Genomic DNA, 115,343 nt, shown 5'->3' on the forward strand with positions numbered 1-115,343 from the left:
CGCGTGTTTGTTTCCGACAAGCAAGCGGAAAGTCCAACTGTTTTGATAACGGAAGGATACGACGCTGATTATGCTGCCGACCCCGCTTACATCAACGAGTTGACAGAGATTCTGAAAGCGAACCAGATCTGCATAGAGCATCGTTACTTCGGAGAATCATACCCGGATTCGATTGTTTGGAAATACCTTACCGTTGAAAATGCCGCCAACGATGATCACCGAATTGTTGAACTATTTAAACCCTATTTTGAAGGAAAATGGTTGAACACCGGAATCAGCAAAGGCGGACAAACAGCCTTGGCGCACCGAACTTTTTTTCCCGACGATGTTTCCTTAACGGTGGCCTATGTCGCGCCCCTCAATTTTGGCGTTGAGGACGGCCGACACGAAGTCTTTCTAAAAACAGTTGGCACGCAGGCTGATCGCGATTCAATACAAAACTTCCAGCTTGAAATTTTGAAACGGCGCGAATCAATGACGGTACTCTTAAAAGAATTATGCGAACAAAAAGGTTGGGACAGTAAACTATCCTACGACCAAATGCTCGATTTTATGGTGCTCGAATACTCGTTCGCCTTTTGGCAGTGGGGTTACCACATCTCGCAAATTCCGCCTTTAAAGAGCAACGATGAGGAGCTTTTCGCCCATTTCATAAAGGTGAGCGAACCCGGTTATTTCACCATCCAGGGATCAAAAAAATACCAGTCGTTTTTTTACCAGGCTGCGCGCGAGTTGGGCTATTACGGCTACGACACTGAGCCGTTCAAAGAATACCTGTCCATTTCAACCGCCAAAGGCTATTTAAACCGCTACATGCTTCCGGTGGATCATCCGGTTGAATACCAACCTGAGACTTCACTCCAAGTTGACAAATACCTGAAAAATGATGCACGAAATGTGCTGTTGATCTACGGCGAAACCGACCCCTGGTCGGCTAGTGCTGCCAAGCTGAACAACGATCCGTCGATGATTAAAATTATCGCTCCGAGTGGTTCTCACTCAACGCGAATTAAATCGTTGAGCCCCACAACAAAGAACGACGCCATCGCGTTCATTCGTTCAGTAATATTGAAATGATTTTGCGACCATCGACAGGATTTTCGGGAATTGGCACCTTTTCTATAACATGTCGTTAAACTGAAAGATAGCCACCTGTTTCATCGGTCTTCAGAGAACTTTTTAGCAAATTTGCCAGTCTGTTAAAAGTTGTTAAATTTACGAAACCAGAAACAAAAACTAAAACTACTTCATGCCTTCAAAACGGATTGAAAGACGGAGCTTTATCAAACTGCTTGCCGCCGGAGTTGGCGCCAGCCTCATGCCAATCAGGTCGCTGGCCGATTTATCCGTAGCCTCTGAAGCTCCGGGCCCGGTCAAATTCAAACTCGGCAGATCGGAATGGATTCTCCACAACGATGGAACCTTCGATCTCATCTCCGGGGCAATTCGGCTTCGCAATTGCCGCCCGACGATTGACGGACAAAGTATTTTCGTTCAGAACACCTTCATGGGCGACTCGCCCAAAGGAAAACGGATTATTTACGAACTTGCCGGGAATAGCTTTGTCATGCTGGACCTGAAAATTTTCAACGGTTCGGTTTCAATCGGCATCGAATTGAGCAACATGTCCCGCGCACCTTTTTACCTCGCGCCGCTGGGTGAAGCCCGAGTGGAAGGTGTCGACCGTTTCTTCAAACAAGGAATTGGTCAGGGTGGACCTTCCGGAATTTATGATATTCCGACGCCAACAGCCGAAGATTGGGGGAATACGGCTGGCGAACAGGCCTGGTCGTACGACTCGTACCTCACAACCGGCTTACTTTCGCCAGAAAACGAAACACTGGCATTTGCTGCTTACGATCATTACGATTTCACGCAGAAAAGCACCATTTATAACCGTCCTCACCGGAAAGGACTTTACGACCGTTATCCGGATAAAGAAGAAATCTATTTTGAAACCGGATTCGTGATGGAGAATATTCCGTTGAAAAACGAATTCATCAAACTTCCTGATATCTATATCGTCAAGGGGAACACCCCTTTCGACACACTGCAGCATATTGCCTGGAACATTTCGGAAAATATGGTGGCCCGCAAGGACACCAAAACAAGTTATCACTGGAACTCGTGGTACGAATACCAACAACATTTTTCGTTTGACCAGTTGAAAGAAGTTCTGCAGGGATTCGACGAACTTAAACCGAAAATCCCCTTGCAAACCATCCAGATTGATGACTGCTACTGTGTTTTAGGCGACTGGCTGGAGACGAACGAACGATGGCCGAGAACCATGGAAGACGCTGCACGCGAGATCTTCCAGCGTGGCTACCGCGCCGGTATCTGGGTGGCTCCTTTCGTGGTTGATGAAAACAGCAAACTGTTTAAAAGTCACCCGAACTGGATCATCCGCGACCTCGACGGCGAACCGATTCTGCAGCACAATTTCCGGGAGAGTAATCTCTACGCACTCGACGGAAGTCACCCTGAAGTGCAAAAATACATTGCCCGGGTATTCCGCACATTCCGTAAAATGGGCTTCACCTTTTACAAAACAGCCTACCTGGAATGGGGTTTAAAAGACAGTTACAACATTCGTCGTTATGACCGCGACAAAACTTCTGTTCAGATTCTAGTTGATGTGATGAAAATCATTCGCGAAGAAATCGGGGCCGGAGCTTACTGGATGGCCAGTAACGCGCCGTTTGCACCGCTAATCGGCTTTGTCGACGGCATGCGGATCTCTGCCAACGTTGACGCCGACTGGACGCCCGGCGGAATTGGTAACATGTTCCAGGAATCGTACAATTGCCAATATTTCAACAATGTGTTCTGGCAAAACGACCCCGACACGATTTTCCTCCGCAATGTCAACAACAACATGAGTGACGCCGAAAACAGGAGCATTGCCCTTTGGGATGGAATTTTAGGCGGAACGGTGAATACATCCGACAGGTTTTCAACCCTGACCGAAGCACAACTGGATCTGTGGCGCTTTTTGCAACCCCAGGATCGTCCACAAAGTGCGTTGATTCCGCTTTGGAGTTACGATGCTGTCGGGAAAGTAGCAGTACGACGCTACAAATCGGAAAAAGCCTGGGGAATATTGATTGTTAACGACACCGATGAAGCATTCGACAAAACCTACCGTATGGAGGACTTGACCGGCGAAAGCAAATGTTGGATCTTCCGTTGGGGCCCCGAAGAAAGCATGAGCCTCGGCCAAATGAGCGACATTCAAATCAAACTGGACTCGCATGAGTCGATATTGCTTTATGCCGCAGAGAACAACGATGCACCTGCCTCTGACCTTTCAATCAGCGGCGTTAAACTTGATAAATACCTGAAGAAGCACAACATGCTGGAATAAACCAACAGACACCAGCCTCCTGCACAAGCTTTATTTAAGATTTAATGAAGCTTGGCTTGCTGTGCCCTGCTCAAAACTTTCTGATTTGAAAACTTAAGCTTATTTTAGGGCTTCAAAATAAGACACAAGCAGATGGATTTAAGCCTGTTGAACACCAACATTCCGATTGACTTACTAAACGCCTCGATGACAAACAGTTTAATCAGTAGTCTGGGGATCGTTATTGAAGCTGTGAGCGAAGGAGAAGTGATCGCGAGCATGCCGGTTTCGGAGAAAACGATGCGCCCGGGAGGTATCCTGCACGGAGGTGCAAACCTTGCGCTGGCCGAAACCATTGCCGGATTGGGAAGCATCCTGCTTGTTGACAGTAAAGAATACGATGCCCGCGGAATACAGGTAACTGCCAATCATGTAGGCGCTGCCACCGAGGGACGTGTCCGGGCGACAGCAAAAATCATTCACCAGGGAAAACAAACACACGTTTGGAATGTTGACATTACCAGAACCGACGGGAAATTAATCTCAACAGCCCGCGTGACCAATATGATAGTGAAGAAGAATGAGTAAGGGGAAATTTTACGAAGCATCTTTCGACCAACTAATAAAAAAGAACAGACCTTTTGCCGCCTGGTCAATGCCGGGAGAATCCACGCTTGAAGTACTTTTGGGCGAGCCTTCTGATATCCTGCTGTTGGAAGATTTCGACAAATTGAACGGACAGGAAGGTTTTGTCTTTGCCCCGTTTCGAATCGACGAACATTCACCACTGATTTTAATGAAACCGGGTGTTTATCTGAAAGATGAAAAAGCCTTCAAAGCATTCGATATCGAAGCACTTCCTTCGTTGGAATGCAAGGCTCCAGCTCCCCGAGATTTCTACATTATTACCGAAGAAAACTACCTGAAAGATATTACGGAAACGGTTCGCGTTATTCAAACCACCAAATTATCGAAGGTGATTGTTTCGCGCATTATTCCGGCTAAACGCGGAAGCGAATCGATTGGCGAATTGTACATGCAATTGCTCCGGCAAACACCCAATGCCTTGGTTTACCTCGTCTATCTTCCGGGCGCTGGACTTTGGATGGGTGCTACCCCTGAAGTTCTTTTGCAATCGAAAGGAAAAACGCTGGAAACCGTTTCGCTGGCCGGCACACAAACCCGACGCGACGACTCGGATTACCGATGGCATACCAAGGAAATTGAGGAACAGGCCTTTGTTTCGCGTTACATGCTCGACGTTTTTTACAAATTCAATATTCACCCTTACACCACACAAGGACCGGAAACATTGGAAAGCGGAAAGGTGGCTCACCTGAAAACCAGTTTCAATTTTTCGGCCAAAAAAGTGGAAGATAAATTGGGTGATTTTGTCGCACAACTGCATCCAACACCGGCCGTTTGCGGCTTACCCAAATCGAAAGCACAACGTTTCATTTCGACCATCGAAAAACACCAGCGCCGCTATTACACCGGCTACCTTGGTCCGTGGCGAATGAACGATTGCATCAGATTATTTGTAAATTTGCGTTGCATGGAAATTACCGCCGACAACTACATGCTGTATTCGGGAGGCGGAATTACCGCGCGCTCCGTTCCCGCCGAGGAATGGGACGAAACATTGAAAAAAGCAACAACGCTATTATCAGCCATCGAGCTTGTTCAAACTAATGATTTCAACAAAGAAACACATTCAACAGCTGGCCTCTTTACTGCTGGCCAAAGGAATTGACGATATCATCATCTCTCCCGGATCGCGCAACGGCCCGATGACACACACCTTTGCGGGATCGGGACTGTTTAATTCCCGCAACATTGTCGACGAACGCAGTGCCGCCTATTTTGCGATGGGTTTGGCGCAGGCCAAGCAAAAGCCGGTAGCGATAGTTTGCAGCTCGGGTACCGCAACGTTGAATTATGCGCCTGCTATTGCCGAAGCTTTTTACCTCAATATTCCGCTGATTGTGCTTACTGCCGACCGTCCGGATTACTGGATTGATCAGGCCGAAAGCCAATGCATCCGGCAAGAAGGAATCTACAGGAACTTTACCAAAAAGGAAATTAGCCTGCCTTTGGCCGAAAGCGAAAAGGAACTGTGGTTTGCCGCCCGCGAAATTAACGCTTGCCTCAACCTGGCCGTTTCGGGAACGCCCGCACCGGTTCATATAAATATTCCGCTGGAAGAGCCCTTGCACGATTTACTGGACACACCCCTTCCACCAGTGAAGGTGATTGAAGAGGAAGAAACCATTTCTGCGTTGAGCGCCTCCGCCATTCAGAAACTGGCTGGAAGTTTCAACCAAAGCCCAAAAGTGATGATCTTGGCAGGTCAACAAGTACCCAACCCGGGATTGGAAAACCTGCTGGCAGAGATCGTTGAAAAAACGGGAGCCGTGGTTCTGAAAGAACACCTTTCCAATCTGAATGATCCGCAGTTTTGCGGAAGCATTGATACTGTTTTAGCAGCAATGCTCGAAGATGTACCGGAACATTTTCAACCGGATTTGCTGATTTCATTCGGAGGCCAATATGTATCGAAAGCATTGAAACAGTTTCTGCGGAAGAACAAAGCGAGCCAACACTGGCATTTGAGTTTGTCGCACGAGCACTTCGACACCTACCAGTCGCTGACAAAAGTGATTGCGATGGATGCTGTGGACTTCTTCGAGGCACTTCAACCCGAATTACAAGAAAAAGACAAAGACTACCATCAACTTTGGAAGACGAAAGAAGCGAAGGTTAACCAGTTGCGTGATCAATATATTTCGGAAACGGAATGGTCGGACCTGACCGTTTTTGAACAGATTCGAAAAGCAATTCCCGAGAACTCCGTGGTTCATTTGGGAAACAGCTCCCCCGTTCGCTACGGGCTGATTTGCGAGGCTGTTCCTAACACGCAATATTTCAGCAACCGCGGAACAGCGGGCATTGACGGACCGATGTCGACTGCCGTTGGATTTGCACATGAATCGGAAAAACTGAACACGATTATTTTAGGTGATTTGTCGTTCTTCTACGACTCCAATGCTTTATGGAACAATTATGTGGGAAGTAACTTCCGCGTAATCGTCATCAATAACCGGGGCGGCAACATTTTTAGCCTGATCAAAGGGCCGGGCGAGTCACCTGCTTTCCAGGAACATTTTTTCACCGAAAATAAATTCAAAGCAGAAGGCATTGCCAAAACATTCGGACTGGATTATTTCAAAGCTGAAAACACCGACGAATTAGAAGATGCGCTGGCTGATTTCTATTCCTCAGAACAACAAGGCCCCGCTTTGCTCGAAATATTTACCGATGCGGAAGTCAATACGAAAACCTTCCGCGGATTATTCAAATTTGTCAAACAATAAACACGATACAATGAGTACTAAAAGACAATGGGAAACCATTAAAGAATACGAAGATATTTTCTTCGACTATTACGATGGGATTGGCAAAATCACCATCAACCGCGAACAGGTGCGCAACGCTTTCCGCCCAACAACGGTGAACAACATCAGCGATGCACTGCACATTTGCCGCGAGGATAACAACATCAATGTGATTGTGCTGACCGGTGCCGGCGACAAAGCATTCTGTTCGGGTGGCGACCAAAACGTGAAAGGCACGGGCGGTTACATCGACGAGAACGGTATTCCCCGTCTGAACATCCTGGAAGTGCAGAAACAAATCCGCAGCATGCCGAAACCGGTGATTGCAATGGTGAACGGCTATGCCATTGGCGGTGGACACGTGTTGCACGTGGTTTGCGATATCAGTATCGCCAGCGAGAACGCCATCTTCGGACAAACCGGACCGAAAGTAGGTAGCTTCGACGCCGGATTGGGATCATCATACCTGGCCAGCGTTGTGGGACAAAAGAAAGCCCGCGAAATCTGGTTCATGTGCCGACAATATAACGCTGCCGAAGCACTGGAAATGGGCTTGGTAAACAAAGTTGTTCCATTGGATCAGCTGGAAGACGAAGTGGTTGCCTGGGCACAAAAAATGCAGGAACACAGTCCGCTGGCTCTGCGTATGCTGAAACTCGGCATGAACGCTGACCTCGATGGTCAAATCGGAATCCAAGAGTTTGCGGGAAATGCTACCCTGCTGTACTACCTGACCGAAGAAGCACAGGAAGGAAAGCACGCATTCCTGGAAAAACGCAAACCCGACTTCAAAAAATATCCGAAGTTTCCTTAATTAGCACAACCACAGAGGACACAGAGTTCCCGGAGATTGATTTCTTGCGATGAAACTTCTCTCTGAACTTTGTGTTCTTGGCAATATCAATTCATAATCCCCGGTATTCGGCTGGTTGTAATCAGTAACAAGAAACCGGCAACCAACAACAAGTATGGCAACACCTAAAAGTTGGATCAATGCAGCACGGCTGCGCACTTTACCGCTGGCTTTGTCGGGCATTGTAATGGGCTCGGCACTGGCTGCCTTTTACGGGGCTTTCGACCTCACCGTTTTCATTTTGGCCGTAGTGACGGCAACACTGATTCAGGTTTTTTCGAACTTTGCCAACGACTACGGTGATTTTCAAAAGGGAACCGACAATCATCAACGCCTGGGACCAACGCGGACCATGCAGGGCGGAGAAATCACGCCGTCGGAAATGAAAAAGGGAATGATCGTCGTTGGCGGGCTGAGTTTCATTTTAGGTATTGCCCTGGTTTACACCGGAACCTGGACATTTTGCAAGATTGCCTTTTTCGGCTTCATCGGCTTAGGTATACTGGCACTACTGGCTGCCTACTTTTACACAGCCGGTAAAAAGTCGTACGGATACATTGGGCTGGGCGACCTGTCGGTGTTTCTGTTTTTTGGCCTGTTGCCGGTGATCGGCGTTTTCTTTTTGCACAGCAATTTCTTCGAAAATGCCATCATTCTTCCGGCCATCAGCATGGGATTTTTTAGCGCCGGTGTATTGAACCTGAATAACATGCGAGACATCCAGAACGACCAGCAGTCGGGGAAGATCACCATGGCCGTAAAGATGGGAAGCCGCAACAGCCGCATCTACCACATTGCCATCATTGCGTGGGGATGGATTGCGGCCATCGTCTTCACCCTGCACCAACAGGAATCGGCCTGGCAATGGTTGTTCCTGCTGACTTTACCGCTCTTCCTGATGGATTTGATCAAGATATACAACACCAAAGAGGATCGGTTACTCGATCCATTCCTGAAACGCCTGGCTCTGGGAACGCTGGCATTCACGCTGCTGTTCTCGCTCGGACTAATTTTATCGTTTTGATCGAAAATATATCGTCGTTTATTTTAACTTGACAGCGTAGTCTAGTTGTCTTGAATCTGAAAATCCAATAATCTTTCTAATGATTGGTTATTTCAAAAAATACGAGCTCGAATTTAAACAGCCCGCCGGTACTTCGCGCGGGGTGTTGAAGACGCGCACCGTTTGGTATTTGTACGTTGAAGAGAATGGGCGAACCGGCCTGGGCGAATGTGCCCCACTTCCCGGACTGAGCAAGGAAACACCCGAGCAAATTGACTACCTGATTGAAGATGTCTGCTCGGACCCGATGCACTTTTTCGAGAACGAGGAACTGCTGCTCGACTACCCGTCGCTGCGCTTTGCCTTAGAAACGGCTTTGCTCGACCTGCAAAACGGAGGCAAGCGCATTCTCTACCCCTCAGCATTTACGGAAGGAACAGCCGGAATTCCGATCAACGGATTGATTTGGATGGGCGAAGCGGACCAGATGCAACAACAAATTGAGGCGAAGCTGGCTGCCGGTTTTCGCTGCATCAAACTAAAGATTGGTGCCCTGGATTTTGCGAAAGAGCTGCATCTGCTAAAATCTATCAGGGAGCGCTTCAGCCCCGAAAAAATTACGCTTCGAGTTGATGCCAATGGTGGCTTTAAGGTTGATGAGGCCTGGCAAAAGCTCGAACAGCTGGCAGAACTTCAACTACACTCGATTGAGCAACCGATTATTGCCGGACGCTGGGCCGACATGGCCAAGCTGTGCGACGAAACTCCCCTGCCAATTGCGCTGGACGAAGAGCTGATTGGCCTCAACAAACGCGACGATAAAGAATTGTTGCTGGATATGGTGCGTCCGCAATACCTGATTCTGAAGCCGAGCTTGCACGGCGGACTGTCGGGTTGCGACGAGTGGATTGAGCTGGCCAACGACCGGAACATTGGTTGGTGGATTACCTCGTACCTGGAGTCGAACATTGGGCTAAACGCCATTGCACAGTGGGCTTTTACGAAAAATGTGCACATGCACCAGGGCCTCGGAACCGGGCAGCTGTTTACCAACAACATTGAGTCGCCGCTGGAAATCCGGGGCGAGCAGTTGTGGTTTGACCCCGCGAAGGGATTTGGACTGTAGCGGCCGGGAGCATGGGGTGAAGGACATGGGGATGGGACCTGAGAAATGACATCAGATAGTCGCAGTCGCAGAAAACGAACTTGAAACTCGAAACTCAAAACTCATAACTTGAAACTCTTTCCGTCACATATCACCTTAAACGGCGATTCAACAAAGGTTGAAAACCAGCTTGCCAAGCGCGAAAACACCACCGGTTGGGAACGCGACTGGCTCGACTTTCTGAGTGAGTGGTATGACGAGCGCGAGTACATTGAGGTGAACACTTCGGGCAGTACGGGCGAGCCGAAAACCATTTCGCTGAAAAAAGACTTTGTGGCGGCCAGCGCGCTGCGAACCATTCAATTTTTCAACCTAAAAGAAGGCGACCGCATTCTGCATTGCCTCCCTGCGCGCTACATTGCCGGGAAATTGATGGTGGTTCGGGCGCTGATCGGCCAACTGGATTTGCACGTGGTTGACCCGGCTACCGACTTCAGAATCCTTCAATCCGACCTTCACTTTAAATTTGCTGCGATGGTCATCAACCAGGTCTCCAAAATTTTGGAATTTGGAATTTGGAATTTGGAATTTGACCGGCGGAATCTGGACTTTCTGCTCCTTGGCGGCTCGGGCATCCCCAGGCCGCTCGAGGAAAAGCTACAGCAAATCAACACAGCCTGTTATTCCAGCTACGCCATGACGGAAACAGCCACCCACATAGCCCTCCGCCAGTTGAACGGTTCGGAAAAGGATGCTTGGTACCACTGCCTCGACGGAATCAGCATCAAGTTAAACGAGATGGGCTGTGTGCGCATTGAAATGGACGGGCTGGAAAACGGATTTTTGCAAACCAACGATCTGGGAGAGTTGAGAGATGAAAAGACTTTCCGTATTCTTGGGCGTGTTGACAACCGCATTATTTCAGGCGGATTAAAGTTTTCACCCGAAGAGCTCGAACAAAAACTTGAAAGCGCCATCGATCGACCGTTTTACATTTCCTCCAAACCCGATGAGCGCCTGGGCGCCCGGCTGGTCCTAATTGTTGAAGGAACTGAAAGCCCCGAATTGATCTCTCAATTGCTCGAAAGCTGCGCCGACCGCCTGACTCGCTATGAGCAGCCCCGTGAAATCATTTTCACTCCTACCCTTCCGCGTACCGGCAATGGCAAAATCAAAAGGCTGCCGCCGGATCAACTGTAATCATTTTATAAAAATTCGAAGCGTAGCCGCAACCATTGGGGACTGTCACCATCTACATTTTGTGACATTCAATTAAAAACGACTTAAAAGCTATGAAAAGAATTTTTGCTCAAGGATTAATCCTTGCCTTGTTTGCTGGTTTTACTGCCTGTAACGATGACGATCCGGCGCCCTACGGAGCTGGAGAACTTTACGTGATCTCCAAACTGGAACAACCAACAGTTGAAGGCGAAACACCCACTGTTGTTTATGCCTTGCACATGGAGGCCGTCGGACAAAACGAAGTGGCTACATCGGTGACAGTGACAGGCCCGGGTAGTGCGAGCTACACACTGGACAACACTTCCGGTTATTTCACCAAAAACACGGAGTACAGCAGCAGCGTGCCACTTGAAGGAACCTATACCTTTAACTACACGTTTACTTCGGGAGCGGTAGCAACCTCACAAGATGTATTGAGCGCCGAAGTGTTGGCCCCGGCAACAATCACCATGATCACCGTTTCGGACGACCAGGTTGACGTTGAATGGGAAGAAGTGGAAGGTGCCGACGCCATGGAAATTGTGTTGCGAAATTCGGAAGATGAAATGGTTTTCAGATCCACAACCGCCAGCTACGGTTATTTAAACGGTGACGAAACGGAGTACACCATCTCAACTTCAGCGGGACAATGGGGTGATGCCCCTCAGGATGGTGAAACCTACACGCTGGAGGTTCGCGGCTTATTGGGCGGAACACAAAGTTACTACCAGGCCATCTCCATTGCTTCAGAAGAAATTGTCTGGGGAGAATAAGACGAGCGACCAACTATCCCATAATCAAAAACAGCGGTATCCCGACCAGGAGGATACCGCTGTTTTTAGTTCGAAGCCGCTACTTCTTCCAGAAGAAAGCCACGGCAATTACAGCGATCAGCGCCAGCAACAGGTAGCGGTAAAACTCGGGCGTAGCCAATGGTTTGGAATTGTCGGCCTGCGTTTTCGACACCTCTTCCACCTGGTAGCCTTTCACAGTACTCTTCGGAAGGTAGCTTTGATCCGGGTTGGCTTGGTCCTGCGCCAGGTTGGCATTTTCGGGCATTTGCTGCTGCGAGAGATCAACTTTTTTGATCGTCTTCAACGCTTCCCGGTAAACCTGCAGGTCGGCTGTAGTCAGTCCGGGCACTTTTTCCAGTTCCTGACCGATGTAATCAGCCAGTTTGGGGTTGTCGCACACATTTTCGTTGCACGAAAGTCCCGCCTGTTTCACCGTCTCGTTAAAGGCTTTCAGCATCGTCTGCATCTGCTTTTCATCGGCATGCCAGTAGTCCTTCCGCGTTACCTCCATCATTTGCGAGAGCAGCACCTGGTAGGCATACACGTTCTCGGGCTGCATAAATTTGCGCTTCAAATCGAGCTGGTATTTGTCTTCCACATAGGTATCGTACACGCGGTTCCACTTGCCTTCGTCAATCGCTTCGGGCGTGGTCACCTGCCAGCCCCAGAGATTGGTCACCATCATGCGGACAAAACGCGAGCCGGCATAGCCCTCGTCCATCATGGCATTAATCCACTCGGGGTTCAGGTAGCGGGTCTGCATTTCGCGGCCAATAAACTGGTCGAGGCTTTCCTGACGCATGTTTCCCTTTTGGGTGAGGTTCGAAATCATCACATCGGGCGTTTGCCCGTCCAGAGCGCGAACAGTCAGCGCCGTTCCACCCAGGTATTGGAAGAAGTCGTCGTTGTCGAGCGCGCCGTACAAATGGGAGGTGCGGCTGTGCAACACGGCTTTCGATCCCGAGAGGTTCTGAGCCAGCAGGTCTTTCAACACCTTGTCGGTCACCTTCGGGTTGCTCACCGAACCCCAATAGTCCTCGCCATAGGGAAAATGCATGCGTTTCATGTACAGCTGTGCCACCTCGCGGTCGCTCTCCCACTGCCCCGAAGCCTCAATCATGGTATTTGTGCCCGTGCCGTAAGCGCCTTCGGGCGTGGTAAACATGCGCACCAACGCCAGTTTTTCGGCTTCGGCTTTGCCCACACCGGCCTCAACCAGCTTTTGCCGGGCGGCCTCGGTGTGCAGGCGAATGTAGTTGTCCACCTCGTTCTGCTTGGCTGCCAGCTTCACCGCTTTGTCGAGCAGCTTCATCAGCGTTGGGAAAATATCGCGGTACAGGCCCGACGGTACCATCACTACATCCACGCGGGCACGTCCCAGCACCCGGCGCGGAATGATTTCCACATCCACCACCTTGCCATAGCCGTCGTATTTGGGTCGAACTCCGAGCAGGTACATGATCTGCGCTTCCATAATTCCTTCGTTGCGGATACATTCCGTCGACCACAGGTTGAAGGTCACCTTGTCCGGAAACTGACCGTCGTGTTTCACGTTATAGTCTGAAATGAAATCTTTCGCCAGCTGCGTTCCGGCTTTATAAACTGACTCCGACGGAAGGTGCGACGGGTCGAAGGCGTAAAAGTTTTTCCCCGTTGGAAGGGCATCAGGGTTGCGGATGGGGTCGTTCCCCGATCCCGCTTCAATGTATTGGCCGTTCAGGGCAGCTATCAGGGCGTCCAACTCGGCTTTTCCGGTTGCCTGCAGTTTCTGGCGAATGTTGTTCAGCCAGTCCTCTTTGGCTTTTCCGCTCAGGTGGTCCTGTTGCGAAGCAATCGCTTTGGCCGTTTCTTCCAGGTACTTCGGAGCCGGGCTCTCGCCAAAGGAGTGCAGCCCCATCGGGCTTTCCTGCTCCAGAATTTCTTCCACGTAATGCTCCAGCAGCTGAAAATCTTTCTCTTCCTTAATTTCCGTCAAGCCCAAATCCTTCAGCACGCCCGCCGCTTTGGCTTTCTCGTTAATAGCGGCCAGCTTGGCTTGCGACAGCAGCTTACTCTTCGACTCAGCCACTTCGTACTCCGACATCAGCCGCGCAAGTTCTTTCACCTCGGGGTTAAGTTGAAGGCGGGTAAACGGCGGCGTCATGTGGGTCAGGATGATGGCGCCGCTCCGTCGTTTGGCCTGCAGCCCTTCACCCACATCATCCATAATGTAGGGGTAAATGTTGACCATGTGCCCGATCAGCGCCTCCGAAACATCCGATTCGCTCAGCCCTGTTTCCTTACCCGGCAGCCATTCCAGCGTACTGTGCGTTCCGATGTGCACCACCGCGTCTGCATGAAAGCTGTGCTGCAAATACAGGTAGAAGGCCAGGTACTGGTGGTGAGGCGGCAGCGTAATATCGTGGTGCATCACATCAATGCCCTGCGTCCACCCGCGAACAGGTTGCGGCATCAGCAACACGTTTCCGCAGGGAACAGCCGGCAGCACAAAGAAGCGTTCCTTTTTGCTGTTCTCCCAGGTCATGATCGAGGTCGTATCGGGCAAGCCCCAGTGGTGTTCCACTTCGGCAACCAGCTTGGGCGAAAGTTCACTCAGCCATTTTTTGTAGAGGCTGATGGGCACCAACACGGCTTTGCCCGATTGGGCCAGCTTGGCCGTTTCGGCAGGCGCCCAGTCGCCCACATTGCGCCCGTGTTCCATCACCTGCTTGTAAATATTGTCTTCGCGAATATCCATTCCGCCCAAATCGTAACCTTCGGTCTGCATCCGGTTCAGCATGTTGTGCAAACTTTGCGGCATCACGTTCAGGTAGCTCGCTCCCAGCGATTCCTTGCCCGGCGGGTGACTGTAGTAAATCAGCGCGACCCGTTTTTTGCTGTTGGGTTTGGTTTGAAGCAGGTGAAAGGCCTTCACCCGATCCACGAAGCGTTTCAACTGCCGTTGGGCCGGCACTTTTTCCTGTGCCCCGGTGGCCGGGTCAAAATCCTTCACCGAAGTCACGATGGGCTGAATCATCCCCGATTGCTCCGGAATGCTGAGCGCGTTCGTCCGTTTATACAGGGCGATACCGGTTTCACTGTCTTCCCAGGCTTCCAGCGTATCATTTACCTGCACCAGGTTGATGACCGGAACATTCAGCTCTTTGAATGTCTCGCGCTGCAAATCGGGGTTCACGCCCAACCACGACGACATGCCGGCAACTACTGAAAGCAATGGCTTTCCATCCTGGCGGAAAAAGTAGGTTTTCAACTCGTCCAACGGAACCTGACCGAAATACGGCAATACATTGAAACCGGCCTCTTCCAGCTTTTGAATGTGGCTGTTCACCGACTCCATCTGCTCCGACAGGATATCGCTGCGCCAGATGTTGAGCCCCACCCAGGGGTTGCCCGCTTCCTGCGTCCGGCGATGAGCCTGGTAGTCAGCAAGTGTGCTGTAAAACTGACCATCTTCCGTGTTGTATAAACCATATTCAGGAATTTGCAGCACCTGTTGCTTTGCCACCGGGTAGGCCAGGTCGGTTCGCAGCTTTTCGAGCACCATGCGCTTCAGGTTCTCCCTTCCCGACTGGCTGTAGAAATCCAGCACCTGCGCATCGTAGTTTAGCTGCACGCCCTCGGGGCTGTCGGCGAGTTTATCTGCACCGACAGCGTAGATTTTCGCACCATGCCGGCTTGCCTGTTTAAGCTCTTTCACCGCCTGGCTAACGATCTCGGCATGAAGTACGTCCGCAAAAATCAGATCACTTTCAGCAACAAACTGTTTTTCCTGCTGGTAATAACGGGAGTACGGAAACACCCGCACTTCAATCGGCTTTCCATCCTTCGTTGCAACCTTAATCGCCTCCGCAGCCCGCTCTCCAAGCTGCGTGTACGAGTCGGACAGCAGCAGCGACACCCGCAACGGCTTTGCTTCGGCCACAGTGCGACTGCTAAAAGCAAGTTGCAACAGCATAGCGAGCAGTAAAATCGTGTATTTTGTTTTATTCGTTCTCAGGCACATAAATAACCTTTCCATTTTCGAGTTGGTAAGCCGTTCCCAAGCGGAGCCCTTTTCCCTCGGCTTCCTGCGGGGTGACTTTCTCAATTTTCACATCTTTTCCTTTCTTGGTGATGATCTGCATCTCGCCATTGGCGCCTTTCTTGGTAATCGTCACTTCCGAATTTGGGTCGAACATGTCGACCATATTGAAGGCCATGAACAAAGCGAAAATGAGCGCGACGATAAAGACCACACTGGCATCGAACAGGTTGGCAACACCGCTCATTGGGTCGTCGTCCAGCCCGTCTTCCGCCCTCTGCGTTTGTCTGTTTAATATGCGCATGCTTAGTTGAATTGATTGTGTTTAACTTCCGATGATTGTTTCCCCTGAAAGTGACCATGCGCCTTCAGGTTGAGCAGCGCTTTCTCGGCAACAACCTCGCAATGCAGGCGGTCGGCGTTGTACCAGTTCTGCCGGATCATCACCAGCACATAGGCAACCAATCCGCAAGCCAGACCGATGATGGTTGTGGTGAAGGCCGTAACCATGTTCACCGACATGACCATCATATCGCCCTGCGACAGCGATGCCAATGCCGTTCCCATCGGAATCAGGGTTCCCATCAGCCCCAGCGTCGGACCGGCTTTGATGGCCAGCCGCAGTAATTTCAACGAATGATTCTGCTTCATTTCCCACAGGCGCAGGTACTGCACGACTTCAATCTCGGCCAGCTCGACGCCGGGCTTCGATGCAAAAATCAACTCCAGTTGTTGGTTGAAACTGGCACCGGCTTCGAATGTCTTCGAACGGCGTACACGATAAAGGCGCAGGCTCTGCCCCGCCTGAAAAATGAGCCACAGGCCGCAAAGCACAATGCAGATCATTACAGGCACCAACAGCAATGTGGACGCCTGGTATAAAAGAGATTCCAGAAATTTCATCTATGATTTGTTTTGAGGTGTTTTTAAATAACCAAGGAGGAAGACAAGCAGCAAAATGCCCGAAAGGATCCAACCATTCACGGTTTCGTAAGCTGTGGAGATCGGTTCCAGATCCGGTTTCTGATCGGCTCCGGCGAAAAGTTGCAGCGTTTCCGTGAATTGAAAAGCGGCCAAAATAAAAAGCAGAATGAGCGCAACCCGTAGCAATTGCAACTTCTTATTCCGAACCAGCACAAGCGCCAGCGCCGCTGTCAACACAAGCACAATTAACTGCCACATCAACGCCCGGACCTCCCGCTCCATTCCCATTTTCACCAGGTAAGTACCCAGAAAAACGGCGTAGTAAATCGTACTTCCAAGCGTCGCGTAGGCCGAAGCTCGTCCCAGTTGCCAAGCCGTCAAAATTGCCAGCACCAAAAAAGGAGCCGAAACCACAAATGCCGGAATTCCTTCTTGAAACAAGATAGTTGCACCGAGGAAAAACAAGCTCAAGAGCGTCCAGCCAAATGCGGACCAAAGTGCCGTGCCTCGTTTTATCACAAGCGTATTCAAATTGCTGCAACCAGCAACAATACCAATGACGGTTAGAGCATCGATGCCCAAATTCAAATTGTTGATCATGTCCTGTTTGTTCGTTTCAAATCACACAAACAACAATATTCCGTCTATCAGAAAGTATAAAATTGGTTTCTGTTACAGCTGCTCTAACTCCCGAAAGCGTGGAATACTGTCGTCGTTTATGGCAGGTCTTCTGGCTTGTTCCGTTCAAAAAAGCCTTCCCGTTTCATTGGAGTTGAAACAGTGGCATCTTTTTTTTGAACACAAATGGAACTTACAGCTGCGGGTACAGCTCCGGAATTCCGGGATTTTTCATCACCGGGCACCGGATTCCCTTTTCATCCGAAACTCGTGAAAGATTCGGGAACCATAACGGCACAAAAATAGAAATTCTGGATTCTAATGGAGAAACAAAATTGAATTCGTGGGAAAATTTAAGATAACCCGCCTATTTTGAAACCGAGGAACTGACGGTCATTGCAGGTGAATTTTTCAAGCTTTGCAGGACGACACAGTAGCGCTCTGTCAGCTCAACCAGCTTCGATACTTTCTCCGGATCGGCAGTTGTATCCAAGTCGAAAAACAACCGGATACCGGAAAAACCAACCGGAGCCTCTTTCGAAACACCAAGCGTTCCCCGGAAATCGAGATCGCCTTCTGCCCGCACAACCGCATCCTTCAGCTCTACACCAATGGCTGTCGCCACGGCATTCAGCGTTACTCCGGCACAGGCAGCCAAAGCCTCGAGCAACATATCGCCCGAACAAACAGCCATTCCATTCCCTCCCGTTGCCGGGTGCAATCCGGCGGTTACCAACGCTTTCCCCGTCTCCACACGGCAACTAATGCCATCGGCCAATCGAGCCTGCGCTTTCAAGGTAACCATCGCGGTATCTGGCTCTTCTTTGTATTTTGTTTTCAAAGGCGACTGCAGCCTTCTCAATTCTTCTGCATCCATAATGGTTTAGTTGTTTCAGTTTGACTAAAATGAAACCGGAACCTATAAAAGGCTCCGGCCAATCTCACTCACATCCTCATCAATACAAAACGCCTATGGTTTAATATTTTGATTCATATGAAACGTGTTGTGCGGGTCGTATTTTGCTTTAAGCTTTGCCAATCGCTCGTAGTTGACACCGTAAGCTGCTTTAATCCGGTCGTTTTCTTCTTCGGTCATAAAGTTCACGTAAGCCCCTCCCGACGCAAACGGAGCTGATGCTTTGAAGAAATTGCGGGACCAGGAGACACACTTTTCATCTTCGCTTTGGGTTTCCCACCGGCCGTGAACATTCATAACAAACTTCATGTCGCGGGCACTGTAGGCCGTGGCATCAGCAGGAACTTCGTTCATTTTACCTCCGACGACCCCGATAAAGATCTCGCAGTGCGGCGATGGTAGTTTGCCCGTGTATTCAATCATGGCATCAAACAAACCATCTTGCAGGTGTGTGAAATTATGCGACTTCCAATAGTTCCGGAAACCAGGGGTTAGCAGTGGATCAAACGCCTGCTGCCAGCCGATGTAGGGAACCATTCCCAGATGTTCACCGACCGGAGTGCCAAAATCACGGATCGGGGCAGCCAGTTTCTCTCCGTGAGCACTGTCGCCAAAATAGCAGGTCGCCATTATTACGACCTCCGTTCCATGAACCGACTCCGGCAGGAACGGCAGCGGGGGTGCTTTACGCATGACTACCCAAGTGTTAAATTCGTCGGGTGTTGACAGAATGAAATCGCGGTATTTGTGTAAAACCTGTTTTGCCTGTGCAATGGGAAATACGGTTAAACCGGCATACACTTCGGTGCCAATATAATTCAGGTTAAATTCGAACTGGGTGACAATTCCGAAGTTTCCGCCACCACCGCGAACTGCCCAAAACAGGTCTGCATTTTCATTATTACTGGCATGGAGCTTTTCACCTTCTGCTGTGACCATATCTACTGAAGCCAGACTATCGATGGTCATCCCGTATTTACGCGACAACCAGCCGAATCCGCCACCGAGTGTCAGCCCGGCAATTCCGGTTGTTGAGTTGATTCCCACAGGGAAAGCTAAGCCATAGGGTTGACAGGCCTGATCGACATCGCCCAAAGTGGCACCCGGTTCGATGTAAGCCTTCTTTTTACCGGCATCCACCCGAACATTCTTCATGGTTGAAAAATCGATAAGCAGCCCATTATCACAAAGCGAATTTCCCGCAATGTTGTGGCCAGCTCCGCGAATGGACAAATCCAAATCGTTTTCCTTCGCATAACGAAGTGCCATGACTGCATCATTAGCATCCTTGCACTGGACAATCACTGCGGGTTTCCGGTCGATCATGGCATTCCAGATCTGACGTGTTTCGTTGTATTCCCGATCCTGAGGCATGATCACTTTGCCTTTGACTTTCTTTTTTAGGGAGACAATTGATTCTGATAGTGTTTCTTTCATTTTTAAGTCGTTAAAAGGTTAATGCACATTCTTTCGGAGATCTTCACCAAACCATATTTCAGGTGTTCCGGCGACACCTGCATTTTTCATCGCATTTTTCAATTCCTCTGAACTGAAAAAATCATTAGCTTCTTCAATCGACTTAAACTCATGAGTGACGATTACCTGATCGGGCGCATTCGGGTCGCGAAAAACATGTTCGTGCCGAACGCCTTTTTCCTTAGCCATCGGCATAAACTTGTCGTAAACAGCCTTCCAACTGTCAAAGTCTTTGACCGCATGCTTAACAAAGGTTGTTATCATTAGATTTTCACTTTAGGTTGAGAACTTGGTAGAGCAGATTTATCAACACCTGGAGAAAAAACTGAAGGTGAGTTGGAGAGCGGTAAGAATAGTGGTATCCTAGGAGGGTGGAGATATGTCGCCGCTATTCTTGTTCGGCGTAGAAACAATTTAGCGAAGAACAGTTCAGCTAACATGTTCTTCTTCATGCATAATCGATCTCACTTTTTGAATTAACTCGTCGTTAATTTCCATCCCGTGAGCTTCCTTCGCATGCTTAGCTACTTGATTGAGTAATTCTTCTTCTGATTCGGAGCGACCTACAAAACTACAATCTAATCCTGCATCACTACAACGTACAACTTTCACTTTTCCCATGATGATATCCTCCAAATTTTAATTAGCTGGAGTATTCATTTAACATCTATGGTACTGGCGCGTAAGTTCTAGTTGTATCTACGCCGGATTTCAAATTAAGATACTTTTGTCTTAATTTATTTTTCGACGGAATGCGACCACATCGCTAGATCGCCCGCAGAACGTGCGACACACTAGATTTTAAAAAGCCAGAAGTGACTAATCGACCTTGTAATTGAAGAAGCTATTATCCTCGTTACCAACGAGAAGGTTGAAATAAGGATTTCCGCGGGTCATGTACCCAATGCTGAAATCGGTGTTCCCCTGCAACGGGAAGCCATTGTACAGCTTGCCATCGGAATTGACCAGATACACCCGGTTTTCGCCTTTGCACACCACCCCTACTTTTTTGTTGTTACCCGAGAAAGTGTAAATGTTCGGCCGGTTGGTAATCGGACTCGGGAATTCGCGGTCCATAATGTCTTTGCCCCTGTCGGAAAAAGCGTAAAGTTCTTTGCCGTCTGCAATGACAAAGTCCGATTGCCCGTCGTTATTCAGGTCTTCCGCCACAAAGAAGTGGTTGCTGCTAAACTTGCCCAAATCGACTGTTTTAGACTCGCCATTGAAATACTGAAGATGTACAATTCCCTTCACATCGGTTGTTGCAAGTGCAAATTGTCCGGCTTTAACCAAGTAGAGGTTGTTGCCCGAGTGTTCGAAATTATCGGTTGTTTTCACCCGAATACTCCCCTGACGGTCGAAAATATAGGTTTTATAGCGATCGGCACAAACAATGTAATCTTTGCCATCGACACGGAAATGCTGCAGCTGATCGGTGACCGTACCATCTGTTTTTTCAGGCTTCCACCCTTCAACGAGGCTTCCGTTGCGATCGTAGCCATAAATCTGCTTGTTCTCGCAGGCTACAAAATAGCGGTAATCTTTGTTGTTATCGTAGTCGCACACCGCCACGCCGTTGGTTGCCGGGGCCCGGAATGCAACCGGGAATTTACCCACGTGATTGCCGTTGCGGTCAATCAGGTATAGCTTGTCTTTTGTATTGAACAGGTACTGCAACTTCCCGTTTCGGTAAAGATCGACCTGGTAAACGTCGCCCAGGATTTTCTCAGAAAGCTTAATTTTCCACAAACGAACACCTTCTTTGTTGATCAGGTAGAGGTTGTTCTTATTATCCTGAACGATCACCTCTTTATTCATGCGATCGTTGTGATTGGTCACAATCTGCGGCTTGATCGAAACTGTCGTATCCAGCTTACTTTGCCAAACGGTTTGCGGTTCTTCTTTCATCACCGGATCGAAGCGCAAATAAAGATTGTTAAGGAACGCTCCGGAGTTGGGTGCAATTTGCCATCCCAAAGCATAAAACTTGCGGAACAACTGCTCATATTCCTTCACTGTAGCAAAGGATTCCTCGTTCATGTAAAGGGCTCCAAGGTTGAATGCTTTCGAAAAGTTGATGTAGCAATACACGCTCGAACGCGAAGCCATTTGCTGATGGAATTTCCGGAAATTAACGTCTTTCGCCAGGGTTGACGACAACACCAAATCGTGAATATAACTTTTCAAAGCCGCTTCGTTATTCGCAAAAATCAGGTAGTTGTCGTAGAAGCAGAGATAATTGCAATCCACTGCCGAGAATACTTTTCCGAAGAGCAAGCCGGCAAGCTCTTTCACCGGAAATTCATAGATCGAATAGGCCACGTCTTTTTGAAGCTGATATTTCGACTCTGTTTCGGCAAGCGTTTTCTTATTGACTTTGGCGAAATTTTCCAGGATCGGAAGAATCAACTCCTTCGCTGCCGACTGGCTTTTCACTTTCGCAATGAAGAAACGGTTTTGAGTTGGATCGTTTTGCAAAACCGGGCCAAAAGCCATGGCAAAGTCGTTATCCGATACCTCCCCGAAAAGTGCAGTCAGGCTCTTCTTACCGGTTTTTTCAAAATTAATCAACGAGGTTTCGCGGTTATAGAAATCGCTTCCCTGTTTTTTCAGGAATTCAACGTAATCTTCCTCAAAACGGGAATAGCTATCGAGGTTGAAATTGATAAACAAACTGGTATTCGACGACAGTGCCTCATCCATGTGAAAACGCTGCCCTTCCTGTTTGCGCAAAACCGAGAGAAAATTATCGTAGGTATCCGCTGTAAAACTAAATCCGTTCAACCAAAACTCATTCCCTTTGGCGGTCACATCCAATTCGTTCCAATCCGAAAAGTTGGCAAATTCACGAATGAATTTACGAAGCTCAGGCGTCACAACACGTTCCAAAAGCACCGAGATTTTCTTCTGATTGACAAACAAGTTAAAAGTTGAGCTGGAACTGACCGTGCTGTATAATTGCTTGAACTGATCCTGCGTCAACAGGTTTTCAGAGCTAATCTGCCGAATACCTTCTTCTACAAAAATGGCATTACGGCTCAACAGAAAAATTCCTTTCGACTCCGCAAAATAGCAACCTCCATTTGGGCCCTGAAAGTGATAAATCTCCTGCCCGTCGTAATCACGCTTGTTCAGTTTACCGGATCCGGCTTGTTGCCGTTGTTTAAAAAAGCTGATCATGCCCTCGCGCTCTGCCCTGTTCTTCAAACTAAAGGCAAACAGCGCTTCCACCCCGGTTTTTCCTTCCGGGTTGAAGGCAATCAAAACCGACTTGCTTTGGATGGTTTGACGAAGCGTCTCATCTTCGCTCATCAGGTTTTCAATATCGTCGATATCTTTCCAAAAGCCTTTCAGAAATTCGGCTCCGCGCAGTTCTTCTGTCATCGGGTTACCCGACTTGCACTCCCTCAAAAAAGATTTCAGTTCAGGAACCTCAACAACCAGGGGCGTACGAACCGGAATCGACTGAAATGCCGAATTCTCGGAGTAGCTGGTTGTTTCCCTGGCCATAAAGTACCAGGTTAATCCTAAAGCGACGATCAAAACAACAAGAAGAGGGAGAAGAAACTTACGCATACCACTGGCTTTTAGTCAAAAATAGAAAGTTTGGCAGGATTTATAAAATGAAACTGTCCCCTTAAACCAAGAATTACATAGAATTAAGGTGAAACATAATTTCCGAACGACATTTTTAACCGATCAACACCGAATCGCAATTTTACTTGCGATGTTTAACTTCGCTCGCCGGCACAATCTTATAAAGTTTGTCCGAACGCCGGATTTTCTCCGAAAGTTTAACCGAGAAAAGTTCGCCTTTCTTCGTTTCCTGCACCGGTTTCAAATCCACCCGGATCTCGTCAATAACAGTTTCGATGACACCTGAGCTTGGGCCGGTAACCAATATTTTGTCGCCCACTTTCAGCGAGCCTGTTTCCATTTTAAACTCGGCCACACCAATATTGGGGAAATAGTTCATGCCCTTTCCGATGTACATTTTGCGTTCGGTAGCCAGCGATCCGTAGTTTGCGCTCCACTCGCCCAAGCGTTGTCCCAGGTAGTAGCCGTCCCAAAAGCCACGATTGAAAACCGTTTGCAAACGAGTATCCCATTCCTCTATTTTTTCTTCGGTAAAGTTACCTTCAAAATAGGCGTCAACCGCTTCGCGATAGCACTGCACCACCGTTTTCACGTACTCGGGTGCCCGGGCACGTCCTTCCACCTTCAATACCGAAACACCGGCATCGAGCAGTTTATTCAGGAAATGAATGGTCTTCAAATCCTTTGGCGACATGATGTATTCGTTGTCAATCTCGAGTTCAGCGCCGGTTTCTTTGTCAGTCACCGTGTAGGCCCGGCGGCAGGTTTGCATGCAGCTTCCGCGGTTAGCCGAACTGCTCATTTCGTGCAAGCTGAGGTAACATTTGCCCGACACCGCCATGCAAAGCGCACCGTGCACAAACATCTCAATCTGGATCAGCTCGCCTTTGGGGCCGCGAATATCCTGTTCCTTGATCTTGCGGCTGATTTCAGCCACCTTCTCCATGTCCATTTCGCGCGCCAGCACCACCACATCGGCAAACTGCGCGTAAAATTTCACAGCCTCAAAGTTTGTAATGTTCACCTGTGTTGAAATGTGAACTTCAACACCAACCGAACGGGCATATAAAATGGCTGAGATATCGCTGGCAATAATAGCCGAGATCCCGGCTTCCTTGGCAGCGTTGATCACTTCGTGAAGCTTGTCCAGCTCATGATCAAAAATGATAGTATTGACCGTCAGGTAGGTCTTTACGCCGTGGCTGTGCGCCTTTTCGGCAATCGAACGCAAGTCATCCAAGGTGAAGTTATTGGATGAGCGCGAACGCATGTTCAGGCCTTCAACACCAAAATAAACAGAACCGGCACCTCCCTGAATAGCTGCAGCCAGTGACTCGTACGAGCCAACGGGCGCCATTATTTCTATATCTCGTCTTTCCATTTTTTCAACTGAATCGCCACAAAATTACATTTAATTTGACGACATGCCAAAGAAGAATTCTGCGGATGGTTTGCAAAAACAGCAAGCTGCCAGTAGATTCTCGGAGCATCGGAAGCACAAATCATCAAATTCCAACGGATCAAACACCAAATCCCAAACGGCCAATTGAATCGAATCGCTTTGGATTTTGGAATTTCGTTGTTTGGAATTTATACACCTACTACTGTGCCAAGGTGAAGCGAAAGCTCATCCCAAAGCTGGTGGTTGAGCTCGGATAAGATGACGAGGTAAAAGGATTATTGATGACTTTATCGTAGTACAGTTTCAGCTGAAACCGGTCGCTCAGTTGGTAATCTGCTGAAGTTTTCAAAGTAACTGCATTCTGCCCTGCCGACAATTGATCGTCCTCTTCGGCAATGTCCCGCAAAACGGTTTTGTTCTTTTTGAAGGACATATCAATTTTAATATTGAGGTCGTTCGAGTAGGCTTTCTGCCCGCTTTTGGATTTCAAAATCAGGTCCATTCTCGGGAAACGGTAGCCAAGCCCCACTGAAATCTCCCGACTCTGAACCTCTGTCAGCTGATCGGTTGAAAAACTCACCGTAAGGTTCCGGGTCCGGTTTATTTCAATACTCGTCGACAGGTCGTTCAGCCAGGTGACATCCAGGTTGATCAACGGATTCAATTGCTCCGTGATACTGACCGAACTGATATCGTATTGGGAGACAAAGTCGCCGGTTGAGCTGTTCATCACGTAACTCCAGCCATCGCCGAATTCGGTGTCATCGTAATCCAGGTTAGTTGAATAACTCCCGATGTTATAAGTAGAACGATAGGAATGGCTCAGGCTGATCGACTTGGCAACCCGGTTCAAGCCTTTAATTTTCGAAACCAGACCATCGTAAGTAATCCGCCAGTTTGGCCGCAGGTATTTCAACGAGGGCAAAGGGTTAAGCGAAACTTTGTCGGGCGACTGCCCGGTGTAAGCGGCAATAAAAGCAGGAATCAACACTTCCTGCGATGTTGGCCCGTAGCCCCAGGGGAACTCGGTTTCGGGGTTGTTATCCTCCGGGTTGTAGCCAGCCTCTGCATTCGCTACTCTTCGGGCAGCCAGCCGCCGGGCAATGGTCTCGCGATAATCCAGCATGTTTTGATAGGCTTCCGGTGTTTCAACACTGGCGTCACCAATTTTCTCGAAAGCTGTTCGCCAGGTGTTGATTGACATGGTGAAGTTGCCGCTCACCGTCCGGTTTGAAGGATTGAAAACATCGTTTTCCACATCGTACAAATAGTATTCACTGGAGTTCTCCGAGGCTGAGCGACTTCCGCTCAAGTTCACATTTAGATTGGGGATCGGGACCAAGCTCGCCTGAAAACTCCAGGCCTCGTTATGGCTCATGATGTAGGGTGAATTGAGTGTCGTGTCTTTCGTAATCCAACCTTTCAAGGCTGCTTTGCGGGCAAAATCTTCGTCCTGCCATCCAAACAAAAATGGCAGCCCCGGCGCGTTGGTCGATGCAATTTCACCAAACATGGAAGGATCAGGATCGTAATGCGCTGAGCCGAAAACGGAGGGCTCCGGCATGAATCCCGGTAGGACTGTCCCGTCGGAAGATGAATAAACCGCACTGAAACTCTTCAACATCATCGCCGTCCGCGCCGAATACTGAGCAGCATTGTAGAGCCAGTTGTTTTCGATTTTGCGCTTTCCGTTAATCTCAACCTGCGCCTTATCAATCGGTTTGCGACTTTGAATACTCACCTCATTTTCGTTCAGCACCTTGGTTGTCACGCGAACTTGCAACCCTTCCTCATCAAAAACCTTCACCTGAACATCTTTGGTTTTTAAGTGGTGATGAATAACCGTTTCCTGATTCGCCTCAACCGGAACTTTTTTGTCCTTGTACGAAACCTCCCGAATGCGAACATCGGGCATTTGCGTTTGGCGGCTTTCTGCTGCCTTGGCACGGGCACTCGAGCTACGGGCCGAACTTGTTCCTGTTCCAAAACGTTGGTTCACGCTTTTCAGAAACGGAACTTTATTGTACAGCGTGTTAAAGTTCAGCTGCGCATTTCCCTGCATCACCCTTGTGTTTTCAATCACGTTCCCCAACTCAACCGTTTCATCGGTCACCGAGCCGGCCGTCCAATCGTAGCCAGCCTGGTAGCGCGCAGTGGCGTTAGTCCAGTTTAAGAGGTCAATTTTATTCAACGGCAACTGGTAAGTCACATTCAGCACATGGTTGTATAAAATCGGTCGCCCCAGATTCAGCAAGTTCGACAGGATCGAGTCCTTCTTCAGCTGGTAATCGTCATCCGATTTATTGATCACCCCTTCCGGCTCGTCAATCCGGGCCGTTCCTTCCGACGAAAAACTAACGATCAGCGATTTGGTCAGATTATACCGCAAGTTGAAACTCCGCTTCCAAAGAAAATCTTTGTTCACCGTAACCGGAACCTCCACATCCGGATCAGTCACATTCCGGGTTTGTGTTTCATTGTAATATCGGTACAGGTTGTTGATGTACGAAATCTGCGTTGGCATCAACGAAAAGTTGAAATCGCGAATCAGGCGGAAAGCATTCCCCTTTAACAGGTTTACTTTTTTAAAGGGTTCGTACACTTTCGGACGATTATTATAAACGTAGCTCAAAATCAACCGATAGCTCTTCTCAATGTCGTATTCGGTGTACACATCCCGATCCAGCTGCTTGTTGTAAGAAAACGATACCGAGAAATTAGCAGGGTCAATCAGGCTAGTTTTATTATCCTTTCGAATCTTCTTATCCACTTTCACATTGTTAAAAATAATGCTGCTCGATTTGGAATAGGTTTGCATGAGGTTCTTCAGTGAGTCTTTTTCCGATTTTGAACTGGCATTCGCCAGGGTCTCCGACATGGTCACATCGGGATCGAGCGGGTTGTAATACGGGTTGCTCACACTTTTCGAAAGGTTCAGAAAAACCGGGATCTTCACCTGCGCTTTCGACGGGAAAAACTTACCCATATCAAAATTACCGGTGATATCGTAGGTGCTCACATCCTCATCCGAGCGCTCGCTGACGCTTTCGTCAATACTCCCGAAACCGGCAGAAGTATGGCTTCCGGCAAAAGTAACTGTTCCAAAGTCGGCCAGCTTAGCCGTCGTTCTCACATTTGCCGCCCAACCGCCGTTGTCCTCCAGCCCGGTTAAACGAAGCTCATCCGTCCAAACCTCAACCGATTTGTCGGTAGTTTGCAAGGTTGACGATTTATGCCGAATCCCCAGCATCATCACCTGCACATTGCCCAGGTTGGGACTACCTTTAATTTTCACCAGATTTTTGCCGTCGTTCCAATCATCGTGCGCCACTTCATACACATCGGTGAGCGATAAAGTCGAGCCACTTTCGCGCATGTCTGCATTCCGCGCCAACTTGGTGTTGGTAAACAAGGTGAACGGAATATTGATCCGGTTTTCGTCGGGCCACACAATGTAGCGGTCGGATTCGAGATTCCCGTTGTAGCTTCCGGCGGGCGTTAGTTTCAACGGAAGTTCGTACTCGTAGTAGTTGTCGTTGTAATCCGATCCGAGGCGCATGAAAAAATAGAGGTCATCGTCATCCAGATCTGATCCTTCAATTGCTTCGGCATGCACTTCCAGCTTCAACCGCTTGTAGGGTCGAAAATCCAGGTTGATATTTTTGTATGCAGCGCGCGAATCGCCTTGTTCCAAGTCCTCAACTTTCAGCAACAGCGATTGCTCATCCTCCTGCACCAGGTACGAACTACTGTAGTCGACCTCCCGTTCAATATCGGGCGGCAAAATATAGTTAACCGGTTCCTTCTGGCTGTTTTCCTCGATGTTTACAGCCGAAACTTCAAACGAGGTACTGGCTCCCAGGTTTGCGCTATTGTCTTCCAGGTTATCGCTGTATTGGCGCCATTCTGCCCTAACCAAATCCAGCGTTGCCAGGCGCAAAAAGGTTGGCTGCTCGAATCCCCGCATAAACATCCGGATAAAACGAATCGACGAAAAATCTCCAATATCACCGACAACCTCATCCGGCGAGTCAATCGGAATTTTAAACTGATACCACTTCACATCGCTCACTTGACCATTGGCCAGTTCAACGCTGGCAGTGCGAACATCGCTGATGTTATTCTGCCCAACCACCATGTCTTCTGGTCGCAGGCTAACGTGATACTGAAAGTAATTCTCCGTTTCGCTCAGCGTATTATCATCGTTAATATCCTCGCAGTTGGGCGTGGTTGATGCAGAGGTTGAATAAGACTCGGGCGAATACGAAGCCGGAACCGAGTTTCCCTCCGGCCCGTTGTATTTCTTATAGCGGTCCAGGATACTCAGCTCATTCTGGTCGTAATCGCTTCCCCTGAAATAGTGATAATCATCGGCTGACGGGTCCGTTGCAATTTCCTCATAGGCCGACTGAGACGTGATATTCTGGACGCTCTGCAAATACTGATCATGAAAAGTCATCTCATCTGCATCCGACAAGCCGTCGAAACCAACATCCTGGTTCAGGATCGTCTCGTCATCACTTACAAAAGCCGTGGTAAGTTGGTTTTGGGTTGAAACCCGCCCCCAAACAGTGGTGTCAACATCAGTAATCAATGCCGATTCCGGCAGACCATTCTCAAATGACTTGTAAGAATCTTTGAGGACGTCTTCGGAAATATCACCCAGGTTGAAATACAAATCTCCACCGGTGTCCGTTCCGTCATCGTTATTCACAAACGGGTCCATCATCCAAAAAGAGATGTATTCGATGTTGGCCGATTCGAAATCGGTCGTTGTGATTTCCCGCATAATTCCCCCCCAACGAGTCGTTGGTTCGGCCAATGTCCCGTCCGGGTTCAAACCCGATGAATAGGAAGACGAGTTTAAATCGAAGTTGTACGGCCCCCGCTCATTCGGATAAAACGCCATGTTCAATACGGAGAGTATGGAGGTTTCTCCCGCATCGAGCTCCTTGTCGGGATAAATTTCCTGCACGTATACCTCGCGCACCAGGTTGTCCGACTGTTGCTCCGTGTCCTGTTTGATATGCGAAGGTGTGAGTGTGGTGTTGCGCAAAAACAGCGGATCGATATTGTACCAGGCAAAACGGGCACGGTTATATCCGTAGGCCAAATCGTCGTAAAGGTCGCCTTCGGGAAACAGATCCGACTGCCCCTGCGGCGTACTGGCCAACACCCAAGCCTGACGGGCACTGAGATCGATATCTGTTTCCGACGCTTCAAAATCGTCAATGTAGACCGTCCCGTCAGTTGCACTGGATTCGCCGACAATCAGCTTGGCAACCTCAGCCTGCACAGCAATCGACGACTTTTCCTTGGTCTCCAGAAAAGGTAATTTGTCGACCAGGTTGGTCAGGAACTGCGACTCGGTTGTATAATTCAAATCGAGCCCCAGCATGGTGTTGGAGACCGGTTCACTGCCGTAATTCACTTTTTGCGAGATGGGAGTTTCGTTGAGATAAAGGGCTGTTGCTCCCAAATTGAAATTGTCCGAAAAAGCATAGTTCATGTGCGTCCCCAACAAGGTTTTCGTTTGCACCGAATACAAATCCTGGCTTTCCACCGAAATCTGGAGACTAGATCCGGAATCTAAATAGGTCGGGTTAATAATCTTCACCCTTCCCAACGTGTAGTCGACCGTGTAATCAACATACTCCGTCAGTGTAACCCCGCCGGAGGTGACGGTAACCGAACCTTGTGCCAGGTTGATCGTCCCCAGGGAGATCTCGGAACTGGATGATCCGGAATAGGTTCCTTTCAGCTTGTACTTGTCGTGCTCGGCATCCTGCTTGGCATAGGTTTTCGTCGTATCGTACAAACTTTGATAGCCGTACTTTTCCTTGTAAATACTACTGTTCATCTGGTTGGTCAGGTAGCTGCCGAAAGGCTCCAGACATGGAAAAATGATGCGTCCTTTCTCGGCTTGCACGGTAATACCGTCAACAAAATCGAAAGCCCCGTTACTTCCCTTATCCAGATTGGCATCCAGGTTATCCAGGTTTAAAACACTCAGCAGCGTTTTGCCCGCCAGGTTCGACGACGGCAAATAATTGACATAGCTTCCGGTAGAGTCGCTCAAAACAGTGACATTCATAACAAAGTCATCGCTGTTCAAATCGTAAGCATCCAGGCTGTAAACGTTCTTCATCATCAGGTCCCAGGTCGGCAATGTCGGCGTAAAACTCGTTCCTTTCAGCAACTTCACCACCAGCACGCCGGGCGAAGTTACTTCGGAAGCAAACTCCCCGACCTGGTAGGTCTTGCCGTTAGCGGTGTAGTTGTAAGCAACCGCCAGCACCTCATCCGAATTCAAGGCCGAATTCAGCGAGATGTAGCCCAAATTTGTGTTGATCGTGTATTCCGAAGAACTCAGTTGTCGCGCTTGTTGCACCTTCTCGTAATCTTTACCCGACTTAAATCCATAAGATGAAAAAGCCGACATCGTCTTTGTTATCGACGATACGGTTCGGATATCGGAATAGTCCTCGGTAATGGAACTGTACATTTGGTTGGCATCATTGTACGGATAAACGCTTTCCGGGTACGTGTGCCCGGCCTGCTCCTGAAAGGAAGGAACCGAATTATAAATGTTATCGTCGTGTTCGCCAAGATCCATTAAGGCCAGAATATTTCGTGCGCTGGTGTAGCTCCCCGACTTGTTCGTCACCCAAACTTCAATTTTGTTGATGGTGATCGCCGAATTGACAACCGGCATATTTTTCAGGGCATTGTCGTAGGTATCGCGGAAGTACTGCGAGAGAAAAAAGTGCTTGTTCGCATCGTAGTCCGAAGCATCAATCTCGAAAGTCGTTGTTTGCGCGCCGCCTTCAACCTGTATGGTTTTGGTTTCGCCTTTACTCTGCGACAGCACAGTCGACACACTCAGCTTCCCGAACTGCATATCGGTGCGCACACCAAACAGGTTGGTTGCTCCTTTAATCAGGCTTCCATTCAGGGGGAGCGAAACATTGCCCGCCTCTATTTTTTTGATGATTTCGTCTTCATCGCCCGAATAATCGAGCTTCATTTTGTTCTCGTAATCGAATGTCGCTTCGGTGTTGTAGTTCACCTGCATCTTCATTTTGTCGCCGATGCTACCCGTCAGGTTCATCTGAATTTTCTGGTCGAAGTCGAAGGTAGGTACCTTGCGCTGACGTTCAGAAAGCGACGGATTATCGACCGTGTTCACCTGGTAACCAAAACTGACTTCCACAAAACCCTGGGTCCGGATGTCAATGTTATTCCCGCCGAAAATCTTGTTGAATGCCTCGCCGTTCACCGTCAAACTCGGGAACAAACCTCCCTGCCCCGTCGTTTCCTGTTCTGCAGATTTGGTTCTCCAATAATTCCGAATGGAGTTCTGCATGTCGTAACGGATATATTCCTGAAGTGACAAAACTTTGGGCAAGCGATAATCGAAATCACCAACTTTTTCAGTCAAAATGTATTGCCCGGTTACCGGATCGTATTCAACTTCAGTTCTGATATTGGAAGGTTTCTTCAGGTAAATCGCCGACTGCTGGCTTGAATCGGCGTACTCAAACGCCTGCTCATCTTCGAAAGGGTAAACCAGCACACCGGTTGTGTCCAGTCCTGCCGAAACCTGGTTCACGGAATCCATAGGTGCAAATGGGAAATCCGGCTTTCCAGCCGAACGACCGGTAGCCACAAAAGTTGAAGCGATAGCCAAAACTCCGGCTAAAACCATCTTGACCGATGAAATTCGTCCAATTGTTTTCAACACCTTTCTCCTTCTGCAAAATAGTGCGCCAATCGCTGGCGAAAACCCCAACCCTGTTTTTCAGAAGGTTGTCGATCCGAGACCTATTTCGCCTTTAACTTGCTTTCTGTTTTTCCTGTAAATCGCGGGTATTACTGATGCTGAAAACGCACTTCAGAAGCTGGTATTGTATGCGAAAATCGTCGAAATCGAACACTCAAAAAGCCTATTTACAATTGAAAATCAATCAATTGATCATAACCATAGAGATCAAACAACAAAGATGTTCGCTGATCAACCTAATTCAATTTGATAGATTAAATCACCCTAAATAAAAGGCATTCAACTGTATTATAATAAAATATGATAAATCAGAGGCATTTTATTATGACAACTATTGCTGTGGAAAAATGAATAGAGGAAAAGATTTGTAGTAAATAATATCACAAGATATTAGTTTACATAACTCATCAGATAAAGAGATTGAAAAAAATTCAAAAAATTTTACTGGTGTAATTTGCCCGCATCTATTGGGCCAAAGTGAAGCGGAAGCTCATACCAAAACTGGTGGTTGCCGTTGGGAAAGCGGAGGAAGTGAAAGGCTTGTTCACAACTTTATCGTAATACAAACGCAACTGGAAACGGTCGCTCAACATGTAATCAGCCGTTGTTTTCAAGGTAACTGCATTCTGACCTGCAGTCAGCTGGTTATCGTTTTCTTCCAGCTTCCGGAGTATCGTTTTGTTTTTACGCAATGCCAGGTCGGCCCGAATATTCAGGTCGTTCGAGTAGGCTTTTTGGCTACTTTTCGATTTAATAATTAAATCCATGCGCGGGAAACGGTAGCCAAAGCCAAACGAAATCTCGTTGCTCAACACTTCGGTCAACTGGTTATTGGCAAAGTTCAGCGTCAGGTTACGGGCACGTTTAATTTCAACCCGTGTCGACATGTCGTTCAACCAGGTCACATCCACGTTAATCAGCGGGCTGAACATCTCTGAAATACTGACCGAATTGATATCGTATTTCGAAACGAAGTCGCCGTTCAACTCATTCATCTCGTAACTCCACCCGTCACCAAAAGATTGGTCGTCGTAGTTGAGATTGGTAATGTACGAACCGATGTTGTAGGACGAGCGGAACGCATGATTCAGGTTCACCGACTTAGCCACCTTATTCAATCCCTTAATTTTTGAAACGACACCGTCGTAGGTAATTCGCCAATTTGGCCGCATGTATTTCAAGGACGGGAACGGGTTCAGCGAAACTTTCTCAGGCGCCTGACCTGTGTATGCCGCGATAAAGGCCGGTATCAACACCTCCTGCGAAGTTGGTCCGTAGCCAACAGGGAATCCTGTTTCCGGGTTGTTGTCACCGGGAACGTAACCAGCCTCGGCATTCGCAACACGTCGGGCATCCAACCTCCGGGCAATGACCTCGCGATAATCCAGCATATTTTGGTAAGCTTCCGGAATCTCGACACTGGCATCGCCAACTTTCGAGAAGGCAGTACTCCAGGTATTCACCGACATGGTGAAGTTCCCCTTCAACGTGCGGTTTTGAGCGTTGAAGTCGCCGGTATTGATATCGTAGATGTAATATTCACTGGCATTTTCAGAGAACGATCTGTTGGCTTCCAGGTCGATCCGCAGGAATGGAATTGGTTCCAGGTTTGCGCGGAAAGCCCAGGTTTCATTGTGACTCATCACATAAGGTGCATTCAGGGTTGTGTCTTTGGTAATCCAGCCTTTCAGCGCAGCCTTGCGGGCAAAGTCATCATCCTGCCATCCGAACAGGAACGGGAATCCCGGAGCACTGGTCGAGGCAATCTGCCCAAACATCGCCGGATCCGGGTTATAATGTCCCGAACCGAAAATAGCCGGTTCAGGCATAAATCCGGGCAGTAAAGTACCATCCGAAGAAGAATAGGTTACATTAAAGTTTTTCACCATCATCGCGGTGCGGGCCGTGTATTGGGCAACCGTGTACATCCAGTCATTTTCAATGCGGCGCTTTCCGGTAATCTCAATGCGCCCGGCATCAATATCGGAACGGGACTGGAAGCTAACCTGGTTTTCATCGATCACTTTTACGGTGCCCCTCACCTGCTGCCCTTCCGCATTGTATACTTTCACCTGAACATCGGTGGTCTTTAACTTATGGTTGACAACCTTCGCTGCGTTGGCTTCAAACTTAATCCGATTGTCTTTGAATTCCACATCGCGGATGCGGAACTCGGCTTTGCTCTGAGCCTGAGAACTGGCCATCCGGGCACGGGAACTCGAGCTTCTGGCTGAGCGGCTACCCCCTCCGAATTTCTGGTTCACCTCTTTCAGGAAGGGAACTTTATTGTACAGGTTGATGAACGAAGCCTGACCGTTGAACTGCATCACGCGCGAGTTTTCCATCACGTTACCCAACTCAATGGTTTCATCGGTAATAGTACCGGCCGTCCAGTCGTACATCGCCTGGTAGCGTCCCGTTGCCGTCACCCAGTTTAGCAGATTGATTTTATTAATCGGCAGCTGATAAGTTGCATTCAGCACGTGATGATAAAGCACGGGGCGTCCCAAATCAAAAAGGTTTCGAAGAATCGAGTCCTTCTTCAACTGGTAGTCATCATCGTTGCGGTTGATTCGGCCCAGCGGCTCATCAATTCGTGCTGTTCCCTGCGATGAAAAATCAATTTTCAACGAACGGGTCAGGTTGTATCGTAAATCGAAATTCCGGCGCCAGATAAAGTCTTTTTCCACTGTCAATGGAATTTTCAGATCCGGGTTCGAAATATTGCGTGTTTGAACTTCTTTGTAGTAACGGTACAACTCGTTTCTGTACGAAATCTGGGTCGGCATCAAGTAGAAGTTGAAATCACGAATCAAACGGAATGCATTCCCCCGGAGCGCCTTCGTTTGCCGGAAAGGCTCATAGAGTTTCGGCCTGTTATTGAAATTGTAACTCAGAGCCACGCGGTAACTTTTTTCGACACTGTAGGCTGTATTCACATCTCGGTCCCGCTGCTTGTTAAAGGCAAAAGAGCCGGAGAAGTTCGTCGGATCCCAAAGTTTCGGTGTTCCCGACTTATTCATTTTATCCACCTTCACATTATTCAGCACAATGGTCGTTCGCTTCGAATAATCCTGCGCCATTCGTTTTATCGAATCGCGCTCCGACTTCGTTTCGGCGGCAGCCAAGGTCTGTTCCATCGTAATATCCGGGTTCAGCGGATCGTATTCCGGGTTGCTCACGCTTTTCGAGACACCAACGTAAAGTGGAATTCTCACCTGAGCTTGTTTCGGGAAGAAACGTCCGAGCTCGAAGTTCGAAGAAATATCATATTCGGTCAGGGCCTCCTGCGAACGTTCATTGGCGTTTTGATCAATACTTCCAAAACCAACCGAACGATGTCGTCCGGCAACCACTACCGATCCAAAATCGGCCAAGCGAGTCGAAACACGCATATTGGCAGCCCAGCCTCCATTGTTATCCAGTTCGCTCAAACGCAGTTCATTGGCCCAAACTTCAATCGACTTTGGAGGAGTTATCAAGGTTCCCGCTTTATTCCGGATCCCCATCATCATCACCTCAACATAGCCCAGGTTTGGATTACCTTTTACCTTAATCAGGTTCTGGTTATTGTTATAATCTTCATGAACAAGTTCATATATATCAGTCAACTGCAAGTTCGAATCCGCCGACCTCATGATGGCATTGCGCTCCAATTTTGCATCGGTGAAAATTGAAAGCGGGATATTAATCCGGTTTTCGTCAGGCCAAACAGCTATTCGGTCCGCTTCAATGCTACCGTTGTAAACACCCGGATCAGTCAGCTTCAGCGGAACTTCGTATTCGTAATAGTTGTAATTATAATCCGATCCCATCCGAATGAAAAAATACAAGTCGTCATCCTGTAATTCTTCCCCCTCAATCGCTTCTGCGTGAACTTCCAGCTTCAGTCGTTTGTACCGACGGAAATCCATGTTGATCGATTTGTAAGCAGCACGGGCATCGCCTTGTTCAAGGTCCGTTACTTTAAGAGTCATCGACTGTTCATTCAGCTGCAACAACTGAGCGTTTGCAGGGTCAATCACCCGGTCAATTCCCGGAGGCAACACATAATTGACCGGCTGGCGATCGCTGTTTTCTTCAATGTTGACAGCAGAAACATCGAATGTCGTATTTGTTCCCAGGTTATTGCTGTTCTCTTCCAGATCGTCGGTGTATCGGCGCCAGTCGGCCCGAACCAGATCCAAAGTTGCAAAACGCAAAATCACAGGATCCTGGAATTGGCGCAGGAACATACGCATGAAACGAATAGACGAGAAATCAGAAATACTTCCGACCGTCGCTTCCGGCTGTTTCACCGGAACCTTAAACTGGTACCATTTTACCTCTCCCACATTCCCGTTAGCCAAGGTGACCCGGGCAGTACGGACATCGGTAATGTAGTTGTTCCCCAACTGCATATCGCCCGGGCGGATACTCAAACGGTACTGATAGTAGCGCTCGTATTCGCTCAAGGTATTATCATTGTTAATGTCCTCTCCATCCGGTAAAGTTGAAGCAGACGTTGTGTACGACTCGGTTGAGCGGGAAGCCGGCCGCGAGTTACCTTCAGGGCCATTGTATTTTTTATAACGATCGAGGATACTCACCTCATCATTGTCATAGTCGGTTCCGCGATAATAGTGATAGTCGTCCCCCGAGGGGTCTTCGGCAAAATTCACATAGGTCTGCGGATCCAAAATATTTTTAAGGACAGCCAGATAGCCGTCGTAAAAACTCTGTTCATCTGTGTCCGACAAGCCATCGAAACCAACATCCTGACGAAGAATCACATCCGGATCGGTCACAAAGCTTTTGGTGATTTGGGTTTTGGTTGAAACACGCCCCCAGATAGTTGTGTCAACATCCGAGATCAAATCCGTTTCCGGCAATCCATTTTCATAAGACTTCCGGGAGTCTTTCAGGACGTCTTCAGAAATATCACCAAGATCAAAATACAGATCCCCTCCGGACATGGTGCCGGTACTGTCGTTCACAAAAGGATCCATCATCCAGAACTCGATGTATTCGATATTCGCCGCTTCAAAGTCGGTTGTTTCAATCTTCCGCATGATACCGCCCCAACGCGATTCCGGATCAGCCAGCGTACCGTCCGGGTTCAAACCGGCCGAATAAGGGCTCGGGTCGGTATCGAAGTTGTACGGACCGCGTTCTTCCGGGTAATAGGCCAAATCCAAAACCGAGATGTTTGTTGGCACACCAATTTCAACATCTTTGTCGGGCCAGATTTCCTGTTGATAAACCTCGCGCACCAAGTGATTGGACTGCTGGTCCAGGTCGTTTTTGATGTGCGATGGCGTTTGCGCGGTATTCCTCAGGAAGAGTGGGTCGATGACATACCAGGCTAGTTTTGCCCGGTTGAAACCGTAAGCCAGGTCATCGTCCAGATCCCCTTCCGGGAACAGCGATGGTTGATTCTGCGGCGTACTGGCCAGCATCCATGCCTGGCGAGCACGCAGGTCAATGGAAGTTTGCGTTGACTCAAAGTCATCGATATATACAGTACCATCCGTCACGCTCGAATTGCCGACAATCAACTTGGCGACTTCAGCCTCTACGGCAACCGATGATTTTTCTTTCGTCTCGATGAAGGGCAACTTATCGACCAGCCGCGTCAGCAACTGCGACTCGGTATTGTAGGTCAGATCCAAGCCGAGCATGGTGTTCGATATCGGATCTTCACCGTAATTCACTTTCTGTGTCAACGGGCGTTCGCTCATGTGCAAAACGGTACCCCCAAGGTTGAAGTTATCTGAGAATGCATAGTTCATATGCGTTCCCAGCAAAGTCTTTCGCTGAACCGAGAACAGGTCTTCACTTTCGGTAGAAACCTGAAGCGACGTTCCCGATTCAAGGTAAGTTGGGTTAATGATTTTTACCCGGCCAAGCGTGTAGTCAACTGTGTAATCCAAACCTTCGGTCAGTGTGATCCCCCCGGCTGTTACCTTTACCGATCCCTGTGCAAGGTTGACTGTTCCAAGGGAAATCTCGGAGCTGGATGCCCCGCTGTAGCTTCCTTTCAGCACGTATTTGTTGTGCTCTGCATCTTGTTGCGCGTAAGTTCTTGTTGAGTCGTAAAGACTTTGGTAAACGTATTTGTTGCGGTAAGCCTGATCTGTGATTGAATCGCCCAGAAAGCTGCCAAAGGGTTCGACAGATGGAAATACAATTCGTCCGGTTGACGACTGCACCGTCACCCCATCGATAAAGTCGAAAGCACCATTGCTACCCGGATCGAGCTGCGAATTGAGGTTATCCAGGTTCAACACATTCAGCAAAATGTGACCTTCCAGGTTCGACTCCGGCAAGTAGTTGATCAGCGTTCCGGTGGTTTCATTCTGGTATAGCACATGCAACTCAAAATCTTCACTGTTCAGCGAATAGGCATTCAGGTTGTAGATGTTCTTCATCATCAACTTCCAGGTAGGAAGTTTCGGCGACAAGTTGGTTCCTTTCAACAGTTTCAGCACCAAAGTTTCCGGTGCGTCAATCCCGTCAGTCGAAAATTCACCAACCTGGTACGTTTTTCCGTTTGCCGTGTAGTTGTAGGCAACCGCCAACACCTCGTCGGTATTCAAAGCCGAGTTCAGCGAGATGTATCCCAACTGAAGGTTCACGGTATATTCTGACGAGCTCAGTTTCCGCGCCTGTTCAATCTTCTCAAAATCCTGCCCGCCATTAAATCCGTAGCCCGAAAAACTGTTCATCGTTTTCGTGATCTGCGACACATCGCGAATGGCAGCGTAGTTGTCAATCAACTCGCGGTACATTTTATTCGCGTCGTTGTACGGATAGATGTTGTCCGGGTAGGGCAAACCGGTATTCCCTTCGAAACCGGGAACACTGTTGTAAATATTTTTGCTTTGTTCAGCCAGGTCCATCAGCGCCAAAATGTTTCGCGACTCGCTGTAATTACCCGACTTGTTGGTCACCCAAACTTCTATTTTGTTGATTGTAATCGCTGACTGAACCACAGGCAGGTTGCTCAAGGCTTTATCGTAAGTATCCCTGAAATATTGCGAAAGGAAGAAGTGGCGGTTGGCATCGTATTCCGACGCTTTCAACTCGAAAGATGTCTTCTGGGCTCCCCCCTCAATATCCACAACTTTCGTTTCACCCTTGTTTTGCGAGAAGATGGTCGAAACGAAAAGTTTGCCAAACTGCATGTCGGTTTTTACACCAAACAGGTTGGTGGCACCGGTTATCAGCGATCCGTTCAATGGCAATGACACGTTACCCGCTTCAACCTTCTTGATAATCTCATCTTCATCACCCGAGTACTCCAGGTTCATTTTGTTTTCGTAATCGAAGGTCGCTTCGGTATTGTAATTCACCCGCATCTTCATCTTTTCGCCGATGCTGCCGTTCACGTTCATCTGGATCTTCTGATCGAAGTCGAAGGAGGGAACTTTTCGCAGACGCTCGGGGATTGACGGGTTCTCGGTTGAATTCATCTGGTAACCGAAGCTGACTTCCACAAATCCCTGGGGACGAATGTCGATATTATTACCGCCAAAAATCCGGTTGAAAGCTTCTCCCCCTACCGAAAGACGAGGAATCAAGCCTTCGCGTAGTTCCTGATCCTGTTCTCCGGAACGTTGACGCCAGTAATTGCGGATTGAATTTTGAAAATCGTAGTGAACATATTCCTCAAGCGACATCGCCCTCGGCATGCGATAATTTATGTCACCGACCTTTTCGGTCATGATATACTGCCCTGTTACGGGGTCATATTCAACCTCTGTGGTAATATTTGAAGGTTGCTTCAGAAATAGCCCCGATTGGGACTCCGGATCGGAATAATCGAACTCTTTGCGGTCGTCGAAAGGGAAAATCAAGACACCCGTGGTATCAACTTCAAGGGTGTCAACCCAGCTTGAATCAGCCGTTTGTGAAAATTCTGAGGAACGCTGAGCATACTCAATACCCGGCACCGAAGTCCAGCCCATCGCCAGAACCCCCGCAAAAATGACCAGAAGTAATGAATTTCTCAGATATGTTTTCAATACCGCGCTTTATGAAATGTTACAGGCTTTTTAGGGCCGCTTTAATCATCTGCTCGACGGTGATTCCCGGATTTGTTTTTAAAATTTTATCCAGTTCTTTCTCAACACTTTTACGTGCGAAACCGAGCATAACTAAAGCAGATAACGCTTCATCGCGGATAGTATTGTCTGCGCCGGTCATTAAAATTTGGTCGCTAACCGGCTGTTTTCCTATTTTATCTTTCAAATCGATGATGACCCGCTGAGCAGTCTTAGCTCCAATACCTTTGATGCTTTTCAACAGGTTCACATTTTCCTCCAAAATCGCCCTTTTTATCTCATCCGGGGTCAAAGATGAGAGCATCATCAAGGCTGTGCTCGAGCCAATTCCATTCACCGAAATCAACAAGCGAAACAGCTCACGTTCAGCCTGATCGGCGAATCCATAAAGCAAGTGTGCATCTTCGCGAACGACTTGATGCAAATACAGAATAACGGACTGTTTTCCGTTAATTGCGGAGTATGTATTTAACGAAATGTGTATAAAATAACCAATCGATCCGGCTTCAATTACGGCGTTTGCCGGTGTCAATCCGGTGATTTTTCCGGAAATATATTCATACATAGAAGAGAGATATTTTTAGACCGAAGCCCGTGGGCTCCGGTCATTTTATCCAATTAAAGAGTTGGTTCTTCGTCTACAAAATCAACGCTTTCATCAACCTGGTTCGGGTTGATCTCATAGCGTTTTAGCGGATTCTGGCTAATTTCTTTGTACAACTCACGGTTCTTGTGCACATCAATCGCCAGGTACAAAGCTTCGCGGAATGACTCCGGAGACGCCTTACCTTCACCCGCAATATCAAATGCGGTACCGTGAGCCGGAGATGTACGAATAACCGGCAAACCAGCCGTGAAATTCACGCCACGTTCGAACGAAATCACTTTGAAAGGTGTCAAGCCCTGATCGTGGTACATCGCCAAAATAGCATCGAACTTGGTGTAATCGCCCGAACCAAAGAAACCGTCGCAAGGATATGGCCCGATGGCCAGAATACCTTCTTCTTTCGCCTGTTCAATTGCCGGGATGATAATTTCTTTTTCTTCGCTACCCAACAAACCACCGTCGCCGGCGTGCGGGTTCAAGCCCAATACGGCAATACGAGGTTTTTTAATGCTGAAGTCTTGTTCCATTGAAGCTGAAATGATCCGCAATTTGCGAACGATCGCTTCTTTGGTAATCAGGCCCGCAACTTTTGTCAGCGGCACGTGTGTGGTAACCACCCCGATTTTCATCATCTCGCTCACCATCAACATCACATAGTTGTTGGTATTGAATTGCTCTGCCAAAAATTCGGTGTGACCAGGAAAATTGAATTTTTCGCTTTGGATATTGTCCTTGCTGATCGGACCGGTAACCAAGGCATCAATGTTTCCGGCTTTCAAATCGTTCACCGCTGCATCGAGGGCCATGTACGAGGCTTCACCAGCTACATCTGAAATTTTCCCAAGCTCTACACGAATGTTATCGTCAATACAATTGATGATATTCGGTTTGCGGAAATCGGCTTCTCCCGGGTGCTTAATCGTATTAAAGTTGAAATGCTCCATGTCCAACGCTTTGCGGTGGTAAGCTGCCACTTTGGGCGATCCGTAAACAATTGGAGTACACATTTCAAGGATCCGGGGATCACTCAGTGTCTTCATAATCACTTCGTAACCAATACCGTTAATATCACCTTGAGAAATACCTATTTTTATTTTTTTGCTCATTGCGTTCTATTGCTAATCGTTTATTCTAAAAAACTTACAACCACTACCGGTTGTTTAAGTAACCCGTAAATTTAATTCTTAAATCGAGTTTATCAAAAAAGGCGCTGTTTATTTAAAAGCAGTCATTCGAGTGTCGATCCCTATGAAATCTCGATCCTTGTTCTTATTCCTTTACGCCGAACTTGTTGGAATGGATCTTCTCCCACTGCAAATCCGCCGTCTCAACCGGACGTCTTTCCTGGGCAGGATAACCAACGGCGATTATGCTCAACACACTTAAATTTGAAGGAATTTCCAGCACCTCGCGGACATATTCTTCCGCCGTCTTTTCATCCGAATGATTCCGTCCCCGGATTTGCACCCAACAACTTCCCAAACCCAACGCTTGCGCTGTAAGTTGTAAAAAGACGGATGCAACAGAGCAGTCTTCGATCCAGGCTTCTGTTTTTGTCTCATCGGCAGTGATTACGATGGCCAATGGCGCTGTTTCCAATAATTTGCTGCCAAATGGTTTCGACGTTGCCAATTGCTGAATCAGGCTGCGGTCCTGCACCACAACAAACTCCCAGGCATTAGCACTTTTCGATGCAGGTGAGCGCAGTGCTGCCTCCTGCAGTAACTTCAGTTTATCTTCTTCAACAACTTGTTCGGTAAATTTGCGGATACTCCGTCTTTGGCGAATAATATCGATCATGATTTTTGCTTTTTTCTTTTGGAGTAGCAAAACAAATACATTTCAACGACATATCCATAAATCAACGCAGAGAAGCCCGCTCTGAGCTTTCTTTTTCCGAAACAGAATGAAATCTAAAATCAGATAAGAATAAAGAGGATGACCAGTGCGATAAAGAGCATGAACAACACCAACTGGTTGCGAATAAAAAGTCCCAGCAGAATGAGCACTTCAATCTCCTCGGTGTCTGCCATGTAAATATCCACCGAGCCACGGTCTTTAGTCAAAAACTCGTGACTCTGAAAAACGATAATCTCTTGTCCATTGTATTTCCAGGCCCAACGCGACTGCCAAAAATTCTTGATCTCGAGTTCAAAACGCTTGCCGTTCAACACTAAATCGCTTTTGGGGCTGAACAAGTTGATCATGATTGTCGCCAGCGGCGCCTGGTTGGTGGCATCTGAAATTTCCAGTTTCGAGAGGAAGAAATCGCGGCTCAACAGAAAACGCCGCCCATTGATTGTAGCCAAAGCATCGGAGCTGAAAAAACTGTTCCAATCAATCACACCAATCTGCTCGCTGTTTCGTGCAATTGTCAGCCGGTTTTTCAATAATCCTTTAGACCAAACCAATCTATCCATATTCTCTTTTTTCTGAAAATTGAACTGCAATTTAAGTAATTTAAAACAATTCTACGCTGCGGTTTCACCAACCTGCGTGCTTAAAAATGTTAAAAAATGCTATCATAATCAGCTGAAAACATCGACAATTCAAGCGATCGAAAAGGACGTTCCTTCCCGACATTTCGATCAATAATAAAACGAGGAAACAGTCGCTGCTACAAAACCAACACGGCGACTATAAATATGAGACACCAGACTCGAGTAAAAGGAACAAAGAGGAATCACCCACCAGGACATACGAAAAGCAACCAGCGCCAATTGCATCGAAGATGGGCACCATCTTCCTTTGTAGGATCAATTTTTTACCAATGCCTTTGTGCTCAACAAGCCACAAGCAGCGTAAATGTCCTGTCCACGACTGGCACGGATGGTTGTTGTGATACCTTTTTTCTCCAGGCCTTCTTTGAATTCGACCAAAGTTGCTTCGTCGGTTCCTTTCAACGGCGTATCCGGAATCGGGTGGAAACGAATCAGGTTGATGCGGCACTTGATGCCTTCAAGAATACGAGCCATTTCCCGAACATGGGCCGGAGTATCATTCAGCCCGTGGAAAACGATGTATTCGAAGGACACTCGACGTTGACGGCCAAAGTCCCAGTTGCGGATTTCAGCCAAAACTTCATCCAGCGGGTAGGCAATTTCGACGGGCATCAGTCGCTGACGTTCGTCGTGAAAAGGCGTGTGTAAGCTAATAGCGAGGTGACATTCGCTCTCGTTCAGGAAGCGAACCAAACCGGGCACGATACCAATCGACGAAACGGTAATCCGGCGTGGGCTCATGGCAAATCCCCATTCCGAAGTCAGAATCTGCGTACTTTTCAGCACTTCATCCAAATTGTCGAACGGCTCACCCATTCCCATGTAAACGATGTTCGTCACCTCTTCCCACTCGGGAATATTGCGAATTTGGTTGACAATTTCACCGGCTGTCAACTGTCCCTGGAAACCTTGCTTCCCGGTCATACAAAAAAGGCAGCCCATTTTGCAACCTACCTGCGACGATACACAGACCGTCTTCCGATCCTTGTCGGGAATCATCGCGGTCTCTACAAATTTTCCCTTTGCAGTTGGGAACAGGTACTTCTTTGTACCATCGATACTCTCCTGAACTTTCGTCGTATCAACCAGTCCGAAAGTATATTTCTCATTCAGCAGTTCGCGTGCTTTCTTTGAAAGGTTACTCATCTCGTCGATCGAGGACACTTTCTTCTTGTACAACCAATCGGTGATTTGTTTGGCTGTAAATTTCGGCAAAGCGAGTTCCGCGCAAACGCCTTGCAATTCTTCTAGTGTCTTCCCAAATAAAGCTTCTTTCTGCATCCTGAAAATTTTCTGCAAAGTTAGAAATAAATCTCCGCAATGATGTTATCGTAAGGCACGCCCTTGTTGATCAGCAAATCGCGCACCTCGACCACCATGATGGCTTTGCCGCACAAAAAGTACTGCACATCTTTTGGCAGCTCGTCCAGGCTTTTCAGGTAATCAGTTACGCGGCCCGGAAAAACATCGCACGACTGCTCACGAGAACAACAACGCTGGTAGTTCTTCCCCAACGACCAATCCAGTTCATCTTCAAAATAAAACTGGTTCAGGTAGCTGGCGCCATGAATCAACTTCTTATCCTCGAACAAACCCGATTGAAACATCGCGTAGAACGGCGCGATTCCGGTTCCGGTGGCAATCCACCAAGCCGGTTTCTGACTACCAATAAAACTGCCGTAAGGTTCGGTCAGCAAAACTTTATCGCCCGGAACCAGTGCTGCCAACTTGGGCGTCAGATAACCATCTTCTTTTATATTGAAGAGTACCCGTAGCTCCTGTTCGTGGTTTCCGCTACAAATACTGTAAATACGCGGAGGCTGCACCCGGTCAACCCCCAGTTTCACCACCTGTCCGGGCTGAAAATCCCACTTCCGCTTCACGGAAAGCAAAAATACCCCCGGCGAAATTTCCTCGTTACTCAACACTGTTTCTTCCAACAGCTCACGATCTTTCTTAATATATTCTTCGGCTTTAGCCATGTTTTCAATTTTGTCTGCCTCTTAAACACGAAGACATCCGTTTGGTTCTTCGCCATGCCGTTTTTTCGCTTCGGTTAAACCATTCTATTTATGTAACTTTGCCCATTAATAAAGAAAAAATGCGGCGCGTCGTTAAATTCATATTGAAAATCCTGAGCTGGATCCTGCTGATCCCCATCTACTTTTATCGGGCTGCTATTTCCCCGATTCTGCCCAACTCGTGCCGCCACATCCCCACCTGTTCACAATATGCCATCGAGGCCATTAAAATTCACGGACCATTCAAAGGCTTTTATTTAGCCACCAAGCGCATCCTGCATTGTCACCCCTGGGGAACACATGGCTACGATCCCGTTCCTCCACGCGGGAAAATCAAAGTCGAAAAAATGGATTTGAAGAAGTAATTTGAGCTCCAAGTTTCAAGTTTTAAGCTCCAAGTATTCTCCCTCTCTGCTCTCAGTGCCGCTTGCTCCACGCCCTTTGCTCTCTGCTCTCTACCATCAGATTTAACATTCCATTAACCATAAATTTTGTTTTTCATTTGTTTTTAAATAAGTACTTCAACTACCTTTGATAAGTATTTATACTTACCTCGAATTTTTAAAAGACAATTTTATGGAATGGGCGATTAGTGTTGTTGTTATTCTGATGGCGTCGTTGTTAAAAGGGATGACCGGTTTTGGGTTTGCGTTGCTGGCTTTGCCAATACTCACGGTTTTCTTCCCCATGCAGGCTCTGGTGCCGGCCATGACGATTTTCAACCTGGCAACTTCACTCTACATTTTGGCGAACATTAAAATGAAGATTGACTACAAATACCTTCTGCCCATGCTACTTGCCAGCTTTATTGGTATTCCTGCGGGGGTCAACATTCTTCAATACCTTCCTGAGCGTACAATGGAGCTGGCTACCGGTATCAGTATTTTTTCGTTGTCAATGGTATTCCTGCTGAGCGGCAACAAAGAAATTCCGGAATCGCGCAAAAAGAAACCCATTGTTTTTGCCGGCTTTCTAAGCGGCTTCATGGCTTCGAGCATGTCAATCGGCGGCCCTCCCATTGCCTTAGCCATGAACAGAAAAGGTTACACCAAAGAGCTTTTCCGTAAAATGTTTGCGCTGGTAAGCGTAGTGAACGCCGTAATTGCCATCATTCTTTACGTCAGCAAAGGCATGTTTATGATATTTTCGCTGAAATTTGCAGCCTTCCTTTTTCCAGTCATGCTTATCGGATCAAAGATTGGCGACCTGCTCTCCAAACGGGTCAACCAGATGCAGTTTAAACGCACGATTCTCTATTTAAACATGCTGCTGGGACTTTTCATCGTTGTCCGAATCTTGCTTCAACACTAAAAAAGTTCGCTGCGTTCAACAAATCAGACATTTGTCGGTTATTAACCGGACAACAGATAAAATTAGCCACGAGAACAATTTATGATAATTCGACAACCTGTGCCTGTTCGGATTTCTAATTATTTGACCGGGCATATTATCTTTGATCTGTAATTGGAGAACACGGAAAACATTCATGAGAAAACTTTTAGCATTCATTTTTATCGTCGCTCTGGCTTGTAGCGGCCCAAATAAAACGGACAAGCCAACCATTGCCGTCACCATTCTTCCGCAAAAATATTTTGTTGAAAAAATTGCCGGTGACCTTGTACAGGTCAATGTATTGGTACCACCGGGAGCCAGCCCCGAGCTTTACTCGCTGATGCCATCGCAGATGACCGGCCTATCGACCACGTTGGCATGGCTGGGAATCGGACAAGTCGGCTTCGAGCAAGGCTGGGTCGACAAGATCCGGACGAGCAATCCCAAACTCGCCTATTTCGACACTTCGGAACAGGCCGACTGGATTGCAGGAGAGGAAGAAATTCACGGCGACCACGTGCATCTTCATGGAATCGATCCGCACATCTGGTCGTCGCCGGAGGAAGTGAAGAAGATCGCGACAGAAACATACAAAGCTTTAGCGCAGGTACTACCCGAGCATAAAGAAACTTTCGAGGCTAATCTTGCCAAATTTCAAGCTGAAATTGATTCGCTGGATGAAGAGCTAAAACAAACTTTTGAGCAACTGCCTTCCAAAAAGTTCCTGATTTTCCATCCCGCGCTCACTTATTTGGCTCGTCAATACGGGCTTGAGCAGGTGGCCATGGAGGTTGACGGCAAAGAACCTTCGCCTAAACACCTGAAAGAATTGGCAGAAATGGCTAAAAATGAAAATATAAAAGCCATTTTTGTACAAAAGGAATTCAACATGGACAACGCCCGTCAAATGGCAAAAGAAATTGGCGGTGAAGTAATCCAGGTTGACCCGCTGAGTGAAAACTGGGCTGACGAGCTGCGAACAATCGCGAAGAAAATTGCTCAAGCAGAAGAAATTCAGTAATCAGTCGCAGTGATCTGTATTCTGAATCATTGACCAGTCTCAGCAACCAGAAACAAGAAACCAGCAACGAGTATCCAGCATGACCAAACTGCTCGAAATACGGGACCTGACAGTTAGTTACGATCACGAGGTGATTCTGCGAAATGCCAACCTGACCATCAACCAAGGAGATTTCCTGGGTGTGATTGGCCCGAACGGCGGCGGAAAGACAACCTTCATCAAAGCACTGCTGGGATTAGTAAAACCGGCCAAGGGAGAAATTGTCTTTCACATTCCCGAAAACCGGATTGGCTATCTTCCGCAAATCAACCAGATCGATAAACGTTTCCCGATTACCGTCCTCGACGTAGTGCGCTCGGGGAAATCCGATCATCGCAATTTCAGTCTTTTCAGCAAAAACAGAGAAGAAATTGCCCATGCCGAAAGTTTGCTGAAAGAAATGGGCGTGTTGCACCTGCGCGACAAAGCCATTGGCGAACTTTCGGGCGGGCAAATGCAACGGGTATTCCTGTGTCGCTCGCTGATGAACAAGCCGGAACTCCTGATCTTGGACGAACCCGACACTTTTGTCGATAACCAGTTTGAAAGCGAGTTGTACGACAAACTGAAAGAGTTGAACGAGCGCATGGCCATCATCCTGGTTTCGCACGATGTGGGGACAATCTCCTACTATGTGAAAACCATTGCCTGCGTCAACCGCTCGCTGCATTATCATCCAAGCAACATCATCAGCACCGAACAGCTGGCTTCGTACAACTGCCCGCTGCAAATTATAACCCACGGCGAAATTCCGCATACCGTTTTAGGCCAGCACGGCGAACACGATCACAAGCACGACCACAACCATGGACACCATCATTGAGCTATTTCAATACGACTTCTTTTTAAATGCCTTCTGGGCATCGCTTTTTGCGGCCATTACCTGCGGCATTGTGGGAACGTACATCGTTGCGCGCCGCATTGTTTTCATCAGTGGTGGTATCACACACGCCTCATTTGGCGGAATCGGCATCGGTTATTTCCTGGGCTGGAATCCCTTGTTGGGGGCAGCAATCTTCTCGGTGCTTTCCGGACTGGGAATTCAATATTTCACCCGCACGGCCAAGCTGCGCGAGGACTCGAGCATCGCTATCTGGTGGTCGCTGGGGATGGCGATTGGTATCATCTTCATTTACCTGTCGCCGGGGTATGCGCCCAACCTGATGAGCTACCTGTTCGGAAGTATTCTGACGGTTTCAACAACCGAGATCTGGATCATGGCAGGCTTATCATTGGTGTTGGTAACCTTTTTTGCGCTGATGTACCGCGCCATTTTATACGTGGCATTTAACGAAGAATTTGCAAAAACCACGGGGCTGCCGGTTAACCTGATCAACTACATCCTGATCAGCCTCATTGCTGTCACCATTGTGATGAATATCCGCGTGGTAGGCATCATCCTGATCATGTCGCTGTTGACCTTGCCGCAAGCAACGGCCAACTTGTTTACCCATGATTTCCGGCACATGATGCTCTACTCTGTTGGCTTTGCCTTTATCGGTTCATTTGCCGGACTGCTCTTCTCTTTTTTCGCAGACATTCCGTCGGGCGCATCAATCATCTTCACCCTGGTTTTGTTGTTTGGAATCATGAAAGGCGTAACTTTAATCCTGAAACGCCAAAAACGAAAACATGCCGGCTGACGAACATATTTCCTGCTCAAACTGCGACACACAGTATCTGAAAGAAGAACTGGACCGCGACTGCGGAAACTGCTTTAGCTGCACCGGATGCGAAATTTATATCTGTCCCAACTGCCGTCACGAAATCGTAGTGAAGCCGATGAAAAAGCCAGTGCTTAAAAAGGATTAGATCGGAAATCCACCGAACGGCCTGTTATCGTTGTTGTCATTCGTTATCGAGTTGTCGTAACAATCGTCTAAAACAAAGAGCTACTTAGCGACTTGGCGTCTCTGCGTGCGTCCGATAATACGCCGAAGAATTAATACCTCAACAAAATCAATTCCCCCCTTCGACCAAAATTTGGACATCCATTCTACGCAATTGCCTAAAAGTTGGTAAATTCGGGCTTCACAATTCAACCAATCCTATTTTAACAAAAATACCCAACAAACATATCATGAAAATTTTCAACGGAACACTCTTCCTCGTAGCAGTCCTGCTGTTTACCACAGCCTGCGCCAAAAAACAAGATTTAGTCGTTAACTACAATAACCCTGAGATCGCTTATTCAGGACGGATTGACACAACCACACAAGCGGGCGCCGAACTGTTTTGGTCGGGAACCCGTATCCGCATCAACTTTGAAGGTGAATCAATCTCAGCCCTGTTCCGGGAAGAAAGAGGCGACAACTACTACAATGTGTTTGTGGATAACGACAGCGCCTTTATGCTGCGTCCCGACGCCACAAAACAATATTACGAACTGGCCTCGAAACTGGCTCCCGGAAAACACACCGTAGAGATTTTTAAACGTACCGAATGGGATCGCGGTGTGAGCACTTTCTTCGGATTCAAGATTTCCGGAGATGCCAAAGTACTCGCCAAACCCGAGCCGAAAAAACGAAAAATTGAATTCTACGGCAACTCCATTACAGCTGGTTATGCAGTAGATGATTTTTCGGGGGAAGACCGTTCCGACAGTATTTTCACCAACAATTACGAAAGTTACGCCCGCATTACAGCCGATCATTTCGACGCCGAGTACCGCTGCATTTGCAAGAGCGGCATTGGTATTACCATCAGCTGGTTTCCGCTGATTATGCCCGAAATGTACAATCGCCTCAACCCGAATGATCCGGACAGCCGCTGGGACTTTTCGCTGTACACGCCCGATGTGGTGGTCATCAACCTGTTTCAAAACGACTCGTGGCTGGTAAACCTTCCCAATCACGAACAGTTTAAAGCCCGCTTTGGCACCGAAAAACCAACTCCCGAATTCATCATCAACGCTTATGCCGACTTTGTGCGTTCCATCCGGGCCGAATATCCCGATGCGCAAATCGTCTGCATCCTTGGAAGCATGGACGCCACCCGCGAAGGATCGGAATGGCCGGGCTACGTGCAACAGGCTGTTGCCCAATTGGACGATGCGAAAATTTACACGCATTTCATCCCGTTCAAAAACACTTCGGGGCACCCAAGCATTGCCGAACAGCAAACCATGGCCGACAGCCTGATCCGGTTTATCGACGAAAACATCAACTGGTAAGGCCAGCCACAACAACACAATACACACCTATTCCCAAAAGCACATGTTTAAAACAACAACAAGCAGAACATTCACTGACGAGCAGGTACGCGGAAGCGGCCTTCCCCTTTCTGAAGCCATTACCGGCACGCTCGGCAAGCTGGGTTTCGCCGACATCAAGCAGCGCGGCAATACCATTAAGTTCAAGTCGAACCAACAGGAGGACGAGCTCGAATCGCTACAGCGCCGGTTCGGGAAAGCTTACATCCAAATCTCGCTGGGTACAACACCAACTGTCAGCGTGGTAACTGACCAACGCGTTGAGAAGCTGCTCAACCTGTTCGGAAACCTGTTTATACTTACAGCCTTCAATATTATGGCCTTTCGTAAAATGAAAGACCAACCGCTGTTTGTCGGGGCCATCAACATCATCTTTCTGGTTATCCTGGTACTGCAACTGTTGCGTACCCGCTGTAACTGCAAAAGCAAACACAAGGAATTGCTCGACCAAATTGAAAAAGATCTGGAAAGCCGCGCCGAAACTGCCAGCCAGGCAATGATTGTCTAGCATATAAAAACATTTATTCCGAACTGACCTGGTGACCTTGAGTTTCCCGGTCAGTTTTGTTTACAGCTTTAATTCTTTCGTTTTTGTCTTCCCCACAACGCAACCATGTACAATTCATAACATCTATACAACAATTCACCAAGGGAATTACTCAGGCAACGTACCAGTAAAACCATAAACCCTCGACAATGAAAAAATTACTGATTCTGCTAATCACAATCAGCGCGCTTTTTTCGTGCAGCGACACCGAGGACGCTCCCCAAGCCAAGTTGTTTGACAGCGACCACTACCCACAAAAATGGATACTCGTTGAAATGTCGGGACAGATCCCGAACTCAGTTACAACCGGCAGCGACATGCCCTGGCAGGAATACTACATACTTAAGTCCGACGGAACTTTTCTGAAACACCGAGATGACTCGGGTAACAGCCTCGAAGGAACTGGCACTTTCCATTTTACGACCGACGAGAACGGTGAATTACTGGAACTCAACTACAGCGAATCCAACGCTATTGTGGGAACCTGCAGCTCGGTAAAACAAGCCGAAGAACTAAGATTGGATGCGAGCGACAAGCTGATTGGGACCTGGTCGGCCTGCGACGGCCCGGGCTTGAAATACGAACGCTTTGAATAAACCGGCTACAATGGATGAAAATACGACTACTGACCGGGTGACTTCGAAGTCACCCGGTCAGTTTGCTTAGAAAACACTTTAAATTACGATAACAGGGGAATATCTTTCGTATCGCTTTTAAGTTGTAAGACACATTTATTAGCCCTCCTCATCGGGACCGATGTCAGAAACTACAATAATACTTCCGCACAACAAAACCGAAAGAAACAGGCACAATATACTGTCCTTTAATAAAATGCAAGGCATCAAACCATTCGACCTGATGAAAAAAATGTAGAGAGAAGATTACCACCATGCAGCGAATGTAGCCAAGACACATCACACAACTTTTTCGGTGCACCTGAAACATAGAATAACATTCTAACCCCGGGTAAGCGAAGTGCCACCCCGGGCTACAACAGTTCACCCCGCCGGGGTAAATGAACAACACAATGGAGTAACTAAATTTGAATTGGTGTTGTTAACTCGAAACAGATCACGTACATCCACCACCCCACCCTTCTGCTTTTCAACACAAAGCGTTGTTTTTCGAAAAATGAATGCGCGAGTTTTGATAAATTAGACGATCAAACCAACTGACAGCAGTTGAAACGAACTGCGACGGAGACTAACCAATAAAAACTGAATGCTTATGGTACGAAATTACAACACGGATGAAAACGGGAATTCGTGGAGCGAGCAGACGAAACTCGCGGTTTGGGAGAAAGGAAGGATGATTCCTGATTTCTCGCCCGAAGAATGGCGCTGGGATGTTTGTGGTAAAGTGATGAAATATTCAGAATACGGCAACCGCGAATCGGAGCAAGGCTGGGAAATTGATCACATTAACCCGGTAACCAACGGTGGCACCGACGAGCTGAGTAACCTGCAGCCACTGAACTGGAAAAACAATACCCACAAAGGCGACGTCCCCAACTGGACGCTGGCACAAGAGTAAGAAAAACGTCATAACACCAGTGCTTTTTGCATTAACGTAAAAGAAAGGATATCATCGGGTTGACGATGGTATCCTTTTTTATTCGTTTTCGGCCTCCTGCAAAACCAAAGTAGGGCGACACCGTATATCAACTACGAAACGATTCACCTAAGTATTTTAAAAAAAGTGAATCCAAACGAGCTAACCGAGAAAAAGACTTTTAAAAATCCTACCTGCAAAACGGAAAATTAAGAGCATTGAATGTCGTAAGTTTTGAATGACATTTATCGGCTCATCGATAGAAATAGCCAACCTCCAAATGACCGATTAGGCGAAATGAGTTCACGCTAATAATCTATAAATCACTAAAAGGAGGATTGTTATGAAAAACAAAAAGTTACTTTTAAGCTTGCTCGCCGTTCTTTTCCTATGCCCCGTTAGTCAAAACGCTTTTGCGCAAGACGGAAATCTTGCTAAGTTGTATCAAATAAAGGTCAAACCAGGCCAGGGAGCGGAGTTCGTTTCAGCACTGAAAGCGCATGCTGAATGGCGCAAACAGGAAGGTGATCCCTGGACATGGAATGTTTACCAGGTCGTCAATGGGCAAAACCTCGGGGATTACCTCATTCGCTCGGGCAATCACAGTTGGGCCGACCTGGACAGTTACGAAGATTTCCTGGCCAAAGGATCTGTTGATTTTAACAAAAACGTTGGCCCACACATCGCATCCATCACCAGTGCAATAACATCCGTTGACACCAGCTGTGTTAACTGGCCATCCAATAATGATGACGCGAAACTACTATCAATCCTTATCTTTTACCTGAAACCGGGCCACGAGTGGACTTTTTCGCAAACCATCAAGAAGTTCGACAAAGCTGTTAAAGAAAATAACCGCGAAGGGCACTATCTCTTTATCTGGCCCGAAAACGGACTGCCAGGTCCCCGGGTGACTCTGGTGATGCCTCATAAAAACTGGGCAGACATGGAGGGACCTAAAGAGTCGTTAGGCGATTTTATTTACCGTGTTATGGGAGCCGATGAAGCGCAGAAGTTTTGGGACGACATCAACAGTGCCATCCGTTCAACAGAAAGCTTTGTGCTAAAAGTACGCCCGGATCTCTCTGTACTCCATGACAATTAGAATTGACACGACCTTCAATTTGCACAAAAAAAGATGTCATCTTTTCGAAAAGATGACATCTTTTTTAATTGACAGAAGATCCGGAAACGAGTTCAGGATGGCCTTATAATCAGCGCTTTCACTTACTTTCTAAAGTAGTTTTCGCCAGGGAAAACTTCCAGTTTATCGCTTCCCGGCTTTTTATAGCTCAGCTTAATGCTTTGCCCGTAAATGGTGTTGAAATACTTCACCGTCACCGGGTAATAACCCGCCTTCAACTCTACTTTCCCTGATTGCATGCAGTCGTAGTTGAAGCCATTATTGTCAATCACCAACTGGTCGCCAATGTACAATCCTGCTCCACACGAGCTATTCAAGAGGAAGAAATAAACACCGTCGGTAGGCACTTTGATGTAGCCGGTAAATTCCCAGCCCTTCATTTTTCCCATAATCTCTGCAGGGATCACCAGCCAATCAACCGTTCCGGTTTTCTCCGGTTCGCCGCCTACTTCCTCAAACGAATCAAACGGCCCGTTGTAGAATTTGTAGTCCAGCCCCTTTTCCGGGTTCTTCAGTTTCACAGGTTTCACCTCGCGTTTTTTCAATACAGAAGTTACCGTGTAACTGCGGCTGTCGTCGCGCAGGTAAGCAGCAACCTTCAGCGTGATATCACTATCGAGTTTCAGTGTAAGCGGCCCCTCGTAAACTTTCGAGAACTCGGTTGGCTCGCTGCCGTCCGTCGTATAACGCATCACGGCAGTTTCAGCAGCACAGCTCAGCGAAATGGTTGCTTCTTTCGAGTTGTAAATCTGCACCGGGCTCAATCCCTCCGGCGGCGGCACGCGGAAATGAATGCCATTGTTCGCCAAGCGCAGGTAATTGTCGTCCATGCGCATCTCGAAGTCAGCAAAATCTTTGTTCTCCGGCTGTGTCCACTGCACCTCCGACAAGGCACATAAGCGCGGATAAATCATGTACTCCAAATGCGCTGCAGTAGGTATGTATTCGGTCCAGACGTTCGCCTGGGTTCCCAAAATCAGCTTTTGCTTTTCCTTATCCAAATGTGACGGAACCGGATCGTAGCTGTACACTTCCTCGAGGTCAGTCAACCCGCCAATGGCTGTTGGCTCGTTTGGATCAGTTGACTGGTAGTGGTCGAAGTAGCACCAGTTACCGGGAGTCATCACCACTTTATGCCCCAGCTCAGCAGCTTCAATACCGCCTTGCTCGCCACGCCACGACATCACCGCCGCATTTTCAGCCAATCCACCTTCGAGGATCTCATCCCAACCGATCAGTTTTTTGCCTTTTTTCTCGAGGTAATGCTCCATACGCTGAATGAAATAGCTTTGCAGCTCATGCTCGTCTTTGCAACCTTCTTCTTTCATACGCTTCTGGCACAACGGACACTTCTTCCAGTTCTCTTTCGGACACTCGTCGCCCCCAACGTGGAAATACGCACCGGGGAAAAGCGGAATCACCTCGTCCAAAACATCTTCCAAAAACTTGAAGGTCGATTCCTTTCCGGCGCAGTATACATTCTCCGAAACACCCCAAATCGTCCAGGGACGAAGCGTATCGTTGAAACATCCCAGCCAGGGATAAGCAGCCAGAGCCGCCTGCGCGTGTCCGGGCATTTCAATCTCGGGAATGATGGTAATATGACGAGCCTGTGCATAGGCCACCACATCTTTCACCTGCTCCTGCGTGTAGAAACCACCACTCTTTTCACCCTCCCAGGTGCGCGGGTAGTTGGACATGTGCCCAACCACAGTAGAGTCGCGCCATGCACCAACCTCAGTCAATAGCGGGTACTTCTTAATTTCAATCCGCCAGCCCTGATCTTCGGTTAAATGCCAATGGAAGGTATTCAGTTTGTAACGCGACATTTGGTCGATCAACTTTTTAACCACGTCAACCGAGTAAAAATGCCGGCATACATCCAGGTGCATTCCACGCCATTCGAAGCGCGGCTCGTCATCAATCTTTACCAATGGTAGTTCCACCGCACCTTTCTCCAGAGGAGGCAACAGCTGAAGGAAAGTTTGGATTCCGTAAAATACACCTGCCGACGTTTTCGCTACTATTTCATATTGTTTGGCTGAAGAACGAATCTTGTAAGCTTCGTCACCCTCGATACTGGAATCAATATCGAGAACGATCGCAGTGTTGGCGGACACACTTTTTGATATTAGAAAAGGGAAACCAGTAGCTTCTGAAAGTGCCATTTTCAGATATTCAGCTTCATTTTCCAGATATTTGTTCGCGCAAACAATCTGCACATCTCCGCCCAGTTGAAAACTTCCCTGAAGGACTTCCAACTGGTTCGGCTTTGGCACCAAACTCAAGGTTTTACTGGTATTCTGGGCAATCAGCTGTACCGTAAAACAAAGGCTCAAAACCGTTAAAATCAAGAATTTTCTCATGTCTAATTTTTAGGATTAAGGATGCAGCAATATACAATTAAAATACGACGGACTCAAAAAAGCACCACGATAGGTGCTTGAAAAACCGACAAAAATCCGCCCAAATGAACGACAGGAAAAATGAAGAATTGCTAACTAACCACGAGCAAACAAATGATGAAATTGCACCAATGATAGTTCAAACCGTACAAAAAACAATTTCTTCACACTGCTAATTCCATCAAACCAAAGCTTTTATATAAATTGCAGCAAAATTGCTTTCATGAAAATGCTTATTCGCTTTGGGATTATTGTATACCTGGCTTTTTTATTCGTGGTACCGACGGCCAAAGGCCAAATTCGAAAAGAAATTCGAATCCCCGACATTTTGGGTTACCAGACCCTAAAATGCGACTTTCATATGCACACGGTTTTCTCCGACGGCGACGTCTGGCCAACAGTTCGTGTACAGGAAGCCTGGCGCGAAGGACTGGATGTGATTGCCATTAGCGATCACATCGAATACCGGCCTCACTCCGAGGATATTGATGCTGACCTCAACCGTTCGTACGAAGTGGCAAAACCGCTGGCAGACCAGATGGGAATTGTTTTGGTTCCCGCAGTAGAAATAACACGCAACATGCCGCCGGGACACCTGAATGCCCTGTTTGTGAAAAACGCCAACTTGCTGGAACGCGAAGACTGGTACGAGGCCTGCGTTGAAGCCAAAGAACAGGGAGCTTTCGTTTTTTGGAATCATCCAGGTTGGGAAGTTCAGCAACCCGACACAATGAAATGGTGGCCGGAACACAGCAGGCTTTTAAATGCCGGCATTCTAAAAGGGATTGAAATTTATAATGATAAACAATTCTACCCAAAAGCCTTAAACTGGGCCCAGGAAAAGAATTTGGTCATCCTTGGCAATTCAGACCTGCACGAACCAAGCCAGCAACAATATAACGGAGAAGACCAAAAACGGCCGATGACCCTGGTTTTCTCGCTCGATAAAACGGAAGCGGCTATTAAAGCTGCCCTGCTGGATAATCGCACGGCTGTATTGTTCAACGACACGTTGATCGGTGATCGTCGTTTTCTGACTCCGATCTTTATTGGAGCCATTCAGCTAAAAAGCAAAAAGCTGAACCTCCAAAATCAGGACATCAAATACCTGCAAATTTATAACAACAGCGATATTCCGTTCAAACTGCAACAGCGCCAGCCATCGGTTGGCTTTTCGTGCCCGAAGGAAATTATTCTTCCACCTAACCGGACTGTTTCAATTGAACTGACCGGAATTTCCGATGAAGTTGCTCAGATGACAACACTGAAAATGTTTTACGAAGCAACCAACCTGATCACGAAAAGAGGGGAAAATCTACCGGTGAATATTGACGTGCCGAACAAGTAAAAAGCATAGAATACGGGCGTTTGGAACAAGACATAAAAAAAGCGGTGGAACCCGATCCACCGCTTACCTCCAAACAAACAACTAAAATTACCTTTCATACTTTGCAGTGCTCAACCAATCAACCCCAATAAATAATGATAAAAAAGAATAAAAAAGAACTGCAAAGCTGTACAGCTTATTACGGCCCCATTTTTCAGATAGTTTCATAATAAAACATACTCTACAACAGCATATTTCCGTAAACCTTTTTCACCCTTGCCGTATAGTAGGAAAATCAAAAGTGTTTGAAAATTTGCTTTTAACTGAAATATTTTCTTCTTTTGAAACTCGTTTTACGACTTAATGTATAAATACAATATGGCTTCCGTGGTGGGGTCTTCTTTTCGACGAGAAGTTTATAGCCATATTGGTATTTTTAAAAATATAACAATGCATACAAGAATGACAACAATTTGGTGGTGGCGCAAAAACTTTTCACAATACCGTGGAGAGGCGTAACTGTCATGTCAATCATGTATGAGAAAGCGGCTTATCGGACACGGTAAGCCGCTTTTTTGTTTTTTATCCGTACAAATTGAAAAATAACCAAATATGAAACCAATTCAAGTTAAAGTCGACGTTAAAAAGATCTTGGGCGACACGCTTACTCCGGTGAGTGTTTACCTGAAGTTCCGTGATCTTTTCCCTAAATCGGTGCTATTGGAAAGCTCCGACTACCATGGCAACGAAAATGCCTACTCATTCATCTGCATCAAGCCACTGGCTGGTTTTGAGGCCAATGAAGGCGAAATTACGGTTGAGTATCCCGGAGGAGTGATTGAGAAACTACAGGTTGAAGACCATTTCTCAGTTGCTAAAGAACTGAACAACTTTTACAAAACGTTCCAGCTGTCAGGCAAGACCAAGGAAGCTCCGGCCAACGGATTGTTCGGTTACCTCAGTTACGACTCGGTGAAGTATTTCGAGAAGATTGAAATTAAAACCGAGAAGAAAGATGCCTACGCAATCCCTGAAGTTCGGTACCATTTCTACAAATATATCCTGGCAATCGATCACGCAAAAGACATGATTTCGTTGATCGAGAATCTACCTGAAGGAGAAATTTCGGAAATGAGCCAGATTGAATCGTTGTTGAAAAACCTGACCTTCCCTTCTACAACTTTTGAACCGGTTGGCGAGGAAGTATCCAACATTACCGACGATGAATATCGCCACATGGTAACCAAAGGTAAAGAACACTGTTTCCGGGGCGACGTTTTCCAGATTGTTTTGTCCCGCCAGTTTTCGCAAAAATATAAAGGTGATGAATTCCAATTGTACCGCGCGCTGCGGACTGTGAATCCATCACCTTATTTGTTTTTCTTCGATTATGGTGATTACCGCATCTTTGGCTCAAGCCCGGAAGCTGAGTTGCGCATCAAGAAAGGTCGTGCCATTATCAACCCGATTGCCGGAACTTTCCGCCGCACCGGAAACGATGAGCAGGATCGTCTGCTGGCCGAAAAGCTTTGTGCCGATCCAAAAGAAAATGCAGAACATGTGATGCTGGTTGATCTGGCCCGCAACGACCTGAGCCGCAATGCCGACGATGTACGCGTGGACAACTACCGCGAAGTGCAATACTTTTCACATGTCATCCACCTGGTTTCGGAAGTTTCGGGCAAGCTCCCGGACGACACCAACATGATCTCGGTATTGGGGAACTCATTTCCGGCCGGAACACTATCCGGAGCACCGAAGCACATGGCCATGCAGCTGATCGATCGCTACGAAAATCAACGCCGTAGCTATTATGGAGGTACCATTGGTTTCATCGGATTCGACGATAGCCTGAACCATGCCATCATGATTCGTTCGTTCCTCGCCAAAGGAAATACGCTGTTCTACCAGGCAGGCGCGGGAATCGTTGCCGGATCGGTTGAAGAAAATGAGTTACAGGAAGTAAATAACAAGCTGGCTGCATTGAAGAAGGCCATTGAAATTGCTAAAGAATTATAATCTACCACTGTTATGAAAATAGTAGTCATCGATAATTACGATTCATTCACCTACAACCTGGTGCATGCAATCAAAAAAATATCCGGCCAGCCTGTTGATGTGATCCGCAACGACGAATTGGAGCTGAGCGACCTTGAAAAATACGACAAGATTGTGCTTTCACCCGGACCAGGTATTCCAACCGAAGCCGGCCTGCTGATGGATATTATCAAAGAATTTGCCCCGCGAAAAAGCATGTTGGGCGTTTGCCTCGGGCATCAAGCAATTGGAGAATCATTTGGTGCTAAATTAACGAACATGAGTCATGTTTTGCATGGTATAGCAACACCAATTTCTGTAACTTCGCCCGACCCCATTCTTTTTGAGGAGCTTCCTGAGAAATTCGACGTTGGCCGTTACCACTCTTGGATTGTAGACCAGGAAGGATTACCCGACTGCCTGCAAATAACCAGTCTGGACGAAAACGGACAAATCATGTCGCTGAAGCACAAACAATACGATGTGCGCGGCGTACAATTTCACCCGGAATCGGTGTTGACACCACTCGGAGAGAAGATAATTGCCAACTGGCTAAAGAACTAGAAAATTAGACTTTTAGATATCAGATAACAGACAAATAAAGTTTTCAACTTGAAACTTTAAACCTGAAATTCGAAACTAATTATGAAAGATACCCTGAATTACCTGTTTACAGGAAACAATTTGACGCAAGAACAGGCACGCGATGTGCTGACTCAAATAGCAGAAGGCAAATATACTGATGCGGAAATCGCAGCCTTTTTAACCGTATACCGCATGCGCCTGGTGAAGGCAGAAGAACTAATTGGTTTCCGCGAGGCATTGTTAGACCTTTGCGTGAAAGTTGACTTTTCGGAGTTCGACACCATCGACGTAGTAGGAACCGGTGGTGACGGCAAGAACACATTCAACATATCAACCGCCAGCTGCTTTGTAATTGCCGGTGCAGGCTACAAGGTGACCAAACACGGCAATTATGGTTTGTCATCGGTGAGCGGTGCCTCTAACATGTTTGAATACTTCGGCTACAAATTCAGCAACGATGTGGACAAACTGCGCCGCGAGGTTGATGAAATCGGCATTTGCTTCTTCCATGCACCGCTGTTCCACCCGGCCATGAAAAATGTTGGCCCGGTGCGTCGTGCCTTGAAAGTGCGAACGCTGTTCAACATGATGGGCCCAATCATCAACCCATGCTCGCCGAAAAACCAGTTGGTGGGCGTATCCGATTTACAAATTATGGACCTCTACAACCAGGTGTTTAAGGATGGCGACCAAAGTTACATGCTGGTACACGCACTCGACGGTTACGATGAAGTTTCGTTGACCGGCGATACCCGCTACATCGACAACGGTATGGAAGACAACCTTTCGCCGGATGACTTTGGCTTCTCCGTTTTAACTCCGGAAGAGCTTTCGGGCGGAGCTACCATCGAGGACGCTGCTGCGATTTTCAAAAACATTATGAATGCAACAGCTACAGAAGCACAGATGAACGTGGTGATTGCCAATGCAGCACTTGCGATCAAATGCATGCACCCCGGCAAAACACTAAGCGACTGTGTTGCCGAAGCGAATGAATCGCTGAAAGGTAAAAAAGCACTGGCTGTCTTCACAAAATTAATGAACTCAAATTAAGGCTTCCACCTGGTAAGCTTGATACTTGAAACTTAAAATTTGGAACTTTACCCATGACAATATTAGACGAAATAAATAACAACAAACGCCGGGAGGTGGCTGCTGCCAAGGAAAAGATCAGTTTGGAAGATTTGAAAAAATCGCCATTCTTTGGTCGGAAAACCAACTCGCTGAAAGCAGCTTTACGCACTCCGGGGGCAAGCGGCATTATTGCCGAATTTAAAACCAAGTCGCCTTCCAAAGGGATGATTAACGAGAACGCAGAGGTTACCGAAGTGACTTCGGGCTACGTTGCGGCTGGTGTTAGCGGACTCTCAGTGTTAACAGACCGCAACTATTTTGGAGGGTCGTTCGAAAATCTGGCCAAAGCCCGTTTCACCAACCCGAAAACACCAATTCTGCGGAAGGACTTCATGCTCGATCCCTACCAGGTTTACGAGGCCAAAGCACACGGAGCTGACCTTATTTTGCTGATTGCTGCCAGCCTGAGCAAAGATGAGATGTTAAAGCTGACCGAATTGGCCAAAGAACTCGAATTGGAAGTTCTGGTTGAAGTTCATACTGAAGAAGAAATTGAAAAGCTGAACCCGATGGTTGATTTGGTTGGTGTGAACAACCGTAACCTGAAAACCTTCGAAGTCGATGTAGAAACTTCTATTCGTTTGGGAAAACTTCTACCGGAAGACATGATCCGCATTTCGGAAAGCGGCTTGTCGTCTATCGACAACATTCAATACCTGCGTGCGAACGGTTACGAAGGCTTTTTGATGGGTGAGAATTTCATGAAAACCGAAAACCCGGCGCAAGCTTGTGCGGATTTCATTTCAAAACTAAAGGCCTAAAATGACTGGTTTAAAAATAAAAGTGTGCGGCATGCGTGACCCGAAAAACATTGATGCTGTTTGTTCGGCGTCACCGGATTACATCGGCTTCATCTTTTACCCGAAATCCAAGCGCTATGTCGGCGACAATCCCGACGAATCGATCTTCAGCCGCGTACCCGCTACGACAATAAAAGTTGGCGTATTCGTGAATGAAGATGCCCCAAAAGTGATCGAAATCTGCCAAAAATATAAGCTGCAGGTGGCGCAACTTCACGGGCACGAGTCGGTAGACTATTGCAGAGAAATCAAAAATGCAGGACTGACGGTTTTTAAAGCGTTCTCGGTTTTTGATGACTTTGACTTTGGTCAGTTGAACGCTTATAAAGAAGTTGTCGATTTCTTCCTGTTCGATACGAAAGGAAAACTTCCGGGCGGAACAGGAGAGAAATTTAATTGGGGAATTTTAGATCAGTACAAGCTCGATACCCCATTCTTTTTAAGTGGCGGAATACGGCCCGAAGACTGCGAAGATCTAAACAATCTTATATTCGAACACCTATTCGCAGTCGACATAAATAGCGGATTTGAATCAGAACCAGCAGTAAAAGAAACAGATAAAGTATCAAGCTTTATTCTTCAAATCAGAAAAAAACAAAAACACACGATATGAGCTATCAAGTCAACAAAAAAGGATATTACGGAGAGTTTGGCGGGGCGTTCATTCCCGAAATGATGCACCCGAACATTGAAGAATTGCAGGAAAAATACATGGAGATCATCAACTCCTACAATTTCCGTCAGGACTTCATCAGCTTGCTGAAACACTATGTGGGACGGCCGTCTCCACTTTACTTAGCCAAGCGGATGTCCGAAAAATATCAAACCAACATTTTCCTGAAACGGGAAGATTTGAACCACACCGGATCGCACAAAGTGAACAATACCATCGGACAAATTCTGTTGGCGAAGGCCTTGGGCAAAACCCGAATTATTGCCGAAACCGGCGCCGGTCAGCACGGCGTTGCCACAGCGACAGTTTGTGCCTTAATGAACATGAAATGTATTGTTTACATGGGCGCGTTGGACGTTCAACGGCAAGCTCCGAATGTGAAGAAAATGCGCATGCTCGGTGCCGAAGTGATTCCGGCCGAATCGGGAAACAAAACACTTAAAGACGCGACCAACGAAGCCATGCGCGACTGGATCAACAACCCGGTTGACACGCACTACATCATCGGTTCGGTTGTGGGGCCACATCCCTACCCCGACATGGTAGCCCGCTTTCAATCGGTTATCAGCGAAGAAATCAAATGGCAGCTCGACGAGCAAATGGGGCGCGAACTACCAACCCGTGTGATTGCCTGCGTGGGTGGCGGAAGTAACGCAGCCGGTGCTTTTTACCATTTCCTCGATACCGATAGTGTTGAATTGATTGGCGTGGAAGCTGCTGGAAAAGGTGTTGACACCGATGAAACCGCGGCGACATTAACACTTGGAAAACCAGGTGTGCTCCACAGTTCCCGTTCATACGTGATGCAGACAGAAGATGGTCAAATTATTGAACCTTATTCTATTTCTGCTGGTCTAGACTATCCGGGGATTGGGCCGATGCACGCTAACCTGCACGCTACCAAACGTGCCAAATACTTGTGGGCAACCGACGAAGAAGTGCTCGAGGCTGCATTGGAACTGACTCAATTGGAAGGTATCATCCCGGCACTTGAATCGGCACATGCTTTGGCCGCGTTGAAAAAAATCGATCTGAAACCGGAAGATATCAATGTAATCAACCTCTCGGGCCGTGGCGACAAAGACATGGAGACTTACTTAAATTACTTTGGCTATTGACGACAACCTTAGTCCGGGCTTGACTTCAAATTAAAGCCGGACTGGAAAACACATCTATCATGAAAAACAGAATAAATCAACTATTTCAAGATAAAAAGGAAAATATCCTTTCCGTTTACTTTACTGCAGGATATCCGAAACTGGATGATACCGTTTCAATCATTGAAAAACTAGTTGCCAACGGTGTTGACCTGATTGAAATTGGGATGCCATTCTCGGATCCCGTGGCCGACGGTCCGGTCATTCAACACAGCAGCTTGATCGCGTTGAAAAACGGTATGACCATTAAAACGCTTTTTGAACAACTAAAAGGCATTCGCGAGAAAGTGAATATTCCTCTGATTCTGATGGGCTACCTCAACCCGGTGATTCAATTCGGCGTGGAGAAATTTTGCGAAAAGTGTTCAGAAGTCGGAATCGACGGCCTCATCCTGCCCGACCTTCCGCTAAATGAATACCAGGAAAACTACCGCGAGGTGTTTGCCAAATATAATCTGCACAACATTCTGCTAATAACACCGCAAACTTCGGAAAAGCGACTAGTCGAAATCGACGAAGCTTCAAGCGGCTTCATCTATATGGTTTCCAGCTCTTCAACAACCGGGGCAAAAAACAGTGTAGCCGATTTCCATATCGACTATTTTGAGCGTATTCAGAACATGAAACTAAAGAATCCCCGCGTGATCGGGTTTGGTATTTCGAACCAAGAAACCTTTTATAATGCCTGTAAATACGCGCAAGGTGCTATCATTGGAAGTGCCTTTGTAAAAGCTTTGGAAGGTGAAACAACACTTGATGAGAAGATTTCAAATTTTGTTAATCAAGTTGTAAAAACAGTGTAATCGCACTGCCGTTACTTTGCGCTGAATCAAAAACGTTAATGTTTTAAAACAACAAAGACGTTGTACTCAAAAATTAAACTGTAATACAAAGATTTAGCGTTCAATAAATTTTTCAGACACGGTTAAACAATGTTAAGTACAAATAAATCGTTGGATAATCGTATTGAACCGAGTAAATTTATGCAAGTAACAACTAAAAAAAAACGTTCAAACCATGAATGAGTATGCTAAAGTGATTCTTCCAAAGGTAAGTTTCAGCAAAGACTTGTTCCGCAAAGAACTTTCAAAATGTGTAAACTGGGTGGAACATCCCGAAGAACTGGATGAATTAAACAAGTGGTGCTATGAAAATTTCGGGGAAATATACCCGGAAATACTCGATGAAGTTTTTTCACATAACGCTGCATAATAAAGGCTCCCTACAGGGGGCCTTTCTCATTTCTTAGCGGTCCATCCACTCTTTGAACGCATTGACTTTTTCGCGGCTAACCAGAATATCGCCGGGCTGGTGCCCATTTTTCAATTTCACTTTTAAGCGACTTCCGGAATATATAATGACATCGGAAACGAAATTGAGATTCACCAGGAAATTCCGATTAACGCGGAAAAAGCGCTGCGGATCCAACTGCTTTCCCAGCTGATCAAGCGATGAATCGATCGCCAGCATCTTCTCTTCCCGATCCAGAATGAAGGTACTTTTCTCCTCCACAAAAAAACAGGCAACCTCATCAACAGACACCGACTTATACCGTTGTCCAACTTTGACAAAAAAACGGGATTTATACGTTTGATTGAATTGCGCCAATAATTGGTTCAATTTGGTTTGGAAGCCTTTCAAGTCCGACTGCGAGTTTTGGTACAACGACCGAAATTTCTCCAAAGCCGCTCCCAAATCGTCACGGCTAATCGGCTTAAGCAGGTAATCGACGCTATTCACCTTAAAGGCCTTCATAGCGTATTCATTGTAAGCCGTAGTGAAAATAACCGGAGCTTCCACTTTAACCAACTCAAAAATCTCGAAGCTAAGTCCATCTGCCAGCCGGATGTCCATAAAAATGAGATCGGGGGACGAGTTGACCACGAACCATTCAGCAGCCTGGCTAACCGACTCCAAACAAGCGATCACTTCGATCCTGTCGTCAACTTCCGAAATCAACTTCTTCAGTCGGATTACTGCCGGTTCTTCATCTTCAACGATTACGACTTTCATCTGATTCCATTATTGGTATTTTCACTGTAAACTCATCGTAGGTCTCCCTCAAAACCAAGTCTCGGCCACAAATCTGCCGAACCCGTTCAGCCAGGTTATTCAAGCCGGTTCCGGTTGAATGCTCGAGCGTTTGCATGGCTTGTTTATTATTTGAAACCCGAATATAACCGTCGGTATCTGCAGAAATATTGATCACCAACGGCTTTTCGTTGGTCGCCGCATTATGCTTCAGCGCATTCTCGACCAACAACTGAATAGAGACCGGCAGTACAAAGAGCTTTTCCGGAATATCTGCATCGATATTCAACCTAAATTTTTCCTTCCCGCGCAACTGGTGCAGGTAAAAATACGACTGCACAAAGCGCAGTTCCTCTTCAATCTGAACCAAAACCTGTTGATTGTGATCGAGCACATAGCGATAGGTTGACGCCAGTTTTTGTATAAACTCGTCGGCCAAATCAGCATCGGTATGAACCAGCGTTGAAAGTGTGTTCAGGCTATTAAATAGAAAGTGCGGGTTAACCTGGTTTTTCAACGTCTGGTACTGGTAGATCAGCTTCTCTTCCTGAAGTTTTTGCATCCTTCGGATTGCACTGAATAACTGAGCAACAAAGAAAATAACACTGCCCAGCAGTAAGCCAATACCTGATCCCAGAATAAATCCACGGGACTCGCTCCAGAGAATATTGCGAATAAAAATCATCGGGTCGATTCCATCCACGACAGAACTCAACACACCTACCATGACGAATAAACAAATGCTGATTAGTATGACCAATACATAAAACATAACCAACTTGACCAGCACAATCCTTGTAAACTCCCTCACACTGTTGTACTCCAGCTTCTCCAGCATTCGTTTTCCAATCCAACCATAGATTTCGATCTGTGCGATCATCAATAGAAAGATCGAAATGAAATAGTCGCTGAAGAACCTTCGGCCAGACATGAATTCGAACAGCAGGGTGAACAAAAAACTACCCACAACGATCCAAATTTGAATCTTGATTAGTTTGGTTTTTTCGACTTGCGGCTTCATCTCTGAAATTTAGTAAATTTTCGAAACGGTAATTTCGCGAACAACATCAATCTGTTGTTTAGCAGGCTGATCATCGAATCCAATTTCCATCACAACATCCTCATACAACTTCGCTCGGTCGATGCATTTCTCATCCACATCCAACCAAATTGTTCCCCAATAGTGACTGCGCCCTTTCGTTGAGAAATGCCGGTCGCCCATATCCATTTCAACACCCAGGGGGTTGTTTAGTGTTCGGTATTCAATCAGCGCAAGCGGTTTTCCGTTTTCCACGCTCATCCCCAGCCAGGTTAAAACCACATCCCTGTTTTCGAAATGTCCCAAACCGGCAAGATCCAAATCTACATTGGCCTCCTCTGCCCGAAAAGGCTGATTCAATTTTAACTGATCTGAATTACCCCACGTGAAGAACTCCAGTGCTGCCATATCCCAAACCAGGTTTTTGGCTTCAACGGCCTCCATCGGGAACGAACTAAAAAATTCCGGAGCAAGCAAATCCTGTTGATAGCTGTACTCAAAACCATTCATGTACGAAAGACTGTCAACAGCTCCGACCCCATCGGCTGGAAAGCTGGTTTTACAAACATCTTCCCATTGCACTGTTCCATCGGTCAAACCAATTGAGTACTTCCCTTCAAAACGCTGGCCTCCGGTAGAATTTCCAAACAGATCATAGTTTCGGTATTCCGTTACAACCTGGTATTGATGGCACTCTCTGGAATTCAAATCAACCGAAGGTAACTGACCGGGAAACTCAACATGCTGACTAAACGAGCTTTCAGAAATAAACAACAGGGAAATAAGAACTGCGAAATAATGAATTTGATTTTTTGTTTTCATGACTTTTAGGCTTTAAAGTTTTCATGAATCAAAATTAGCCGAGTCCCTTCCCGTTTAAAAATTAATATCCCCGAGGGGGCGAAGGTTTTCGCTGAACTGTAGTTTCCCGATGCTGAACCGAAACCGAACGAATGATCAAATTATCCAGGCAACAACGGATTCCATCTAAAATTCTCTTTCTTAAAATGTTGGAATCCTGCGAACATTATTACAGACTAATTTGTCTTATTTAGGCATTACACGTTAAAATGACACAATTTCTTCGTATAGCAGGATGTATTTGGGTGTTTTTTGTATTGGTTTTAACCGTACCAACACCAACTCTGAATTTGCAAAAGAACAATCTCTTTGCAGACGAGGGTTCGCATGTCCAGCTTGCGAAAGATCGGGCCGTTTCTTCAATCTACCTGAATGAAGAAAGTAAAAATGAGCAGCAGGAAAAGAATGAAATTCCGACCACTCCGTTCCAGGCTGTGAGCGGATACAATTCTCAGTCTCGCACCGATCTGTATATCACCAAGCATTTAAATCTTCAATTTCAAACGAGCAGGACGCTTGTGCCTTTGTACATCAAAGGACAGGCCTTTCTTTGTTAGCCAACCCGGGAATTCTTTTCCACGATCGAATTAATCAGGACATTGATTGATCGGTGATGTGTTAGGTATTATTTCATGTTATTTACTTTTAATTCCTTGGGTATGGAAACAAAGACAAAAGGGAGTAAAGGACAGGAACAATCCAAAGATTTCGTTTGGAACCTCTTCGACTCCATCTTAGAAAACGCCGTACGGGTGTTTAAATAAACCTCCAGACCACAAGCAATAAACTAATCCACAAACAAAATCTGTATATAACAAGAGGCCGTCCCAACTGAGACGGCCTCTTTACTATTGTATCATTTTGAACAAACTAACTCACTGCAATGCATAGGTCATGTTAGTTTGCACATCCTTCTGCATCGCAACCGGGTCGAATCCAGGTTGAACTTCCTGAACACTTCCGTCAGGATAATACAAATTGTATGAAATTACCTTGCCATCCTGAATTTCGACACCTACTAATTTTTGTAGTTTTTTGCCTTTTACCAAATACCAGCTGTTATCGTCTTCATTGAAAATCATCTCGGTTTTAGCCTTTGAGTCGTTCAGATCTTCAATGGTCATTTTATCTTTCTCGGCAGTCAGACGATACGTTTTGCCGTCAATCTCAACAACCTTCTGTTCTTTCTCGCCTTCTTTCATGCTCATTGGATTGCTTCCGCCCCAAAACTCGATGGTGTTTAACACAACCGCGTCAACAAAGGCTGCAACTTCGTAAACGGGAATAATTACAAAAGCAAGAAACACCAGCTCGTTGACGAATTTATCGCCGACAGTTCCATTCCAATCCCACAGAGAAGTTGTTAACTTAAAGCTACCGTAACAGCCGTTCAGTACTACTGCTACCAGCAGTAAAGCAATTGTTTGTTTTACTTTCTTCATAGAATGATTTTTTAAAGGATTTTGTACGTTGTAAACGACTTTTAAATTGAAGTTCTAATTAAAATTAAGGCACTGAGTGCTCAAATCAAAATTTATTTTAACAGAACACTTATTATTAAACCAAATATAAAACTGCCACTGTCGTATTTTCAGCGGACGATTTTCGACCAAACAAGCTCGTTTAATTCGTTTTTGCATATTTTTGAGCCATGAAAACTGAAGGAAACTTTTTACCGGCCGAATGGGTTGAACAAAGTGGTGTGCAACTGACCTGGCCCGATGCTGAAACCGACTGGGTCGATCTTCTCGACGAGGTCGTTCCTGTTTACGAACAGATGGCCCGCGCTATTTTAGAGCGTGAAAAGCTGTTGATTGTTTGCCGCGACAAATCGAACCTCCCTGAGTTTTTGCAGGCTGAAAACGAACGGCTGCTCATTCACGAAATGCCGATCAACGATACCTGGGCACGCGACCATGCTGCTTTGACCATCATGGAAGAAGGAGAGCCGGTTTTGTTGAACTTCCGCTTCAATGGCTGGGGAATGAAATTCGCTGCCTGCGACGACAACCAGATTACACCGACACTTTTTGAACAGGCTGCTTTCCAACCCGGAGTCCCAATGGTCGATTATTCCTATTTCACCTTTGAAGGCGGAGCCATTGAGAGCAACGATGCCGGCTGCATTTTAACGACCAGCGAGTGTTTGCTGTCGAAAAACCGAAATGAGCATTTAAGTAAATCCGAAATAGAAGGTTTTCTGAAGAACACCCTGGAAGCCGGGAAAATCCTGTGGCTTGACCACGGTTTCCTGGAAGGAGACGACACCGACAGCCACATTGACACACTGGCCCGTTTTTGCAGTGAGGATACGATTGCCTATGTGAAATGCGACGATGAAACGGATATGCACTTTGAGGCCTTGAAAAAGATGAAAGAACAGTTGCAAACCTTGACTGATTTGGAAAACAAACCGTTCAAACTGGTTGCGCTGCCTTTCGCCGATGCTGTTTTTGCTGAAGATGGGCACCGGATTCCGGCAACCTATGCAAATTTTTTAATCATTAACGGGGCTGTTTTGTTTCCGATATACGGGGTGAAACAAGACAAAGAAGCAATCGAAGTGATGCAAAGTCTTTTCCCCGACCGGGAAATCATTCCAATCAACAGTGTTCCGTTGATTAAACAACACGGTTCCATTCACTGCATCAGCATGCAATTCCCCTTGGGAGTTTTATAAAAAGAAAGAATTATGGCAAAAAAAGAAATACGAGTTGGATTGATCCAGCAAAGCAATACAGGAGATGTAGAAGCAAACAAAGCAAAACTGGCGAAAAACATTGCCGACTGCGCCGAAAAGGGTGCGGAACTAGTCGTGCTGCAAGAGCTTCACAACAGCCTGTACTTTTGTCAAACCGAGGATGTTGATTTGTTTGATTTGGCCGAGCCTATTCCCGGACCATCAACCGACTTTTACAGCGAAATTGCAAGCAAACATGGCATCGTGTTGGTCACCTCCTTGTTCGAAAAGCGTGCTCCCGGGTTGTATCACAACACAGCCGTTGTATTTGAAAAAGACGGCACATTGGCCGGTAAGTACCGCAAAATGCACATCCCCGACGACCCGGGCTTTTACGAAAAATTCTATTTCACCCCTGGCGATTTAGGATTCAAACCCATCCAAACCTCGGTGGGTAAATTGGGCGTATTGGTTTGCTGGGACCAGTGGTATCCGGAAGCTGCCCGCCTGATGGCAATGGCCGGAGCCGAGATGCTGATCTATCCCACCGCCATTGGCTGGGATCCGCGCGATACCGATGATGAGAAAAGCCGTCAGCAAAATGCCTGGATCACAATTCAGCGCTCGCATGCTGTTGCCAACGGCATCCCGGTTATCAGCGTAAACCGTGTTGGCCACGAAGCGGATCCGTCGGCAAATTCTGAAGGAATTCAGTTTTGGGGACACAGCTTTGTGGCAGGCCCGCAAGGCGAAATTATTGCCAACACTAGCAGCTCTGAAGAGGAAAACATCCTGGTACAAGCAGACCTGGCTCGATCTGAAGATGTTCGCCGCATTTGGCCATTTCTTCGCGATCGCCGGATCGAAAACTACGGTGAGATAACAAAACGATTCCTGAACGACTAGTTCGAAATGAGATAAAAAAATCCCCGCAGGTTAAATACTTGCGGGGATTTTTCATTTATCGTATTTTGTTCTTAGAAGAAATCTTCGAATTCAGCCGGTTTCTCATCCGAGCCATTCACGTCGTCACAATCGAGGTTCATAATGAAGTTCATTGGTTTCTCAAACTCATGATCGGGCTTATACTCCAGCGTTTTGTCGGCATAAACTTTCTTCATGAATCGTCCCCAAATCGGCAGCGCCATGTTCGCACCCTGCCCGTAGCGGATGTTGTCGAAACGGATACTCCGTAAATCACCACCTGTCCAGACACCGGCAACCAACTGCGGCGTAACACCCATAAACCAACCATCGGAGTGATTCTGAGTCGTTCCCGTTTTTCCGGCAATTGGCCCCTGAATTTCACCGTAAACTTTGTTCCAGCGCAAACGGGTACCGGTTCCGTTGTCAATAACCCCACGCAACAGGCTAATCATCAAATAAGCGGTTTTCTCATCGATGGCATCGTGTCTCTCCGGGCGAAAAGTTGCAATCACGTTGCCGTACTTATCTTCAATACGTGTTACAAAAATCGGCTGTGTATAAACTCCTTTGTTTCCAAAGGTTCCGTAAGCTCCCACCATTTCGTACAGCGTAATATCTGACGTTCCAAGGAACATAGAAGGTACCGGGTCAATGTAGCTGTAGACACCCATCTTGTGCATTACATCAGCCACTGATTGTGGGTTGAATTGCTTCATCACCCATGCCGAGATCTGGTTAACCGAGTTCGCCAAGCCCCATTTGAGTGTAACCATCTTTCCATCGTATTCGGACTCACCCGAGTTTTTCGCTTCCCAAACGGTACCGTCGCCCAAAATAAACTGCTGCTTCACGTTCGGCACTTTAGTACAAGGCGTCAAACCATTTTGCATAGCCAGCGTGTAAAGGAATGGTTTCACGGTAGAACCCACCTGGCGTTTTCCGCCCAAAACCATGTCGTACATAAAATGACGATAGTTAGGCCCACCAACATAGGCGCGCACCTGGCCGGTTTCCAAATCCATGGCCATCATCGACGAACGCAAATAGCTCAGGTTATAACGAATCGAGTCCAGCGGACTCATGATGGTGTCGCGGTCTCCCTTCCACGAAAAGACAGTCATTTCAACCTTTTCGTTAAAGTTCTTCTTAATCTGTTCTGCATTTAGCCCTTGCAAACGAAGCACCCGGTAACGCTCGCTTTGGCGCATCGACAGGGCGAGCAAATGTTCCACGTCGTCGTTGCTCATATCGTCTGAGAAAGGTGGGTTCCGAAGTGTTTTCAGGTGACGTTCAAATCCCGGTTGCAAATCCAGCTTCAGGTGATCTTCAACCGCCTCTTCTGCATACTGCTGCATGCGTGAGTCAATCGTTGTGTAAATCCGCAATCCATCCTGATACAAATCGTAATTCGTGCCATCCGGTTTGAAATTCTTCTTACACCAGCCATAAAGCGGATTGGTCTCCCAGGCAACTGAGTCCTCTTTAAACTTCACCGTTTGCCACGATGCATATTTTGAACGATCAGGCTTGCTTGCTCCCATTGTAATCCGCAAGTACTCGCGAAAATAAGGAGCCAAACCTTCTTTAAAATCTTCACGGGTAAATTCGAGTTCCATCGGGAGAGCCGACAACGAATCACGTTCGGCTTTGCTGATGTAACCGTAGCGCTGCATCTGAGCCAATACCACGTTGCGGCGGTTTTTGGTCAGTTCGGGACGACGAACCGGGTTAAACAGGGCCGAGTTCTTTGCCATCCCTACAAGCATCGCCGATTGCTCAATTGTCAACGAATCGGGAACCGTATTGAAATAAATACGGGCTGCAGATTTAATACCAACAGCCAGGTTCAGAAAGTCGTATTTATTAAGGTACATGGTGATAATCTCTTCCTTCGTGTAACTCTTTTCGAGCTTCACCGCAATCACCCACTCCTTGAATTTACGCAGCACAAGATCCATCTTGCTCTCCATGTCAATACGCGGGAACAACATCTTTGCCAACTGCTGGCTCAAAGTACTACCTCCACCACTACTGCTGTCACCGGTCAAAACACCTTTCAACACACGGAATAGGCCTCGCAAATCGATTCCCGAGTGTTCGTAAAAACGAACGTCCTCAGTGGCCAGCAAAGCTTCCACGAGGTTTTCAGGCAATTGCTCGTAAGTAACAAAGCTTCTGTTTTCGCGGAAGTAGCGCCCGATACTGACATTGTCACGCGAAAGCACTTCCGAAGCCAATAAGCTCTGCGGATTTTCAAGATCTTCAAACGAAGGCATCTCACCCATTTTCCCCTCAGCAATCAGGTAGAAAAATAAGGCCACGGCAATCACACCAACGGCAAAGAGACTCCAGAATCCGATCAAGTATTTCTTAAATCCTGTTTTATCTTTTTTCATCAAAGGTCATTTGAATGTTACGCGACAAATATAACGAAAGGATTAAAATTATTATTTCAGCACCGCATTAGGTATTCTTTCAGGCGAACTGAAGCAGCTTTTTGACATACGGGAACACCGATCGTGAAAACAGGTGCAAAATACTGTATTTCTGCCTTATACCATTCGTCCAAATGACACATAAAAGCAGCCTTTCCAGGTCGAGAAGAACCAATAAAATAATCATTTTCAAAGATATAAAGGAGATAATTTTGTTGTGCCAAAATTTGAAGAAAGACAGACATTTTCTTTTATTTGCAGAAATTTTCATAGTCTGGAGGATATTATGCAAGACAATTTGGTTATCGTTGAGTCTCCCGCAAAAGCAAAAACAATTGAGAAATTCCTGGGAAAAGATTTTCACGTAACATCGAGCATGGGGCATATTCGCGACCTCGAAAAGAAGGACGCCGGCATCGACCTCGAAAACAACTACGTTCCCAAATACGTGGTGTCGCCCGATAAAAAGAAGATTGTTACTGAACTGAAGAAATTAGCCAAGGATGCCAAGCAGGTATGGATCGCATCCGATGAGGACCGCGAAGGAGAAGCCATTGCCTGGCACTTGCAGGAAGTTCTGAAGTTGAAACCCGAAAAGACCAAACGAATTGTTTTCCACGAAATTACCAAAGACGCTATTCTCAAGGCCGTAAAAAATCCCCGACCAATCGATATCAACTTAGTGAATGCGCAACAGGCCCGACGGGTTCTCGACCGCCTGGTTGGTTTCGAAGTTTCGCCGGTACTATGGAAAAAAGTAAAACCTTCGCTTTCGGCAGGGCGTGTACAGTCGGTTGCTGTTCGCCTGATTGTTGAACGCGAACGGGAGATCATCAACTTTGAAAGCACTTCAGCCTTCCGCGTTACCGCAGTTTTCCTGGTTCCAGATGACAAAGGAAATACCGTTGAACTGAAAGCGGAACTGAACAAACGATTCGAGACAAAGGCCGAAGCGCAGAAGTTCCTGGAGAAATGCCAAACAGCTGAATTCAGCATTGCCGACATTCAAACCAGGCCGTCGAAAAGAACGCCGGCAGCGCCATTTACAACTTCGACCTTGCAACAGGAAGCCAGCCGCAAACTGGGATTTTCGGTTTCGCAAACCATGTCGGTTGCTCAGCGCTTGTACGAATCCGGAAAGATCACCTACATGCGTACCGACTCGGTAAACCTGTCGGACCTGGCGATCAACACATCCAAAAGCACTATTATTAATACACACGGCGAGAAATACCACAAGTATCGTCAATATACGACCAAATCAAAAGGAGCGCAGGAAGCGCACGAGGCTATCCGTCCTACCTACATGGACCAGGAAGAGGTTTCGGGAACTGCACAGGAAAAACGCCTGTACGAATTGATTTGGAAAAGAACAATCGCCTCGCAAATGGCCGATGCCGAGTTGGAACGCACAACCGTTTCCATTAAAGTATCGAACACCAGCGAAGTTTTCCAGGCAACCGGCGAGGTGATCAAGTTCGACGGTTTCCTCCGGGTTTACCTCGAGTCGACCGATAACGAAGACGAAGGTTCCGATGCAAAAAGCTTGCTTCCACCGGTTAAAACAAACCAGGTATTGCGCGCTAACTTCATCGAAGCCACCGAGCGTTTCAGCCAAAAGCCACCACGATACACTGAAGCGAGTTTGGTTAAAAAACTGGAAGAGCAAGGCATTGGCCGTCCTTCAACTTACGCGCCAACGATTACAACGATCCAAAACCGCGGTTACGTGGTGAAGGAAGATCGTCCGGGCGTTGAACGCGAGTATATCCAACTGACGCTGAAAAACGGAAAGCTTTCCGACAAAACGAAGGTGGAGACGACCGGTGCTGAAAAATCGAAACTGTTCCCGACCGACATCGGCATGGTTGTGAACGACTTCCTGATGAAATACTTCGACCAGATCATGGATTACAGCTTCACGGCAAATGTTGAAGTTGAATTCGACGAGATTGCAGACGGCAAGCGCGTTTGGAACGAAGTGATTGACGAGTTCTACAAACCATTCCACCAACATATTGAAAATGCCCTGGAGGTATCGGAACGTACAAACGGCGAACGCGTACTGGGTGATGACCCCAAAACGGGACTGCCCGTTTCGGTGAAAATTGGCCGCTACGGCCCGTTGGCACAATTGGGCGAAGCAACCGAGGAAGGCGAAAAACCTCAATTTGCGAGCCTCCGTCCGGGACAAATTCTGGAAACCATTACCTTGGAAGAAGCATTGGAGCTGTTCAAACTTCCGCGCGAAATTGGCGAGTACGAAGGCAAAAAGGTGAAAGTAAATATTGGTCGTTTTGGCCCTTACATTCAGCACGACAGCAAATTCGTATCGTTGGAGAAAAATGTGGATGACCCCTACTCGGTGGAACTTCCACGGGCAATCGAACTGATTGAAGCCAAGCGGGAAAAAGACCGAAATGCGCTGATAAAAACCTTCGAAGAAGAACCGGAACTTCGCATTCTGAATGGGCGGTGGGGACCGTACATTTCTTATAAAAAGAAAAACTACAAGATTGCAAAAGGAACTGAAGCCGAAAAACTTAGTCTGGAGGACTGCATGAAAATTATTGAAGCAGGCCCGGCACCTAAGAAAGGCCGAAAAAAATAATTGAAAGGCAAACAAGTTGATTGTTTGCCTTTTCTTTTGAAAAGACTAATTTCAAGCTGAGAAATAATAAACTGATGAACCTCCAAGATTACCTAAAACCGGTTGATTTTTCCGGCTTCACCCTTCCCCAATGGGTGCAAAAGAAATATGCGCTGGGCACATTGCTCGAAAAAAACAGCGAAAAGCTGGCAGTCGACAAAGCCAAGATTGTCCTGATTGGTGTTGAAGAAGACCGAAACTCGGTTCGCGAAGGTGCTTCGCTTGCGCCGAATAAAATCCGGGAATACCTGTACGCATTGAATCGCATTGCTCCTCGTTTTAAGATGCTTGACCTGGGCAACCTGATAGTCGGGAAAAGTGCCGCCGACACCTATTTCGCGCTGAAAGATGTCTGCCAGTATTTTATGGAACAGGGAATTGGAGTGGTGATCATGGGAGGATCGCAAGATCTTACTTTCGGTATCTCAAAAGCATTCGAAGACCAGTTTTTCAACCTGGTGACTGTTGATCCGAAACTCGATTTTTACAAAGGTGCTAAAACCATCAATTCGGAGAATTATCTGAATTTCGTGTTCGAGAAACATCCGAATCTTTTCTCACATGTTACTTTAGGCTATCAGAATTACTACACCGATGCGCTCGAACTGACGCATGCAACCGATATCAATTCAGATCATAAACGACTTGGCCAAATCCGCTACAACATGGCCGAAGTTGAACCATACATGCGCGGAGCTGATATCTTCAGCTTCGACCTCAATTCTGTTCGGCAAATTGAAGCGCCTGGCCAGTACTTTGGGTCTCCAAACGGCGTTTATGCCGAGGAAGCCTGCCAGATTGCGCATTACGCAGGCATGGCCGACCAAATGAAAGTTGCCGGATTCTTCAACCTCATTCCTTCGCTCGACCGCGATGATTTGAGTTCTAAACTGATGGCCCAAATCATTTGGCACTACGTTGAAGGATTTTACTTCAAAGTGGTGGAAGATCCTGCCAATAAACCACATGAATTCAGCGAGTTCATCATCGAAATGGACGACGTTGACCTACCTTTGACATTCTACCAAAGCCGCAAAACGGGCCGTTGGTGGATGAAAGTTTACAACCAAAACGACGACACCGACCACGTTTTCCCGTGTTCGCAGGAAGATTACGACCTTGCTGCACGCTACGAGATACCCGATCGTTGGTGGAGAAACATCAGAAAATTAAACCAATTAGCAAAATAAAGTTAAGCTGCGCTGCGTTCAAGGAATTGCAATGACCGTTTAAATGTGCGAAAAATAGGCTGATTGTATTTTTACATTTGCTTATTTATGTACTGTAAAAAGGCAACATTAGCCCATTTATGAAAAATAAAATTTGTTTTTTATTTTTATTTGTAATTGTAAATTTGGCCGCAAAAGCACAGCAGGACCCGCAATTCAGCTTTTACGAGCAGGCCCGATTGGTCTACAATCCGGGGTATGCAGGTACGAGCGGTGCGATTTCAGGCTTGATTTTAAACAGAACCCAATGGAGCGGTTTGGAGGGAGCTCCAAAGTCCATGGTGTTCAGTGTAGAATCGACAACTGATTTAGGCGGCATTAAGAGTGGCATTGGTTTGAATATCATCAGGGATGAACTTGGTTTTGAGAAAAATACACTGGTTAACTTAAATTACGCTTACCTTGTTCAAACTGACTACGGAGATTTAGGAATCGGAGCATCGCTGGGAATCTTTAACAAAGCGATTGACGGCGAATGGACTGTTCCCGACGGAGAGTACTGGGTGCTTTCGGATGGTTATCTCCCCTCAGGCAGTGTCAGCGAAATAGCTTTAGACTTTGGTTTTGGACTTTTCCTGAAATCGAACAATTATTTCGCAGGAATATCCGTTACACATGTTAACCAGGCAAAAATTTCGTTCTCGGATGACGCATATACTTTTTATACCCGCCACTATTATTTTTCAGGTGGATATACTATTCAGATGCCAAATCCGTTATTCTCTTTGCAACCGTCTGTTTTATATAAGACAGACTTAGCCGGATCTCAATTAGATCTGAATGGAGACATTATTTATAATGAGCGCTTTACCGGAGGAATCGGCTACCGTTTAGACGACGGATTGATTTTCAGATTCAGTGTTATTTTGAATAATGGATTGAAAGCCGGTTACGCATATGATTTAACAACATCGGCTCTTGGAGCCTATAGCTCGGGATCGCACGAACTATTTTTAAGTTATTCGTTTGCCGTCCAGAAGAGCCGAAATAAGAAGTATAAGAGTGTTCGATATTTGTAAGAAATTCTAAAAGTAAGCAACATATTTCATCGCTATGAAAAAAATACTCTCTCTGTGTTCGATGACCTTGGTGCTCCTGTCGATGATTAGCTGTAATAAGTCGGGAAGCAATGGTGAACTTACCGGTGTCCGCGGACGGGGTAAATGGTTTGAACCCGCACCTTACGGGATGACCTTCGTTCACCGGGGAAGCCTCAATGTAGGCCCCAGCGATCAGGATGCTAGTTGGTCCGAAACACCAACCAAAACGGTTTCTGTTGATGCATTTTGGATGGATGATACAGAAATCACCAACAACGAATATCGTCAGTTCGTGAACTTTGTTCGCGACTCAATCGCACGTACGATGTTGGGTGAGCAATTTCCTGAGTTTTTAATTTCAGAAGATCGTGAAGGTAATCCTATCGATCCGCCACGTCTGAATTGGGACGAGCGTTTGGAATGGGATAACCCTGATTATAAAGATGCATTGGAGCCAATGTATTACACTGAGAGCGATCGCATCTTCAACAAAAAAGAAATTGATAGCCGTAAATTATTCTACACCTACTATTGGATCGACTACCAACAAGCGGCCAAGCGTTCGAATATGTACGACTACGAAACACAAAGCTACCACGGTGTTGTTTACGATAAAACCGGGGCTACCAAACCAATTGAAAACCGTTCATCATTCGTGTTCAGCGAATTGGTTAATGTATATCCCGATACCCTTTGCTGGATCCGCGACTTCACCTATTCGTACAACGAGCCTTGGGCAACACGCTACTTCTGGCACCCTGGCTTCGACGAATATCCGGTGGTTGGCGTAACCTGGACTCAGGCGAAAGCTTTCTGTCACTGGAGAACCCGCCTGCACAACGAGTACCTGTTGAGCAAACGCGAACAACCACTGCAGGACTACCGTTTGCCTACCGAGGTTGAATGGGAATATGCTGCCCGCGGCGACAAACAAGTATCCATGTACCCTTGGGGGGGCTATTATACCCGCGACGAAAGAGGAAAGTTCCTGGCTAACTTCAAGCCTCTGCGCGGTAATTACATCGAAGACGGCGGTATGGCGACCATGAAAGTAGGAAACTACGACGCCAACAAGTTCGGGCTGTACGATATGTCCGGTAACGTGGCCGAGTGGACTATTACCGCTTACGACGAGTCGGCTTACATGTACATGCACGACTTTAACCCCAACTTCGAATACAATGCAAAACCAGACGATCCACCTACAATGAAGCGTAAAGTTATCCGTGGCGGATCTTGGAAAGATATTGCAGCTTTCGTGCAAACCTCAACACGGAGCTACGAATACCAGGATACAGTTAAATCATACATTGGATTCCGCTGCGTCCGTTCATCTTTTGGAAACGAGTTTTAAACCCTTAATTGTGATCATATGAGTTTTGGTGAAATGTTACATAGTAAACGCTGGAAAGTATTTACTGGCTATGTGTACAACATTGGTGCATCTGTTGTACTTATCGGTGCACTGTTCAAACTGCAACACTGGGCATTTTCCGGCCCTATTCTGGTAATCGGTCTTTGTACCGAGGCTTTTATCTTCTTCATCTCGGCATTCGAGCCGCCTATGGAGTTACCTGAATGGTCTAAAGTTTACCCTGAATTGCGTGAAGATTACGTACCGGAAGACGAAGTGGAAACTTCGAAAGATGATCAATTGGGTAAATTGCTCGGACAAGCTGACATCTCGCCTGAGTTACTTTCAAAAGTATCAAAAGGCCTGACAGATTTGAGCAATACCGCTTCTTCAATCAGCGATATCAGCGCTGCTACTCTGGCTACCGATGTGTACGTTAAAAACCTGAATTCCGCATCTGAGTCTATGAGTACCTTTGCTGAAATCAACGGCAAGGCCAACAATAACATCAGCCAATCGGTAAACGTTTTGGTTGAGTCTTATACCAACACAGCACAACGTTTGAGCTCGAAAGGCGACGAAATGCTGAACAAAATGGCCATTTCGAGCGAAGAGTTTACCAACGTTTTATCGATGTCGGGTAAAAAACTGGTTAGCTCTTACGACAAAGTTGCAGAGACAATCGAAAGAGGATTTGGCGACTTGGGTGAAAAATCAAGTAACTACAGCGACAAACTGGCTAAGTTAAATGATAACCTGGAAGCGTTAAATGCGTCTTACGCGTCACAATTAAAAGGCACCACCGAACAGCTGGCAGCCTCACAAAAATTCTTCTCCGAAATGGGTCAAATGAATCAAGCGATCCAAAGCTCGATGGAAGAAGTGAAAAAATACCATTCGAATGCAGCCGAGTTAAACAAACATTTAGAAGCACTTAATTCGATTTATGGCAATATGCTTGGTGCCATGAATTATAAAAAATAAAACGCCAGAATATGGGAACAAAGAATTGCCCGGAAACGGCGAGGCAGAAAATGATCAACATGATGTATCTGGTTCTGCTGGCGATGATGGCAATGAACGTCGCCGCAGAAGTTTTGGATGCATTTCGTGTAGTCGACGCAAGTCTTGTGCAAACTTACGGAACACTTGAGAAAAAGAGCGACCAGCAATACAACGCATTTAAAGCAGCTTACGATCTCAATCCGAGCAAAGTAGACCCATGGCTGAAAAAAGCCAATGAGGTGCAAGCCAAAGTTGACTCGGTTCAAAAATTGATCTTCGATATCAAGGAGGACCTGGTTCTTCGCGGTGGTGGTATTAAAACAGCCGATATCGATGATTTTGAATATGACCCGTCAAGATCGTACATCACAAACTACGAGGGCGACTCGATAATGATCACAAAAGATGACGAGTTGAATGTTCCTTCTGAGTTGATGGTTCGACTTGGTCGCGGAAAAGAGTTGCGCGCAGCGATGTCTTCTCTACGTAGCGATTTAGCTGGCATGGTTGGAGAAGATGCTCCAATCCATTCAACTATTGAACAGGAGCTGGCAACACCGGATCCTAAACGCAATATGAAAGAAGGAGGCGAAAACCTAAGCTGGGAAGAGCAAAACTTCGAGCATAAACCGATGATTGCTGTCATCACCTTGTTGAGCAAAATGCAGATCGATGTTAAAAACACCGAAGCAAACTTGCTGAACTATTTGTATAGCCAAATCGATGCAAGCTCGTTCAAATTCAACAAGCTTTCACCAGTGGTGATCCCGAAATCTTCTTACGTATTGGAAGGCGATACTTATCATGCAGAGGTTTTCCTGGCAGCGGAAGATACTACGCAGCAACCTCGGGTTTTCGTAGGTGGTAAAGAACTGAAGATTGTCAACGGAAAAGGTATTTACGAAGTACCTGCAGGAAAAGCTGGCGACTACCCATGGGAGGGAGAAATCCAGTTTAAAAACCCGGAAGGAGAATATGTCCCGTACAAATTCTCATCTACCTACCAGGTTGGAAAACCGAGCGTTACCATTTCACCAACAAAAATGAACGTTTTCTACCTGAATATTGCCAACCCGATTAGTGTATCAGTCCCGGGCGTACCTTCTGCAAACCTGAGGGTTACGATGTCCAACGGTCGAGTTGAAGAACGCGCTGACGGTCGAGTTGTATTCCCTGCGAAAGAAGATATTAACGGTAAAAATACACAAGTCATTGTTGATGCGATCATCGACGGTCAGACAAAACGAATGGGATCGATGGTATTCCGTGTAAAACGTGTACCGGACCCCGTTGCTCAAATTGCTGAGAAAAACGGTGGCGTACTTCGGAAAGAAGACCTGATGGCAGAACAAGGTATTTTTGCCGCCCTGATCGATTTCGATTTCGACCTGAAATTTAAAGTGACCCAGTTTGATGTGACCATCACCGGTTCGGGAGGTTTCAACAATACCTGGACTTCAAAATCAAATGCCTTTACGGCCGACATGAAGAAACAATTTGCGAGTCTTCAAGCAGGTAGTATCATTTATTTCGACAACATTATGGCGCACGGTGACGACAAAACTGACCGTAACCTGGCTCCAATCAGTTTCAAAATTCGATAACATTGAACCCGGATTTTCCCGGGGAATCGATAACATAGCCGCGAGGCGAAAAATAAAGACAAAACAGGAACAACCTTCATATGCAAGGCTGTTCCTCCCCTTCGGGGGAGCGATAGAAATTATAAACAAAAAGACAGATGAAAAAGCTAACACTGGCAATTGGGATATTGATTTGTGCGCTATGCTTCACGGGCAATCAGGCACACGCGCAAATTGTAGATGGAGCGTTTCAGCGGGTTGACATCGGTAAAAAGAAACCGATGCAGTTTCCCTACGTTCGCGAAGCCGATGTAATGTGGTCAAAAAAGATCTGGCGAATTATCGATTTGCGCGAAAAGATGAACCAAGTGCTATACTTCCCGACTGTTGAAACAGAAGGAAGAAACAGCTTGACTAATCTCTTTTTGAAAGCGATCGAAGACGGACTTTTGACCGCTTATGATGCCCGTACAGACGATGAATTTAAAATTCCTTTGACTTATGACCAAGTGAAGGAAGCCTTCGGCGCTACAACCCGCACCAAACGCGTTCGCAACCTGGAAACAGGGGAATTTGAGGATAAAACCGTTGAAGGACAGGTTCGTGGCGAAGAAGTTATGCAGCTCATGGTCAAAGAAGAATGGTTCTTCGACAAGCAGACTTCAACCATGAATGTGCGCATTATCGGTATTGCCCCAATTCAGGAATATTACCGCGATGAAGACATCAACCGTGAAAATCCACAACGCCGCGTTGTGTTCTGGATTTACTATCCTGAAGCTCGCGAGCTTTTGGCCTCAAACGCGGTGCTAAACACCCGTAACACGGCTTACAACATGTCGTTCGACGACCTGTTTATCAAACGTCGCTTCAACAGCTATGTGGTAAAAGAGAGCAACGTTTACAACAACCGTGCGATTAGCCAATACCTGACTGGTAGAGATGCGATGCTCGAGTCTAAAAAGATTGAACAGAAGATCTTTAACTACGAACAAGATCTTTGGGAATACTAGGCCAAAATGGTCTTGATCAAAGAAGCCTTTTGAGAGAAAAATCTCAAGAGGCTTTTTTTGTTAAAAAGAACAATATTATCCTTTCGCCTCCGTTTTTCTTACTGCATGTGCAGGTTTAGACTATGAAATTACGCAATACCATCCTTGTTGTTTGTTGCCTTGGGCTTCTTGTCTCGTGCGAGACGAATGAATTGGCACAATACGCGTCGAATGATCGGGTGAAGCCCTATTACGAACCGGCTCCATTCGGTATGTCATACATAGACCGGGGAAGTGTTGTAATTGGTCCCGACGACGAAATCTACCAGGAAAACACCGAAGCCAAACGCGTATCGGTAGAGGCCTTCTGGATGGATGAAACAGAAATCACTAACAATGAATACCGGCAATTCGTCTACTGGGTTCGTGACTCCATAGCACGCACAATGCTCTCGGAACAGTTTCCCGAATTCATGCGAACTGAAGACGAACGAGACAATCCGTTGGATTACCCCCACCTGAACTGGGAAGATCCCATTGAATGGGACAACCCCGACTTTCAGGAAGCATTGCAGGATTTGTACCTCGAAGCTGATGACCGTGTATTCTTCCAAAAATCAATCGACGCCCGCAAACTAATTTACAACTACCAGTGGGTGGATTACCAACAAGCAGCTGAAAGTCGAAACAAGTATAACTTCGAAACTCAATCGTATAATGGTACGGTAACCGATATCGATGGAAATGTGATACCAATTGCGAACCGAAAGTCATTTGTTTTCAACGAAACGACCCCTGTCTATCCGGATACACTTTGCTGGGTTCGCGACTTTACCTACTCGTACAACGACCCCATGACTGAAAAGTATTTTTGGCACGTGGCTTTCGATGATTACCCACTCGTAGGTGTAACCTGGCAACAAGCCAACGCCTTTTGTAACTGGCGGACTAAAATATTTAACGACTACCAACGTCAATCTAACAGTGTCGACGTATTCGACTATCGGCTTCCGACTGAAGTGGAATGGGAATATGCTGCGCGCGGTGGTGTAGAACGAACCCTGTATCCTTGGGGAAGCTACTACATCCGGAACCAAATGGGATGCTTTATTGCCAACTTTAAACCACGCCGTGGAAACTACGTGGCCGACAGCAACCACTCTACGACTACTATGCCTGTAGGGAGTTATGCGCCAAATAACAAAAGACTTTACGATATGGCCGGAAACGTGGCCGAATGGACAAGTACTGCGTTCCACGAATCAGCATACGAATATATGAGCGACTTCAATCCGAATGTTCAGTATGCTGCCCGTCCGGACGATCCGCCGGTACTGAAACGAAAAGTTATTCGCGGTGGTTCCTGGAAAGACGTTGCCTACTTCTTGCGAAACGGCACCAGAAGCTTCGAATACCAGGATTCTGCCAAATCGTATATTGGTTTCCGTTGTGTAAAAACGTCTTTCGTAGACGAGTTTAAACTGAAAAAATAACATTACCCATTACGATCTATTTTCCAGACGATTACACAAAGGTGAGAATTTGAATTAACGAATTATTCATAAAAAACAATGGTTAATTTCGATTAATTTAACAATTTTCAGACAAGTTTGCCTTATATTTGGAGAACCAAACGTGCGAGAAAAATCAGATAAATAATCTATCTTTTTTCTATTCAGAAGCTCCCCAACGCTGTAACTGAATCGGCGAAGCCGTAGGAGCAATCAGCTTTAATCATCATTCCACAACTCTTTTCAAATTTGCAGAAATAAACTTCTGTGACTATACGTATCTGTACTATTCTTATTCAAAAATATAGATGAGTGTCGCAAATCGAGTCATTAAAAATACTGGGTTTCTCTACGCAAAAATGGGGATTACCATTTTTATTTCGCTGTATACAACCCGACTTATCCTAAACGCATTAGGAGCAGAAGACTATGGTATATTCAACGTAGTGGGTGGTGCAATTGCTATGCTAGGATTTCTGCATGTCGCCATGGCCAGCGCAACCCAGCGTTTCATGTCCTATTCTGAAGGAGAAGGCAATCAAAACAAACAAAAAAGTATATTTAATATCAGCATCATCCTACATGTGTCGATAGCGATAATCGTCGCTTTGGCCTTACTGATAGCAGGTTACTTCTTTTTCAATGGAGGACTAAATATTCCGACAGAACGGATAAATGCAGCAAAAAGCATTTACTATTTCATGATTGTGAGCACAGCTATTACGATCATTGGAGTCCCGTACGAAGCAGTACTGAACGCTCATGAAAACATGCTTTACTTCTCCATAGTTGGTGTTCTCGAATCAATATTAAAGCTAATTGTCGCAATTACCGTCGTATACACACTCAAAGACAAACTTGTAGTATATGGAGTACTGATGGCGGGGGTTGCATCTCTGTCGACTCTGTTAATGGGAACATACTGTCACAAAATGTATAGTGAATGTAGTTTTCATCCATTACGTTATTGGAATAAACATTTGATGTTGTCAATGACGAAATTTGCAGGCTGGAATTTTCTAGTTGTAAGTTCGTCTATGATTTCACAATACGGTTTGAGTATTGTACTAAACAACTTTTGGGGAACGATTCTTAACGCGGCACAAGGGATTGCAAACCAAATATCGGGTCAATTGATGGCCTTCTCCAACACAATGATGACCGCACTGAATCCTGTGATTGCGAAGAGTGCAGGGAGTGGACAACGAAATATGATGCTTACTGCATCTATGACAGGTGCGAAATTTTCATTTCTACTGCTTGCATTTTTTGCTGTCCCATTTATAATTGAAGCCCCCTTTATACTTGGATTTTGGCTTAAAGAGGTGCCAGAATGGGCTATTCTATTTACTCGATTGCAACTACTAAGAAGTCTTACCGAGCAGCTCACTGTAATGATATCTGGTACAATTTCGGCACATGGTGACATCAAAAAATATTCAATCGCCAAGAGTGTTTTAAATATATTACCGATCATCTTAACGATCATCCTTTTTATGTTGGGGTACCCACCTTATTATTTGTACATTACATGGATATCATGCTGGGGGATCCTAGGAGGTATAACAATACTTTATTTTTCAAATAGAAACTGCGGACTAAGCTACAAAGAATATCTCTCGAAAGTATTTTTGCCGGCGCTCGTAAGCCTTTCAATCATGGGCTTAGCGGGTGCAATACCGCTCGCTTTGATGGATCAGGGGTTTATGCGTTTGATTACCATCTCTGCATTTACCTCGGCCGCTTTCGTCACCACTTATTTCGCGCTTTTTGTTACGAACGACGAAAAAAATATATTGACATCCATCTGGTCAGTCATCAAGGTCAAACTATTTGGCCGAAAAATCAATATTGACTCAATCACTTAAAATTTAATTCAATGGGAGCCGCGAAACGAGTAGCAATGAATACCGGATTTCTTTACGCCAGAATGGCCATCACGGTATTTATCTCACTCTATTCAACACGACTTGTTCTGGCAGCCTTGGGCGAAACCGACTACGGTATTTTCAATGTCGTCGGTGGAGCAATCGCGATGTTAACATTCCTGAACATCGCTATGACAACTGCCACGCAGCGATTTATGTCCTATGCTCAGGGAGAGAAAGATGCAGAAAAGCAAAAATACATTTTCAATGCATCCATCATATTACACATCGGAATATCTATTCTGGTTGTAGCCTTGTTAGAAGCTGCATCCTATTTCCTTTTTAACGGTATACTCGAAATACCACAAGAGCGGGTCTCGGTTGCCAAGATTGTCTATCAAATCACTTTGATCAGCACTTTCTTCATGATTATTTCCGTTCCGTATGACGCAGTGATCAACGCACACGAGAATATGCTGTTTGTCGCAGTATTGGGAATATTTGAAGCAGTAATTAAGTTGGCAATTGCTTATTATATAACATTCACAGTTCACGATAAACTTAAGATGTACGGCGTTCTGATGGTCGCCCTTCCTGTTTTTATTCTGCTGGTGAGAAGTATCTACTGCCATCGAAAGTATGCTGAAGTCATACTGAACCCCAGAAAATACTCAAACAAAGCCTTACTCAAGGAGATGACAAGCTTTGCTGGCTGGTCACTCTTGGATAGCTCCGCCAGCATCATATCCATGCAAGGTATCTCGATCCTCATCAATTCCTTCTTTGGCGTGGTTGTAAACGCAGCTCAAGGAATCACCAATCAAGTGTCAGGCCAGTTAATGGCTTTTTCCACTACAATGCTAAAAGCGCTTAACCCGGTGATTGTAAAAAGCGAAGGTGAAAAGAACAGGGATAATATGCTAAAAGCATCCCTAACCGGAAATAAGATATCCTTCTTCCTAATGGCTATCTTATCGATCCCTGTTATCATAGAGATGCCGACGATCTTCAAATTTTGGCTAAAAGATGTTCCGGAGTACGCAATCGTATTCTGTCAATTAAATTTAGTACGTTCAATGTTGAGCCAATTAACAATTACCTTCCCAACAGCAATTGGGGCGACTGGTAAAATAAAGCAATTTAGCTTCTGGAATTCAATCATCTTTATTTTGCTGCTACCCGCAAGTTATATTGCGTTCAAATTCGGAGCACCTCCTCCGGCTATCTATGTAAATCTGCTGCTCATGAGCATGGGGTTGTCCGCGTGCCGGGTTTACTATACGCATAAAATATGCAATCTGGATGTCAATGATTTCCTCAAAAACGTGTTATTGAAAAGCATTCTAACTGCAGCACTTATCTATATTGTGGGCAGTTTACCCAGCCTGTTTCTGGAAGAAGGCCTGTTCAGAGTAATCCTAACGATAGCAGTTTCTGGTGTATCATCATTAATAATCATATTTAGTGTCGGATTGAATGAGAAAGAACGTCAATTGATTAAAAATGGGATTTCGGCGGTTCTGGGAAAGATTCGAAGAAAAACGGCACAGAGCATAACAAACTAAAAAATATAGGCACATGAAAAATACGAAAATCGGAATCCTAACCCTGCCATTCAATTACAACTACGGAGGGATTCTTCAAACATACGCATTACAACGCTTCCTGATTGCAAACGGATACGACACCTACCATATTTACAGAGATTTTCCTGAAAAAAATAAAGCGACTCAAATCATAAAGGATCTCATCAAATTAATAATTGGCAAGAATAAAAAAACGCGTTTTGAAGGCACACTTATCCGAAAGTTTTTTGATGAGAAAGTCGTACCCAAAACCCATCGGATAAGAACCTTGTCGGATCTAAAGAAACTTCATAAATACGGGTTCACAACATTTATAGTCGGCAGCGACCAAGTTTGGAGAAAAGCATGTATTTACGGAGATTTGAAAACGAACTATTTCCTTGATTTCCCGAAAGATGATGTAAACAGGATATCGTACGCGGCATCGTTCGGTGTCGACAACTGGGAGTTCACCTCGGAGGAAACGGTCAAACTTAAAACACTGTTGCAAAAATTCAGTGCGGTTTCAGTTCGGGAAAACTCCGGGATAAAGCTTTGTGAAGAACATATGGGAGTGGCCGCAAACCACGTACCAGACCCAGTGTGGCTCTTGAAGGCGGAAGACTATAGACAACTTATAGCGCAGGAATCCGAGCGAACTGAAGTTAATGGAGAGTGCCTGGCTTACGTACTAGATAGTACCGACGAGAAGAAAAAAATCATCCAGGATGCAGCCGAAAAACTAGGCTACCAAACATTTACGATAAGTTACGGCAACAACGGAGTCAAACCCTCGGTCATAACCTGGTTAAAGGCTTTTGCTGAAGCGAAATTTGTAGTCACCGATTCCTTCCATGGATGTGTCTTTTCAATCCTGTTTAACAAGCCATTTCTTGTAATCGGGAACATAACCCGAGGTCTATCAAGATTTAGTTCTGTATTGAGCGAATTAAACCTTGAAAACCGAATGATATTCACAGAAAAAGATGACTACCTTGCCATAGTTGGAAAACCAATTGATTGGGATACCATCAACAAAGAGATTGAAGAAAAAAGAGCAAAAGCCCGAAACTTCATATTTTCTTCGATCAAATAGTACGAACACCGTTCGATGAAAAATATCATTAGTCAAATTTATTCAAATAACAGACCAATAGTCTGACGAACGAGTCTTACAAGATAACCCAGAACAAATGAATAAATCGCAGATTACCACCTTGAAGCTACTCCGAAAAATCTACTCAAGCTTTTCTGGCAGATCTGAATCAACAAAACCGGTTTCAGAAAGCGACCCTGATATAGTTTCCAACATCATTTCCGAAAAATTGACAAGTGGCTCACCGACGATGATTGCGCGGTATGGTGCTTTTGAGTTGAAAACCGTAACCTGCTACATGGATCAGAAGACAAATGAAAATCGGTTAGTGAACTACTTAAAAGGAAAATCAGAAGGCTGGTGGTGGGACAGTGAATTGATAGCACACATGCAAAACAATGCTGGGTTTTTCCCCCCGACTGAAGAGAACCTAGCTCGTTTCAGCCAACTCATGATTAACGACAGCCAGTATGTGGACGTTTTGGGAAGCTGGCTACCCAGGGAGAAACGAATTGGCACACTCCCTGAAAACCACCTGAAAGTTGATCTGGAGCTTTTAAATCCATTTTTCTCAGCAGCCCCATGGACAAAAGCCTTGGAAGAAAAAAAGGTCTTGATTGTTCATCCTTTTGTTCGTTCAATCAAAGAACAGTATCAACAAAAAGACAAAATATTCCCCAATGGACTACTCCCCAATTTTGACATGAAGATTATTCAGGCAGTACAAAGTATCGGTGGGCGCAATGACGACTTTCGTGATTGGTTCGAAGCGCTGGACTTCTTGAAACAGAAAATTGACGAACAAGATTTCGACATTTGCCTGCTGGGATGCGGCGCATATGGCTTTCCACTGGCTGCACATATAAAGAGACTGGGGAAAAAAGCATTTCACTTGGGAGGAAGCCTTCAACTCCTGTTTGGCATAAGAGGAGCCCGATGGGAAAACCCCAACTACAACCCAATTTACAACTATTCAGCTTTAATGAATCAGTATTGGATTAGACCCCAAATGAACGAAACACCGTCAAATTCAAAAAAAGTTGAAAACGGATGTTATTGGTAAACAATTTGTTCCTTTCATGAACGAACGAAACACTTCCATTCATCATACTAATTATCGATATGAGTTAAGTTCGACCCCTCAATACAACTTTTCACACACTGTGTGATTGTAATAAACGACCAACCATGAAAACATACTATAACAAACTATTTCCAATATTGATAGTGTCTATTACTTTTACATCCGTTAACCAATGGAGTAAAATAGAAATTGGCAATACCGCTGTTACTATGGCGCTCTCTCTGTTTGTCATTATTCTTTGTGTCTTTTATTTTAAGCAATATTTCAAAAGTTTTTCGAACCTAAAATATTTGACATTAAAATTATATTTCGCTTGGCTTGTAATCAGTGTTATTCGAGGCTGTATAATAGCTGAAAATTACTGGGAATGGAAACAGCTAATGTCTGCATCCCTGGCATTATCACTCCCCATCTTGATTTTCCCATTTGATAATCCAATGCTACTCCACCGCGTTTTGAACAAGTGGTTCATTTACGCTACTATAGCTTTCTTTGCTGTATTCATTTGGATCACCGGACGAGACGCAAAACATTATTACCTCGGGCCAATGTTACTTGTGGCATGCTTCATCCCTGCATTAAAACCAAAGTGGCAGATAGTTTTTCTTTTCTGTATCATATTGATGCTCATAGGTGACTTTGGAGCCCGAAGCCAAGTAATCAAAAGCGCCCTTGCTATTCTATTCTCGCTTTTCTTTCTATTACGAAAATTTATTAGCAACCGTCTTCTGAAAGTAAGCCATTGGTTGTTCTACATTCTACCAATTCTACTGCTCTACTTTGGTATAAGCGGAAAATTTAACGTTTTTGAGGACTTATCCAAGGATAATAAGTATGTTAGCAAGAAAGTCGTAAACGGTAAAGTTGTAAAAGAAAACTTAGCCGGAGACACACGAACTTTTATATATTATGAGGTCATTAGTTCAGCGATTAAACACAATTATGTGATCTTCGGAAGGACTCCCGCCAGAGGGAATGATTCTAAACAATTTGGAGAAAAAATTGCAGAAGAACTAAAGACAGACAAGCAAGAAAGACATTCTAATGAAGTCTGTTTCCCAAACGTATTCACTTGGCTGGGACTAATAGGTATGTTATTGTATTGCTCGATGTATCTAACATCCTCTTATTTAGCAGTCTATAGATCAAACAATATCTACACTATGATTATTGGTGTATTTATTGCATTTCACTTTGCTTTCGGATGGATAGAGGATTTCAATCGTTTCGATATTTCGAATATCTCATTGTGGATGGCTATTGCTATAGGTTACTCTAATAAATTTAGGTCTATGTCAAATCGCGAGTTTAAAATCTGGATTAAAACGATTTTCGCTACACGTCGCCCTAAAGCTAAACTCGTCTTCCTTTGGTCATTAACAAAAGGCGACCAAATTAAATCGGTCTCAAACCACTGATTAAGATACTTAACGAGAGATTAAATATTACTGATTCCTTACTTCAAAATCCAGTCAATATCTTTCCTATGAAAATTGCATATACTTATCAAGGTATCACAAGCCACCGTATAGGAGGCGTATCAAGATATTTCTTCGAAATTATATCAAGATTGCAACCTCGCGCTGAAATATCTATTTTAGGCAAATATTCTAAGAATATTTATTTTGAGGGAATGATCGACAAAAGTGAATTCTTGAGAAACCTCAGATTTAAAGGTAAAGCAAAACTGGAATTTCTAATACAGGAGCATAATCAAAAAACACGACTCAGAAAACACAATTTTAACATTATACATCATACAGGGGAAGGTCTGAGTGTTTTCAAACAAAGTAATAATACTCCCGTTATAATCACGATCCATGACTTTATTCCCGAAATATTCAACTACCAACCGCATAGGATTAAGATCAGAGAACAAGCGATAAAAAATGCATCCGCAATTATATGTGTTAGTGAGAATACCAAGAAGGATTTATTAAACTTTTTTCCAAAAATTGAGCAAGAAAAGGTTCATGTAATTTACCACGGTTTCACAAGCCAATCCAAACACTATTCCGAGAACAAATTAGGGAATTACATCCTCTACGTAGGAGCACGAACAGAATACAAAAACTTTGAATATTTTACCCGAGCTATAGTGCCAGTACTAATAGAACATGACATTAAGTTGGTTTGTACAGGCCAACCTTTTAGTTCATATGAACTTGAACTGATTCAATCGCTTGAAATTGGTACAAGAACTATTAATGTTGGATTTGTAGACGACAATACTTTAAACACTCTATACTACCATGCTCGTTGTTTTGTTTACCCTTCTCTCTACGAAGGATTCGGAATACCAATTTTAGAGGCCTTTGGCAACAGATGTCCAGTCTGCATCAGTGATACCTCCTGTTTCCCGGAAATAGCAGCTGATGCAGCTTGCTACTTCAACCCAAAAGACAAGAACTCGATCAAACAAAATCTTGAAAAAATTCTCACTGATGACTCATATCGACAAAAATTAATCGAAATAGGAACCGAAAGATTGACTTTCTTTTCTTGGGACAAAGCGGCTAGCGAAACCCTAGAAATATACAAGAAGACTATTGAAAACGCCAGCAAAATTGACTAGGTTTCTAATTCCCCTTTTTAAAAATATCCAGCAATGAAACAAATACTACTTTCAGCGTTTGGTTGTAACCCCTATAAAGGCTCCGAATCCGCAAGTGGTTGGAACTGGGCAATAGAATTAGCTAGCCAAGGATATAGTGTTCATGTCCTTACTCGCTCAGATAGCAAACCAGATATTACGAAACACCCTCCAGTTGACAATCTGCATTTTCATTTCATTGGACTAAATAATGGTCTAGAAAAGCTTTACACTTTTTCCATACCAACGATGTATCTCTACTACATACTCTGGCAATGGAAAGCATACCGCATTGGCAAAAGTCTTCACAACAAATACTTATTCCACCGAGTACATCATGTTTCATGGGGTAGTTTCCAACAAGGTTCTTTCCTTTACAAAATAAAGACACCTTTTATTTTTGGACCTACTGGAGGTGGCCAAAAGGCTCCTGAGTCATTCAAGGAGTACTTCCTGCAAGGCTGGGAAAATGAAATCAAGAGGGAAAAGATCAGTGCGTTATTCCTTCGGTTCAATCCTGCTTGCCGCAACATGTTGAAAAAGTCATCCGCTGTTCTAGTTTCAAACACCGAAACCATGGAGGTAGTTAGGGCTGCAGGAGCCCCAAAAATATTTTACTCTCTAGATTCCGCTCTATCAAGTGATTTTTTTCCCAAACAATTACCACTAAGAAACCCTTCATTAAATAGAATGCGGCTTCTCTGGGTTGGAAGATTTATGCCAAGGAAAGGTCTCCCGCTTGTCATAGAAGCAATGAGCCGACTGAAGGAAAATAAAGGTATAACTCTCACAATCGTTGGAGATGGTGAATTAAATGACCACGCCAGGCGAATGGTCTCTGAATTAGGATTAAATGAATCCGTAAAATTCACTGGTCTACTACCATTTTCTGAAGTTAGGAACTACTACAACACCCACGACGTTTTTTTCTTCACCTCACTTCGTGATTCAGGCCCTGCCCAACTAATTGAAGCAATGGCATTTGGATTGCCTGTCGTATGTCTAAATCTACATGGGCAAGGATACATTGTATCTGACAAAACAGGAATTCGCGTACCTGTTACTACGCCGTCAATTGTTGTTAAGGAATTAGCCGACGCAATTAACTATCTAGCGAGTAATCCTCAAATTTATGAACGGATGAGTAGGGCTGCCTATGAATTTGCACGCCAACAAGAATGGAGCAATAAAGTCGCAACTACTATTCGCCAACTCTATTAACCTATTCTAACTTTAAATGATCTATGAAATCAATCGCGGTTCTTCTAACAGTGTTTAACCGAAAAGAAAAGACATTGGCATGCCTTCAATCATTTTTTAATGCTGACCTTCCAGCAGAACTAAACTCACTGGAAGTATTTCTTGTAAATGACGGGTGCACAGACGGAACTCCAGATGCCGTAAAGGCGGCATATCCTTCGGTCAATATCATCAACGGTACAGGAAATCTCTTTTGGAATAGAGGTATGCATCTTGCTTGGAAAGAAGCTACACAAATAAAAATCTACGACTACTTTCTATGGATAAATGATGACACCTTTTTCTACACCCATGCTCTCCAAGCTCTTTACAAAACTACGATCCTATACAACGACGAAAGAATTGTCGTTGGTACAACCTGCGCCGTTAATAATTCCAAAGTGATCACTTACGGAGGCAGAGATAAAAACGGCTCTCTGATTATTCCTCAAGAATATCCCACTGACTGCGGCTTCTTTAATGGAAACATCGTATTAATTCCGTCATCTGTTTTTGAGATCGTCGGCATGAACGACCCTTGTTTCAGACATGCATTAGGAGATTTTGACTACGGACTTCGGGCATCAAAACTAGGCATTAAATCCGTTGTAGCTCCCGGAATACTGGGCAAATGCGACGAACACGAAAGTTTAGCGACTTGGTGCGATCCTGCAAAATCGCTTTCCAAAAGATGGAAAGCTTTCAGGTCTCCATTGGGACAAGATCCCGAAGAGTTTTTTATATTCGAAAGCAGACATAATGGCTTATTGAAAGCTTGCTTTCATTATTTAACAAACCACTTACGTGTACTCGCCCCATGGATTTGGACAACTTAACCAAACAGTTTAATTTGAAAACCCACCGCCTCCCATCTGCTTTAGTGTTTTTCGGGCATAATTTGCGGCGTTACTCCAATATCACTTGGCTTTTACGACAACCACTCCAGTGTAAGGCGATAAAATAACATTCGAAATTTGCTCTCCCTTCAAATTATAATAAGTGCCAGTCAAAATAACTGTCTTAATTTCAGGTGTTTCATTGTAATATATTTCCTCCTCGCCTTTGCTAATTTCATAAATTTCAGAATTCGCATCTAAGCCCGAATTAGACCGCCAAGTTGGAAATTCTGAGTATATCGGATCCAAACTCGCAGAAACAAATGGCTTCGTATTGTATGGAGTATAGTATGTGTTTGCATCCCATTCGCTAACTGTCGATCTGTTCCTGATATTAACCAAACTACCGTAGGTGTTGTAATCTGTCAAATATGTATTTAACTCGACAACAGTGTTCCCAATTGCTGAGTTTCCGTTTTTTCCGTCAGAATCACACTTTAAGCCATGGTAACATTGCACAACATAATTATTTTTCATCATGCAATTCGTTGTATTGTGAAAAACAATCCCATCTTGCACACATCTAACGATGAAATTATTTTCCGCTAAACCACGATCCATGTTATCATCGAAATAAATTCCGTTAGCAAGTGTTGTGCCAGCACCAGCCTCTCCTTCCGTCGTTCCAAAGGCATTCTCAATAATATTGTAGCGAATTATACTACCATTAGCCTGCGAATAAATCCCTCCCCCATCATCAATTGTCAAGCAAACATTCCTAGTTACATTATACTCGATAAGCCCATTGACAACCATTCCACAATACCCGGCCTTTTCCACATAATTATGGTGTATATGGGAAGTCCCAGGTGTAGAGTAACTTGCTGAAATACCGTTACCACTTTGCTGTCCTCGGGTACCTGTAGTTGATAGGGAGTATAATAACCCGGAATTTTCAATGCGATTATAACTAATATCCAAGTTATCACAATATATCGTGCGGATCCCGTCCCATTTGCTATTAGTTATTTGGTTATTAACAATTTCTGAATAATCATTTTGACTATTCAGAAAGATTCCGCCTTTACAAGAGTAATTTATCTCGCAATTTTTAATCGTAATATATCCACCACCATTGGGTGAACTATCAATTCCATGCCCTGCTGAAGCATTTAAATTGAGGTTTTCAATCGTTATTGCCTTACGTGTCCCCAACTCTAATGTATTTCGAACAGACACAGCCACCTTCCTTTTAGAGGGTGAAGAACTATCGCTTAGCCAAACATATAAATACCCATCAGATGAATTATAGTACCAACAACCGGGATAGGTCATAAACGAAGCATTATTAAGCATAAAAAATCCCCAATTCTGCTTATATGCATAAGAAGTTGGTGCCGTTGTCGTCAAATCACCACCACTGGAACTTAAAACATCAACAGTCATCAATGACCAACTATTAGGCTTGAACAGCAATTTTGAACCAGCATAATCAATCCCAGTGTTTATTTCGTTACTTGTTATTTCAGTGGTTGTTTGTACGCTACTAATTGTAAGGTATCCTTCACGCGGATATCTGGAAATTTCCAACGGCTCACTATCCACAAATACTTGCCCCACATCTGTTCCAACTTTCGCTCGATAAATCGATCCTTTATAGCTCTCCCACCCTGTTATATCGCTCGCCCCCGATATAACAGGCTTCTCCCCTATACCATACGCACCGTAAACGACCGGACTACCGACACTACCACTAAGCGGGACGTTTAAAGTCTCTTCAAATATATCTCCAGCCTTTAACGAAACCTTTTCCCCTGCTTCTGGCATCAATGCAACCGCTGCAGCGATTGTCTTCTTGGGGCGATCAGGAGACAAGCCGTCATTCGAATCATGCCCTTCCGAAGAGCTCACAAAATAGGTTCCTTCCATCCCAAAATCTATCAAACTATCGGAAACCTCGGGCACGACAGAAGCTATATAAGTTTGGTTGATGACTTTGACATTATTTCCAGCACGTTGATTCAACACCGTAAATTCACTCCGATCAGGATCTGTTGATGTACCTGATTTTTCAAAAGCTGCCGACAGCAACGCCGAAGTCCCTGAACTAACAACCGAGTAGTTCTCGTTGCCTTCATCAATTACTGAAATCGAATCACGTTGCTGCCCAGGAATGACAGAAAAGCTATAATTGGTTACCGAACCACTCGTCGAAATTAATCCGAAGCTATCACTTTTGTAGTCGTGTGATCTCGCCGATAAGGAAGTACTCAACGCATCAGGTATCACAACCACACCTTTCGACACTGCCTCGATCGACTTCACATCAAATCCGGTCCCGTTTCCGACCAGAAAATCCAATTCTTCGACCTCTACACCAAAAATAGTGCCGGCTTCAACAGCCAACCATGCGTTATTCTCAACCGGTTCGGGTGTCGCATCTCCGACAGCACTATAACCAGCAAAGACCAATGATGGATCTTCCGCTGTAAGCGACGATTGTATAAATGCGTTTTGCTCAGCAAGACTATTCGTTGAAGAACTAATAATTCGGATTTCCCGACTTACCGTCGTATCCGCCAGATTTATTTCATACAATCCCCCGGCTGCAAGCGTTCCAGACCATCCAATGCTCCAGAAAAAATGAAGAAGCATTAGATACCCCTTTAATCCATAAACTCTTTCAATTAAATACCTAAGTCCGTACATAGCTTTTCCATTACTAGATTACACATTACATTCCATATTCAACAACTTTCAAATGATTAAGTTGCTGTACATCCCTCCCTCAAATAATGCAATGCAGCTTCCCTTTCAACCGCAGTAAAGATTCCACTCTCTAATTATCGCCTTTCAGCCGCAATACTAACTATTTTTTACGGGCTTTATTGCACTTTTTTAATGATTTTTATCAAACAGCATGCTTTTTAACTGCTTGATATAGTTCCTACTAGAAAGGAATAGCCGCAAATAGCGACTGAAATCTGTTTTAACTTCGTTACCTACCAAAGTCCTAATCCAGGCGAGCGAAACAGCAAAAATAATATCTTCAATATTAAAACTCCAAGAATAGTTGCCTTCAGTCTTACTGTAAAAAAAAAACGAAATCAACTTAAAATTTATGATAGCTCATCAGAGTGCCTACTTCAGAAAACCTGCTAACATAAAGTTTAGCTTCCTCCTCGTTCCTAAAATTATCCAATTACTAAAATTTAGGAATTAGTTCAACAACAAGCCAACATATGTTAATATTTTAAACAATTCTAAATTAAAGTACGGTCGAGATCCCCTTTCCCGCAATTCATCTAACTTAACGACCAATTGAGAAAGAAATACAGCTATTATTACGAACAAAAGATACATAAACTCAATTACCAACTTAACAGAAAAAACGATCTTTGTCGATATGGTGTGAGAACTGCCGTCATCTCCGACTTTACGTAGCAAAAGTTACGCGAGGAGGGTGTTAATACGGCACTATTGTTCTTAAGAAATTGCAAGAAAAAGGGAAAAACGCCTACCGACTCGGGTTCAATTATCCGCTATGATAACAGACCGGATTCCTTGAACCGAGCCAAGCGAGTAGCAAATAAGGCTTCCAACAGGCGCCCAAATTGTTCGTTCGTCAAGCGAAAAAAGGGGGTAAAAGGAGATTTTACATTGCTTCATACAACTTTCTTTTTTCTTAACAAATGTCAATAAACTTTCTTGTAATTTTAGCATCGAAATACGATTGCGATAAACAGGAGGTCTTATCCAATACAATTTGTTTTTCAGGAACATACAACGGGTAACTGAGGTGGCGTAGCCATTTTTAAAGCTCAAAGAAAACACCTCAATACCACCAGAAAATAAATAGAAAACATGTTTTTCATGTACCGAATTCCAACGAAAACACAGAACAGATAAGACAAAAAACTAACGTTCTAAACTGCCGGCATATGTCACTTCATATATCGGCAACTAAAGCTTCTGACTGCAAAAAATGCAGCTGCAAAATACAGTTGTTTTTGTCCTTCCATTGGCCGGGATAAAAACACGTTGAGTTGATTTAAAAGACCATTGCCCTAAAATAGTTTATTTTTAGGCGATGCCTTAACTGAACTAGCGAGCTATTGCGGTCAATCCGGAACATAATTGACTCTCATTCGAACTTTTAAATAAAAGCGTTGCGGATAATTTGCAGAGTTCGGTTAAAACTTGTGAAACGTGAAAAAGAATGTAAACTGGTATGCGATTTATGTAAAAGCCCGCCACGAGCGAAAGGTCTTGGAGGCTTTACTCCGAAAGGAAATAGAGTGTTATTTACCACTGCGAACGGAGACCCGTCAATGGAGTGACAGAAAGAAAGAGGTGGAAGAACCGCTCATCCGTGGTTACTTGTTTGTTCGCATCAATATTCGGAGCTATTACGATGTACTTGTCATCCCCGGGGTTATTAGTTTTGTAGCTTTCGACCAAAAACCAGCGGTCATCCCCGACTATCAAATTGAAGACCTGAAAATATTCCTTCGCGATGGAGGCAAAGACATCGAAGTCACGAACGAACATATCCAAAAAGGTCAGTTGGTGCAAATCAACGAGGGACCATTAAAAGATGTTATTGGAGAGGTGACCGAGTTGCGCGGAAAAAAACGAATTCTTATTCGAATAAAAGCACTTGGCTGTTTAGTACTTGCCGAACTGGGAGTTAACCAAATTGAACGATTCACCGAGGACACCCCAATGCCGTCTGCAAAAAAATAGAAAAAGCACGCAGATCAAAGTTAGCGGAACAGTTAATGATAGAATTGACCTTTGCCCATAAAATACAATTTGAATAAAACTGATTTGACAAAAGTCAGGAGAACAAACGCTGACATTGCTCGCAAACAAGCCACAATGATTTAAAAAGTAAAACTCACTAATCTGATGTAGTATTACATCACGATCACCGAGTATCACTAATCACCGGCATACAATGCTAATCGCGAAATTATCGATTTTTAAATAATAATAAATTAACGAATATACAGCTGACTGTTCCGATGATTATTCAGAACTTGGGATGAAAACCAGTCCGCGCCTTTAAGACACCTGATGAAAGAGTACAAAACGAACAACAAACTCATTAAGAGAGGTATGAAGACGCAAAACACGATCATTGGATTAATTCTTTGTTTAAATCTACAAGCCCAGGTTCCGGCAGACACCACTAGCAACCCGATTCTTCATAATTACAATCAAAACCTGGTTGCACTTTCCGCTGGCAACGAACGCCAAAACATACTACCAGGTGGATTAGAAAAACCTGTTCCTGCAGTAACAACCGCCCATTCACAATCCATCGCACCAATATCCGAAGAGAATACCTACGGTGCGTTTATGACAGCCGGCTTATTTGCCACCACCGACGGAACCGTTCCCTTTTGGATGCGTAGTCGTCGCTTTGGCAGTATTCCCGCTGATGGTTTATCGGCATCAATAATTGCCGGAGCACACAAAGAATATGACAATACTCCAAACCAGCTATTTGCTTGGGGAGCAGGCGTCGAAGCGCGATTCAATGCTGCTTCAAACAGCGAACTAATTCTAATTGAAGGATACACCAAAGGTCGACTGGGAGTCTTTCAATTGAAAGCAGGACGCTTCCGCGAAACCACTGGACTGGTCGACAGCACCCTCTCCAGCGGTGCGTTTTCGGTATCCGGTAATGCGCTGGGCATTCCGCAAATACAAATCGGATTTCCCGATTATTGGGATGTTCCACTAACAAATGGTGTGTTTGCGTTGAAATGGAGCTTGGTGCACGGATGGATGGGAACATACACGATTAACGATGACGACGGTAATCTAAGGCTGGAAACCTACCTGCATCAAAAGTCCATCTATGGGAGATTAGGCAAACCAAGTTGGAAAGTCAAGTTTTATGCCGGTCTGAATCACCAGGTGACCTGGGGAAACGAAAAGCAAATCTACCCCAGTTGGGGCCTGTCAAACTTTGAAACATACAAATACGTTTTTCTTGGTAAAGCTTACGGCACTTCAAGCATCCCCGAATCAAAAGTGGGTAATCATCTGGGATCTATTGACCAAGCCATGGAATGGGACATGAAATCCGTATTGTTTACCGGCTACCACCAGTTTTTCTACGACATTGGCGGGCTTGCCAAGTTGTCGAACGCCAAAGACGGCCTCTGGGGAATTAGCTTAAAAAATAAAAGCCCAAAAGAAAGTAGCTGGCAATGGCAAAAGTTTCTCGTTGAATTTCTGTACTCAAAAAGCCAGGGAGGTGAAGTCGATTCAAAACCACGTCCGTCGGGCGCAGAAGATTATTATAACAACTTTTTATATTACGAAGGATGGTCCTACCAAGGTGAGAACTTGGGGAATCCTTTGTTTACAACCAAAAAATACATTCAAGAAGGTTACCCGGCGAAAAGCTACCAGTATTACCCGAACAACCGATTGATGGCCTTTCACGGAGGTGCCGACTTCAGCGTCTATGACTGGCAATGTCGGGCGCTTTTAACCTACTCGGTGAACTGGGGAACCTACTCCACCAGCCCTGCCGAGCGATCATTGGGAGACAGAATCGTTTATCACGATCCGCCTTACTTTCCAGAGATAAACCAATTCTCTGCCCTCGTGGAAACCCGCAAACCACTGCGTAATGGGTTCGAACTGGGACTGCAATTTGCCATTGACCAGGGAGACCTGCTGTACAATTCGGTTGGCGGCGGCGTTACGCTGACCAAGAGATGGTGATTGAAGGAATGAGGGAATGAAGGACCGATGGATTGATGGATTGACTAATTAGCCATTTACAATTGACAATTTAGGGAAAGTTTCAACACCGGTTACAGTTAGCAGTAACGAGTCATGAGTCGTAAGCGACTATGCCCCAACGGGGCAACAGCAACAGCCTGCGGCAACGCCGTAGGATAGAGAGCGCCCCCCAATCCCCCCAAAGGTTGCTCGAAGCACAACGGCCCAAAAAGAGGGATTAGCGATTGGGCAGAGGGCAAAGAGCGCAGAGCCAAAAGTAAAAATTCACAACCTACCATTGACGATTGACACTTAAAAATCGCAGAGTACGCGGAAAAAACACAGGGCATTTACTATCTACAATTTACCATTGACAAATAAAACCGCAGGGCGGTTGACACTATTGTAGAAAACGATCTACCATTAACCATTAAAACCGCGGAGCGGTGAAATATTTGTAGTTTCAACAAACATCCCCTGCCCCGCAAGGTCGCTCGAAGCACATCGTTCCCAAAAAGGGATTAGCGATTAACGATTCGGGATTAATGATTGAAGATTTGGAAGAAGGCAAAGTGCATGGGGCAGAGAGCCAAGAGTAAAAATTCACAATCTACCATTGACGATTGACAATTAAAGAACGCGGAGAAAACACAGGGCATTTACTATATACAATTTACCATTGACAAATAAAACCGCAGGGCGGTTGACATTATTGTAGAAAACGATCTACCATTATCCATTAAAACCGCGGAGCGGTGAAATATTTGTAGTTTCAACAAACATCCCCTGCCCCGCAAGGTCGCTCGAAGCACATCGTTCCCAAAAAGGGATTAGCGATTAACGATTCGGGATTAACGATTGAAGATTGGGCAAAGGGCAAAGGGCGCGGAGCCAAGAGTAAAATTAACGATGTACAATTAACAATTAAACCCGAGAAATAGACGCGAAGATTGACGACAGATCACCGGATATTAGACAAAAAATGCTGTGAACAAACCGAAAAACTGAAATACGCTACACGTAACAATTCAACTTTATTCAACAATTCAACAACTCTTAACGTATTGTAAAACAGATTGCCTTCGATTTGAATTAAACGTAATTTTATTCCCAACATTGGTTCTATACCATGGAATTCTAAATTATGTATAAACCCATCAATTAACCTTTAAAAAATGAATGGAGATACAAATCGAAAGTTTAATTGCAGGAATGAAGAGTTACCTGTGATTTGCGGCTTCGTAGCCGACAGTCTGAACCGCGACCTGGCCGACTTCAGCCAGTTTTCGCCGAAGTACAGTGAAACCTACGTGAGCGATTTTCGCTCGGCCATTGATGCTGTTACCGAATTGGTTACACCGCGCGAGGAGACCTTGCAGGTGAAACTGCTTACCGAGCAGATTTATAACTTGCAAAGCGAACTCGCCGACCAGCTGAACCGATTACAGGCATACCTGGACATGGCCGGCAAGAGTATTCCACTATCCGCAAGCGATTTCGGAATTCTTCCTTGCCGCCGAAAGATACACCAACATGAAACCGAAGGTGTAATGCAGGCTCTAAAGTTGGTCATGAATAACGTGGCCCGCTACAAAACGCCCTTGAATGAACAGGGAATGAGCGATGAGTTTGAAGCCCGGCTCCAGGCCATCTCGTCCGAACTTTCAACGGCTGTACAAAAGCGTTACGAACTGGTCTCGCGACGAGCCGAACTGGTGCAGGACAACATGGGCGAGCTGAATGCCCTGTTCGAACAAATGAACCTGATTTGCAAAACGGGTAAGGCGCTGTATAAAAACAACAACCCGGCCAAAACAAAGGATTACACGTTTAGCCATTTGCTGAAGCAGATCAGACGCCCGAAAGCTGCCGAGCCGCAACCCGACGAAAACGACGAATCGGGTATTAACGCCGAAGCAGCCGAGTAAAGAGCCTCTCTGAAACCGTCATTGCCTGCCCCGCTGGACAGACGGGCGAGGACGCGGCAAATCTTTACCGCTATAAGCAACAAATTGCTTCACTCCGTTCGCAATGACGGGATACGAATGAATTTATAAACCTCAGCTTAGAGGTACACAATACCAACAGGCTGAGGTTTTCCGGCGCCTTGCTGCAAACATCCTCTGGCTCTTGCAAGGCAACCGAATGCTTCTGCAAACGTACATAGCGCTTTTGCAAAATAATAACTTGCTCCCGAAACTCATCCAAAGCGGGATGCAACGTACCAGGATGCTTCGGCAAAACAACCGAACATTTCCGCAAACGAACACGATGCTCTTGCAAAGCGTGCAATACGCGATGCAAACGAACACGATGCCGTTGCAAAACTGCCGAACCCTTGTGCAAAGCCGGCAAAGGCAATTATAAAACCGGCAACAGCGATTGCAAGCGCTGCAGACAAAATAAACCAGAGAAGAAGGCATAACCCAAAGGGCAAAAGGCTAAACTGAAAACGGCCAACTTTTGCAACCGGATGCCAACAACTTAAAGCTTGACACTTGAGGCTCAAGCGCAAAACGCCTAACCCGCAACACGTATTAAAACACCCTATCCATCGCCGTTGGCGAAGCGGGGAAACCTTGCCGCAAATACAGAAAAAGCCACTAGCAGATCAACAAAAATGAAACCCAATAATAAATTCTATCTATACTACCTGCTTATATGCTACATACTCGGTGTTCTACTCTACGATTTCATCGGTTTTGACTATACTGATGAAATCCTATTGCTGGTTTTAGTAACCAACACTTGCTACAACCTGCTAACCAACAGGGTTAAAAAGAGAAAAGATCTGACTGAGGTTGCTATCGTGATTCTTATTTTTATCTCGTATTTATGCTATTCTTTAGCGATAAAGTCAAATACTCATAAAGCAATTTTTTCGGATTTCGTCATACAACTAAAACCTTTTTTAGCATTCTATTGCATATATCTAACGGATTTTAGCTTAGCAGATAACGACAAAAAAATAATCCGCACAACGGCCGTATTTTCAACAATTTATATTGGAAGTATTACGCTCTTTGGGTTAGGAACAGGAACGTTTGATAATACTATTAAATCGTTCTTCGGACATCCTTCCAGATATGCTACAACAATTACGATCACAAGTGTACTTTACCTGTATGCTTGTTCTACGTTTTCGTTCAAGCAAATCCTAAGTGCTATCCTAATTCTCAGTATTGGATTATTCTCCTTCCGCTCTAAATTTTTCGGATTCTTTGTTGCTGCAATCGCGACATTGTTACTCAGAAACCGCATCGAATTAAAAATAAACTTAAAAAATACAATTGCTTCAATCGTGATTGTAGCATCAATTATTGTAGTTGCTTACTCTAAGCTTTCATACTATTTTGTTGAAGGAAGCCAGAACGGAGAGATTTATGCACGCCCTGCGTTGTACATGACATCCATTAAAATCTTGTCAGACTACTTCCCTCTCGGAAGCGGCCTGGGAACATTCGCGACTCATGCATCTGCTGTAGATTATTCTCCGTTGTACGATCAATATGATTTGTCAAGTGTTTTCGGTCTTACCCCTGACAAGCGGTCGTTTATAAGTGATACTTTCTTCCCTTCTTTAGCTCAATTTGGATTTCTTGGCACCATTCTTTTCTTTACTTTCTGGGTGAGATTATTCAAAAAGATTCGCATATACAGCTCTATTAAATCGCCTGTGGCTACGCAGTTAATTACCATATCTTTCCTTATCCTACTATTTCTATTCATTGAATCGATTGCTGATTCTACTTTTACTCAAAACAGAGGACTTTTTACTATGCTGCTACTAGGTTTATCGATGAATGATATGCACCACGAAGCGGTCAAAAATATCTGCCGTTTAAATATTTTGAATAAGAGTGTTCTACTTTATAAATAAAAATTCTCGAAGCTAATTCGTCCTATCCTTTAATACCTAAAATGAGTGGAAATCTAAAAAAGTCTGTTGTTAATACTGGCTTTATGTATGGGAAGATGGTTGTATCGATGGTTACGACCTTTGTTGGAACGCGAATTGTACTGGAACAATTAGGGGCTGAAGATTTTGGACTCTACAATTTGATTGCAGGTATTACAGCGATGTTAGGCTTTTTCCGAAGTTCTCTTTCAACCAGCAATCAAAGGTATTTATCTCTGGCATTGGGAGCTGAAGACAACAAAAGGCTCCAGGAAGTTTTCAACTCATCCAAAGTATTACATTTAGTATTATCAATTAGCTTGATCGTTGCACTTGAGGTAGTCGGAATTTACCTCATCTACTATAAACTGGATATCCCACCTAATAGCACGGAATTAGCTTTAATCATTTTTCAGTTTCTAATTTTCGACATTGCTTTTTCAATTACATCCATACCTTATTCTGCCCTCATCTCATCGCATGAAGATATCCATGTCATTGCGATTCTCTATACTCTTGACGCTATTGGAAAATTTGCTGTTGCTTTGCTCCTGATATTTATTCAGAGCAATCAATTAATCGTTTATGCAGCAGGTTTAACAGTTACTTTTACGTTATCACGAATGGCTCTGCAACTCTATTGCAAACACAAATACAAAAACCTGAGTTATAAATTTGTCTTTCGAGGAAATAAAGGCTTAATGAAAGAAATATTTTTCTTCACTGGGTACAGTTCCTTCGGTGCAATAAGCGACTTGGTCAGAACACAGGGCATTGGGGTTGTACTTAACCTTTTTTTTGGTGTCCTCATCAATGCTGCTTATGCCTTGGTTTTGCAGATAAACGGTCAACTCCGTTTTTTTGCCAGCAGCCTAATGATGACGCTCAACCCACAAATTATTAAAGCTGAAGGCAGTGGCGACCGGGTTAAAATGCTGGAATTAGCCCTGCAATCAACGAAGTTTTCCTTCTTTATTTTAAGTTTTGTGTCCATTCCTATATATTGGCAATTACCCAATATCCTGGACATCTGGTTAAAAGACGTGCCAAAATATACATTAGAGTTAGCACGTCTCATCATTATTCAAGCTTTAATTTATCAACTGACCAGTGGTATTCATACAGCCATTAATTCTATTGGTAATATCAAGAAATATCAAATCATATCGAGTTTCATTTATTTAATGACACTCCCGCTTGGCTATTTTACTCTTAAAGCAGGCTACGGGGTAAGTTCGATCTTATATATTTCCATAGCTATTGAAATAATAGTCTTTTGTTTTCGAATCCAGTACTTAAATAAGTTGAGTCACTTTCCTATAGTAGATTTTTTAAAGAAAACATTTAGATATACACTCCTCCCAGTTATTACAGCAACTATAATCATTATCGGATTTTATAAAAGCATCTCCGAGCTTAACCAATACCTGGCAATTACAGTAGCGTTCGTTATTTCTTCATTAACATCAATAACATCAATCTATTTTATTGGATTGGGAAAAGACGAACAAAGCCTGTTGATCAAACAATTCAATTTATTCTACGCAAAATATACCGGAATATGAATATTTCAAGTACGCCTTCATTCTTAAACACCCTGAAGAAAGAAGAGTGTTATGGCTGCATGGCATGCGTAAATGCGTGTGGAACTGATTCTATTTCCATAACAAGAGACTCAGAAGGATTTATCTACCCTGCTGTAGACAAAAATAAATGTATTCTTTGTGGGAAGTGTGCAAAAGTGTGCCCTCTGGTCAATGAACCGCCCGAATTACAAGAAGGGCAAGAAGTATACTACGCTTGGTCAAACAATACACAAAACCGATTAGATAGTTCATCAGGTGGTATTTTCTCGGAAATAGCAACAACAGTTCTATCAAATAACGGGTTAGTATATGGCGCTGCTTATGCAAATGATATGAGCGTCGTTCATATCAAAATAACAACTAAAGAAGAACTACCCAAAATAAGGGGATCAAAGTATATACAAAGTGATATTAGCCCAACCTTTAAGACCATAAAAGCTGACCTAAAAGCTGGGAAGCTTGTTTATTTTACAGGGACCCCGTGCCAAGTCAGCGCCATAAAAAAATTCACGAACAATCCAGACAATCTTATTACTTCAGACTTAGTATGTCACGGTGTACCTAGTTCTAAAATGTTCCAGGACCAACTCTCCCTATTCGATCAAAAGATCAACAACATAAGCTTTAGAGACAAAAAAAGAACCGGATGGGGATATGATTTAAGATTAGTTAGCGACAATAAGACATGGAGAATGGAACCATTGGCCCTACCCTATTTTTATGGTTTTTGGAAGAATCTAACATTACGTCCATCCTGTTATAATTGCCAATTCGCAACTATTAACAGAGAGGGAGATATAACCTTGGCTGACTATTGGCTAGTAAGGAAATCACACCCAAGTATAAAAACAGGGAAAGGAGTTAGCGCTATTATAGTTAACACTGATAAAGGTTGTAAAATAATAGAAGATTTAAACAATATAACAGTTGAAAAGTCTTCTATGGTTAATCTATTAAAAGGATTGGGTCGACTAAAATCTCCCGTAAAAAAACCCCAAAGCCGTGACCTAATCATGCTAGAATATTCACAAAAAGGATTTAGCTATATCGCAAAAAATTATTTGATGCCTCCCCGACAGGTGATTCTCAAAGAAAAAGCACTAAGAGGACTCAAGCAATTAATATTGTTCAAATACTGGAAATAACATCATGAAGGATAATTTAATTTACTATAAAACAACTGCTGATTTTGACAACACCGGAGAAGTTTTGATCTACAAAAGCTTACTAGAGCTATTAAGGAATCACGGACAAGTAGTAATAGATGATTCAACCAAAACTCCAAGGTTATTTCTTGAACGCATCAAAATCCAAGATTCTGAACGCTTGAGCAGTATTTCCAAACTTACTTTCAGTTCTAGTTTGTGGCGATCCGCTTTACAGTATTGTTTTCGAAAAAAAAGAGTCTTTTTCGTCACGGGTATTGGTGCGCACTCGGTAAAAGGAATTAAATCGGCAATAAAAAATATAGTTGCTACTGTATATTGTACAGGGCTACGATTGTTTGGGGTAAAACTAATTCGCTTAGGAATGTCCATGCAGTTTGCAGGAAAACCTGCTGAACTTTCTGAAGTATTATTAAGCAAAAGCTTTAATCATTATTATGTGAGAGATTCAATATCACTAAAAAATTGTCAAAAGGCAGGGGTGAAAAAAGTGAAACTAGCACCAGACCTATCGTGGGCATATAATATTGGCGTTAAACAAACAAAAATTAACCATAACAAGATTATACTAAGCTTTAGAGAATATGCAGGTACGAAAGACAAACAAGTCGAATACAAAAAGCGGCTTTCAGCTGCCATCATTAGTTTATGCGAACTTATAAATAAATTGTTGCCGAACAGCTCATTTATTCTGACACATCAAGTGAATGCTGATCTTAAATTTATGGGAGAAATAAAATCGCATTTGTCTGAGAACGGATTTCAATCTGAATTAGTAGAAGAATTCATCACGCTCGACAATGCTTCAAATTACTATACTGACGCGAACTTGGTAATTTCAAACCGCCTTCACGTATTGCTTCTAGCTTATAAATTCGGAGGACTTCCTATCGCATTTACTGATCTCCAAAATCACCTAAAGATTAAAGGAATATTTGAAGATTCACAGTTAGGGCAACTCTTATTTGACTTTAACTATAAAACCCCTGAGTTAACACAATTACTTCAAAATGTCATCGAAAACAGAGAACGACTATTGTCTAGTACAAAGGAAACAGCCAAGTCAAACAAACTTGAGCTTGAGAGAATAACTAAAACAATCTTTTCATGAGAATAGCCATTGTCCGTACAGCCAATGGTGCACTGAATCCAAACAAATACAATATTCAAGAGATAGGCTTAGGTAAAGGCCTTGTTCAACAGGGGCATTCAGTTGATCTATATTCAAGTTTCATCGGAATTTCGCAACCTACAATTCACTTTCAAAATTCAAATTCGACACTTTTGTTAATACCGATAAAGGGAATTGCCTTTAAACAAATTAGCTATTACCGAGGACTTATAACGCAAATGCTCAAGGGGCAATATGATTTGATACAGGTACACGAGGACTCGCAATTAATGACTGCAATTATTCTAAAGGCCGCTAAAAAAGCAGGTATTAAAACGGTGCTTTACCAAGGGATGTACGAAAACTATACCGGACTTGGAGTAATCTACCAAAAGACATTAGATTTTCTTTTTAAAAGAACAACCCAACGGAACGCCGACTTTGTATATGCTAAAACAAATGCAGCAAAAGCCTATTTGGAAAACAAAACTTACCGTGACGTACAAATACAACCAATTGGATTAGATATCAAGGACAAAACGGACCCTTTTGAGAGGCTAGAAAGTCTAAACGAGTTCAAAGATCGATTCGACCACCTGTTGTTGTATGTTGGCGTGTTAGAGCCCCGCAGAGAAGTAAACCTAGTACTGCAATCACTTAAAGTACTAATTTCTAAAAAAAACAAAAACATCGGTTTCGTAATTGTTGGTAAAGGACCGGATAAACGAACGATAGAACGTGAAATTAAAGAGCTAGCACTTGAACGAAATGTTTACTGGATCGAAAGTGTGCCCAACGAACAAATTGGCTCGATCTACCAAGCCTGTGATTTATTTTTACTGCCCTCACATTACGAAATCTATGGAATGGTAGTTATGGAAGCATTGTATAACGGTATTCCTGTTGTATCATCTCCAACTGCTGGGCCGATTGATATTTTAACCGAAGAATTTCTGGGTGCTACTGCCCCATTGAAAATAGCTCTTTGGTCGGAAACTATTAATCATTATCTGAATTCAATCTTTAATTCTAAGGAAAGTAAACAACAAAGAAAAGATTATATCCTTAAAAGGTTTTCCTGGAACCAATTAGCTCAAGAATACCTTAGAAAACTAGAGAATAATGTCTATGAAAGTTCTACAGATAAATAAATACTTCCATATCAAAGGAGGCGCTGACAGTGTATTCTTTAATACCTCCGCTTTACTGGGAGAACAAGGCCATGATGTTATACCTTTCTCAATAAAGCATCCTAAAAACAAATATTCCTCTTACTCTAAGTATTTCATAAATGCTCCGGAGATAAGAGAACTAAGAGGCATTAAAAAGCTACTGAATATCCCCCGCTTTTTTAGCAATAAAGACGCCGCTCGTCAACTTGGAAAGATCATTCAAGAGCAAAAACCAGACATAGCTCATATCCACAATTTATTCAACGGGATCTCATTGTCCATTTTGCCGGTCTTAAAGAAACATCGCATTCCTGTTGTTATTACATTACATGATACGCGCTTTATCTGTCCCTCGTCCTATTTCAATTTAAGGGGTAAATTATGTGATAACTGTAGAAACTTGTTCTATTCAAATTGTGCAGTCCATAAATGTTATCAGGATAATTTGACAAATAGCATCATGTGCGCAGCGGAGATGTTCCACAAAGATTTCGTATTCAAATATGATCAGTATATCGATCGGTATATATTTGTCAGTGATGCCTATCATTACCTTCATAAACGAAGACACTCATTTTTCGAAACGAAAGGAACCGTCCTATACAATTTCGTCCCTTCTCTTTTGAAATGCGCGATTAATAAACAACAAGGAGAATACCTGTTTTACTATGGGCGAATCACAAAGGAAAAAGGGGTTGTCACTCTAATTAATGTGATGAAACAGTTTCCGGAGTTAAAATTGAAAGTTGCAGGAACCGGCCCCTTATTAGAAGAACTAAAAACAACATCGCCAAAGAATGTTGAATTCCTGGGTTTTTTAAGTGGCGATACCCTTTTTAATGAACTTAGAAATTCCTCTTATGTCATCGTCCCTTCAGAATGGGAAGAGAATAATCCGTTAACGGTGATTGAATCATATGCCCATGGTAAGCCAGTAATCGGATCTAAAATAGGAGGTATTCCCGAAATTATTCTGGAAAATGAGACAGGCTTCTATTTTGAACCAGGAAATGCAGATTCGTTATGTGCAGCACTAAAGCAAGCTCAAAATGTTTTGCCGAATGATTATGCAAAAATGTCAGTGAATGCCCGGGATTTTGCAGAACAGCATTTTAACCCGGCCACGCATTACAATGAATTAATGACTATCTACAAGGACACAATTAAATCGTATGAAAATTTTTGAAATAGGAACAGGATATACGTCGATACCTGCCCGGATTGGTGCAGCAACTGAAATCGTTGTCGAAGAGTTGACAAAATCAATGGTAAAAAAAAATAAAGATGTTATTATCGTTGATATTCAAGATAAGAACCGAGGATCAAACGAATTGCCAATTAAAGAAGCATATATGCCTCAGTTCTTCAGCTCAACAGATACGAAACTGGGGATTGTACATAAATTAAAACGGGTGTTCTACTCCGTATCATTAGCTCTAAAATTAAAGCGTATTTTAAAAAAAGAGGATCGATGCACTTTTCACTTCCACAATCAATATAACCTGTTTTTCTTTTTAAAGCTGACACCTAAACAATTAAGACGTAAAGCGAACATTATTTACACAGTGCATAGCTATATCTGGTTTGGAGAATGGGCGGCGATTGAAAATACCATCAAGCGAAAATACTTCCAGGAGGTCTATAGCATTAAAAACGCAGACCAGGTTTTCGTACTGAATGAAATCACAAGAAACCATCTAATAAAAGAATTAGGCATTGATCATTCAAAAATTATCTTGGTTCCCAATGGTGTAAACACCGAAGTATATAAACCTCTTGATGAAAACGAGAATAATGCTAAAAAAGCAGTATTAGGAATAACAGGCAAGACAGTCTTTTTCCAAGCTGGTTCAGTATGCGAGCGAAAAAATCAACTCGGGAGTTTGGAACTTTTGTTACCGCTATTAAAATCAAATTCGGATTGTGTATTTGCTTATGCCGGGGGCATTATTGATCCAGAATATAATCAGATTCTGGCCGATTATACTGCAAAAAACAAGCTCAATGATCAAGTTATCTATCTGGGCGAACTAGCTCCGGGAGAAGAGCTCAATAAGTATTATAGCCTTTCATCGGCATATATGTTCTCCAGTAAATCAGAAGCATTTAGCCTTGTTATTTTAGAAGCGTTATCAGCTGGAGTTCCTGTTATAATGAATGCCAATATCAAACTCGAAATTCCCGGCAAGAACAATAATGGTATTCTTAAATATCAGGATGAGAAGGATTTTTCAACGCTCGTTGAAGAAGAAATTTTAAACAAAGAAAACCATGCACTTCATTCCGAAAATGGTCGGAGACTAATTGAGAAGCAATACAGTTGGGATGCTGTAGCTGAGCAATACTTAGAAAAAATATCATAGGTCCCTGCGCAAAAACTAAAATTTCCTGATAAAGTTGAGAAGTTTTCGGCAGAGAAATACTTTCAGGAATTGATGGCGTTGTACCGGCAGTAGATTGCCGCGCTCCACGTTTCGCTCGCAATGACGGAGGAAGCAGCCTCAGCGCGTCATTGCGAGGGAGGAGGTACGACGATCGAAGCAATCCGTTTATTCAAACACGCCCTCGTCATTGCGAGGACGACGTAGGAGGACGAAGCAATCTCTCTTCGATTTGCGACAGATTGCTTCCCGCTTCGTGCCTCGCGGTCGCAATGACGGGTGAAGCGGGATCGCAATGACGGGTGACAGCAATGACGGGTATCGCAATGCCGCATAATACAGAGACCATGACACGAGGTGGATACATCTATATTTTAACCAACAAGAATCACACAGTGCTATATACCGGTGTAACCAGTAACCTTACGAAACGCTTATACGAGCACCGTACCAGCTTTTACAAGAATGCTTTCACCAGTCGGTACAATGTTTACAAACTGGTGTACTTCGAAGGTTTTACCAGCATTGAAGAGGCAATTGCCCGGGAGAAACAGATCAAAGGTGGCAGCAGACAAAAGAAACTTGAGTTAATTAACGGCTTTAACCCTGACTGGAACGATTTGTCGGGGATGGTGGAGTGACAGATCACTTCGCGGCGCTCGTGATGACGGATGAAGGTTCACCGGCGCGTCATTGCGAGGAGTGAGGAACGAACTACGAAGCAAACTCTCCTCAACTTGCGACAGATTGCTTCTCCGGCAAAGCCGGATCGCAATGACGGGGGAAGGGGCAGATTGCTTCCCGCTTCGTGCCTCGCGGTCGCAATGACGGGTGAAGCGGGCTCGTCCGTCTGTCCAGCCGGACAGGCAATGACGGATAATAGAAAATAACCAAAACAAAATATGAATCAAAACATACCGATGCCGACCGATGTGTCGATCATCACGACCTATCGATGCCAGATGCGCTGCAAGATGTGCGACATCTGGCGTTACCCCACGGATGTCAAACAAGAGATCACTGCCAAAGAGCTGGAGATGCTCCCCGACTTTAAGTTTGTAAACCTAACCGGG

86 protein-coding genes and 1 riboswitch (2 of these 87 only partly in view) are annotated in these 115,343 nt (G+C 45.1%); of the genes, 61 read left to right on the forward strand and 25 right to left on the reverse strand.

From position 1 onward, the window contains the following. From BC643_RS11160 to BC643_RS11205, 10 genes are all read left to right on the forward strand, one after another. Nucleotides 1-1,077, forward strand: partial view of a S28 family serine protease gene (locus tag BC643_RS11160; RefSeq protein ID WP_120273161.1) — the 3' portion only. 213 nt of this gene lie to the left of the window's left edge; 1,077 of the gene's 1,290 nt are visible here — the last part of the coding sequence; the start codon falls outside the window, past its left edge; its stop codon occupies nt 1,075-1,077. A 172-nt stretch (nt 1,078-1,249) separates the two neighbouring features. Further along, nucleotides 1,250-3,367: a glycoside hydrolase family 36 protein gene (locus BC643_RS11165; RefSeq protein ID WP_120273162.1), complete on the forward strand. Its 2,118-nt coding sequence runs from the start codon at nt 1,250-1,252 to the stop codon at nt 3,365-3,367. A 132-nt stretch (nt 3,368-3,499) separates the two neighbouring features. Further along, on the forward strand, nt 3,500-3,934 hold the full coding sequence (locus BC643_RS11170) for a PaaI family thioesterase (protein ID WP_120273163.1): 435 nt from the start codon (nt 3,500-3,502) through the stop codon (nt 3,932-3,934). Next, complete coding sequence (locus BC643_RS11175; RefSeq protein WP_120273164.1) at nt 3,927-5,099, forward strand: chorismate-binding protein; 1,173 nt, start codon at nt 3,927-3,929, stop codon at nt 5,097-5,099. The genes BC643_RS11170 and BC643_RS11175 overlap by 8 nt, the downstream gene beginning before the upstream one ends. Then, nucleotides 5,038-6,720 (forward strand): 2-succinyl-5-enolpyruvyl-6-hydroxy-3-cyclohexene-1-carboxylic-acid synthase, encoded by a 1,683-nt coding sequence (gene menD, locus BC643_RS11180; RefSeq protein WP_120273165.1) that lies wholly within the window; start codon nt 5,038-5,040, stop codon nt 6,718-6,720. The genes BC643_RS11175 and menD overlap by 62 nt, the downstream gene beginning before the upstream one ends. Nucleotides 6,721-6,730: 10 nt before the next feature. Then, nucleotides 6,731-7,555 carry a 1,4-dihydroxy-2-naphthoyl-CoA synthase gene (gene menB, locus BC643_RS11185; protein WP_107820520.1) on the forward strand — a complete coding sequence of 275 codons (825 nt, stop codon included), beginning with the start codon at nt 6,731-6,733 and terminating at the stop codon, nt 7,553-7,555. A gap of 154 nt (nt 7,556-7,709) precedes the next feature. Further along, nucleotides 7,710-8,618 (forward strand): 1,4-dihydroxy-2-naphthoate polyprenyltransferase, encoded by a 909-nt coding sequence (locus BC643_RS11190; RefSeq protein WP_120273166.1) that lies wholly within the window; start codon nt 7,710-7,712, stop codon nt 8,616-8,618. Nucleotides 8,619-8,697: 79 nt separating this feature from the next. After that, nucleotides 8,698-9,723 carry an o-succinylbenzoate synthase gene (menC, locus tag BC643_RS11195; RefSeq protein WP_120273167.1) on the forward strand — a complete coding sequence of 342 codons (1,026 nt, stop codon included), beginning with the start codon at nt 8,698-8,700 and terminating at the stop codon, nt 9,721-9,723. 108 nt (nt 9,724-9,831) lie between these two features. Then, on the forward strand, nt 9,832-10,902 hold the full coding sequence (locus tag BC643_RS11200; RefSeq protein WP_120273168.1) for an AMP-binding protein: 1,071 nt from the start codon (nt 9,832-9,834) through the stop codon (nt 10,900-10,902). A 92-nt stretch (nt 10,903-10,994) separates the two neighbouring features. Then, nucleotides 10,995-11,696: a hypothetical protein gene (locus BC643_RS11205; protein WP_120273169.1), complete on the forward strand. Its 702-nt coding sequence runs from the start codon at nt 10,995-10,997 to the stop codon at nt 11,694-11,696. Nucleotides 11,697-11,775: 79 nt separating this feature from the next. Here the strand turns inward: BC643_RS11205 and BC643_RS11210 are convergent, their stop codons facing one another. The 18 genes from BC643_RS11210 to BC643_RS11295 form a co-directional block, all read right to left on the reverse strand. Next, nucleotides 11,776-15,735 (reverse strand): cobaltochelatase subunit CobN, encoded by a 3,960-nt coding sequence (locus BC643_RS11210; protein WP_120273170.1) that lies wholly within the window; start codon nt 15,733-15,735, stop codon nt 11,776-11,778. Continuing rightward, nucleotides 15,701-16,042 (reverse strand): DUF2149 domain-containing protein, encoded by a 342-nt coding sequence (locus tag BC643_RS11215; protein ID WP_120273171.1) that lies wholly within the window; start codon nt 16,040-16,042, stop codon nt 15,701-15,703. Before BC643_RS11215 ends, BC643_RS11210 begins: the two co-directional genes overlap by 35 nt. A gap of 2 nt (nt 16,043-16,044) precedes the next feature. Continuing rightward, nucleotides 16,045-16,641, reverse strand: coding sequence for a MotA/TolQ/ExbB proton channel family protein (locus BC643_RS11220; RefSeq protein ID WP_120273172.1), 597 nt, complete (start codon nt 16,639-16,641; stop codon nt 16,045-16,047). Further along, nucleotides 16,642-17,262, reverse strand: coding sequence for a hypothetical protein (locus tag BC643_RS11225; protein WP_120273173.1), 621 nt, complete (start codon nt 17,260-17,262; stop codon nt 16,642-16,644). It lies immediately after the preceding gene. 103 nt (nt 17,263-17,365) lie between these two features. Then, nucleotides 17,366-17,585, reverse strand: a riboswitch (cobalamin riboswitch). A gap of 62 nt (nt 17,586-17,647) precedes the next feature. Continuing rightward, the gene (locus tag BC643_RS11230; protein ID WP_120273174.1) at nt 17,648-18,157 is read right to left on the reverse strand and encodes an OsmC family protein; all 510 of its coding nucleotides are present in this window, start codon (nt 18,155-18,157) and stop codon (nt 17,648-17,650) included. Nucleotides 18,158-18,250: 93 nt separating this feature from the next. Next, nucleotides 18,251-19,633 (reverse strand): FAD-binding oxidoreductase, encoded by a 1,383-nt coding sequence (locus tag BC643_RS11235; RefSeq protein WP_120273175.1) that lies wholly within the window; start codon nt 19,631-19,633, stop codon nt 18,251-18,253. A gap of 18 nt (nt 19,634-19,651) precedes the next feature. Beyond that, on the reverse strand, nt 19,652-19,936 hold the full coding sequence (locus BC643_RS11240; RefSeq protein WP_120273176.1) for an antibiotic biosynthesis monooxygenase: 285 nt from the start codon (nt 19,934-19,936) through the stop codon (nt 19,652-19,654). Nucleotides 19,937-20,101: 165 nt separating this feature from the next. After that, on the reverse strand, nt 20,102-20,293 hold the full coding sequence (locus BC643_RS11245; RefSeq protein ID WP_120273177.1) for a DUF1059 domain-containing protein: 192 nt from the start codon (nt 20,291-20,293) through the stop codon (nt 20,102-20,104). 198 nt (nt 20,294-20,491) lie between these two features. Beyond that, complete coding sequence (locus tag BC643_RS11250; protein ID WP_120273178.1) at nt 20,492-23,248, reverse strand: DUF3352 domain-containing protein; 2,757 nt, start codon at nt 23,246-23,248, stop codon at nt 20,492-20,494. Between the two features lie 142 nt (nt 23,249-23,390). Beyond that, nucleotides 23,391-24,650, reverse strand: coding sequence for a peptidase U32 family protein (locus BC643_RS11255; protein WP_120273179.1), 1,260 nt, complete (start codon nt 24,648-24,650; stop codon nt 23,391-23,393). 220 nt (nt 24,651-24,870) lie between these two features. Next, nucleotides 24,871-32,412, reverse strand: coding sequence for a T9SS outer membrane translocon Sov/SprA (gene sov / locus BC643_RS11260; RefSeq protein WP_147377200.1), 7,542 nt, complete (start codon nt 32,410-32,412; stop codon nt 24,871-24,873). A gap of 506 nt (nt 32,413-32,918) precedes the next feature. Continuing rightward, entirely contained in the window at nt 32,919-40,460 is a 7,542-nt protein-coding gene (gene sov / locus BC643_RS11265) for a T9SS outer membrane translocon Sov/SprA (RefSeq protein ID WP_147377201.1), read from the reverse strand. A gap of 19 nt (nt 40,461-40,479) precedes the next feature. Next, entirely contained in the window at nt 40,480-41,064 is a 585-nt protein-coding gene (gene ruvA, locus BC643_RS11270) for a Holliday junction branch migration protein RuvA (RefSeq protein ID WP_120273182.1), read from the reverse strand. Nucleotides 41,065-41,117: 53 nt separating this feature from the next. Then, on the reverse strand, nt 41,118-42,212 hold the full coding sequence (gene pdxA, locus BC643_RS11275) for a 4-hydroxythreonine-4-phosphate dehydrogenase PdxA (protein WP_120273183.1): 1,095 nt from the start codon (nt 42,210-42,212) through the stop codon (nt 41,118-41,120). A gap of 163 nt (nt 42,213-42,375) precedes the next feature. Continuing rightward, the gene (locus BC643_RS11280) at nt 42,376-42,906 is read right to left on the reverse strand and encodes a nitroreductase family protein (protein WP_120273184.1); all 531 of its coding nucleotides are present in this window, start codon (nt 42,904-42,906) and stop codon (nt 42,376-42,378) included. A 119-nt stretch (nt 42,907-43,025) separates the two neighbouring features. Beyond that, nucleotides 43,026-43,526 (reverse strand): hypothetical protein, encoded by a 501-nt coding sequence (locus tag BC643_RS11285; protein WP_147377202.1) that lies wholly within the window; start codon nt 43,524-43,526, stop codon nt 43,026-43,028. A gap of 336 nt (nt 43,527-43,862) precedes the next feature. Beyond that, the gene (gene rlmN, locus BC643_RS11290) at nt 43,863-44,888 is read right to left on the reverse strand and encodes a 23S rRNA (adenine(2503)-C(2))-methyltransferase RlmN (RefSeq protein ID WP_120273186.1); all 1,026 of its coding nucleotides are present in this window, start codon (nt 44,886-44,888) and stop codon (nt 43,863-43,865) included. 20 nt (nt 44,889-44,908) lie between these two features. Next, a complete protein-coding gene (locus tag BC643_RS11295; RefSeq protein WP_120273187.1) occupies nt 44,909-45,589 on the reverse strand; it encodes a ferredoxin--NADP reductase in 681 nt (226 codons plus the stop codon). A gap of 119 nt (nt 45,590-45,708) precedes the next feature. On the opposite strand from BC643_RS11295, the gene yidD reads away from it, so the two are divergent. The 11 genes from yidD to BC643_RS11350 all read left to right on the forward strand — a co-directional run bounded on the left by yidD (nt 45,709) and on the right by BC643_RS11350 (nt 54,434). Continuing rightward, nucleotides 45,709-45,993, forward strand: a complete 285-nt coding sequence (gene yidD / locus BC643_RS11300) for a membrane protein insertion efficiency factor YidD (protein ID WP_120274245.1) — start codon at nt 45,709-45,711, stop codon at nt 45,991-45,993. 211 nt (nt 45,994-46,204) lie between these two features. Beyond that, nucleotides 46,205-46,939, forward strand: a complete 735-nt coding sequence (locus BC643_RS11305) for a sulfite exporter TauE/SafE family protein (RefSeq protein ID WP_120273188.1) — start codon at nt 46,205-46,207, stop codon at nt 46,937-46,939. Nucleotides 46,940-47,114: 175 nt separating this feature from the next. Beyond that, nucleotides 47,115-47,981, forward strand: a complete 867-nt coding sequence (locus tag BC643_RS11310; protein WP_120273189.1) for a metal ABC transporter solute-binding protein, Zn/Mn family — start codon at nt 47,115-47,117, stop codon at nt 47,979-47,981. 79 nt (nt 47,982-48,060) lie between these two features. After that, nucleotides 48,061-48,843: a metal ABC transporter ATP-binding protein gene (locus tag BC643_RS11315; RefSeq protein WP_120273190.1), complete on the forward strand. Its 783-nt coding sequence runs from the start codon at nt 48,061-48,063 to the stop codon at nt 48,841-48,843. Continuing rightward, nucleotides 48,827-49,663, forward strand: coding sequence for a metal ABC transporter permease (locus BC643_RS11320; RefSeq protein ID WP_211338039.1), 837 nt, complete (start codon nt 48,827-48,829; stop codon nt 49,661-49,663). Before BC643_RS11315 ends, BC643_RS11320 begins: the two co-directional genes overlap by 17 nt. Next, nucleotides 49,653-49,832 carry a hypothetical protein gene (locus BC643_RS11325; RefSeq protein WP_120273191.1) on the forward strand — a complete coding sequence of 60 codons (180 nt, stop codon included), beginning with the start codon at nt 49,653-49,655 and terminating at the stop codon, nt 49,830-49,832. Before BC643_RS11320 ends, BC643_RS11325 begins: the two co-directional genes overlap by 11 nt. A 268-nt stretch (nt 49,833-50,100) precedes the next feature. Next, complete coding sequence (locus tag BC643_RS11330; RefSeq protein WP_120273192.1) at nt 50,101-51,192, forward strand: SGNH/GDSL hydrolase family protein; 1,092 nt, start codon at nt 50,101-50,103, stop codon at nt 51,190-51,192. A 43-nt stretch (nt 51,193-51,235) separates the two neighbouring features. After that, a complete protein-coding gene (locus BC643_RS11335) occupies nt 51,236-51,739 on the forward strand; it encodes a hypothetical protein (protein ID WP_120273193.1) in 504 nt (167 codons plus the stop codon). A 188-nt stretch (nt 51,740-51,927) separates the two neighbouring features. After that, a complete protein-coding gene (locus tag BC643_RS11340) occupies nt 51,928-52,374 on the forward strand; it encodes a hypothetical protein (RefSeq protein WP_120273194.1) in 447 nt (148 codons plus the stop codon). A gap of 631 nt (nt 52,375-53,005) precedes the next feature. Beyond that, nucleotides 53,006-53,311, forward strand: coding sequence for an HNH endonuclease signature motif containing protein (locus tag BC643_RS11345; RefSeq protein ID WP_120274247.1), 306 nt, complete (start codon nt 53,006-53,008; stop codon nt 53,309-53,311). A gap of 361 nt (nt 53,312-53,672) precedes the next feature. Further along, a complete protein-coding gene (locus BC643_RS11350) occupies nt 53,673-54,434 on the forward strand; it encodes a hypothetical protein (RefSeq protein ID WP_120273195.1) in 762 nt (253 codons plus the stop codon). Between the two features lie 122 nt (nt 54,435-54,556). Here BC643_RS11350 and BC643_RS11355 read toward each other — a convergent pair whose 3' ends face one another. After that, nucleotides 54,557-56,839 (reverse strand): family 20 glycosylhydrolase, encoded by a 2,283-nt coding sequence (locus BC643_RS11355; protein WP_120273196.1) that lies wholly within the window; start codon nt 56,837-56,839, stop codon nt 54,557-54,559. Between the two features lie 262 nt (nt 56,840-57,101). On the opposite strand from BC643_RS11355, the gene BC643_RS11360 reads away from it, so the two are divergent. The 9 genes from BC643_RS11360 (at nt 57,102) to BC643_RS11400 (ending at nt 65,803) form a co-directional block, all read left to right on the forward strand. Further along, a complete protein-coding gene (locus BC643_RS11360) occupies nt 57,102-58,226 on the forward strand; it encodes an Sb-PDE family phosphodiesterase (protein WP_120273197.1) in 1,125 nt (374 codons plus the stop codon). A 591-nt stretch (nt 58,227-58,817) separates the two neighbouring features. Next, complete coding sequence (locus tag BC643_RS11365) at nt 58,818-60,224, forward strand: anthranilate synthase component I family protein (RefSeq protein ID WP_120273198.1); 1,407 nt, start codon at nt 58,818-58,820, stop codon at nt 60,222-60,224. A gap of 12 nt (nt 60,225-60,236) precedes the next feature. Then, nucleotides 60,237-60,806 (forward strand): anthranilate synthase component II, encoded by a 570-nt coding sequence (locus BC643_RS11370; RefSeq protein WP_120273199.1) that lies wholly within the window; start codon nt 60,237-60,239, stop codon nt 60,804-60,806. Nucleotides 60,807-60,887: 81 nt separating this feature from the next. Continuing rightward, nucleotides 60,888-61,880, forward strand: a complete 993-nt coding sequence (trpD, locus tag BC643_RS11375) for an anthranilate phosphoribosyltransferase (protein ID WP_120273200.1) — start codon at nt 60,888-60,890, stop codon at nt 61,878-61,880. Nucleotides 61,881-61,933: 53 nt separating this feature from the next. After that, on the forward strand, nt 61,934-62,722 hold the full coding sequence (trpC, locus tag BC643_RS11380) for an indole-3-glycerol phosphate synthase TrpC (RefSeq protein ID WP_120273201.1): 789 nt from the start codon (nt 61,934-61,936) through the stop codon (nt 62,720-62,722). Between the two features lies 1 nt (nt 62,723). Next, nucleotides 62,724-63,374: a phosphoribosylanthranilate isomerase gene (locus BC643_RS11385; protein ID WP_120273202.1), complete on the forward strand. Its 651-nt coding sequence runs from the start codon at nt 62,724-62,726 to the stop codon at nt 63,372-63,374. Beyond that, nucleotides 63,371-64,552 carry a tryptophan synthase subunit beta gene (gene trpB, locus BC643_RS11390; protein ID WP_120273203.1) on the forward strand — a complete coding sequence of 394 codons (1,182 nt, stop codon included), beginning with the start codon at nt 63,371-63,373 and terminating at the stop codon, nt 64,550-64,552. The genes BC643_RS11385 and trpB overlap by 4 nt, the downstream gene beginning before the upstream one ends. A 59-nt stretch (nt 64,553-64,611) precedes the next feature. Beyond that, nucleotides 64,612-65,394, forward strand: a complete 783-nt coding sequence (gene trpA / locus BC643_RS11395) for a tryptophan synthase subunit alpha (protein ID WP_120273204.1) — start codon at nt 64,612-64,614, stop codon at nt 65,392-65,394. Nucleotides 65,395-65,608: 214 nt separating this feature from the next. Next, the gene (locus BC643_RS11400) at nt 65,609-65,803 is read left to right on the forward strand and encodes a hypothetical protein (protein WP_120273205.1); all 195 of its coding nucleotides are present in this window, start codon (nt 65,609-65,611) and stop codon (nt 65,801-65,803) included. 33 nt (nt 65,804-65,836) lie between these two features. On the opposite strand, the gene BC643_RS11405 is transcribed toward BC643_RS11400, so the two are convergent. From BC643_RS11405 to BC643_RS11415, 3 genes are read right to left on the reverse strand one after another with little or no spacing between them, the layout of a single operon-like run. After that, nucleotides 65,837-66,604, reverse strand: coding sequence for a LytR/AlgR family response regulator transcription factor (locus BC643_RS11405; protein ID WP_120273206.1), 768 nt, complete (start codon nt 66,602-66,604; stop codon nt 65,837-65,839). Further along, nucleotides 66,585-67,643, reverse strand: a complete 1,059-nt coding sequence (locus tag BC643_RS11410) for a sensor histidine kinase (protein ID WP_120273207.1) — start codon at nt 67,641-67,643, stop codon at nt 66,585-66,587. Before BC643_RS11410 ends, BC643_RS11405 begins: the two co-directional genes overlap by 20 nt. Before the next feature lie 9 nt (nt 67,644-67,652). Beyond that, the gene (locus tag BC643_RS11415; RefSeq protein ID WP_120273208.1) at nt 67,653-68,483 is read right to left on the reverse strand and encodes a hypothetical protein; all 831 of its coding nucleotides are present in this window, start codon (nt 68,481-68,483) and stop codon (nt 67,653-67,655) included. 248 nt (nt 68,484-68,731) lie between these two features. Here BC643_RS11415 and BC643_RS11420 point away from each other — a divergent pair, with 248 nt between their 5' ends. Then, nucleotides 68,732-69,079 carry a hypothetical protein gene (locus tag BC643_RS11420; RefSeq protein WP_120273209.1) on the forward strand — a complete coding sequence of 116 codons (348 nt, stop codon included), beginning with the start codon at nt 68,732-68,734 and terminating at the stop codon, nt 69,077-69,079. 318 nt (nt 69,080-69,397) lie between these two features. Here BC643_RS11420 and BC643_RS11425 read toward each other — a convergent pair whose 3' ends face one another. Beyond that, on the reverse strand, nt 69,398-69,964 hold the full coding sequence (locus BC643_RS11425) for a DUF3332 domain-containing protein (protein ID WP_120273210.1): 567 nt from the start codon (nt 69,962-69,964) through the stop codon (nt 69,398-69,400). Between the two features lie 209 nt (nt 69,965-70,173). Between BC643_RS11425 and BC643_RS11430 the strand changes: the two genes are divergently transcribed. After that, the gene (locus BC643_RS11430; RefSeq protein ID WP_120273211.1) at nt 70,174-71,202 is read left to right on the forward strand and encodes an agmatine deiminase family protein; all 1,029 of its coding nucleotides are present in this window, start codon (nt 70,174-70,176) and stop codon (nt 71,200-71,202) included. A 12-nt stretch (nt 71,203-71,214) separates the two neighbouring features. Continuing rightward, the gene (locus BC643_RS11435) at nt 71,215-72,108 is read left to right on the forward strand and encodes a carbon-nitrogen hydrolase (RefSeq protein ID WP_120273212.1); all 894 of its coding nucleotides are present in this window, start codon (nt 71,215-71,217) and stop codon (nt 72,106-72,108) included. Nucleotides 72,109-72,179: 71 nt separating this feature from the next. Here BC643_RS11435 and BC643_RS11440 read toward each other — a convergent pair whose 3' ends face one another. Next, entirely contained in the window at nt 72,180-74,525 is a 2,346-nt protein-coding gene (locus BC643_RS11440) for a transglycosylase domain-containing protein (protein WP_120273213.1), read from the reverse strand. A 325-nt stretch (nt 74,526-74,850) separates the two neighbouring features. Between BC643_RS11440 and topA the strand changes: the two genes are divergently transcribed. The 16 genes from topA to BC643_RS11525 all read left to right on the forward strand — a co-directional run bounded on the left by topA (nt 74,851) and on the right by BC643_RS11525 (nt 96,209). Then, nucleotides 74,851-77,175 carry a type I DNA topoisomerase gene (gene topA / locus BC643_RS11450; RefSeq protein WP_120273215.1) on the forward strand — a complete coding sequence of 775 codons (2,325 nt, stop codon included), beginning with the start codon at nt 74,851-74,853 and terminating at the stop codon, nt 77,173-77,175. A 74-nt stretch (nt 77,176-77,249) separates the two neighbouring features. Next, on the forward strand, nt 77,250-78,404 hold the full coding sequence (locus BC643_RS11455; protein ID WP_120273216.1) for an arginase family protein: 1,155 nt from the start codon (nt 77,250-77,252) through the stop codon (nt 78,402-78,404). 119 nt (nt 78,405-78,523) lie between these two features. Continuing rightward, a complete protein-coding gene (locus BC643_RS11460) occupies nt 78,524-79,462 on the forward strand; it encodes a PorP/SprF family type IX secretion system membrane protein (protein ID WP_120273217.1) in 939 nt (312 codons plus the stop codon). Nucleotides 79,463-79,496: 34 nt separating this feature from the next. Continuing rightward, entirely contained in the window at nt 79,497-80,837 is a 1,341-nt protein-coding gene (porK, locus tag BC643_RS11465; RefSeq protein ID WP_120273218.1) for a T9SS ring complex lipoprotein PorK/GldK, read from the forward strand. A gap of 18 nt (nt 80,838-80,855) precedes the next feature. Next, on the forward strand, nt 80,856-81,821 hold the full coding sequence (gene porL / locus BC643_RS11470) for a type IX secretion system motor protein PorL/GldL (protein WP_120273219.1): 966 nt from the start codon (nt 80,856-80,858) through the stop codon (nt 81,819-81,821). Nucleotides 81,822-81,832: 11 nt separating this feature from the next. Beyond that, entirely contained in the window at nt 81,833-83,446 is a 1,614-nt protein-coding gene (gene porM / locus BC643_RS11475) for a type IX secretion system motor protein PorM/GldM (protein ID WP_120273220.1), read from the forward strand. A gap of 137 nt (nt 83,447-83,583) precedes the next feature. Next, nucleotides 83,584-84,438: a type IX secretion system ring subunit PorN/GldN gene (porN, locus tag BC643_RS11480; RefSeq protein WP_120273221.1), complete on the forward strand. Its 855-nt coding sequence runs from the start codon at nt 83,584-83,586 to the stop codon at nt 84,436-84,438. 122 nt (nt 84,439-84,560) lie between these two features. Further along, a complete protein-coding gene (gene porK / locus BC643_RS11485) occupies nt 84,561-85,910 on the forward strand; it encodes a T9SS ring complex lipoprotein PorK/GldK (protein WP_120273222.1) in 1,350 nt (449 codons plus the stop codon). A gap of 326 nt (nt 85,911-86,236) precedes the next feature. Beyond that, nucleotides 86,237-87,796: an MATE family efflux transporter gene (locus BC643_RS11490; protein WP_120273223.1), complete on the forward strand. Its 1,560-nt coding sequence runs from the start codon at nt 86,237-86,239 to the stop codon at nt 87,794-87,796. Nucleotides 87,797-87,807: 11 nt separating this feature from the next. After that, nucleotides 87,808-89,361 (forward strand): MATE family efflux transporter, encoded by a 1,554-nt coding sequence (locus tag BC643_RS11495; protein ID WP_211338040.1) that lies wholly within the window; start codon nt 87,808-87,810, stop codon nt 89,359-89,361. Between the two features lie 13 nt (nt 89,362-89,374). Continuing rightward, on the forward strand, nt 89,375-90,457 hold the full coding sequence (locus BC643_RS11500; protein WP_120273224.1) for a polysaccharide pyruvyl transferase family protein: 1,083 nt from the start codon (nt 89,375-89,377) through the stop codon (nt 90,455-90,457). Nucleotides 90,458-90,554: 97 nt separating this feature from the next. Then, on the forward strand, nt 90,555-91,520 hold the full coding sequence (locus tag BC643_RS11505; RefSeq protein ID WP_120273225.1) for a hypothetical protein: 966 nt from the start codon (nt 90,555-90,557) through the stop codon (nt 91,518-91,520). 125 nt (nt 91,521-91,645) lie between these two features. Next, the gene (locus BC643_RS11510) at nt 91,646-92,959 is read left to right on the forward strand and encodes a hypothetical protein (protein ID WP_211338041.1); all 1,314 of its coding nucleotides are present in this window, start codon (nt 91,646-91,648) and stop codon (nt 92,957-92,959) included. A gap of 68 nt (nt 92,960-93,027) precedes the next feature. Beyond that, nucleotides 93,028-94,116: a glycosyltransferase family 4 protein gene (locus tag BC643_RS11515; protein ID WP_120273226.1), complete on the forward strand. Its 1,089-nt coding sequence runs from the start codon at nt 93,028-93,030 to the stop codon at nt 94,114-94,116. A 33-nt stretch (nt 94,117-94,149) separates the two neighbouring features. Continuing rightward, nucleotides 94,150-95,355 (forward strand): glycosyltransferase family 4 protein, encoded by a 1,206-nt coding sequence (locus tag BC643_RS11520; RefSeq protein WP_120273227.1) that lies wholly within the window; start codon nt 94,150-94,152, stop codon nt 95,353-95,355. Between the two features lie 23 nt (nt 95,356-95,378). Beyond that, nucleotides 95,379-96,209, forward strand: coding sequence for a glycosyltransferase family 2 protein (locus tag BC643_RS11525; RefSeq protein ID WP_120273228.1), 831 nt, complete (start codon nt 95,379-95,381; stop codon nt 96,207-96,209). A gap of 81 nt (nt 96,210-96,290) precedes the next feature. Here the strand turns inward: BC643_RS11525 and BC643_RS11530 are convergent, their stop codons facing one another. Next, a complete protein-coding gene (locus BC643_RS11530) occupies nt 96,291-98,918 on the reverse strand; it encodes a right-handed parallel beta-helix repeat-containing protein (RefSeq protein WP_120273229.1) in 2,628 nt (875 codons plus the stop codon). 1,500 nt (nt 98,919-100,418) lie between these two features. Here BC643_RS11530 and BC643_RS11545 point away from each other — a divergent pair. The 12 genes from BC643_RS11545 to BC643_RS11605 all read left to right on the forward strand — a co-directional run. After that, nucleotides 100,419-100,955, forward strand: a complete 537-nt coding sequence (locus tag BC643_RS11545) for a UpxY family transcription antiterminator (protein WP_120273232.1) — start codon at nt 100,419-100,421, stop codon at nt 100,953-100,955. 333 nt (nt 100,956-101,288) lie between these two features. Beyond that, the gene (locus BC643_RS11550) at nt 101,289-102,956 is read left to right on the forward strand and encodes a capsule assembly Wzi family protein (RefSeq protein WP_120273233.1); all 1,668 of its coding nucleotides are present in this window, start codon (nt 101,289-101,291) and stop codon (nt 102,954-102,956) included. 1,175 nt (nt 102,957-104,131) lie between these two features. Further along, nucleotides 104,132-104,884: a hypothetical protein gene (locus BC643_RS11555; RefSeq protein ID WP_120273234.1), complete on the forward strand. Its 753-nt coding sequence runs from the start codon at nt 104,132-104,134 to the stop codon at nt 104,882-104,884. 692 nt (nt 104,885-105,576) lie between these two features. Continuing rightward, entirely contained in the window at nt 105,577-106,836 is a 1,260-nt protein-coding gene (locus BC643_RS11565; protein WP_147377203.1) for a hypothetical protein, read from the forward strand. Nucleotides 106,837-106,877: 41 nt separating this feature from the next. Beyond that, a complete protein-coding gene (locus tag BC643_RS11570) occupies nt 106,878-108,419 on the forward strand; it encodes a lipopolysaccharide biosynthesis protein (protein ID WP_120273237.1) in 1,542 nt (513 codons plus the stop codon). Then, nucleotides 108,416-109,585, forward strand: a complete 1,170-nt coding sequence (locus BC643_RS11575; RefSeq protein ID WP_120273238.1) for a Coenzyme F420 hydrogenase/dehydrogenase, beta subunit C-terminal domain — start codon at nt 108,416-108,418, stop codon at nt 109,583-109,585. Before BC643_RS11570 ends, BC643_RS11575 begins: the two co-directional genes overlap by 4 nt. Nucleotides 109,586-109,589: 4 nt before the next feature. Beyond that, nucleotides 109,590-110,717, forward strand: a complete 1,128-nt coding sequence (locus BC643_RS11580) for a polysaccharide pyruvyl transferase family protein (RefSeq protein ID WP_120273239.1) — start codon at nt 109,590-109,592, stop codon at nt 110,715-110,717. Further along, nucleotides 110,714-111,868, forward strand: coding sequence for a glycosyltransferase family 4 protein (locus BC643_RS11585; protein WP_120273240.1), 1,155 nt, complete (start codon nt 110,714-110,716; stop codon nt 111,866-111,868). The genes BC643_RS11580 and BC643_RS11585 overlap by 4 nt, the downstream gene beginning before the upstream one ends. Further along, a complete protein-coding gene (locus BC643_RS11590) occupies nt 111,846-113,075 on the forward strand; it encodes a glycosyltransferase (RefSeq protein WP_170154529.1) in 1,230 nt (409 codons plus the stop codon). Before BC643_RS11585 ends, BC643_RS11590 begins: the two co-directional genes overlap by 23 nt. Further along, entirely contained in the window at nt 113,062-114,252 is a 1,191-nt protein-coding gene (locus BC643_RS11595; RefSeq protein ID WP_120273242.1) for a glycosyltransferase family 4 protein, read from the forward strand. The genes BC643_RS11590 and BC643_RS11595 overlap by 14 nt, the downstream gene beginning before the upstream one ends. A gap of 365 nt (nt 114,253-114,617) precedes the next feature. Continuing rightward, a complete protein-coding gene (locus tag BC643_RS11600; protein WP_120273243.1) occupies nt 114,618-114,911 on the forward strand; it encodes a GIY-YIG nuclease family protein in 294 nt (97 codons plus the stop codon). 261 nt (nt 114,912-115,172) lie between these two features. Beyond that, on the forward strand, nt 115,173-115,343 hold the 5' portion of the coding sequence (locus BC643_RS11605; protein WP_120273244.1) for a radical SAM protein. The gene runs 963 nt beyond the window's last position; 171 of the gene's 1,134 nt are visible here — the first part of the coding sequence; its start codon is at nt 115,173-115,175; its stop codon lies off the right edge, out of view.

The sequence above is a fragment of the Mangrovibacterium diazotrophicum genome (assembly GCF_003610535.1).
GTDB lineage: Bacteria > Bacteroidota > Bacteroidia > Bacteroidales > Prolixibacteraceae > Mangrovibacterium > Mangrovibacterium diazotrophicum.

Coding starts and splice junctions, on each gene's coding strand:
- BC643_RS11165 (WP_120273162.1), top strand. CDS start 1,250: ATGCCTTCAAAACGGATTGAAAGACGGAGCTTTATCAAACTGCTTGCC.
- BC643_RS11170 (WP_120273163.1), top strand. CDS start 3,500: ATGGATTTAAGCCTGTTGAACACCAACATTCCGATTGACTTACTAAAC.
- BC643_RS11175 (WP_120273164.1), top strand. CDS start 3,927: ATGAGTAAGGGGAAATTTTACGAAGCATCTTTCGACCAACTAATAAAA.
- menD (WP_120273165.1), top strand. CDS start 5,038: ATGATTTCAACAAAGAAACACATTCAACAGCTGGCCTCTTTACTGCTG.
- menB (WP_107820520.1), top strand. CDS start 6,731: ATGAGTACTAAAAGACAATGGGAAACCATTAAAGAATACGAAGATATT.
- BC643_RS11190 (WP_120273166.1), top strand. CDS start 7,710: ATGGCAACACCTAAAAGTTGGATCAATGCAGCACGGCTGCGCACTTTA.
- menC (WP_120273167.1), top strand. CDS start 8,698: ATGATTGGTTATTTCAAAAAATACGAGCTCGAATTTAAACAGCCCGCC.
- BC643_RS11205 (WP_120273169.1), top strand. CDS start 10,995: ATGAAAAGAATTTTTGCTCAAGGATTAATCCTTGCCTTGTTTGCTGGT.
- BC643_RS11210 (WP_120273170.1), bottom strand. CDS start 15,735: ATGGAAAGGTTATTTATGTGCCTGAGAACGAATAAAACAAAATACACG.
- BC643_RS11215 (WP_120273171.1), bottom strand. CDS start 16,042: ATGCGCATATTAAACAGACAAACGCAGAGGGCGGAAGACGGGCTGGAC.
- BC643_RS11220 (WP_120273172.1), bottom strand. CDS start 16,641: ATGAAATTTCTGGAATCTCTTTTATACCAGGCGTCCACATTGCTGTTG.
- BC643_RS11225 (WP_120273173.1), bottom strand. CDS start 17,262: ATGATCAACAATTTGAATTTGGGCATCGATGCTCTAACCGTCATTGGT.
- BC643_RS11230 (WP_120273174.1), bottom strand. CDS start 18,157: ATGGATGCAGAAGAATTGAGAAGGCTGCAGTCGCCTTTGAAAACAAAA.
- BC643_RS11235 (WP_120273175.1), bottom strand. CDS start 19,633: ATGAAAGAAACACTATCAGAATCAATTGTCTCCCTAAAAAAGAAAGTC.
- BC643_RS11240 (WP_120273176.1), bottom strand. CDS start 19,936: ATGATAACAACCTTTGTTAAGCATGCGGTCAAAGACTTTGACAGTTGG.
- BC643_RS11245 (WP_120273177.1), bottom strand. CDS start 20,293: ATGGGAAAAGTGAAAGTTGTACGTTGTAGTGATGCAGGATTAGATTGT.
- BC643_RS11250 (WP_120273178.1), bottom strand. CDS start 23,248: ATGCGTAAGTTTCTTCTCCCTCTTCTTGTTGTTTTGATCGTCGCTTTA.
- BC643_RS11255 (WP_120273179.1), bottom strand. CDS start 24,650: ATGGAAAGACGAGATATAGAAATAATGGCGCCCGTTGGCTCGTACGAG.
- ruvA (WP_120273182.1), bottom strand. CDS start 41,064: ATGTATGAATATATTTCCGGAAAAATCACCGGATTGACACCGGCAAAC.
- pdxA (WP_120273183.1), bottom strand. CDS start 42,212: ATGAGCAAAAAAATAAAAATAGGTATTTCTCAAGGTGATATTAACGGT.
- BC643_RS11280 (WP_120273184.1), bottom strand. CDS start 42,906: ATGATCGATATTATTCGCCAAAGACGGAGTATCCGCAAATTTACCGAA.
- BC643_RS11285 (WP_147377202.1), bottom strand. CDS start 43,526: ATGGATAGATTGGTTTGGTCTAAAGGATTATTGAAAAACCGGCTGACA.
- rlmN (WP_120273186.1), bottom strand. CDS start 44,888: ATGCAGAAAGAAGCTTTATTTGGGAAGACACTAGAAGAATTGCAAGGC.
- BC643_RS11295 (WP_120273187.1), bottom strand. CDS start 45,589: ATGGCTAAAGCCGAAGAATATATTAAGAAAGATCGTGAGCTGTTGGAA.
- yidD (WP_120274245.1), top strand. CDS start 45,709: ATGCGGCGCGTCGTTAAATTCATATTGAAAATCCTGAGCTGGATCCTG.
- BC643_RS11305 (WP_120273188.1), top strand. CDS start 46,205: ATGGAATGGGCGATTAGTGTTGTTGTTATTCTGATGGCGTCGTTGTTA.
- BC643_RS11310 (WP_120273189.1), top strand. CDS start 47,115: ATGAGAAAACTTTTAGCATTCATTTTTATCGTCGCTCTGGCTTGTAGC.
- BC643_RS11315 (WP_120273190.1), top strand. CDS start 48,061: ATGACCAAACTGCTCGAAATACGGGACCTGACAGTTAGTTACGATCAC.
- BC643_RS11320 (WP_211338039.1), top strand. CDS start 48,827: ATGGACACCATCATTGAGCTATTTCAATACGACTTCTTTTTAAATGCC.
- BC643_RS11325 (WP_120273191.1), top strand. CDS start 49,653: ATGCCGGCTGACGAACATATTTCCTGCTCAAACTGCGACACACAGTAT.
- BC643_RS11330 (WP_120273192.1), top strand. CDS start 50,101: ATGAAAATTTTCAACGGAACACTCTTCCTCGTAGCAGTCCTGCTGTTT.
- BC643_RS11335 (WP_120273193.1), top strand. CDS start 51,236: ATGTTTAAAACAACAACAAGCAGAACATTCACTGACGAGCAGGTACGC.
- BC643_RS11340 (WP_120273194.1), top strand. CDS start 51,928: ATGAAAAAATTACTGATTCTGCTAATCACAATCAGCGCGCTTTTTTCG.
- BC643_RS11345 (WP_120274247.1), top strand. CDS start 53,006: ATGGTACGAAATTACAACACGGATGAAAACGGGAATTCGTGGAGCGAG.
- BC643_RS11350 (WP_120273195.1), top strand. CDS start 53,673: ATGAAAAACAAAAAGTTACTTTTAAGCTTGCTCGCCGTTCTTTTCCTA.
- BC643_RS11355 (WP_120273196.1), bottom strand. CDS start 56,839: ATGAGAAAATTCTTGATTTTAACGGTTTTGAGCCTTTGTTTTACGGTA.
- BC643_RS11360 (WP_120273197.1), top strand. CDS start 57,102: ATGAAAATGCTTATTCGCTTTGGGATTATTGTATACCTGGCTTTTTTA.
- BC643_RS11365 (WP_120273198.1), top strand. CDS start 58,818: ATGAAACCAATTCAAGTTAAAGTCGACGTTAAAAAGATCTTGGGCGAC.
- BC643_RS11370 (WP_120273199.1), top strand. CDS start 60,237: ATGAAAATAGTAGTCATCGATAATTACGATTCATTCACCTACAACCTG.
- trpD (WP_120273200.1), top strand. CDS start 60,888: ATGAAAGATACCCTGAATTACCTGTTTACAGGAAACAATTTGACGCAA.
- trpC (WP_120273201.1), top strand. CDS start 61,934: ATGACAATATTAGACGAAATAAATAACAACAAACGCCGGGAGGTGGCT.
- BC643_RS11385 (WP_120273202.1), top strand. CDS start 62,724: ATGACTGGTTTAAAAATAAAAGTGTGCGGCATGCGTGACCCGAAAAAC.
- trpB (WP_120273203.1), top strand. CDS start 63,371: ATGAGCTATCAAGTCAACAAAAAAGGATATTACGGAGAGTTTGGCGGG.
- trpA (WP_120273204.1), top strand. CDS start 64,612: ATGAAAAACAGAATAAATCAACTATTTCAAGATAAAAAGGAAAATATC.
- BC643_RS11400 (WP_120273205.1), top strand. CDS start 65,609: ATGAATGAGTATGCTAAAGTGATTCTTCCAAAGGTAAGTTTCAGCAAA.
- BC643_RS11405 (WP_120273206.1), bottom strand. CDS start 66,604: ATGAAAGTCGTAATCGTTGAAGATGAAGAACCGGCAGTAATCCGACTG.
- BC643_RS11410 (WP_120273207.1), bottom strand. CDS start 67,643: ATGAAGCCGCAAGTCGAAAAAACCAAACTAATCAAGATTCAAATTTGG.
- BC643_RS11415 (WP_120273208.1), bottom strand. CDS start 68,483: ATGAAAACAAAAAATCAAATTCATTATTTCGCAGTTCTTATTTCCCTG.
- BC643_RS11420 (WP_120273209.1), top strand. CDS start 68,732: ATGACACAATTTCTTCGTATAGCAGGATGTATTTGGGTGTTTTTTGTA.
- BC643_RS11425 (WP_120273210.1), bottom strand. CDS start 69,964: ATGAAGAAAGTAAAACAAACAATTGCTTTACTGCTGGTAGCAGTAGTA.
- BC643_RS11430 (WP_120273211.1), top strand. CDS start 70,174: ATGAAAACTGAAGGAAACTTTTTACCGGCCGAATGGGTTGAACAAAGT.
- BC643_RS11435 (WP_120273212.1), top strand. CDS start 71,215: ATGGCAAAAAAAGAAATACGAGTTGGATTGATCCAGCAAAGCAATACA.
- BC643_RS11440 (WP_120273213.1), bottom strand. CDS start 74,525: ATGAAAAAAGATAAAACAGGATTTAAGAAATACTTGATCGGATTCTGG.
- topA (WP_120273215.1), top strand. CDS start 74,851: ATGCAAGACAATTTGGTTATCGTTGAGTCTCCCGCAAAAGCAAAAACA.
- BC643_RS11455 (WP_120273216.1), top strand. CDS start 77,250: ATGAACCTCCAAGATTACCTAAAACCGGTTGATTTTTCCGGCTTCACC.
- BC643_RS11460 (WP_120273217.1), top strand. CDS start 78,524: ATGAAAAATAAAATTTGTTTTTTATTTTTATTTGTAATTGTAAATTTG.
- porK (WP_120273218.1), top strand. CDS start 79,497: ATGAAAAAAATACTCTCTCTGTGTTCGATGACCTTGGTGCTCCTGTCG.
- porL (WP_120273219.1), top strand. CDS start 80,856: ATGAGTTTTGGTGAAATGTTACATAGTAAACGCTGGAAAGTATTTACT.
- porM (WP_120273220.1), top strand. CDS start 81,833: ATGGGAACAAAGAATTGCCCGGAAACGGCGAGGCAGAAAATGATCAAC.
- porN (WP_120273221.1), top strand. CDS start 83,584: ATGAAAAAGCTAACACTGGCAATTGGGATATTGATTTGTGCGCTATGC.
- porK (WP_120273222.1), top strand. CDS start 84,561: ATGAAATTACGCAATACCATCCTTGTTGTTTGTTGCCTTGGGCTTCTT.
- BC643_RS11490 (WP_120273223.1), top strand. CDS start 86,237: ATGAGTGTCGCAAATCGAGTCATTAAAAATACTGGGTTTCTCTACGCA.
- BC643_RS11495 (WP_211338040.1), top strand. CDS start 87,808: ATGGGAGCCGCGAAACGAGTAGCAATGAATACCGGATTTCTTTACGCC.
- BC643_RS11500 (WP_120273224.1), top strand. CDS start 89,375: ATGAAAAATACGAAAATCGGAATCCTAACCCTGCCATTCAATTACAAC.
- BC643_RS11505 (WP_120273225.1), top strand. CDS start 90,555: ATGAATAAATCGCAGATTACCACCTTGAAGCTACTCCGAAAAATCTAC.
- BC643_RS11510 (WP_211338041.1), top strand. CDS start 91,646: ATGAAAACATACTATAACAAACTATTTCCAATATTGATAGTGTCTATT.
- BC643_RS11515 (WP_120273226.1), top strand. CDS start 93,028: ATGAAAATTGCATATACTTATCAAGGTATCACAAGCCACCGTATAGGA.
- BC643_RS11520 (WP_120273227.1), top strand. CDS start 94,150: ATGAAACAAATACTACTTTCAGCGTTTGGTTGTAACCCCTATAAAGGC.
- BC643_RS11525 (WP_120273228.1), top strand. CDS start 95,379: ATGAAATCAATCGCGGTTCTTCTAACAGTGTTTAACCGAAAAGAAAAG.
- BC643_RS11530 (WP_120273229.1), bottom strand. CDS start 98,918: ATGTACGGACTTAGGTATTTAATTGAAAGAGTTTATGGATTAAAGGGG.
- BC643_RS11550 (WP_120273233.1), top strand. CDS start 101,289: ATGAAAGAGTACAAAACGAACAACAAACTCATTAAGAGAGGTATGAAG.
- BC643_RS11555 (WP_120273234.1), top strand. CDS start 104,132: ATGAATGGAGATACAAATCGAAAGTTTAATTGCAGGAATGAAGAGTTA.
- BC643_RS11565 (WP_147377203.1), top strand. CDS start 105,577: ATGAAACCCAATAATAAATTCTATCTATACTACCTGCTTATATGCTAC.
- BC643_RS11570 (WP_120273237.1), top strand. CDS start 106,878: ATGAGTGGAAATCTAAAAAAGTCTGTTGTTAATACTGGCTTTATGTAT.
- BC643_RS11575 (WP_120273238.1), top strand. CDS start 108,416: ATGAATATTTCAAGTACGCCTTCATTCTTAAACACCCTGAAGAAAGAA.
- BC643_RS11580 (WP_120273239.1), top strand. CDS start 109,590: ATGAAGGATAATTTAATTTACTATAAAACAACTGCTGATTTTGACAAC.
- BC643_RS11585 (WP_120273240.1), top strand. CDS start 110,714: ATGAGAATAGCCATTGTCCGTACAGCCAATGGTGCACTGAATCCAAAC.
- BC643_RS11590 (WP_170154529.1), top strand. CDS start 111,846: ATGAAAGTTCTACAGATAAATAAATACTTCCATATCAAAGGAGGCGCT.
- BC643_RS11595 (WP_120273242.1), top strand. CDS start 113,062: ATGAAAATTTTTGAAATAGGAACAGGATATACGTCGATACCTGCCCGG.
- BC643_RS11600 (WP_120273243.1), top strand. CDS start 114,618: ATGACACGAGGTGGATACATCTATATTTTAACCAACAAGAATCACACA.